A 92,698-nucleotide genomic window follows, 5' to 3' on the forward strand; every position below is an offset into this window, starting at 1 on the left:
TGACCATCGAACTGTTGCGCCGCCGCGCGGAGCGCATGCGAGGGATCGAGATACCAAACTAATTGAGCACGTCAGTGCCAGTAATAGTCCGATACATACCTGAGCACGACACAAGAGCGTCTAGTACGCCAATATTCCAGCGTCAGGCCTATTTCTCGCTGTCCTCATGAACCACACGGGCGATATGCTAGTTCATCAGACAAGCAGAGCCCGTACCATGATCACGCCCTCCCACGAAGGCATCAGCCACCTAGTGGCCGATGCGCTCGCTCCGCCCCTCCCCCGCCACAAACCGGCCGCTGCCCCATATATGGAGACGGATGCACACAGGTGCAGCTAAACCGCTGAGCTGCACCGACTGCCTCTGAACGGTACCGGCCTCTCGTCCAAGTGACTGGAAACAGGGGAACGCACATCTCAACTCACCCGCCTCCGGCGAGTGAAGCCCTTAGCTTCCGTTACTTCTTCTATCGATGTTGGGCGTCCCTCCTCACCTGCGACCCGTACGCCAGGCAAGAAGAACGTCCAACTCTGTGCCAGCCCAGCGGTGGATTGCCCGCCCCGCGCCAAGAAGAGATAGAGCTAAGGTGAACATAACAACGACGCTCTCGCGCTACGCCCTCCTTCCTCGCAAACAGCAAACACCAGATACCGAAGCCGTCTGTTCGAGCTGCCAGCCGCAACTGGCCAAGCTCTGCACTCTCGCCCGCACCCAGGAGCGCAAACGTATCGCGCGCGAGCTGCACGACGAGCTAGGGCAGCAACTCACTGCCTTGCAGCAAGGACTGGGCGTATTGCGCATCCATCTCGGCCAGGATCGCCCTGACTTGCTGGGCCACATCGAACGCCTGACTGCCATTTCCCTCGGGGCCATCGAAGTCATCCGTGAAATCAGCAATGGGGCACCCATCAAGAAACTGCAGCACAACCTGAGCAGCACCCTCGAAGGCTTGATCGATGAATTCCGCCAGCTCTCCGAGGTCGACTGTCGCTACAACTTGCCCAAGCAGAACCTAGACCTGGAACCGGGACGCGCCGCCCACCTCTATCGCATAGTCCAGGAGTCGCTGACCAACATCCTGCGCCACGCCAATGCCACCCGGGCTGAAGTGAGCCTGGAGCGGCGCGAGAATGACTACGTACTGGAGATATTCGATGACGGACAGGGCTTCATCCTCAGCGACATACTGCCTGACTCCACCGGGCTGTCCGGCATGCGCGAACGCGGCAAGCAACTGGGTGGCCCCGTGATCATTTTCAGCCACCCCGGCCAGGGCACCATCGTCCAGGCAATATTCCCCGTGAAAATCAATCGATGAAGGAAAGCCTATGATCAACCTCATGATCGTCGACGATCACACGATGATGCGAGAAGGCCTGAAACGGCTACTCGAACTGGACAAGGACATCTGCATAGCCGGCGAGGCGGCCAACGGTCTACAGGCATTGGAGCGCCTGAAAATGAAGGATATCGATCTTCTCCTGTTGGATATCAGCATGCCCGGCCTCAGTGGTGAGGCGCTAATCTCACGCCTCGTCCATCAGCATCCGCAGTTGCCGATTCTGGTGCTCAGCATGCACAACGACCCCCATGTCGCCATGCGCGTGCTGCGCTCGGGGGCCACCGGCTACATGACCAAGACCCAGTCGCCCGAGACGCTGATCGCGGCCGTGAAGAAAGTCAGCACTGGCGCCCGCTACATCGACCCCGAGCTGCTCGAACAGATCGCCCTCAACAGCCTCAAGCAGAACCCACCTTGCGGCCTGGACAGTTTGACCAATCGAGAGTTCCAGATCATGCGACTGCTGGCAGATGGCCTTAGCGTCAATCAGATCGCCGAACAACTGATGATCAGCAACAAGACCGTCAGCACCCATAAGATAAATCTGATGGAGAAGATGGGCTTTTCCAACAACGCCGACATGATCAAGTTCGCCAGCAGACTCAGCATTTCCGAGCCCGACTGAGGATTTCCCTAGCCCAAAGCGGGACAAATCTACGCGCAAATCCAGCGTATTCCGATGCCCCCACCCAAGTGCCTAATGCATCCTCCAGATGTCGACGGAACGATGACAGGCACCCTGCAGGAACCTCCCCCTTCTAGCCTGGCAACTGTTCCGCGATCACCTGACCCCAGCAGTCGCGGAGCCAAGACGTGCGCGAGCAGAACCTCCCCCTGGTTATCCCATCGCTAACGCTGCTGGCAGGCACCGTGGCTGTTGTTCTGGTTGGCCTTGGCTGGCTGAATACCCTTGTCGCGCTGGCTGGCCTGCTGGTGATTGGTGGTGCCCTACTGCTCCAGCAGAAACGGCTCAGGTCATCGCAGCAGCCCGTCGAAGTCCAGAGCAGTGACGAGCAACCTGTATCTCACGATATAGAAGAGCTTTGCGAACAGACGCTGCCACTCTGGTCGCAACAGATTCACTCCGCTCGCAACCATACCGAAGAAGCCATAAGTGCACTGAGCGAGCGCTTCGCCAACCTCGCTGTACGCATTCAGCAGAGCCTGGGCAACGGCCCCGAACGCGAGGCCGGCAATCGCCTGGTCGCACTGCTGTCCACCAGCCAGCACGAGCTGGACATGATCATCATGGCTCTGCGCGAAGCGCTGGCAAGCAAGGAGTCGCTGCTCAAGGAAGTCATGGAGCTGTCGAGCTTCACCGACCAACTGCAGGACATGGCGCAGGACGTCGCTGATATCGCCAAACAGACCAACCTGCTGGCACTAAACGCCGCTATCGAGGCCGCACGTGCGGGCGAGAGCGGTCGAGGCTTCGCCGTGGTCGCCGACGAAGTACGCAAGCTGTCCACCATGTCCGGCAGCACCGGCCAGCGCATCGGCGAGACCGTGACCATCGTCAACAGCGCGATTCACAAGACGCTGAACATCTCCCGCGAATACGCCAAGACCGACGCCGTCACCCTGAACAATGCCAGCGACGTCATCAAGGGCGTGATCACCCGCTTCCACCACAGCGCCAGCGGCATCGTCAGCCACAACGAAGCGATGCGCAGCCAGAGCGAAATCGTCGCCCAGGACATCGCAGAAGTACTGGTCTCGCTGCAATTCCAGGATCGCATCAGCCAGATGCTCGGGCATGTCAGCGGCGATATCGACAAGCTGCTCGAACAGATCCTCTCGCGCAACGAATACCGCAGCCTCGGCAATCAACCCGCGCCTCTGGACATCCCGCGTTGGCTGGAAGAGCTGTCCCAGACCTACACCATGCCCGAACAGCATGACATCCACCGAGGCGAAGCACCCGCCAAGCGTAATGATTCCGAAATCACTTTCTTCTGAGGTTCACCCAATGGGCAAGACCGTACTCATCGTCGACGACTCCGCCTCCATCCGACAGGTCGTCAGCATCACGCTCAAGGGCGCTGGCTACGACGTGATCGAAGGCTGCGACGGCAAGGATGCACTGGGTAAGCTGGACGGGCGCAAGGTGCACCTGATCATCAGCGACGTGAACATGCCGAACATGGACGGCATCACCTTCCTCAAGAACGTCAAGCAACTGCCTGCCTACAAGTTCACCCCGGTGATCATGCTCACCACCGAAGCCGGCGAAGCGAAGAAGGACGAAGGCCGCGCAGCCGGGGCCAAAGCCTGGGTGGTCAAGCCTTTCCAGCCGGCGCAGATGCTCAATGCCGTCTCCAAGCTGATCCTGCCTTGAGCACTTGGCCATGAGCAGTGACGGCCTGTACCGCATCCTGCCTCTCGAAGGCGGCCTGAACATCTACAGCGCCAGCGAGAATATGGGCTTGCTGCTGCACGCCCTGGCGCCCGAAACCGAGCTGGAGCTGGACTTGTCCGCCCTCGACGAAATCGATTGTGCGGGCTTGCAATTGCTGATCATGGCCAAACACGAAGCCCAGCGCATTGGCTGCGACCTGCGCCTTACCAACCATAGCCCGGCGGTGATCGAAGCCTTCGAGCTAAGCGGGCTGGCGTCGTTCTTCGGCGACCCCATCCTGATCAAGCCGACGAGCGAGTAGCCCGCATGGACATGGACGAGGTTCTGAAAGTCTTCATCGCCGAGAGCCAAGAGTTGCTGCAGCAGATGGAAGAAGCACTGCTGATGCTGGAGCATGCGCCGGGCGATAGCGACACCATCAATGCCATTTTCCGAGCGGCGCATACCATCAAGGGCTCAGCTGGACTGTTCGGCCTCGACGCGATCGTGGCGTTCACCCATATCGCCGAAAGCGTTCTCGACCGTGTCCGCAGCGGTGAACTACGCTTCGATGCTGAGTTGACGGCGTTGTTTCTGCAGGTACGCGACCATCTCGGTGAGCTGGTCAGGCTGGTCGATGAAGGCATAGATCTGAGCAGCCTGCCTGCCGAAGTTCAGCCGCTGCACACCCAGCTTGGCGATTGCCTGAGCCGCTACCTGCCATCGACTGATAGTCAGTCCCAACTGCGTGCCACCGAGCGGATCGAGCGAGGACACGAACACGGCCTCAGCGCCGACCACTGGCATATCTCGCTGCGCTTCGGTCCGGACACCCTGCGTAACGGCATGGACCCGCTGGGGCTGTTCCGTTACCTCAATACCTTCGGACGCATCGTCAGCCTGGTGCCGGTACTGGATCGCATGCCAGCCGCAGCTGAAATGGACCCGGAAACCTGTTACTTGGGTTTCGAGGTTGCCTTCTACAGCGACGCGGACAAAGCCACCATCGATGGTGCCTTCGAGTTCGTCCGTGAAGACAGCCTGATTCGCATCCTGCCTCCACACAGCAAGTCCGACCAGTATCTTGAGCTGATCCGCGCGCTCCCCGAAGAGGACATGCGCCTGGGGGAAATCCTCATGCGCTGCGGCACCCTCACGGCCACCGAGCTGCAGGAAGTGCTGCACACCCAGGTCCAGAGCCAGCAGCGTGCCGAAACCCGCCCCATCGGCCAGGTGCTGATGGAAGAAAGCCTGGTACAACCACCGGTGATCGCCGCTGCCCTGCAGAAGCAGCAGCAGATCAAGGACAACCGTAACAACGAGAACAACCTGATCCGCGTCGATGCCAGCAAACTGGATCGACTGATCGACCTGGTAGGCGAGCTGATCATCGCTGGCGCCGGTGCACAGATGACCGCACAGCGCTGTGGCCACAGCGAGATGCAGGAAGCCACCGAAGTGCTGTCGCGCCTGGTCGAAGAGGTGCGCGACTCCGCCCTGCCGCTGCGCATGGTGCAGATCGGCGCCACCTTCAACCGCTTCCAGCGGGTGGTGCGCGACGTTTCACGGGAGATCAGCAAAGACATCGCGCTGAGCATCAGCGGCGGCGAAACCGAGCTGGACAAGACGGTGGTCGAGCGCATCACCGATCCGCTCACGCACCTGGTACGCAACGCCATGGACCACGGCATCGAGCCCGCGGACAAACGCATGGCCAATGCCAAACCGGCACAGGGGCGCGTCTGGCTGAATGCCTTCCACGATGCTGGCAGCATCGTCATCGAGGTCGGTGACGACGGTGGTGGCCTCGATCCTCAGCGCATTCTGGCCAAGGCTCGCGAGCGCGGCATGCTCAACGAAGGCCAGCAACTGGCTGAGAAAGACGTTTTCAACCTGATCTTCGAGCCAGGTTTCTCTACTGCCGAACAGGTCAGCAACCTCTCCGGTCGCGGCGTCGGCATGGACGTGGTCAAACGCAATATCACCGCACTGCGCGGCACCATCGACCTCGACAGCAAACTTGGCCAGGGCACCACGGTACGAATCCGCCTACCGCTGACGCTGGCCATCATCGATGGCTTCTTGGTCAACGTCGGTCAGGCCAGCTACGTAATCCCTCTTGAACTGGTCGAGGAATGCATCGAACTGAACAGCGATGAACCGTTCGAGCGCGGCCACCTCGAGCTGCGTGGCCAGATGCTGCCGGTAGTTCGCCTGCGCGAACTGTTCGAGGACGACAGCCCACGACCGCGTCGCGAAAGCGTAGTCGTGGTGCATCAGGCCGGACTGCGAGCAGGCCTGGTGGTGGATCAGCTACTCGGGGAATTCCAGACCGTCATCAAGCCACTGAGCAAGGTCTTCTCGGCCTGTCCCGGGCTCGGCGGCTTCACCATTCTCGGCGATGGCACGGTGGCGCTGATCCTCGATATTCCGAGCCTGCTCGGCCAACTCACACGCGTATCGGAAGCCCCGCAGCGGGCGAGGATCGAAGCATGAACGAGGCCGCGCTCGAAACGGAAAAATCCACGCAGCAGTACCTGACCTTCGTTCTCAGCGGTGAGAACTATGCCGTCGACTCGCTGAGTGTGCGCGAGATTCTCGAGTACACGCGCTTCACCCCGGTACCGCGCATGCCCGCCACGGTGCGCGGTGCCATCAACCTGCGCGGCTCGGTGGTGCCGGTGATCGACCTGCAGGCTCGCTTCGGTGGCTCGCGCACCGAGCTGAACAAACGCACCTGCATCATCATCCTCGACGTCCCCGACGAGGACCGCCAGCAATCACTCGGCGTGCTGGTCGATGCAGTCAGCGCGGTGCGCGAAATCGACCCGGAAGAAATCCAGCCAGCCCCGGCATTTGGCAGCCACCTGCGCAGCGAATTCATCACCGGCGTCGTCCGCATGGGGGAACGCTTCATCACACTTCTAGCGCTGGATCAGGTTCTCGACCTGGAAGCGCTTGGCAAATCAGCTAACAGCGAAGGCAGCTAGCCACAAGGCTCCGGTCTCACCTGCGATCACTCCAGCAAAGGATTCTCACCATGCTCAGCAAATTCAAGATCGGTACCCGGCTCATCATCGCATTCATCCTGGTCGCCAGTATCAGCGCCGTAGTCGGCCTGGTCGGGCTCTCCAACAGCTCCACCATGAACGACCTGGCAGACGCGCTATATGACCGTGAACTGATGGGCCTCTCCTATATCAAGGAGGCCAACATCAACCTGATCTATATCGGTCGTGCACGTTCCAACTTCCTGCTTGCCACGAACCAGAGCGAGCGTGATGGAATCCGAGCCGATATTGATGCTTACAGCAAGAGCGCTCGTGAAAACATAGACGCAGCCCGTGAGTTGTTTGCCAGCGAGCGGTCGCTGGAGCTGTTCCGCGAAATAGACGCGACCTGGAATGATTACCAGAGCACCATGACGCAGGCTCTGCAAACTGCATCCCAGCAGGATTTCTACCTGGAGAACCCGGCCCTGCAGCGCCAGCTGGGTCAGGTTCGAGAGCGTGGAGACAAGCTCGATCAAATCATGACCGAGCTGTCACGCGGCAAGGAGAGCAACGCCAAAGAAGCCAACGAGCAGGCCAATGCCCTCTATGCCAGCAGCCGCAACATCATGATCGGTGTGATCTTCGGCGGCGTGCTGTTCGGTATCGCACTGGGCCTGCTGATTAGCCGCAGCATCACGCGCCCGCTCAACGATGCAGTCGATGCTGCCAACCGCCTGGCTGACGGCGATCTCAGTGTGCGTCTGGACAGTGATGCCCGTGACGAGACCGGCCAGCTACTGGCGGCAATGGGTAACATGAGCGAGAAACTCACCCAGATAATCTCTGAAGTACGCGGCTCTGCCGACTCGCTGTCCAGTGCTTCCGAGGAAATCTCCTCCACCGCGCAGAGCATGAGCCAGGCGGCCTCCGAGCAAGCGGCCTCGGTCGAGGAAACCAGCGCCTCGATGGAGCAGATGTCAGCCTCGATCTCACAGAACACTGAGAACGCCAGGGTCACCGATGGCATGGCCAGCAAGGCATCCAACGAGGCCGGCGAGGGTGGCCAGGCCGTCAAGGACACCGTCAGCGCGATGAAGACCATTGCCGACAAGATCGGCATCGTCGACGACATCGCCTACCAGACCAATCTGTTGGCGCTCAATGCCGCCATCGAAGCCGCGCGTGCCGGCGAGCATGGCAAGGGCTTCGCCGTGGTGGCTGCCGAAGTGCGCAAACTGGCCGAACGCAGCCAGGTGGCAGCGCAGGAAATTGGAGAAGTAGCGAAGAACAGCGTGGCCCTGGCCGAACGCGCCGGCACTCTGCTCGATGAGATCGTGCCGTCCATCGCCAAGACCTCCGACCTGGTCCAGGAAATCGCAGCTGCCTCGGAAGAGCAGAGCAGCGGCGTCAACCAGATCAGCACGGCGATGAACCAACTCAGCGAACTGACCCAACAGAACGCTTCGGCCTCCGAAGAGCTGGCAGCCACCGCCGAGGAAATGAGTGGGCAGGCCGAGCAACTGCAGCAGTTGATGGATTTCTTCCGCCTTGGCGGTGCCAGTGATCGCAGTGCTGCTTCGACGCGCAACAAACCGCAACAGCGCAGCGCCAGCAAAGCACGCCCATCGCGCGATGAAGACGACAGCGCCATGCCCAGCATGGCCGGTCTGCCAGCCGGATACGTACGTTTCCAGGAGTAGGCCGATGAATGCCAGTCCCCGCCTGTTAGCCGGTGCCAGCGCACCGGCTGGGCAGTACCTGACTTTCACCCTGGCCAGAGAAGTCTTCGCGGTGGAGATTCAGGTCGTGCGAGAGATCATCGAGTACGGCAAGCTGACCGGCGTACCGATGCTGCCGCCGAGTATCCTCGGTGTCATCAACCTGCGTGGTGCCGTGGTACCGGTGATCGACCTGGGCGTACGCTTCGGCGGGTCGGCAACGGTCATCGGGCCACGTACCTGCATCGTCATCCTGGAAATCGCGCAGGATGACGGCACCCAGGTGATCGGCATGGTCGTCGACGCGGTCAATGAGGTACGCGAGCTCGCCGCTGGTGAAATAGAACCGGCACCGAGCTTCGGCAGCCACATTCGCGCCGATTTCATACTCGGCATGGGCAAGCTGGACGAGCGCCTGGTGGTAATGCTCGACGTCAGCCGAGTTATCTCCGCTGAAGATCGTGAGCTGCTCGGCCAGGCCCAGCACCTAGCCCACGCATCGGGAACGAGCTGACATGCACACCAGCGCCCCCGCTGCCTTGACCGACCAGGAGTTCGGTCAATTCCGCCGCCTGCTCCACGATATCGCCGGCATCCACCTCTCGGATGCCAAGAAGCCTCTGGTGGCCGGCCGTCTCAACAAACGCCTGCGCGGCTTCGCGTTGTCCAGCTATGGCGAATATTTCAAGCGCGTGGGCAAGGACGCGCATGAGTTGCAGATCTGCATCGATCTGCTGACCACCAACGAGACGTATTTCTTCCGCGAACCGAAGCACTTCGACTTTCTCCGTGAGCACCTGAGGCTGCCTGGCGGCGTGCCATCGGGCCGCCCTTTGCGCATCTGGAGCGGCGCCTGCTCCAGCGGCGAAGAGCCTTACACCATTGCCCTGCTGTTGGCAGATATTCTCGGCGAGCGCCCATGGGAAATACTCGCCTCGGACATCAGCCATCGGGTGCTGGAGCGCGCCCGAACAGGTGTGTATGCGCTGGAGGACCGTGACGACATCCCCCGTCATCTGCTGGTGAAGCATTGCCTACGCGGTGTTGGCGAGAACGAGGGACGGATGATGATCACGCCGGCACTGCGCCAGCGGGTGCGCTTTAGTCAGATCAACCTGAACACGGCTCTGCCTGACGTTGGCCTGTTCGACACAATCTTCCTACGCAACGTAATGATCTATTTCGATGCAGAGACGAAACGCCGTGTGGTCGAGCGCCTGGTCAAGCATCTGCGCCCGGGCGGCCACTTCATCATCAGCCACTCGGAAAGCCTCAACGGCGTGAACGAAAAACTCAAGGTCATCAAGCCTTCCATCTACTGCAAGCCCGATGACTAGTACACCCAGCATCGCCGAAGTGTACCTGCAGCCTGGCGACTATCACTTCGGCGGTACCTACACGAGAATTCGCACACTGCTCGGTTCCTGTGTCTCGCTGGTGTTGTGGCACCCTCGCGCACGCGTGGGAGGCATGTGTCACTACATGCTGCCCAGCCGCAGGCGCACAACCCTGCAGCCAGATGGCCGCTACGGTGATGAGGCGATGCTGCTGCTGCGTGAAGCCATAGTCTCGAGCGGCACTCGAGTATCCGACTACCAGGTTCGCATCTTTGGCGGCGGGCACATGTTTCCGTCTATCGCCTCGAGCAGACAACAACACGTAGGTCTGCAAAATATCGAAATGGCAAGGCGGCTTGTCGCCGAGCTTGGGCTCACCTGCCATGGAGAGCACGTAGGCGGCGTCGGACATAGAAACCTGATCTTCGACATATGGAGTGGCCAGTTAGCCCTGAAACAGTCGGCACCGTTGCCGATCTATGGCCGTTCTGGAGTACAACCCGCATGAAACCCATCAAAGTCATGATCGTCGACGACTCTGCCGTCGTGCGCCAGGTCCTGGCATCTGTACTTGCCGCAGACCCAGCCATCGAAGTGCTGGGCACCGCGGCCGACCCGCTGTTTGCCCTGAGCAAGATGGAGCGCGAGTGGCCCGATGTGATCGTCCTCGACGTAGAAATGCCGCGCATGGACGGCATCACCTTCCTCAAGAAACTCATGGCCGAGCGCCCAACGCCGGTGGTGATCTGCTCGACCCTCACCGAGAAAGGCGCCAGCACCACCATGCAGGCCCTTGCCGCTGGCGCGGTGAGCATCGTCACCAAGCCACAGGTCAACCTTAGCAAATTTCTGGTCAATGCCAGCGATGATCTGCTCGTCGCGGTGAAAGCAGCCGCACGCGCCAACATGCGCCAACTGGCCAAGAGCAAAACACCGGTGCAGCCCAAGCTGGGCGCCGATGCCGTGATCCCGGCCGGGCAACCGGCCATGGCCCGCACCACCGAGCGCGTGGTGGCCATCGGCACCTCCACCGGCGGCACCCAGGCGCTGGAGTACATTCTCACCGCCCTGCCACGCGTGTGCCCTGGTATCGTCATCGTCCAGCACATGCCGGAGCGTTTTACCGCCGCCTTCGCCGAGCGCCTCAACGGCCTGTGCCAGATCGAGGTGCTGGAAGCGCGTCATGGTGACCGGGTCACCCCCGGCCGCGCCCTGATCGCCCCCGGTGGTCGCCATATGCTGCTCAAACGCAGCGGCGCGCAGTACTTGGTCGAAGTGGTCGACGGCCCGCCCGTGAGCCGCCACAAGCCCTCGGTGGACGTGCTGTTTCGCTCCACCGCCCGCGCTGCCGGGGCCAACGCCACCGGCATTATCATGACCGGCATGGGCGACGACGGTGCTCGTGGCCTGCGCGAGATGTTCGAGGCTGGTGCGCAGACCTTCGGCCAGGACGAAGCCAGCTGCGTGGTCTACGGCATGCCCAAGGAAGCCAAGAAACTTGGCGCGGTCGGGCGCGAGATTGCGCTGGAGCAAATTCCCGCGCAGATCCTGCGCGCCGAGCGTGCCTGACCGGCAGCCTTTCCCCGCCCGCCTCGGCGGGCGTAGAATCAGCGCATTCCTCGCCAGAAATCCTCCGGCGGGCCCGTGAGCCCCGGCCGTACGAACGGTGATCCCGTTTCGTCATGCAGCCCCCTGACACCGCGGCGATCTGCCGCTCGACGATGCTCACCGCACACACAACCGAATTAGTCGCAGGAATACCGTCATGCCCGATTACCGCTCGAAGACCTCCACCCACGGCCGCAACATGGCCGGCGCCCGCGCCCTGTGGCGCGCCACCGGGATGAAGGACGAAGACTTCAAGAAACCGATCATCGCCATCGCCAACTCCTTCACCCAGTTCGTGCCCGGCCACGTGCACCTGAAGGACCTGGGTCAACTGGTCGCCCGCGAGATCGAGAAAGCCGGCGGCGTGGCCAAGGAATTCAACACCATCGCCGTCGATGACGGCATCGCCATGGGCCATGACGGCATGCTCTATTCGCTGCCGAGCCGCGAGATCATCGCCGACTCCGTGGAGTACATGGTCAACGCCCACTGCGCCGACGCCATCGTCTGCATCAGCAACTGCGACAAGATCACCCCCGGCATGCTGATGGCTGCGCTGCGCCTGAACATCCCGGTGGTGTTCGTTTCCGGCGGCCCGATGGAAGCCGGCAAGACCAAACTGGCCAGTCACGGCCTGGACCTGGTCGACGCCATGGTGATCGCCGCCGACTCCAGCGCCTCCGACGAAAAGGTCGCCGAGTACGAGCGCAGCGCCTGCCCGACCTGCGGCAGCTGCTCCGGCATGTTCACCGCCAACTCGATGAACTGCCTGGTCGAAGCCCTGGGCCTGGCGCTGCCTGGCAACGGTTCGACCCTGGCCACCCACAGCGACCGTGAACAACTGTTCCTGCGTGCCGGTCGCCTGGCCGTCGAGCTGTGCCAACGCTACTACGGCGAAGGCGACGAGTCGGTGCTGCCGCGCAACGTTGCCAACTTCAAAGCGTTCGAAAACGCCATGACCCTGGACATCGCCATGGGCGGCTCGACCAACACCATCCTGCACTTACTGGCTGCAGCCCAGGAAGCCGAGATCGCCTTCGACCTGCGCGACATCGATCGCCTGTCGCGCAAGGTGCCGCAGCTGTGCAAGGTCGCGCCGAACATCCAGAAGTACCACATGGAAGACGTACACCGCGCTGGCGGTATCTTCTCCATCCTCGGCGAGCTGGCCCGTGGCGGCCTGCTGCACACCGACGCACACACCGTGCACACGCCGAACATGGCCGAAGCCATCGCCCAATGGGATATCACCCAGACCAACGACGAAGCGGTGCATCACTTCTTCAAGGCAGGCCCTGCCGGCATCCCGACCCAGACCGCGTTCAGCCAGAGCACCCGCTGGGACAGCCTGGATGATGACCGCGCGAATGGCTGCATCCGCAGCGTCGAGCACGCCTACTCCAAAGAAGGCGGCCTGGCCGTGCTCTACGGCAATATCGCCCTCGACGGCTGCGTGGTGAAGACCGCCGGTGTCGATGAGTCCATCCACGTCTTCGAAGGCAACGCCAAGGTCTTCGAGAGCCAGGACAGCGCGGTCAAAGGCATCCTTGCCGACGAAGTGAAGGAAGGTGACATCGTCATCATCCGCTACGAAGGCCCGAAAGGCGGCCCGGGCATGCAGGAAATGCTCTATCCGACCAGCTACCTGAAGTCCAAGGGCCTGGGCAAGGCCTGCGCCCTGCTCACCGACGGTCGTTTCTCCGGCGGCACCAGCGGCCTGTCCATCGGCCACGCCTCGCCGGAAGCTGCAGCAGGCGGCGCCATCGGCCTGGTCAAGGACGGTGACAAGGTACTGATCGACATCCCCAACCGCAGCATCAACCTGCTGGTCAGCGATGAAGAGCTGGCCGCCCGCCGCGCCGAGCAGGACAAGAAAGGCTGGAAGCCGGCCGCACCGCGCACCCGCAAGGTGACCACCGCGCTCAAAGCCTATGCCCTGCTCGCCACCAGCGCCGACAAGGGTGCGGTGCGCAACAAGGCGATGCTGGAAGACTAAGCCAGTTCGGTAGTTAAAAAGCGCCCCGCAATAGCGGGGCGCTTTGCTTTCTGCGCAGCTGATCAGCCCTGTATTCTGCTGGGCATGCAGGCTTTGAGGGATAAGGACGATGCTGGTAGCCAGGCGAGTGCTGAAAGTTGCCGAAACGCAGGACGAAGAACGCAGGCCAGAAGAGTTACCACTCGACAACTTTCGCCTGACGCCTGCATGGGTTCTGCTGGGCGAGCCCGGAGCAGGTAAGAGTGAAGCCCTGAAGCAGGCCGCGCGGGAGGTCGAGGGCGTATATGTCACGGTGAACGAGCTTATAAACACGACACCGCCGCTAGAGGAGTGGCGCGAGAAAACCCTGTTCATCGACGCACTGGATGAGGCCCGCTCCGCAGGTGCTGACAGCCTACCTCTACGCATTCGCCAACAACTACTGAGGCTTGGCAAACCTGCTTTCCGGCTCTCCTGCCGCGCTGCTGATTGGTATGGCTCCACCGACATCGCTGATCTGCAAAGCGCCAGCCCCGATGGCCTGCTGATGGTATTGCAACTGTGCCCGCTGAGCAGCGAGGACATACAGCAAATCCTGCACAGCAATTACAACGTCAACGACCCCAAAGCGTTTATGGAGCAAGCCCAGCGCCACGGTATTGCCGCGCTGCTGAGTAACCCACAGATGCTCGGCCTGATGGCCAGGGCCGTCAGCGGTGAGAAATGGCCGGAAAACCGCAGCGAGGTCTATCGACTCGCCTGCGAGAAACTGGCGCAAGAAAACAATGTTCGCCACAAGCAAACCAGTGAAGCCAAAGCGGTCGATAACGACACCTTGCTGAAAGCGGCAGGGCAGTTATTCGCTGTGCAACTTTTATCGAGCAAAGCTGGCATTTCCAACGACTCAGACTCCAGCGACAATAACTACCCAGAACTCAACCAGTTCAAACTAGAGATTCCTGCTGCAGCCAGAAGAGCACTGCAGTCAGCTTTATTCACCCCTGCCCCTGGCAACGCCGATCATCTAATCCCTCACCACCGCAGCATCGCCGAATATCTGGCAGCAAGATGGCTGGCGGATAAGCTGGATCAGAAGAGTCTTCCCCATGGCCGGCTACTTAACCTGTTACTCGGTTTCGACGGGGGAGTAGTCGCGGACTTGCGGGGGCTACTCGCATGGTTGGCACAACAAAGCACATCTATACGCAGGCGCCTGATAGAAGCAGATCCTCTTGGCATTGTGCTGTATGGCGATGTCGGCCCATTCAGCACCGCAGACAAGCGCTACCTGCTGCAGGCCCTGCGCCAGCAAGCGGAGAGATTCCCCGGATATCGCTGGCACCTTTGGCAAGACATGTCTGGGTTCAGAGCCTTGGCAGACGAGTCGTTGCTCGAGGACTTTCAACGCATTCTGCAGGCTTCCGAGCGCGATGAAGCGACTCAGTCACAGATGGACTGCGTGCTGGATATTCTTAAATACGGGCATGCCGATGCCACCTTGGCAGCACCGTTGCTCGCGATGATCAAAGACGCTTCGCTCTGGCCACGACTCCGTAATAGCGCACTCAGTATCTGGCTGAAAATGGTCTCTCCTGTTGAGACCAAGGATTTACTGTCGCAAATCTGCAGCAGTCAGGTTGACGACAACGATGACCAGCTACTGGGAAAACTGCTGGATTTTCTATACCCCGAACATCTGTCGCCCACTGAGTTACTTCTGTGTTTCCACTCTCCCAAAGACTCTCGGCTGATCGGCAGCTACCGAATGTTCTGGGAACGCTGGCTGCCGGAGCGAGCGCCACAGGTACATCTACCAGCTCTGCTGGATGGACTTTGCGGCAAACAGGAAGTTTTCAACAAGCACAGATCCGAATGGATGATTTCTCGATCTATTGGTCGTTTGCTTGCTCATACCCTCGATGAGTTAGGTGAATCGGCCACGAGCGAGCAACTGTTTAACTGGCTGGGCGTCGGAGCAGATCAGCATGGCTACTTCAACCGGGATCACGACTCACAGCTGAAAGTTCAGAATTGGCTTGAACGCCACCCACAGCAGTACAAATCCGTGCTTGAGCAATGCATCAAAGCTGAAGCCTTTCCTTATCAATCCCTTCGGCTACATGGCGCCAAGCCAGCAGAAGATATAGGCCTTTGGCATCTGCATTTGGCCGGAACCACAGATGAGGCGGAAGCAAGAGTTCATTTACAGCAAGCTGTTTACGCTCTTTTGCAGGATCGCGGAGCCAGGGGACTATCTCTGGAAGTGCTGGATGAATGGGGTCAGAAATTTCCAAGCAGGGCTGATTGGCTGAGTGAATGGCTCACTTGCGATTTGGAGCAAAGTTACTGGCGCGTAAAAGCTGCAGCACAAAGCCTTACTGACAAGAAGCAACAAGCCGAGGAAAGGTACCAACGAACCCAGAGCCTTCGCCCCGAACTTCACACTATTGCTACTGGTACAGCCACTGCCGGCCTTCTTGACGAACTGGCAACCGTTTGGCTGTTCGGCTTCTGGGATAACAATGGAGAAACCGCGAGCGAGCGCTTCGCCAACTATAGCGATCTAGGCAATGAGCTCATGCAGGCCGCCGAATCTGGGTTTCGTAAATGCCTACAGCGCTCTGACTTGCCTTCTGCTGCAGAGATCATCGCTGGAGAGCGTTATGACATTAGCCTGCCGTGCCTGCTTGGCCTGCAACTGAGCTGGATCGATACACCCGGACAGGTAGCTGAGCTACCAGATGACCAGATCGAAATACTGCTGGCTATGTATCTCTGCACACCACACCCTGGACTGGATGAACTGAACGCTTGGAGCGCACAAATCGCACAACAGCGCCCCGAACTATTTAGCCGTGTACTGTTGCCCCACGCTGCCAGCGTTTTTGCTACAGGCAACTCCTCGGCCGGCATGGGGTACGCGTTGAGTGGGGATAATTCCTATACAAAAGTTGCCCAGCTCGCCGGTTCAGAATTGCTGCGGCAATTTCCCGAAACAGCGGCGGCCCAACAGCTCCATGACCTGCGCCAGTTGCTGAAAGCAGCTCTAGCTTTTGCTCCGGAATGCCTCGCTGCGCTAACACTGCAGAAGCTGAAGTCGCCACAACTCCATGCTGAACAGCGCCTTCTGTGGCTGGCGCTACAGGTTCTGACTGGCAGCGCTGACGAATCAGAGGAGTTCTGGCAACGCCTCGGCGAAGCAGAGGAGGTCGATGTAGCCATGCAGCTAGCGGTGGAAGTCCTGATGCAAGGCATTCAGCTACAGGCCCTACGCCCCTCCCAACCCGAGCATATTCTGGGCCGTTTGATCGAGACACTTATCCGTCACGCTGATATGGAGCGGGGTCGAGGAGGCTTCGTCACAGCCGCGATGGATCTGGGTGAGGAACTGCGCGGGATGATCGACTGGTTGGGTACGCAAACTACTGCAGAAGCCCGCAATGAGCTTCAGCGCCTGCTTGATATCCCAGTTCTGGCGTCTCAGCACTACCGTATTCGGAGCACATTGGAGCAGCAGCAAGCACGCAAGAGGGAAGCTGAATTCCACTTCCTTGGTTTGGAAGCGGTCGCCGATGTATTAGCCAACCAGGCGCCAGCAAATGTCGCCGATCTAATGCACCTGACCTTGTGTCATCTAGACGACATCGCCCATGAACTACGCCACGCCAATGACGACGGCTATCGGATGTTCTGGAATATCCCCACTAGGCAGCCGCGCAGCCGCCGCGGGGAGAACCTATGCCGCGACGTCCTACTGGCCCGCTTGCGCTCACGCCTGGATGCGCACGGCATTGGCATTGCTCCGGAATATGACCATGCAGGCGACACGCGCGCAGATCTTCATCTCGACTACCACAACCTATTGACACTGCCAATTGAGATCAAGCGTGACGATCACGAAAAGCTATGGACAGCTTTGCGCGATCAACTCATTACCCAATATGCACATGCACCGAAATCTGCAGGCCACGGGATCTATTTGGTGCTTTGGTTTGGCGACAGCAAGAAACTGAAAAGTCCACCCCAAAGGAAGCCAAAACCCTCGACACCCAATGAGCTAAGGATTCAATTGGAAAGCCAACTATCGGAGGAGGAGCGGAAAAGGGTGTTCGTACGCGTGCTGGATGTCAGTTGGCCCTGACGCACATTAGCGCTGGATCTAAATGGCCCGGGTGAATACCTAAAGAGCCCTGCTCTACCGCCTTTATTTGCACGGAGCGGATGTAATGCGTGTCAATGATTATCAGCCTATGCACATCGGCCTGATCGCCGACACCCACAACCTGCTGCGCCCCGAAGCGCTGGCAGCGCTGCAAGGCATCAATCACCTGATCCATGCCGGCGATATCGGCGGGCCGCACATCCTGGCCGAACTGGAACGCATCGCGCCGCTGTCGGTGGTGCGCGGCAATAACGACCAGGAGGCTTGGGCCGATGCCATCCCCGAGCGGCTGACGCTGACGTTTGGCGGCGTCACGCTGCATGTGCTGCACGATCTCAAGCAGCTGGATATTGACCCGGCAGCTCAGGGCATAAACGTGGTGATCGCCGGCCATTCGCACAAGCCGCAGCATGAGCTGCGCGACGACGTGCTCTACCTCAACCCTGGCAGCGCCGGGCCGCGACGCTTCAAGCTGCCCATTGGCGTGGGCATCCTGCATATCGAGGATGGACGGGTACAGGCCGAGCTGATCACGCTGCAGGTCTGATGACCATCGTAGGGTGGACGACGCTTCACCCGTCCACCGCCCCGCCAACCTTCGCACTGACACGGGCCGGAGGAGCGCCTGGGCGGCATTCCGTTTCAGCCGCGATGTTTCGCGCCCTCCAGCCAATCGTGGCTGAAGCCGCTCCTTCAAACGCCCCGGCATCGCTGCTTGATCAAGGCCACGCCCTTGAAAAACGTAGCCACCGCGTCCATCTAGGTAGATACAGCCTTTTCCCGCCTGATGGAGAACCCCATGACCCTCGACGAGCTCAACGCCATTGCTGGCGTGACCGCCAAGCCTGACGTCGCCACCGCCGACTTCGTCTACAACCACACCATGATCCGCGTGAAGGATCTGCAAAAATCCCTGGATTTCTACACCCGCGTGCTGGGCTTCACCCTGCTGGAGAAGAAGGACTTCCCCGACGCCGAGTTCAGCCTGTACTTCCTCGCGCTGATCAATGACAAGTCGCAGATCCCAGCCGACCCGGCTGCCCGCCATCAGTGGCGCAAATCCATCCCCGGCGTGCTGGAGCTGACCTACAACTACGGCACCGAGAAGGATCCGGAATTTTCCTACCACAGCGGCAACAGCGACCCACGCGGCTTCGGTCACCTGTGCGTGTCGGTGCCGGACATCAAGGCGGCCTGCCAGCGCTTCGAAGACCTCGGTGTGGACTTCCAGAAACGCCTGACCGACGGCCGCATGCGCGATATCGCCTTCATCAAGGACCCGGACGGTTACTGGGTCGAGATCATCCAGTTCACCGAAGTGAGCTGATTTCGCCTCCGCGAAAACCGACGAAGGGCTGCCTCCAGCGACGCAGCCCCTCGTTCGTTGCCGGGTTCAACTGACGCCGACGTAGCGGTCCGCCCGGTGATTGATCGCCAGCACCAGATTGAGCACTACCGCCCCCAGCACCGAGAGCAGCACCTTGTCTGGCGACACCACAAAAATCGCCGCCAGGACGATGCTCGCGTCGATGGCCATTTGCACGGTGCCAGCGCGGAAACCGAAGCGCTCCTGCATATACAGCGCGAGAATGTTCACCCCGCCCAGGCTGGCGCGGTGGCGGAACAGCATGAGCAAGCCCAGCCCCATCGCAGCGCCACCGAACAGCGCGGCATACACGGCGCTTAGATGAGCGAAGGCGACCCAGTGCGGCGTCAGCTCGGCCAGTAGCGAAACCAGCATCACCGCGCAGCCCGTGCGCAAGGTGAAAGCCCAGCCCATACGCCAGATACCGAGCAGGTAGAACGGCAGATTGACCAGGCAGAACACCAGACCGAACGACCAGCCGGCCTGGTAATTGGCCAGAAAGGCGATGCCGACAGTGCCACCGGTGAGCAGGCCGGCATGCGTGTAAAAGGCGATACCCAGCGCCACCAGCGCGGTGCCGAACAGCAGGGCCAACGCATCTTCCCAGAGTGGATGGCGCACGAAGAGTGCAGCGACGGCGCTCGGGCGCTCGTCGACGGGCGATTGCTCAGTCATGACAGAACCTGCATCAGGATGCACGAAACACGTTACGGCAGCGGCAAGGCAATGGCCGTCGCGCCGCGCTGGGGAGTCTGGCGGCAGAGATGGCCGGAACGCCAGGCAGGATTATGCGCCGCGGCGCTCCCACACTTCGAAGGCGTAAGACGGTGTCTCGGCTGAAGCCGGGTGCTCGACGCTGGAGGTCATGCGCCATATGGCCTCGTCGACCTCGGGGAAGAAGGCATCACCTTCGGGATCGAGGCCAACACGCGTCAGGTAGAGGCGATCAGCCTGGGCCAGGCCCAGCTCATAGAGCTGCGCGCCGCCGATCAGCATCAGTTCCTCGGCATTCTCTTCACGCGCCCAGGCGTCGGCTCGTTCGATGGCCGCTTCCAGCGTCGCGAATACCTCGGCACCTTCCAGGGTCAGGCCGGCCTGGCGGCTGACCACGATATTGAGCCGGCCCGGCAACGGGCGCCCGAGCGAATCCCAGGTCTTGCGCCCCATGATGATCGGCTTGCCGAGCGTCATCGCCTTGAAGTGCTTGAGATCCGCCGGCAGGTGCCAGGGCAGTTGGTTGTCGCGGCCAATCACGCGGTTGTGCGCGAGCGCGGCGATCAGAGAAAGAGGTAGAGTCGTTTTCATGGCCGCGAGCATAACAGAGCCCTCAGCGGCCTCGCAGCCCATCAGTGGCTGCAGCAGCGCTGTCGTCGTATCGTCACATTCGCCGTAGCAGGCTAAGGGCTGATTCTACGAGCAAGGAGCCAGCATCATGTCGAAATTACTCTCCACCTGGGTATTGGGCGTCACTCTGCTGCCACTGGTGGTCTCCGCCAGCCCGGCTCCGGATAAAGTCCAGGCCGCCATCGATTGGGCCCAGCAGCAACCCAGCGCCAGGCAAAACCCGAACTGGGACACCAAGACTCCACTGGTGATCGCCCACCGGGGCGCCAGCGGCTACGCGCCCGAGCACACTCTGGCCGCCTATGCGCTGGCGGCGCTGCAGGGGGCCGACTACATCGAGCCCGACATGGTGATGACCCGCGATGGCCAGTTGGTCGCCCGTCACGACAACGAACTGGGGTTGACCACCGACGTGGCGCAGCGCCCCGAATTCGCCGACCGCAAACGCACCCAGAGCGTCGACGGGCGCAGCCTGGAAGGCTGGTTCAGTGAGGACTTCACCCTGGCCGAGCTGAAAACCCTGCGCGCCATCGAACGTATCCCGCAGCAGCGACCGGGCAATACCCGCTTCGATGGCCAGTTCGAGATTCCCACGCTGCAAGAGATCATCGATCTGGTGAAACGTCTGGAAGCCCTTCAGCAACGGACCCTGGGTTTGTATCCGGAAACCAAGCACCCCACCCACTTCCAGCGGCTCGACCTGGCCATGGAGAAACCGCTGCTGGCGGTGCTCGAACGCAACGGCTACGACAGCGCCGACGCACCCGTTTTCATCCAGTCCTTCGAAGTGGCAAACCTCAAGACGCTGAGCACGCTGACACCGATCCGCCTGGTGCAGCTGCTATGGGTAGAAGGCCAACCCTACGATCAGCAGGTGCTTGGCAGCGGCCTTGGCTACCAACAAATGATCACGCCAGAAGGCCTGCAAACCATTGCAAGCTACGCCGACGGCATCGGCCCAGAGAAAGGCATGGTCATCCCGCGCGATGGCGCTGGTAACCTGACCGCACCGACCAGCCTGGTAAGCGACGCCCATGCCGCCGGGCTCAAGGTGCACCCCTATACCTTCCGCGCCGAGAACGCCTTCCTGCCCAGCAACCTGCGCCGTGGCAGCGACCCGAGCGAACGCGGCGACATCGAGACCGAGCTGCGTGCCTTCCTCGCCACCGGTATCGACGGCCTGTTCATCGACCAGCCGGATATCGCCGTACGTTTGCGCGAGCAGCGCTGATTCGCACCGAAGCGGATCAGGGGTTATTCTCAACCCCTGATCCGAAAGACGAGACGCCGCGTGACAGACGCCTCCTCCCCTACCTCCTTTCAACGCCTCTGGCTCAGCGAAACCATTCGCCTGCGCGAGGAGCATGCCGGCCCGCTCGAAGACAGTGAGGCCAATCGCCTGGCTCGTGCTGAACAGGTTGAACTAGCCGAGCGCATCCAGCATCGCGCCCTGCACCTGGCCCGCCGTGATGGCCAGTGGCAGGCGTTGCTGCACTGGCTGCAAGGCGCACGCCTGGCCGGTGGGCTGCTAGCGCTGCTGGCCCTGCTCAGCGGCTTCGGCCTGGCCCTGGCCGCGTTGGGTGACGGGCGCCAACCCGTCAATGTGTTCTGGGCACTGGGCAGCCTGCTTGGGCTCAACCTGCTGATGCTGCTCGGCTGGCTGCTAGGCCTGCTGCTGACCCGCGACCACCCCGGCGCGCTCGGTCGCCTGTGGCTATGGCTCAGTGAAAACCTGGCACGCGACGCCAGCGCCGCGCAGTTGGCCCCGGCCCTGCTGCTGATGCTGCAACGCCAGCGCCTGACCCGCTGGGGCCTGGGCCTGATGATCAACGGCCTGTGGACGCTGGCCATGCTCGCGGCATTGGTCACCCTGCTGTTGCTGCTAGCCACGCGCCGCTACGGCTTCGTCTGGGAAACCACCATTCTGGGTGGCGACACCTTCATCGCCCTGACACAGGCCATCGGCACCCTGCCCGCCCTGCTCGGCTTCAGCCTGCCAGACATCGACGTCATTCGCGCCAGCGGCGATGCCGCCATCGCCAGCGAAGCAGCCCGGCAGAGCTGGGCCGGTTGGCTGGTCGGCGTGGTGCTGGTCTATGGCCTGCTGCCGCGCCTGCTGCTGACGCTGCTGTGCCTATGGCGCTGGCAGTCCGGCAAAGGCGCGCTGCGCCTGGATCTTGACCTGCCCGGCTATGGCCTGCTGCGCCAGCGCCTGCAACCGGACAGCGAACGCCTGGGCATCTGCGACCTGGCGCCCGCCGCCCTGCATCAACCGCAAGGCGGCGCCAGCGCGCAACCTGGCAGCGGCGCGCTGCTGCTCGGCATCGAACTGGACGAGCGCCGCCCCTGGCCGCCTGCGTCGCTGCCCAAGGGCGTGGCCGATGCCGGGGTGATCGACAGCCGCGAACAGCGCCGTCAGTTACTCGAACAGCTGACCCGCTTCCCGCCCGAACGCCTGGCCATCGCCTGCGACCCGCGCCGCTCACCGGATCGTGGCACCTTGGCGCTGATCGGCGAACTGGCGCGCTCGGCCTCGGCCACGCGCATCTGGCTGCTGCCGCCGACTCCCGGTGAGAGCCTGGACAGCGCCCGCCTGACGGACTGGCACCAGGCGATCGCCCGCCTGGGGCTGCAGCATGGCGATACGGCGCCCTTGAGCTGGCTGGAGACAGGTCATGACTGAGCCACTGAAACTGGCCCTGGTCGGCCACACCAACGTCGGCAAGACCTCGCTGTTGCGCACCCTGACCCGCGACATCGACTTCGGCGAAGTCTCACCCCGCGCCAGCACCACGCGCCATGTCGAAGGTGCGCGTCTGTCGGTGGAGGGCCAGGCGCTGCTGGAGCTGTACGACACCCCCGGCCTGGAAGATGCCATCGCCCTGCTCGACTACCTGGAGCGTCTCGACCGTCCCGGCGAGCGCTTGGACGGCCCGGCACGTCTGGCGCGTTTTCTCGAAGGTAGCGAAGCACGCCAGCGCTACGAACAGGAAGCCAAGGTACTGCGCCAGTTGCAGGCCTCCGATGCTGGCCTCTACGTCATCGACGTGCGCGAGCCAGTACTGGCCAAGTACCGCGACGAGCTGGCAGTACTCACCATGTGCGGCCGGCCGCTGCTGCCGGTGCTCAACTTCGTTGCCAGTGCCAGCCACCGCGAAGGCGAGTGGCGCGAGGCCCTGGCCCGCCTCGGCCTGCATGCCCTGGTGGCGTTCGACAGCGTGGCACCACCTGCAGACGGCGAACGACGTCTGTACGAAAGCCTGGCCCTGCTACTGGAGCGTTCACGCCCGCAACTGCAACGACTGATTGAGGATCACGAAGCCCAGCGCCAGGCCCGGCGCCAGGCCGGCAACCGTTTGATCGCCGAGCTGCTGATCGACTGCGCCGCGTGCCGCCGCAGCGTCGCCGCCCAACCCGTGCTGGAACAGGGCGCCATCAGCGAGCTGCGCACGGCCATTCGCCAGCGCGAGCAGCGTTGCGTCGAGGCCCTGCTACGCCTGTACGCTTTCCGCAGCAGTGACGCCAAAGCGGCTGACCTGCCGCTGCTCGACGGCCGCTGGGGCGACGATCTGTTCAATCCGGAAACGCTGAAGCAGCTCGGCATCAAGGTCGGCGGCGGCATGGCAGCCGGCGCCGCCACGGGCGTCGGCGTCGATCTGCTGGTCGGCGGCCTCACCATGGGCGCAGCTGCCGCATTGGGCGCAGTGATCGGCGGCAGCGCGCAGACCCTGCGTAACTACGGGGAGCGCTTGAAGGGAAAACTCAAGGGCCAGCGCGAACTGACCGTCGACGACGCCGTGCTGCGCCTGCTCGCCCTGCGTCAGCAGCAACTGCTGGCCGCACTGGACGTGCGCGGACACGCCGCGATGGACGCCATCAGCCTCAACGCCCCGCAGGAAACCCTGTGGCGTCAGGGCAAGCTACCCGCACCACTGCATGTGGCGCGCGCTCACCCGCAATGGTCGTCACTGAATCCAGGCGCACGCCTGGAAGAGGCCGAACGCGCCGAACAGGTAGAGCGCCTGCGCAGCGACCTTTCCATGCAACCGGTGGGCTGAAGCGGAAAACGCCCAGCCCCCGCTTGCCTACACCGCCACCGGCGCCTTGATATGCGGGTGCGCTTCGTAACCCACCAGTTCGAAGTCCTCGAATTTGAAGGCCAACAGGTCCTTCACCTCGGGATTGAGCTTCATGGTCGGTAGCGGCAGCGGCTGGCGGGTCAGCTGCAGGTCGGTCTGTTCGATGTGGTTGGCGTACAGATGGCAGTCGCCGCCGGTCCAGATGAACTCGCCCGGCTGCAGGCCGCAGACCTGCGCCACCATCAGCGTCAGCAGCGCATAGCTGGCGATGTTGAAGGGCACGCCTAGGAAGATGTCTGCCGAGCGCTGATAGAGCTGGCAACTGAGCTTGCCGTCGGCGACGTAGAACTGGAACAGCGCGTGGCACGGTGGCAGCGCCATCTGCTCGACCAGCGCGGGGTTCCAGGCCGAGACGATCAGGCGACGCGAGTCCGGGTTCTTCTTGATCATCTCGATCAGCTTAGCGATCTGATCGATGGACTCGCCGTTGGGCGCCGGCCAGCTGCGCCACTGGTATCCGTAGACGGGGCCCAGGTTGCCGTTCTCGTCGGCCCACTCGTCCCAGATGCTGACGCCGTTGTCCTTGAGGTACTTGATATTGGTGTCACCCTGCAGGAACCACAGCAGCTCGTGGATGATCGAGCGCAGGTGGCACTTCTTGGTGGTGACGATGGGGAAGCCATCTGCCAGGTCGAAGCGCATCTGGTAGCCGAACACGCTGTAGGTGCCGGTACCGGTACGGTCTTCCTTGAAGGTGCCGTGCTCACGCACGTGGCGCATCAGGTCGAGGTACTGTTTCATCAGACGGCTCCTTGTACGGGCTGGCGCTTGTAGGCGTAGGCAATCAGGCCGATACCGCCGAGGATCATTGGCAGGCAGAGAATCTGACCCATGGTCAGCCAGCCCCAGGCCAGGTAGCCGAGCTGAGCATCGGGCACGCGGACGAACTCGACGATGAAGCGGAACACCCCGTAGCAGGCGGCGAACATGCCGGAAACGGCCATGGTCGGGCGCGGTTTGCGCGAGTAGAACCAAAGGATGGTGAACAGCGCCACGCCTTCCAGGGCGAATTGATACAGCTGCGACGGATGACGCGCCAACTGCTGCGGGTCGGTAGGGAAGATCATCGCCCACGGCACGTCGCTGGCCTTGCCCCACAACTCGGCGTTGATGAAGTTACCGATGCGCCCAGCACCCAGACCGATCGGCACCAGCGGTGCGATGAAGTCCATCAGCTCGAAGAAGCTCTTGCCGTTGCGCTTGCCGAACCACCAGGTCGCCAGCATCACCCCGATCAGGCCGCCATGGAAGGACATACCGCCCTCCCAAACTCGCAGGATCTTCGCCGGTTCGGCGATATAGGCCGCAAAATCATAGAAAAATACGTAGCCCAGACGCCCACCGAGAATCACCCCCATGGCCACCCAGAACACCAGGTCGGACAGCTTGTCCTTGGTCCAGGTCGCATCGAAACGCTCCAGCCGGCGCGATGCCAGTAGCCAGGCACCACCGATGCCGACCAGGTACATCAGGCCGTACCAATGGATTTTCAGGGGGCCGAGGGCAATGGCCACCGGGTCGATCTGCGGATAAGGCAGCATCCAGGACTCCTTAGATGAAAAAACTCAGACCCACACTAAACAGCAGCAGGGCGAACAGACGCTTGAGCAACAGTGGCGACAGGCGATGGGCCAGGCGCGCACCAAAACGGGCAAAGAACATGCTGGTCACGGCAATACCCAGCAACGCCGGGAGGTAGACGAAACCGACGCTCCATGGCGGCAGATGCGCATTCCCCCAGCCAGTGAACATGAAACTCAGCGCACCGGCGATGGCGATCGGCAATCCACAAGCCGCCGAAGTGGCCACCGCCTGCTGGATCGGCACGCTGCGCCAGACCAGAAAGGGCACGGTCAACGAACCACCACCGATGCCGAAAATTGCCGAGGCCCAGCCAATCACTCCGCCGGCCAACGTCAGCGCCGGCTTGCCTGGGACATCGCGGCTGGCCTTGGGTTTCAGGTCCAGCGCCATCTGCGCCGCCACGACGATGGCGAACGTACCGATGATCTTCTGCAACAACGGCCCCTGTATCAACGCCGCCGTCATCGCCCCTAACGCTGCACCGAGCAGGATACCGACGGCCAGCCAACGAAACAGCGGCCAACGCACCGCGCCATTGCGATGATGCTCGAGCAACGAATTGATCGAGGTGAAGACGATGGTCGCCAGGGACGTGCCCACTGCCAGATGGGTGAGGATTTCCGTTGCCATTCCCTGGGAGGTGAAGCTCAACACCAGCACCGGCACGATGATCAGGCCGCCACCCACGCCGAACAGGCCAGCCAGCACACCGGCGGCCGAACCCAGCACCAGGTAGAGCAGCAGTTCCATCGACACCCCCAAAAAACAAAGCGGCATGGTAGCGGAAATGCCCACTCAACGGCATACGGGTCGACGGAACGGTTGCCGCCCCTGGCTGAGCTCGCTAGCCTGCCAGACTCCGCCACCGGAGGAATCCGCATGTGCCTGATCGTCTTTGCCTGGCAGCCCGAAAACCAGACGGTGCTGCGCCTTGCAGCCAATCGCGACGAATTCTACGAGCGCCCCAGCGCCGCACTGGGTGAGTGGCAGGACGCCCCTGGCGTATTCGCTGGCCGCGACCTGCAGGCCGGCGGCACCTGGCTCGGCGTTACCACGCAAGGTCGCTTCGCGGCGCTGACCAACATCCGCGACCCCAGGCAGAAAGCCGGGCCACGCTCACGCGGCGCGCTGACGGCTGACTACCTGCTGAGCCAGGAGTCGGCACCGGCCTATCTCGACAGAATCATGCGTGACTCGGCAGCCCATGCCGGGTTCAACCTGCTGGTTGGCGACCGCCACCAGCTCTGGCACTTCAACTCTGCGGAAGGCCGGCCCCGGCAACTGCAGAGCGGCATTTATGGCCTGTCCAATGCCAATCTCGATACGCCCTGGCCGAAGCTGCTGCGTGCCAAGAATGCCTTGAGCGATCAAGTCGAGAGCGGGGATGAAGCGTTATTGGGGCTGCTGAGCGACAGTAGCCAGCCGGACGATCAGCTGCTGCCGGATACGGGCGTGGGGTTGGCGACGGAGCGGCTGCTGTCGAGTGTGTTCATCGCGAGCGCCGCCTATGGCACTCGCGCCAGCACGGTGCTGAGCCTTGAGCACAATGGCGACTGGAGCATCATCGAACGCAGCTTCGGCCCGCATGGCGCCGTGCTAGGCGAGGTCGCCTTAAGCGGGTAAGCCGCGCGGTGGGAGCGAGCTCTGCTCGCGAATCCTGGTGCACAAAAGCTTCGCGAGCAGAGCTCGCTCGTACAAGCGATCAGGCCTGGATATTGGACGCTGGATTGATCACCCGACCCAGGCCCAGATTGCGCAACGCCAGATGCAGGGTGCTGTAGATCAGGTGCGGGTTGTCCATGGTCATCACCTGGCCGAGCAGCTCCTTGGCCTTGCTCTGGGTCACCTGGCGCAGCAGCCATTTCACCTTGGGCAGGTTGGTGGCGTTCATCGACAGCGAATCGAAGCCCATCGCCAGCAGCAACACGGCCGCCGCCGGATCACCCGCCATCTCGCCGCAGATGCTCACCGGCTTGCCTTCGATGTGCGCGTCGTTGACCACCTTCTGCAACGCCTGCAGCACCGCCGGATGGAGGAAGTCGTAGAGATCGGCTACACGCGGGTTGTTGCGGTCTACGGCCAGCAGATATTGGGTCAGGTCGTTGGAGCCGACCGAAAGGAAGTCCACCTGGCGTGCCAGTTCGCGGGTCTGGTAAACGGCTGCCGGGATCTCGATCATCACGCCGATAGGCGGCAACGGCACATCGGTGCCCTCGTCACGTACCTCGCCCCAGGCACGGTGAATCAGGTGCAGCGCCTCCTCCAGCTCCTGCGTGCCGGAAATCATCGGCAGCAGGATGCGCAGATTGTTCAGCCCCTCACTGGCCTTGAGCATGGCGCGGGTCTGTACCAGGAAGATTTCCGGGTGATCGAGGGTCACGCGGATGCCGCGCCAGCCAAGGAAGGGGTTCTCTTCCTTGATCGGGAAGTAGGACAGCGACTTGTCGCCACCGATATCCAGGGTGCGCATGGTCACCGGCAGCGGATGGAAGGCCTGCAACTGCTCACGATAGGTGGCGAGTTGTTCCTTCTCGCTGGGGAAGCGCTCATTGATCATGAATGGCACTTCGGTACGGTACAGGCCGACGCCCTCGGCGCCGCGTTGCTGGGCGCGCGCCACATCGGCGAGCAGACCGGTGTTGACCCACAGCGGCATGCGATGGCCGTCGAGCGTCTCACACGGCAACGCACGCAGGGCATCGAGCCCTTCGGTGAGCTGGCGTTCCTCCTCGACAACCTCAGCGTACTGCTTGCTCAGCAGCTCGCTGGGGTTGGTGAAGACCTCGCCATGGTAGCCATCGACGATCAGCTTGATCCCGTCGATCTTCGAGTACGGCAGATCGACCACGCCCATCACCGTGGGAATACCCATGGCGCGGGCGAAAATCGCCACGTGGGAGTTGCCCGAACCGGTCACCGAGATCAGACCGACCAGTTTGCCTTCCGGCACTTCGCCGAGCATCGCCGGCGACAGCTCCTCGCTGACCAGGATGGTGTTATCCGGGTAGACCAGCGTGGTTTTGCGTTCTTCCTGCAGATAAGCAAGCAGGCGCCGACCGAGGTCACGCACATCGCTCGCGCGCTCACGCAGGTAAGCATCGTCCATCAGTTCGAAGCGATTGACGTGGTCGAGCACCACCTGGCGCAAGGCGCCCTGCGCCCACTGCCCGGTACGGATGACCTTGCGCACCTCGTTACCCAGCGCAGCATCCTCGAGCATCATCAGGTAGACGTCGAACAGCGCGCGCTCTTCCTTGCGCAGCTGAGTGGCGAGTTTCTCGGACAGCTCCTGCATGTCCTCGCGTACCCAGCCGAGCGCCTTGTCGAACAGCTCCAGCTCCGCCGTGATGTCATCGACGCTGCGGTCTGGAACTACATTGAGATCGGCCGGGGGCAGCACCACGACAGCGGTACCGACCGCTGCCCCCGGTGCGCCCGGCACGCCGACGAACTTGGCCTCCTGCACGCCTTTGCCCTGGCGACCCAAGCCGCGGATCGAGCCAGTCGCCTCGGCATGGGCGATAACGCCAGCGAGCTGCGCGCTCATGGTGACCAGGAAAGCTTCCTCGCCCTCGTCGAACTGGCGGCGCTCCTTCTGCTGCACAACCAGAACGCCCATCACCCGGCGATGGTGGATGATCGGCGCGCCGAGGAAGGAGGCGTAGCGCTCCTCGCCAGTCTCGGCAAAATAACGGTAACGGGGATGGCTGGCGGCGTCTTCGAGGTTCAGCGGCTCTTCGCGGCTACCGACCAGGCCGACCAGGCCCTCGCTGGGGGCCATGCTGACCTTGCCGATGGAGCGCTTGTTGAGGCCGTTGGTGGCCATCAATACGAAACGGTTGGTTTCCGCATCGAGCAGGTAGACCGAGCAGACCTGGCTGCCCATCGCTTCCTTGACCCGCTGCACAATGATCGATAGCGCCGCCTTGAGATCCTTGGCGGCGTTTACTTCCTGGACGATCTTGCGCAGCGTATTGAGCATGCTCGGTTGGGGTCCGTATCAGTCGCGCACTATCAGGCGCGGGGCGAGTTCCTTGAGCGCGCGGCGGTAGACCTCGCGTTTGAATGTGACCACCTGACCCAACGGGTACCAGTAACTGACCCAGCGCCACCCATCGAATTCGGGCTTGCCGGTCAGGTCCATGCGTACGCGGTCTTCAGCTCCGGTCAGACGCAGCAGAAACCACTTCTGCTTCTGTCCGATGCACAGCGGCTGGCTGTGCGTGCGCACCAGACGCTGCGGCAAACGATAACGCAACCAGCCTCGGGTGCAGGCGAGGATATTCACATCCTGCTCTTCGAGCCCGACCTCTTCATTCAGTTCACGGTAAAGCGCCTCTTCCGGCGATTCACGATCATTAATGCCGCCCTGGGGAAACTGCCACGCATCCTGGTTGATACGCCTGGCCCAGAGCACCTGGCCGAAATCATTGGTCAGGATGATGCCGACATTCGGGCGGAAACCATCAGAATCGATCACGGCAAGCAACCTCGTACACGCAAGTTCCGGCATTGTTCCACAAAGCCGGCGACAGCAGCAACGCGGGTTTAGGTGCAGTTTGAAAGCCCCGGCAAAGCGGCTATTCTGGCGCGCCTCCCCTTTCCACAGAACAGGTAACGAACCGTGCGCTTGGCCCTTTTCGATCTCGACAACACCCTGCTGGCTGGCGACAGCGACCACAGCTGGGGCGAATTCGTCTGCCAGCGCGGCCTGGTCGACGCAGCCGAGTACCTCGCGCGCAACGATGCCTTCTATGCCGATTACTGTGCCGGCAAACTGGACGTGGTGGCCTATCAGAATTTCAGCCAGGCCATTCTCGGACGCCACGACATGGCGCAACTGGCGCAGTGGCACCGCGAGTTCATGTCCGAGGTGATCGAGCCGATCATTCTGGCCAAGGGCGAGGCACTGCTGGCCGAGCACCGCGCCGCAGGTGACAAGCTGGTGATCATCACTGCCACCAACCGTTTCGTCACCGCGCCCATCGCCGAACGCTTGGGCGTGGAGACGCTGATCGCCACCGAATGCGGCATGCAGGACGGCCGCTATACCGGGCAGATCACCGGCACGCCGTGCTATCAGGGTGGCAAGGTGACGCGACTGAACGAGTGGCTGACAGAGACGGGGTACAACCTCGACGGGGCCTACTTCTATAGCGACTCACGCAATGACCTGCCGCTGCTCGAAGCGGTGGCCAACCCCGTGGCAGTCGACCCGGATGACGTGCTGCGCGCCACCGCCACCGAGCGCGGCTGGCCGGTGATCTCGCTGCGCTGAGCGTCACAGCCAAACGTAGGGCGCCGTGCGCACCGCAAGTTCCAGCGTCAGCCGCCGGTGCGCACAGCCTGGGCGGCCCCGCGACACCCTACCGGGCTGAACACGCAGTTGTAGGAGCGGCTTCAGCCGCGAAATCTTTGATAGCGGCAATCGCGGCTGAAGCGCAATGCCGCCCAGCCGCCCCTACAGGCGCAAAGCAAGCGCAGCCGGTAAAACGTAGGGCGGTCTCGCGAGCGAAGCGAGTAGCCCGCAGACCCGCTCAAGCCGGCTTGGCGCCCATCAACGCCATGATGGCGATCAGCAATACCAGAATCAGCCCGGCATAGATCAGGCACAGGCGCTTCAACGCTGTTGGCGCTGGCGCATCACCCAGCGCACGCCAGACGGCCAGGCGACCGGCCAGCAGCAAACCGAGCAGCATCATCAGCGCATAGAGAATGCTGCCCAGCAGCAGCCAGGTCTGCCCCAGCGGCCAGCCGGCGGTGTCCACCAGCCAGTAGCCAGTGACCGGCAGGCTCAGCGCCAGCACGGCGAACGCCGGAAAGCTGAACAGCAGAGTCACCCGCAGCTTGCGCGCCAGCACGGCGGAATCGCCACCGCGCTGCGCCTTGAACAGCATGATGCCATGGGCGATCAGGCCGAGCAGCAGCAACACGCCCGGGGCGCTGTGGAGGATGCGAACCAGCAGGTAGTGTTCCATCGTGGTTTCCTTTTATTCGGCGATTAAGTAGGGCGGGGGCAACTCGCGAGAACGCGGCGGCGGGTTACACCCGCCCTACCCGTGCTCAGCCGAGAAACAGCTTGTAGGCCGGATTCTCGCTTTCATCCCAGTAGGGATACCCGATGGCGTCCAGCGCCGCTGGCACCAGATGGCGTTCGTCCGCTGGCACCTGCAGCGCGGCCAGCACGCGGCCATCGGCAGCGCCGTGGTTGCGGTAGTGGAACATCGAGATGTTCCAGCGCCCGCCCAGCTTCTGCAGGAAGTTGAACAGTGCACCCGGCCGCTCGGGGAATTCGAAGCGCAGCACCATCTCGTCACCGACGCCAGCAGCATGACCACCGACCATGTGGCGGATATGCAGCTTGGCCAGTTCGTTATCGGTCAGGTCCAGCACCGGGAAGCCCTGCGCACGCAGGCCTTCGACCAGCGCCTGGCGTGGGTCATTCTCCGGATGGGTCTGCACACCGACGAAGATGTGCGCTTCGCGATCAGTGTGATAGCGATAGTTGAACTCGGTGATCTGGCGCTTGCCAACCGCCTCGCAGAAGGCCTTGAAACTGCCCGGCTGCTCGGGGATGGTCACGGCGATGATCGCCTCGCGCTTCTCGCCAAGCTCGGCGCGCTCGGCCACATGACGCAGGCGGTCGAAGTTGACATTGGCGCCGGAATCGATGCCCACCAGCACTTCGCCGTTGGCACCCTGGCGCTCGACGTACTTCTTGATTCCGGCCACGGCCAGCGCACCGGCCGGCTCGGTGATCGAGCGAGTATCGTCGTAGATGTCCTTGATCGCCGCACAGATCTCGTCGGTGCTGACGGTGATCACCTCATCGACGTGATGTTTGCAGATATCGAAGGTGTGCTGGCCGATCTGCGCCACTGCCACGCCATCGGCGAACAACCCGACCGTCGGCAGCACCACGCGCTCGCCAGCCGCCATCGCCTGCTGCAGGCAGTTGGAGTCATCCGGCTCGACGCCGATCACCTTGATCTCTGGACGCAGATACTTCACGTAAGCCGCGATACCGGCGATCAAGCCGCCGCCGCCGACCGGGACGAAGATGGCGTCGATATGGCCCTGATGCTGGCGCAGCACTTCCATGGCCACGGTGCCCTGCCCGGCGATCACCAGCGGATCGTCGTACGGGTGGATATAGGTGTAGCCCTTCTCTTCTACCAGCTTCAGTGAATGCGCCAGCGCCTCGGGGAAGGCATCGCCGTGCAGCACCACCTTGCCGCCGCGCGAGCGCACGCCCTGCACCTTCAGCTCCGGCGTGGTGCGCGGCATGACGATGGTCGCTTTCACGCCCAGGTGCTTGGCCGCCAGGGCCAGGCCCTGCGCATGATTGCCGGCCGAGGCGGTGACAACGCCACGCGCCAGCTCTTCCGGGGACAGTTGCGCCAGCTTGTTGTAGGCGCCGCGAATCTTGAACGAGTACACCGGCTGCAGATCTTCGCGCTTGAGCCAAATCTGGCTACCCAGCCGCTCACTGAGCTGACGGGCGGGTTGCAGCGGGGTTTCCACCGCGACGTCATAAACGCGCGAGGTGAGGATCTTCTTCACGTACTGTTCGAGCATGGCGATTTCGCAGGCGTTCGGGCTTTGAGAGGACTGCCGAGTCTACCCCAGCGCCGCGCCGGACGACCATACGAAAGGCGCGGGTTCTGCCCCGTTAGCACAATACTTGCGGCTATAATTCGCGGCTTAACTCTCTACCTTCCCAGGCATTCCCCCGCGATGAACCAGGATCAGTTGAAACAGGCCGTGGCCCAGGCCGCCGTCGACCACATTCTCCCGCGCCTCGACAGCAAGAGCATCGTCGGCGTAGGCACCGGCTCCACCGCCAACTTCTTCATCGACGCGCTGGCCAAGCACAAGATGGACTTCGACGGCGCCGTCGCCAGCTCCGAAGCCACCGCCGCACGCCTGAAAGGCCATGGCATCCCGGTCTACGACCTCAACAGCACCGCCGAACTGGAGTTCTACGTCGACGGCGCCGACGAGAGCGACGAGCGTCTGCACCTGATCAAGGGCGGCGGCGCAGCGCTGACCCGCGAAAAGATCGTCGCCGCCGTGGCCAAGACCTTCATCTGCATCGCCGACGCCAGCAAACTGGTGCCGGTGCTGGGCAACTTCCCGCTGCCGGTCGAAGTGATCCCCATGGCGCGCAGCCATGTGGCGCGCGAGCTGGTGAAGCTGGGCGGCGACCCGGTATACCGCGAGGGCGTGCTGACCGACAACGGCAACGTCATCCTTGATGTGCACAACCTGTCGATCACCGATCCGGTAAAACTGGAGGCGGACATCAACGCCATCGTCGGCGTGGTCACCAATGGCCTGTTCGCCGCCCGCCCGGCCGATCTGCTGCTGCTCGGCACCGCCGAAGGCGTGAAGACGCTCAAGCGCTGAGACGCCAGCAGTCGCGTCAATCGTAGCCCGGATCGCATCCGGGCTACGGAGCCTGCCAATGCGCCGCCTACTCCAACAGGCGACGCAGCTCCTCACTCATCGGCATGGGTTGAAAAGCACTGACCCGCGCCCGCCCAGTGTTGCCGATGGGCACCCAGATGCGCGAGAACAACAGCGCTGCCAGGATGCGCGGCATTTGCCCCAGCACCTCACGCATATCCCCTTGTTGCCAGCCTGCCTGCAGCATCAGCCAGTGCGAACGCGCATGCAGCCACGGGCGCCGCTGAGTGAGGATGTGTGCACGTTCCAGCCAGACCAGCGCTGCGGCGCTGCGATGAGCGCGAAGTTCGCGTTGCGCCTGAGTGAAAGCTTCGTCGATGGCGGCTTGCAGTTCCATGTTCATATCGCCTTCCTTCATTTGCGCAACAAGCGCAGGCCGTTGAACACCACCATCAGGCTCACGCCCATGTCGGCGAACACGGCCATCCACATGGTCGCCTCCCCCGTTAGCGTCATGGCTAGGAAAACAGCCTTTATCCCCAGCGCCAGGACGATGTTCTGCACCAGGATGGCGTGGGTCTGCCGCGACAGGCGCACGAAGGCCGGAATCTTGCGCAGGTCGTCATCCATCAGCGCGACATCTGCGGTTTCGATGGCCGTGTCGGTGCCGGCGGCGCCCATGGCGAAGCCGATCTCGGCCTTGGCCAGCGCCGGCGCATCGTTGATGCCATCGCCAACCATGCCCACCACCTTGTCCTGCGCCTGGCGCGCCTCGACCCAGGCCAGCTTGTCCGCAGGTAGCAGGTCGCCACGCGCCTCGTCGACGCCGACCTGCTCGGCGATGACTGCCGCGGTGTGGGCGTTGTCACCAGTGAGCATGCAGGTGCGTACGCCCAGTTCGTGCAGTTCGGCGACCGCCTCGCGGCTGGTCTGACGCACCGTGTCTGCGACGGCGAAAAGCATCAGCGCGCGCTGTTCGTCGCACAACACCACCACGCTCTTGCCCTGACGCTCCAGCGCCTCCAGACGCTCTTCCAGCTGCATAGAGCAGAGCCCGAGGTCTTCGACCAGGCGATGGTTGCCTATATAAAGCAGCGTGCCATCGACCATGCCCTTGGTGCCGCGCCCTGGCAGCGCCTCGAAGCCCTCGACCTCATGCAGCGCCTGCCCTTGCTCTGCGGCGTGCTGAGCCAATGCCCGGGAAACCGGATGGTCGGAGCGCGCGGCCAGGCTCGCTGCCCAGGCGGCGTGCAGCGGCTCATCCACTTCCAGCAGGTGGAGAATGTCGGTTTGCACCGGTTTGCCGTGAGTCAGGGTGCCGGTCTTGTCCAAGGCCAGCAGCGCCAGATGCCGGCCGTTCTCCAGATACACGCCGCCCTTGATCAGGATGCCCTTGCGCGCAGCGGCTGCCAGGCCGCTGACGATGGTCACCGGCGTGGAGATCACCAGTGCGCAGGGGCACGCCACCACCAGCAGCACCAGGGCACGATAGACCCAGTCGAGCCAGGCACCGCCCATCAGCAACGGCGGCAGCACGGCAACCACCAGGGCGAAAGCGAACACTGCCGGGGTATAGATGCGCGAGAACTGATCGACGAAACGCTGGGTAGGCGCGCGCGAACCCTGCGCCTCTTCGACCGCATGGATGATGCGCGCCAGGGTGGTGTCGCGTGCCGCCGCCGTTACGCGGAACTCCAGCGAACCGGCCTCGTTGATGGTGCCCGCGAACACCGGATCGCCCACACCCTTCTCTACCGGCAGGCTTTCTCCGGTGATCGGCGCCTGATTGACCGTTGACGAGCCGCCGACCACCTCACCATCGAGGCTGATGCGTTCACCGGGTCGCACACGCACCACGGCGCCCAGTCCGATGGACTGCACGTCCACTTCCTGCCAAGCACAATCGGCCTGTTTCACCGTCGCGCGAGGTGGCGCCAGATCCATCAGCACGCGAATCGCATTGCGCGCCCGGTCCAGCGAGCGCGCCTCGATCAGTTCGGCCAGGGTGAACAGCACCATCACCATCGCCGCTTCTGGCCACTGGCCGATCAGCACGGCGCCGGTCACGGCGATGCTCATCAGCGCATTGATGTTGAGGTTGCGATTCTTCAGGGCGATCCAGCCCTTCTTGTAGGTGTTCAGCCCGCACACCAGGATGGCGGCCACCGCCAGCAGTGCCACCAGCCAGTCCGGACCGAGCTCGGCAAAATGCACGACCTCGGAAGCGGTCGCCACCACCCCGGCCAACGCCAGCGGCCACCAGGGCTTTTGCACGGGAGCGGCGACCGGCTGCTGAGCGGTGTTCTCATCCTGCAACTGCGGCGTGAAGCCCAGAGCCTCGATGGCAGGCAGAACCTGGGCCAGCGCCCCCTCGTCGTGACTGACGGTAAGCACGCGCTGCAGCAGGTTGAATTGCAGGCCCGCCACGCCCGGTAGCCGACCCAGTGCATCACGGATCAGGCGTTCTTCCGTGGGACAGTCCATCTGCTCGATACGAATGCGGGTGTTCAGCGGGCCACTCAGCGGCTCGTCAACGGACTGCTGATGAGCATCGTGATCATGCCCGGCGTGGCCGTGGGCATGTTCGTGGTGGGCAGGCGGCTGTTCGTGCGAGTGGTCGCAGCAACGGCTCATGGCAAGTCTCCGTCAGGTATCTGTTGCCGAGTACACACCCTGTAGTCACTATAGGGTCAAGCACTCGCGGAGGCGAACCCATGAAAATCGGAGAATTGGCGAAAAAGGCCGGCTGCCAGGTGGAAACCGTGCGCTATTACGAGCGTGAAGGGTTACTCCCGGCGCCCGCACGCAGCGAAGGCAACTACCGCCTGTATGGCGCTCCGCACCTGGAGCGCCTGGTATTCATCCGCAACTGCCGGACGCTGGACATGACCCTAGAAGAAATCCAGCGGCTGCTGGCTCTGCGTGACCTGCCGCATGAGAGCTGCGCCGGCATCAACAGCCTGGTGGACGAACATATCGAGCACGTCGAGGCACGCATAAACAGCCTGCAGGCGCTACGCGGCCAACTCACCGAGTTGCGCGACCGCTGCAACGGCCCCAAGGAGGCGGAAGACTGCGGTATCCTGCGCCAGCTCAACGTCAGCGGTGGCGTGCAACCGCTGCCGGACGACGGCCATACCCATGTTGGCAAGAGCCACTCGCATTGATGAACTAAGCTTGCTGGGCACCGCTCCGGTATCTCACCGGACACTCAGGGAGAAACGAAAATGGCTGGAAAATTCGAACTGAAGAAGGCCAAAGACGGCCAGTTCCACTTCAACCTGCTGGCGAGCAATGGCCAGGTCATCCTCAGCAGTGAGATGTACAAGGCCAAGGATTCAGCGCTCAACGGCATCGAGTCGGTGAAGAAGAACTCACAACGCGACGGCGCCTTCGAGAGCAAAACCTCGAGCAACGACAAACACTACTTCCTGCTCATGGCCACCAACGGCCAAGTGGTCGGGCAAAGTCAGATGTATGCCAGTGCCGCCAGTTGCAAGAATGGCATCGAGTCGGTGCAAAACAATGCACCGGGCGCGCCGACCGACGACCAGACGAATTAGTCGCTCTGCTTCCTGAACACGTAGAACAGATTCGGCTCGCTGATCAGATACAGGTTGCCATCGTCGTCCGTTGCCACGCCCTCGGCCTGCGGCACACCGCGCTGCAGGCCATGTTGCCCACGCAGCAGCGACAGGGTGCTGACCGGCTTGCCGTCGGCGTTCAGCTCGATCACTAGGCGAGATTCATCCGACAGCGCCAGCATGTGGCCCGTCGCCGCATCGAAATCAAGGCTGGAAAGATCGCGCACGAACAAGCGGGCATCACGCTTCGGGTCGGTATTGACCTGCAGCGCCAGCGGCTTGCTCTCGTCGACATGGGGGAAACCCAACACTTCGAAAATGCGCACCGGGTCGCGCTCCTTGGCTACCAGCAGACGCTGGTTCTTTGCATCGTAAGCCAGGCCCTCGAAACCCTTGTTGCCGTTGCGGCCGATCCCCAGGGAAAGCTGCTGGAAGTCGGCGGCATCGATCACTCGCGTGGCGTCGTCTATGCGTACCTTGACCAGACGCTGCTCGCGCTCGTCGGCGATCACGTAGACACCGGGCGCCACATACTCGATAGCCTCAGGATCACCAAAACCCTCGAGGTCGATAGTGCGCTTGAGCTCACCGTCCAGGCTCATCTCGATCACCTTGGCCGGCTTATTGGTGACACTGAACAGGCTGCGCCGATCCGGATCGTAGGTCAGCGCCGAAACATCACTGATATCGGCAATAGGCTTGGCCTCGATCACCACGCGGTAGTCGCCTAGCCACAGTGACTGCTCGCGCCACTGCGCACCGTGCTGCCACTCTTGCACGGAGAACCAGGCTCGCTCGAACAATCGATACTGCTGGCCCAGCACGGCTCCAATCAACAGCACGAACAACAGCAGATAAAGCCAGGGGTTGATGGAGAGCAGACGACGCATGATGAGTTTCTCTGACTACCACGGAAAAGCCCGCCACGGGCTTAACGTGGCGGGCGGGCGGGATATCGCGATCAGTTGATCAGCTCAACGCGATCGACATCGATCTCGCGGCTGTTGAAGTCCTTGTCGACTTCACCGGTCAGGCGCACCTTGGCGGTTTCCGAGACTTTCTGGCCCGGCCAGTCTTCGTCGTCGATTTCAACCTGGATGGTGCCGGTGGCGTCCTTGAACTCGTAGAGTTCATCTTGCAGACGCTTGACGATCTGACCTTCAAGAACAACATGGGTGTCGTCAGCAGCTTCCAGCGCAGCAGCCACGGTGGTGACCTGCGGGGTGGCGCCAGGGCCGGTGTAACCGGTGGCGAAAGCAGCGGTGCTGAGCAGCGGCAGAACCATCAGAGCGAGAGCGGTACGTTTCATGGTGTGAACCTCGTTGTTCGTAAGTGACGGGGTCAGATTAGTGTCGCTAGCTGAAGCCAGACTGAATCGACGCTTAAGCGAAACTGAATCCGTCACGGGCGCTCATCCGGCATCCGGCGCCGGTTTACTGAAGACATAGAACAGGTTGGGCTCGGCGACGATATAGATGTTGCCCTCTTCATCCATAGCCACCCCCTCGGCCTGCTTGATGCCTTGCTCCAGACCATTGAAGCCCGCATTGAGGCTGAGGAAGCTGACCGGCTGACCAGCGCGATCGATCTCCAGCAACATGCGCGACTCATCGGAGAGCACCAGTACGTGGCCCGTGCGCTCATCGACGCTCAACGAGGAAATGTCGCGTAGGCCGAGGTTAGCGGATGCCAACGGGTGCAAGACCCCAACGTCATCGTCAGCTCCAGGGAACGGCATGCTGAACAACCCCAGTGGACTGCGCTCCTTGCCAAGCAGCAGGCTATGGCTACGTGAGTCCCAACCCAGCCCTTCGAAACCCTTGTTGCCTGACTCGGCGAACCCCAGGTCGAAGCCGGGGAAATCGGCCGCATTCAATTCGAGATCATCGTCGCCCAGGGTGAACGTGGTGAGCTGGCGACGCCGCTCATCGACGATGGCCATCAGACCGTTGTCCATCATCTCCACGCCCTCAGGGTCAGCGAAACCCTTGAGCTCGATGCGCCGTAGGACTTCACCCTCACGCGACAGCTCCACTAGCAGAGGATTCTTGCCGGTGACGGTGAACAAGGTGCCGGTCTGCGGGTTATAGGTCAGCCCCGAGGTCTCGTCCTTTTCCAGGCCGGCCAGCGCCTTGGCCTGGATCACCGCGCGGTAACCCGGCAACCAGACACTGGCCAGGCGATCAACCAATGGCGTCGAGCGTTCCTGCAGCCATAACTGGGCGCGGTCATCCCAGTGCTGGGTCTGCGCCAGTGCACCCAAGGCGACGACTGCCAGGCCTGAAAGCCAGTAGCGGGGGCGGCGAATCTTACGAAGGAGAGCGGACATCGGCTACGGCTCGGCTGCATGATGGCAATCCGACATCCGCTGTCGAGAGGAGTTCCGCCGTCCAGAGAGGAGGACGGCGACCGACTTCAGCGCTCAGGCGCTGAGCGCGTCTTATAGCACGCGGCTGGTGAAGCGACTGTGACCGACCAGCTCCAAAACCAGCTCGTCGCCCTTGTTCAGCGCACCCACGCCGACCGGCGTACCGGTGAGGATGACGTCGCCAGGCTGCAGGGCAAAGTGCACGGCCATGTGCTGGATCATCGACACGATGGGGTTGAGCATGTCGCGGCTATTGCCGTCCTGGCGGGTTTCACCATTGATCACAAGGCGAATGCCGATATCGGCCAGATCCTCGATGGCATCGCCCGGCACGAAGGGCGCCAGCACGCAGGCACCGTCGAAGCTCTTGGCGATTTCCCAGGGATAGCCCTTCTCCTTGAGCTTGGCCTGCACATCGCGCAGGGTCAGATCCAGCGCGGGGGCGAAGCCGCTGATGGCGTCTCGCACCTCCTCGGCATCCGGCTTCTTCGACAGCGGCTTGCCGATCAGTACGGCGATCTCCGCCTCGTAATGCACCGAACCGCGATCATCGGGAATGGCGAAACCGCCATCGAGCGGCACCACACAGGAGCCCGGTTTGATGAACAGCAAGGGTTCGCTGGGCACCGGGTTGTTCAGTTCCTTGGCGTGCTCGGCGTAGTTACGGCCGATGCACACGACCTTGCCAAGGGGAAAGTGGACGGTGGTTCCGTCGACGTACTGGTGCTGATAGCTCATCACCGACTCCTGTGTTGTTTATATTGTGGGCATGGCGGCTTGTGGCCGGTGCCGTACCTTAACCGACGCGGGGCCGGATACGAAAACGCCCGCTGTCAGGCGGGCGTCTGCGATCAGGCGAAGATCTTGCCGGGGTTCATGATCCCGTTGGGATCGAACACCGCCTTGATCGCCTTCATATACGCAATCTCGGCCGCCGAGCGGCTGTATTGCAGATAATCGCGCTTGGTCATGCCAACACCGTGTTCGGCACTGATCGAGCCGTTGTACTTCTCGACGATCTCGAACACCCACTTGTTGACCACCGCGCACTTGGCGAAGAAGTCTTCCTTGGCCAGCGCTTCGGGCTTGAGGATGTTCAGGTGCAGGTTGCCGTCACCGATATGGCCGTACCAGAGCACGTCGAAATCCGGGTAGTTGGCCGAAACGATATCGTCGATGTCCTTGAGGAAGGCCGGTACCTGGCCGACGGTGACGGAGATGTCGTTCTTGTAGGGAACCCAGTGGCTGATGGTCTCGGAGATGTACTCGCGCAGCTTCCACAGGTTCTGCAGTTGCTGCTCACTCTGGCTCATCACGCCGTCGAGCACCCAGCCCTGCTCGACGCAGTGCTCGAAGGTCGCCAACGCTTCGTTGGCCACATCCTCGTTCAGCGCCTCGAACTCCAGCAGGGCATAGAACGGCGTGCGGCTCTCGAACGGCGCCGGCACGTCACCACGGCCGAGGATTTTCTCCAGGCAGCGGTCGGAGAAGAACTCGAAGGCGGTCAGGTCGAGCTTGCCCTGGAAGGCGTGCAGCACCGGCATGATCGAATCGAAATCCGGCGTGCCGAGCACCATCGCGGTGAGGTTCTTCGGCGCACGCTCCAGGCGCATGGTGGCCTCGACGACGAAGCCCAGCGTGCCTTCGGCGCCGATGAACAGCTGGCGCAGGTCGTAGCCGGTGGCGTTCTTGATCAGGTCGCGGTTCAGCTCAAGCAGTTCGCCGGTGCCGGTGACCACTTTCAGGCCGGCGACCCAGTTACGGGTCATGCCGTAGCGAATCACCTTGATTCCACCGGCATTGGTGCCGATGTTGCCACCAATCTGGCTGGAACCGCTTGAGGCGAAATCCACCGGGTAATAAAGGCCCTTCTCTTCAGCGAACAGTTGCAGCTGCTTGGTTACCACGCCCGGCTGGCAGACGACGGTGCGGTCGTACTCGTTGAACTCGACGATGCGGTTCATGTAGTCGAACGACACCACCACCTCGCCATTGGCGGCCACAGCAGCGGCGGACAGACCCGTGCGGCCGCCCGACGGCACCAGGGCGATCTTGTGCTGATTGGCCCAGCGCACGATGGCCTGCACCTGCTCGGTGGTCTTGGGGAAGACGATGGCCGAAGGTGCCGGAGCGAACTGCTTGGTCCAATCCTTGCCGTAGGTTTCCAGGGAATCGGCGTCGGTCGATACCTTGCCTGGTTCAACCAGGGTCTTCAGCTCTTCGATCTGGGCAGGGGTGGTCATCTACTGAACTCTCAAAGGATTCATGGTCGCCCTGAGAACCATTCAGGTCGCAACCGAGCATTGAAAAAGGCGAACATGCTAGCATACGCACCCCGTGAATCGAGCTATGCGGTGATCTACGGGCGCTGGCTGAGCTTCTCAGCCCTTCCCTGAAAACATCCCTGGGACAACAGGTACTCCGATGAGCAAGACCTCTCTCGACAAGAGCAAGATCAAGTTCCTTCTTCTCGAAGGCGTCCACCAGAATGCCGTAGACACGCTGAAGGCAGCCGGCTACAGCAACATCGAGTACCTCAAGGGCGCGCTGTCAGGCGAAGAGCTGAAAGAAAAGATCGCCGATGCCCACTTCATCGGTATTCGCTCGCGCACCCAGCTGACCGCCGAGGTCTTCGACTGTGCGAAGAAGCTGGTCGCCGTCGGTTGCTTCTGCATCGGTACCAACCAGGTCGACCTTGACGCCGCCCGCGAGCGCGGTATCGCCGTATTCAACGCGCCTTACTCCAACACCCGCTCGGTGGCCGAGCTGGTACTGGCCCAGGCCATCCTGCTGCTGCGCGGCATTCCCGAGAAGAACGCCTCCTGCCACCGTGGTGGCTGGATCAAGTCGGCGGCCAACTCCTTCGAGATCCGCGGCAAGAAGCTGGGCATCGTCGGCTATGGTTCCATCGGCACCCAGCTCTCGGTACTGGCCGAGGCCCTCGGCATGCAGGTGTTCTTCTACGACACCGTGACCAAGCTGCCGCTGGGTAACGCCACGCAGATCGGCGACCTGTACGATTTGCTGGGTCTATGCGACATCGTCTCGCTGCACGTGCCTGAGCTGCCATCCACCCAGTGGATGATCGGCGAGAAGGAAATCCGTGCAATGAAGAAGGGCGGCATCCTGATCAACGCCGCACGCGGCACCGTGGTCGAGTTGGATCACCTGGCCAATGCGATCAAGGACGAGCATCTGATCGGTGCGGCCATCGACGTGTTCCCGGTCGAGCCCAAGTCCAACGACGAAGAGTTCGAAAGCCCGCTGCGTGGCCTGGATCGCGTGATCCTGACCCCGCACATCGGTGGTTCCACCGCCGAAGCGCAGGCCAACATCGGCCTGGAAGTAGCCGAGAAGCTGGTCAAGTACAGCGACAACGGCACCTCGGTGTCCTCGGTCAACTTCCCTGAAGTGGCCCTGCCGGCGCACCCGGGCAAGCACCGCCTGCTGCATATCCACGAGAACGTTCCGGGTGTGATGAGCGAGATCAACAAGGTGTTCGCCGACAACGGCATCAACATCTCCGGCCAGTTCCTGCAGACCAACGACAAGGTCGGCTACGTGGTGATCGACGTCGACGCCGAGTACTCCGACCTGGCGCTGGAGAAACTGCAGCACGTCAACGGCACGATCCGCAGCCGCGTTCTGTTCTAAACCGGAGCTGCTGCGCGTCGGCGGTATGCAGAAATGAACAAAGGGAGGCTTCGGCCTCCCTTTCTCATTCCGTAGGGTGCGCCGCGCGCACCACCGTGCCCCGGATTGCATCCGGGCTACCTCAATCCCGCTCCAACCGCGCCAACTCGGCGGCCGCTTCGTCCAACTGCATTTCGTTGTACACCTTCACCCCTGCTCGCTTCAGCAGGGCTGCTGTCACACCCTCGCCCGGCACCCGCACACCACTGAAGCTGCCGTCGTAGTTTTCAAGATTGCCGCACGAAGGGCTGCGCGCCTTGAGCAGGGCGATCTGGATGCCGTGCTCACGTACCAGCGCCAGTGCCTGCTCGGCGCCATCGACGAACGCGGCGGTCACGTCTTCGCCTTCGATCGTCAGCACAGGCAGACGGCCATCCAACACCGCACCACCCTGGCCACCGCGAATTTCCGCAGGTGGGCGCGGCGTCGGCAAACCGCCCGCCACTTCCGGGCACAGCGCCACCACCCGCCCCTCGTCCAGCCACTGCTGAAGCTGATCGAAGGGACCGTGAGCACCGCCGTCATAACGCACCCGATGCCCGAGCAGGCAGCGACTGACCAATATCTTGTGCATCAGCTCTCTCCATGACCGCGCACAGGACTCATAGTAGCGCGTCACCTCGACGCCGGAACCAGCCGGTCAACGACAGCCGTTCGCGGGTGGCCGGCAGCACTTCGTGAGGCATGTCCCCGGACAGAAACAGTGCCAGGGTGCCCGCCAGGGGCAACACGTCATGCTCGCGTCCGTCATTGAGATACAGGCGCAATGCACCACCCTGCTCGGCCTGCCAGCTGTCGTTCAGATAGAGCACCGCCGACACCGCGCGGCGATCGTCATCGCGAAAGCGGTCGAGATGGCGTCGGTAGAACGCCCCTGGCTCGTAGCAAGCGAAATGGCACTCGTAGTCCTCCAGTCCCAGAAACAGCTCCTGGTTCAGGGCCTGCCGCAGGTCATCCATCAGTTGCAGGTACTGGTCACAGGCCTGGTTCTGACCAGGCTCCAGCCATTGAATGCGATCACCACGAATCCCTTCCTGTATCTGCTGCGCGCCCCCACGACCAACGCTGGCGGCATTGAGTTCGCCATTGCGCGCACGTGTGCGGCACTCGGCGGCCAGTTCGCGGGTCAGAACTTCTGGGGCGAACAGCGCCCGTTGCGACCAACCCTGGCTGGCAAGGTCGTCGATAAGGCCGGAGAAGAGGTCTTGCGGGCGGGGTTCGGTCATGGCGGCGATTGTACAGCGCCGGCTAGCCGCTAGACATAGCTCGACAAGCCCCTTTCAGCCACCGAAAATAGCGGGCCGCAGCACCCTGCGGCCGGCCAGGAAAGTTTGCCAAGGAGTTCTCGATGCGCGTTCTGTTTGCCCTGTTGCTGATTGGCCTGACCTTGCCGGCCCTGGCAGACGACCACCTGCGCCTGTATCAGGCTGCCGGTTGGCCGCAACAGCGCGAACATTTCAACCAGGCACTCGATGCCGCTCAGCAGCGCTACCGCAGCACCCTGCCACCGGCGGTATTCCAGGCCCTGGTAGATAACAGCAATCGCCGCTTCGCCGCTGCCGCCATCGACCAACGCGCGCAGCACAGCCTGGGCATGGAACTGGCCGACCCGCAGCCGGCGCTGGCCTTCTTCGAATCCGAACTGGGGCGCAAGATCGTCGCCGCCGAAACGCTGGCCACGCGTCGCGACCAGTTGGCCAAGTACGAGAATGGCCTGCCGCGCACCGACGCGGATGCCACCCGACGCCTGCTGATTCGCCATCTGGCGCAGGCACTGCCAGCCAAGGAAGCCGGCGCCGAAGTCAGCCTGGCGCTGGCCGGCGTGGCGGCCGACAGCCTCAGCCAGATGCTTCCCGGCCTGCTCGGTGGCGGCCAGGCCCAGGGGTTGCTCAATGGCCAGCGCGAACGCCTGATGACGCAGATCGAACAAGACCTCGACAACACCCTGCTGCATGTCTACCGCGAATTGAGCGACCCCGAGCTGGAGCAGTTCGTCGAATTCGCCCAGTCGGATGCGGGCAAAGCCTATTACCAGGCCGCGCTGCAGGCGCTGCGTGCCGGCCTCGCCGTGGGCATGAGTACCAATGAGCTTGCGCCAGCGCCGCAGGGCATCTAAGCCAGGCGCTCGCGCAGAAAATCGAAGTACCGCTGGCGCAACCCCTCGTTCTCATTGGCCAAATGGTGACGTGCCTCTGTCAGGCGCAGGATCTGCGGCTGATTGAACTTGCTCTGCAGCACCTCGAGGTTGTAGCGCCAGTCCACCGTCATGTCCGCCTCACCCTGAATGATCAACGGGCTGTGCGTGCTGCGCCCGGCCGCCTCGATATGCGGCACCCACTTGGCCAACGCCCCCACCCAGGCCGTGGGCAAACTGCGTGGCTGCAGGGGGTCGAGGTTGTGTACGAAGTCAATGAAGGTGGCGTCGCTGGAGTTATCGCTGAAGCGCCGAGGAATTTCCCGCACGAACCGGCTGAGCACCCGATAGCTGAGTTTCGACCAGCCCCAGGCACGCGGTCGCACCAGCGGCGCCAGGAGAATGCTCTGCCCCAGCTCCGGACGCTTGCCGTCCGCGAGCAGATAGTCCAACAGGATCGCCCCGCCGGTGCTCTGCCCGCACAGGTGCCAGGGCTGCGGCAGCCCCAGCTCGCTGGCCTGCTCGAACAAGCCGCCCAGCACCTGCTGATATTCGGCAAAGTCACCGATGCTGGCGCGCGCGCCGCTGGACAGTCCGTGCCCCGGCAGGTCGCAGGCGAGCACGGCGAAGTTCATGCTCAGCGCCCAGTCGACCACATGCCGGTACAAGCCCATATGGTCGTAATAGCCGTGCAACAGCAGCAGCGTACCGCGCGGCTCGGCTGGCGCCCACAGCTGAACGGCGATCTGGTAGCCGGCGGCATTGAAGCTGCCGAGGCGGTTGTCCAACCCGGCAAAACGTGCAGCCAGGTCAAAACCGTAGAAGCTGCGGTACGCCTGCAGCGCCGGCAAGTCCAGACGCGCTGCGGCCAAGGGTCGCAGCAGGGGGCGCAATTGATCGGGCTGAAACGGCTCTGACATAGGGCTTTCCATAAGTTGCGCGAGGCGCGCGGTCGATACCGGCGCCATCGTCTCGAATGCTGCGATATTCAGCTGCCCGACGCATCGTGGCAAGCTACACGCCCTTTTTACCCCCGGCCCGCGCCATGCCCCGCCTGTCACGCAAGAACCTGCTCATCATCCTGCTCGCCCTGGCCTGGCTGGCCGGCATGGTGCTGGCCTACCGCTGGTTCGAAACGCGTTACCTGCGCACCTTCGACGAACGCGCGGCGGTGTTCTCCGGCGCCGAACTGCAATTGCCCGACGAGCTGAGCGGCCCCGGTGCGATCCGCCTGGTGCATTTCTGGGACCCGGCCTGCCCATGCAATGTCGGCAACCAGCAGCACCTGGCCGAGCTGATCGAACACTACACGCCACAAGGCGTGCAATTTCACGTCGTCCAGAAGCCCGGCAGCCAGGGCCGCCTGCCCGCCGAACTGGTCGCGCTACAGGCCATCGATGAGCTGCCCGGCAGCGCCAACCTGCCAGCCAGCCCCGCCGTGGCGATCTGGGACAAACAGGGCCAGCTGGCCTACTTCGGCCCCTATAGCGAAGGCCTGGTCTGCAACTCGAGCAACAGCTTCATCGAACCCATACTCGAAGCGCTCTCGGCTGGGCGCAAGGTGAATGCCAGCAATACCCTGGCAGTGGGCTGCTTCTGCGAATGGGCCGCGCCGACCAGCAACTGACGAGGCCCGAGCAACGTAGGTTGGGTTAACCGCCTGCCGCGTTTACCGGCCGATCAGCTCTGTGTGATGCGGCATAACCCACCCTACGAACGCTCTTCACTCGCCAGTCGATCCGTGGCGCGATACCAGACCGCGCGGCGTGCCGCCCTGCCAGCGGCGAAACGCCCGGTAAAACGGCGACAACTCTGCAAAACCGCAGGCCCGCGCCACCTCGCGTACGCCCAGGCCCTGGTCCAGCAGGCGCAACGCGCGCAAACGCCGCACTTCGTCGTGCAATGCACGGAAGCTGCTGCCCTGCTCGCTCAATGAGCGCTGCAATGCACTGCGATTGCTACCCAGAGCAAGCGCACAGGCCTCGAGGCTACAAGTAGCAGTACCCAGATTGACCTCCAGCCAGTAGCGCACCCGCACCAGCAACTGATTCTCCACCAAACCAGCCAACTGCCTCTCGGCTTCCTCACTGAGCACCTCGAACAGTCGCGGGCTGGCACTGCGCGAGGGCCGCGAGAGCAGCGCCCGCGGCAGGATCAGCACGTCGTGAGGCCGCGAGAAACACGGCTCGACACCGAGCAGGCGACGATGCTCGGCAAGTTTGCGCGGCGCGCGATGGCGAAACTCCACTCCCTGCAGCGGCAGCTCGCCGCCCGCGGACGCCAGCATCTTGCTCAGCAGCACGGCCAGACATTCCATCTGCTGACGCAACGAGCCAACCTCGCGGTAGTTGAGGTCGATCACCAGCCGCGCTTCATCGCCCTGCTCCTCCAGCCGTGCGGCAAAACCGCCTGAGAGGATGTGCTGGAAGCGCACGAAAGCCTGCAAGCCCTGGCGCAGATCACGCGCCGCCAACAGCAGGTAGCTGACCACATCCATCGGCCGTGGCTGCATCACCTCACCCAGGTGCAGGCCGATGTCGGCATCCCCGCTGATGCCCTCCAGCGCCTGCCAGAAGCGCGGCGCGTTGTCGTGCTCCTCTCGCGCCTCCAGCAGCGGTGCCGCCAGCGCCACGCCGGCGTAGGCGCGGCGGTAGGTGTCGGTCGGGTCGAACCCCAACGCGGCCAACGCCTCGTAGAGCAGGCGGCGCAAGGTCGAAGAATGCGTGAGGGCGACGAAGGCGTTATCGGGCATAAGGATTCCAGCAGGCTTTGACCATAGACTTTCAGCATCGAGGCATATGGTCAATGCCGACGCCAGGACGCCCGCGCAAAATGCTCGCACGCTTGCCCCACAACAATAAGGATCGCTGGATGAAACGCTCCCTGACCGCCCTTGCCCTGCTGGTTGCCGCCGCGGCAGGCGGCCTGACCTGGTACCTGCACGACAAGCAACCGCAGCGCGATGGCGAGTTGGTGCTCGCCGCCCTGCAGGCGCCGGTCACGGTCGACTACGACGAACGCGGCGTGCCGCACATCCGCGCCGAGAGCGAGGCGGACATGTACCGCGCTCTGGGTTTCGTGCACGCCCAGGATCGTCTGTTCCAGATGGAGCTGCTGCGGCGTCTGGCGCGCGGTGAGTTGGCCGAAGTGCTCGGCGAAAAGCTGGTGCCCACTGACCGTCTGTTCCGTACCCTGGAAATCGGCCGCCATGCCGATGCCTATGCCGCTCGGCTGGATCCCAACAGCCCGTCCACCCAGGCGCTGAATCACTATCTGGAAGGGGTCAACCAGTACCAGGCCAGCCGCCCACGGCCACTGGAGTTCGACCTGCTAGGCATCGAGCCACGTCCGTTCACCGCAGCCGATACGCTCAGCGTCGCCGGTTACATGGCCTACAGCTTCGCCGCAGCCCTGCGCACCGAACCGCTGATGACCCATATTCGTGACGAGCTGGGCGCGGACTATCTCAAGCTGTTCGACCTCGACTGGCATCCGCAGGGCGTGCTTGGCACCTCCCTGGCTGCCGGCGACTGGCAGGATCTTTCCGCCATCGCCCAACTCAGCAGCAGCGCTCTGGAGGGCACCGGTCTGCCGCAGTTCGAAGGCAGTAACGCCTGGGTGATATCCGGCAGCCGCACCGCCAGCGGCAAACCGCTGCTTGCAGGCGACCCGCACATTCGCTTCTCGCTGCCGGCCGTCTGGTACGAAGCGCACCTGCAGGCGCCCAGTTACGAGCTGTATGGCTACCACCACGCACTGATTCCCAGCGCCATGCTTGGCCACAATCGTGACTTTGCCTGGAGCCTGACCATGTTCCAGAACGACGACCTCGACCTGATCGCCGAGCGCACCAATCCAGACAACCCCAACCAGGTCTGGTACCAGGGCAACTGGGTCGACCTCGAACAACGTATGGAGAGCATCAAGGTCAAGGGCGCCGAGCCGGTGAAAATCACTCTGCGCCGCTCGCCGCACGGGCCGATCATCAACGATGCTCTGGGCCAGACCAGCGGCAGCACGCCGATCGCCATGTGGTGGGCCTTCCTCGAAACCGACAACCCGATGCTCGACGCTTTCTACCAGTTGGGCCGCGCCGACAGCCTGGACAAGGCCCGCACCGCCGTCGAGAAGATCGAGGCCCCCGGCCTCAACGTGCTCTGGGCCGGCGCCAGGGGTGACATCGCCTGGTGGGCCGCGGCCAAGCTGCCGCTGCGCCCGGATGGCGTCAACCCGACCTTCATCCTCGATGGCGCCAGCGCTGAAGCGGACAAACTCGGCTATCACCCCTTCAGCACCAACCCGCAGGAAGAGAACCCCGAGCGCGGCTATATCCTCTCGGCCAACTACCAGCCCGTGCCGGCCAGCGGCATCGAGATTCCCGGTTACTACAACCTGCCTGATCGCGGTCAGCGCCTCAACCAGCGCCTGAGCGATGCCTCGGTGAAATGGGACACGCAAAACAGCCAGGCGCTGCAGCTCGATCCTGGTACCGGCTATGGTCCGCGTCTGCTGGCGCCGATCCTCGACGAGCTGCGCGCAGCAGCGGCGAACGATGAGGAGCGCGCACTGGTGGAGCAACTGGCCAAGTGGAATGGCGACCACGAGCTCGACTCCGTGGCCGCCACCCTGTTCAACCAGCTGACCTATCAGCTTGCCCACGAAGCCATGGCCGACGAGCTGGGCGAGGTGTTCTTCGACAGCCTGCTGCAGACCCGCGTGCTCGACACTGCCTTGCCGCGCCTGACCGCCAATGCCAACTCGCCCTGGTGGAATCGCCAGGGCAGCGAGCAACGCGAGAGCCGCGCTCAGATCGTCGCCGACGCCTGGCGCGCCAGCCTGGACCATCTGCGCAGCGTTCTCGGCGATGATCCCGCAGCCTGGACCTGGGGCCGTGGTCATACCCTTACTCATAGCCACCCGCTCGGCCAACAGCAGCCACTGGCCTGGCTGCTGAACGTTGGCCCGATGGCGGCTCCGGGCGGCCATGAGACGCCGAACAACCTGTCGCACAAGGTAGGGCCGGCGCCCTGGCCGGTGGTTTACGGACCCTCGACCCGGCGTCTGGTCGACCTGGGTGATGCCGGCAAGGCCCTGGGTGGCATCCCTGTGGGCCAGAGCGGCGTACCGTTCGATGCCCACTATGGCGATCAGGCGACCGCCCACGTAACTGGCGAGTATCAGCCACAGCACCTGAGCGACGCCGACGTCAAAGCCAACAGTCAGGCCACCCTGCAGCTCCTGCCGCGCTAACAGCGGGAACACAGCGTGGTGCGCCAACGGTGCATCACGCTGCACGCTGGTGCACAGCGGCGCTGAAAATAGCGCCGCAGGCCCTCGCCCGAGGGCCTCAACCCCGAAAAACCGCGACTTGCGGCGCTGGTAATAAAACTGGCACACGCCCTGCATAGGCTAAGGCAATCCCAGTTTCGGGGACCTTGGTACAGGCAGGCCGGGGAATCCCCTTCTTTATTCGACGCCACCGCGCGTCATGTGTAACGCGCCATTGCTCGGCCAACGAGCGCGGCGCCACCCGTTTCGGGGACCTTGGTACAGGCAGGCCGGGGAATCCCCTTCTTTATTTGGGACGCAGTGCCAGTCGTGCACGCCAACGTCCATCCTCTTGCGCACCGCGCCACTCCCCGTCCAGCGGACGGGGCGATACCAGCACCAGCAGCAGATCCCGCCCGTCGCGCTCCACCCGCCAGTTCACCAGGCCCAGCGGCAGTTTCAGCTGCCCCTCGCGCACCCGCCCGTAGGCATCTTCGTAGCGATACACCAGAGCGCCGTCGACATGCTCGGCCTGGGCTTGCGGCTCACGGTTGAACCAGAGCTGCAACCCCTGCTCCCAGGCCCCGACATCCTCGATACGCAGACGCGGAGGATCGAACACCCGGCCAATCATCATGCCGACGAGAAAGGCGATCAGCATCACCGATGCCATGAAACGCCAGCGCAAACGCGGCCGTGGATCTTCAGGCGGCGTAGAATGGCGCTCGTCCCAGCGCTCGGAGTGTTGCATGTTCCAAGTCATCCTCTTTCAACCGGAAATTCCACCCAATACCGGCAACATTATCAGGCTGTGCGCCAACAGCGGCTGCCAGCTGCATTTGATCGAGCCACTGGGCTTCGAGCTGGACGACAAGCGCCTGCGCCGCGCCGGCCTGGATTATCACGAATACGCCACGCTCAAGCGCCACCCGGACCTGCAGAGTTGCCTCGAGAGCCTCGGCCAGCCGCGCGTTTTCGCCTTCACCACCAAGGGTTCGCAACCGTTCCACGAGATCGCCTACCAGCCCGGCGACGCCTTCCTGTTCGGCCCGGAAAGCTGCGGCCTGCCAGAAGAGGTGCGCAACGCCCTGCCACCCGAGCAGCGCGTACGCCTACCCATGCGCGCCGGTTGCCGCAGTCTGAATCTATCCAATACCGTGGCCGTCACCGTTTACGAAGCCTGGCGGCAGAACGGCTTCGGTGGCGCCGACTAAGGCCGCGAGCGGACACAAAAAAGCGCCCCGAGGGGCGCTTTTTCATGCAACCGAGCCGCGCTTAGTGCGCAGTGCTCTCGCCGGCTTGCTGCATGCGCTGCAGCTCCTGGGCGTACAGTGCGTCGAAGTTCACCGGCGACAGCATCAGCGCCGGGAACGAGCCACGGGTCACCAGGCTGTCCAGCGCTTCGCGAGCGTAAGGGAACAGGATGTTCGGGCAGAACGCGCCGAGGGTGTGGCTCATCGATGCAGCGTCAAGGCCCTTGATCAGGAAGATGCCAGCCTGCTGCACTTCAGCGATGAAAGCGACTTCTTCGCCATTTTTCACGGTCACCGACAGGGTCAGCACCACTTCGTGGAAGTCGCCTTCCAGCGCTTTCTGGCGGGTGTTCAGGTCCAGGCCAACGCTCGGCGTCCACTCCTGGCGGAAGATTTCCGGGCTCTTCGGCGCTTCGAAGGACAGGTCCTTGACGTAGATGCGCTGCAGGGAGAATTGCGGATTCTGCGATTCGTCAGCGGCTGCGCCGCTGTTGGCTTGCTCGGTCATGGCGTTTGCCTTCCTTAACGTTGAGGTTTCAAGCGGGGCTCTGCAGCAGCGCATCGAGCTTGCCGGCGCGCTCCAGGGCATAGAGGTCGTCACAGCCACCCACGTGGGTGCTGCCGATCCAGATTTGCGGCACCGAGGTGCGCCCGGCCTTGCGGGTCATCTCCGCGCGGATGGCCGGCTGGCCGTCGACGCGGATTTCCTCGAAGTCCACCCCTTTGCTGGCCAGCAGTTGCTTGGCACGCATGCAGTAGGGGCACCAATCGCTGGAGTAGACGACCACGCTGGCCATATCACTTCACCAGCGGCAGGTTGTCGCCACGCCAGGTGGCAATACCACCGGACAGCTTGGCAGCGGTGAAACCGGCCTTTTTCAGTTCGCGGGCGATGCTGCCGGCGTGCTGCCCCATGGCGTCGACCACGACAATGGTCTTGGTCTTGTGCTTCTCCAGCTCGGCGATGCGTGCGACCACCTTGTCGTAGGGGATGTGCAGGGAATCGACGATATGGCCGGCGGAGAAATCCTTCTGCGCACGCACGTCGAGCACCACGCCCTTGTCGCTGTTGACCAGCGCAGTGAGCTCGCGGCTCGACAGGCTCTGCCCGCCCTTGCGCATTTCGGTGACGATCAGCAACACCAGCAGAACGGCGAACATTCCACTCAGTACGTAGTGGTTGATGATGAATTCAATCAGGTTGGCGAACATCTATATGGCCCAGGACGGTAAAATGCCGGCCAGTATACACAGGCCCACAGGTCGGCCAAACCCCGTCTGGCAGTGACGCGCCAGGCGCTTGGCCCTAAAATGCCGGGCTGTTCCATTGCCCCCTCAGACGCAGAGCGAGCCAGTTTAATGAGTGCCACGCCAAAACCCTTGGTTCTGATCATCCTCGACGGCTTCGGTCACAGCGACAAACCCGAGTACAACGCCATCTACGCTGCCAACACGCCGGTGTACGACCGCCTGCGCGCCAACTACCCGCACGGCCTGATCTCCGGCAGCGGCATGGACGTCGGCCTGCCGGACGGGCAGATGGGCAACTCCGAAGTCGGCCACATGAACCTCGGCGCTGGCCGCGTGGTGTACCAGGACTTCACTCGCGTGACCAAGGCGATTCGTGACGGCGAGTTCTTCGACAACGCCACGATCAACCAGGCCGTGGACAAGGCCGTGACCGCCGGCAAGGCCGTGCACATCCTCGGCCTGCTCTCCGATGGTGGCGTGCACAGCCACCAGGATCATATCGTCGCCATGGCCGAACTGGCCGCCAAGCGCGGCGCCGAGAAGATCTACCTGCACGCCTTCCTGGATGGCCGCGACACCCCACCGAAAAGCGCGCAGCCATCCATCGAACTGCTCGACGCAGCCTTCGCCCGCCTCGGCAAGGGCCGTATCGCCAGCCTCACCGGCCGCTACTTCGCCATGGATCGCGACAACCGCTGGGATCGCGTACAGCAAGCCTACGAGCTGATCGTCGACGGCAATGGCCAGTTCAACACCGCCACTGCCGTTGAAGGCCTGCAGGCCGCCTATGAGCGCGGCGAGAGCGACGAGTTCGTTAAGGCCACCACCGTCGGCACGCCGGTACAGGTCGAGGACGGCGACGCCGTGGTGTTCATGAACTTCCGCGCCGACCGTGCCCGCGAGCTGACTCGCGCCTTCGTCGAGCCCGGCTTCAAGGAGTTCGAGCGCAAGCGCGCACCGCAGGTCGGTTTCGTCATGCTCACCCAGTACGCGGCGAGCATCAAAGCGCCCAGCGCCTTCGCCCCGGAAGCGCTGACCAACGTGCTCGGCGAATACCTGGCGAAGAACGGCAAGACCCAACTGCGCATCGCCGAGACCGAGAAATACGCCCACGTCACCTTCTTCTTCTCCGGCGGCCGCGAAGAGCCGTTCGAGGGTGAAGAACGCATCCTGATTCCGTCGCCGAACGTCGCCACCTACGACCTGCAGCCAGAAATGAGCGCACCGGCAGTCACCGACAAGATCGTCGATGCCATCGAAAATCAGCGCTATGACGTGATCATCGTCAACTACGCCAACGGCGATATGGTTGGCCACACCGGCGTATTCGAGGCAGCAGTCAAGGCTGTGGAAACCCTCGACAGTTGCGTCGGCCGCATCACCGAGGCGCTGGCGAAGGTCGGCGGCGAAGCGCTGATCACCGCCGATCACGGCAACGTCGAGCAGATGGAAGACGAGTGCACCGGCCAGGCGCACACTGCGCATACCTGCGAGCCGGTGCCATTCATCTACGTCGGCGAACGTCCGGCACGCATCCGCGAAGGCGGTGTACTGGCCGACGTGGCGCCAACCCTGCTCAAGCTGATGGGCATGGAAAAACCGGCCGAAATGACCGGCAAGACTATCGTCGAGCTGCAGTAATCGACAGAAAACAAGAAACGCCCCGCGCCATCAGGCCTGGGGCGTTTTTTTTGCCCGGCAGCGCGGGCATACTAGGCCTCAATTCGCCCTCCGGTGTCGCCTCGCCCATGCTTCGCATCCTTGTCCTGATTCTGCTCAGCAGCCTGATCGCTCCGGCCATCGCCGACGAGCGTGCCGATACCCAGCGCCAGCTGGAAGCAGCACGCCAGGACGTGGCCGAGTTGCAGAAACTGCTGAAAAAACTGCAGCAGGAAAAATCCGGTGTGCAGCAGCAGTTGAAGAAGACCGAGACCGAGATGGGCGACCTGGAAGGTCAGGTCAAGGAACTGCAGCGCGAGCTCAAGGGCAGCGAGCAAGAAATCCAGCGCCTGGATCAGGAGAAAAAAAAACTCCAGGGCGCGCGCACTGAACAGCAGCGGCTGATCGCCATCCAGGCCCGCGCCGCCTATCAGAGCGGCCGCCAGGAGTACGTCAAGCTGCTGCTCAACCAGCAGAACCCGGAAAAATTCTCGCGCACCCTCACCTATTACGACTACCTCAGTCAGGCTCGCCTCGAGCAGCTCGCAGCATTCAACGAGACTCTGCGCCAGCTGGCCAACGTCGAGCAGGAAATCACTAGCCATCAGGCCCAGTTGCAGGCGCAGAAGGCCGGCCTGGACGAACGTCACGCCAAGCTTGCCGAGGCGCGCAAGGAGCGCCAGCAGGCCCTGGCCAAGCTAAACAGCGACTTCGCCACCCGCGACCAGCGACTCAAGGCGCGCCAGCAGGAGCAGGCCGAACTGGGCCGTGTACTGAAGACCATCGAGGAAACCCTGGCCCGCCAGGCGCGTGAAGCCGAGGAAGCGCGCAAGCGCGCCCTGGCAGCGCAGCAGGCAGAGCAGGCGCGGCCTGGCAGACAGCAGAGCAGCCAACCAAGCGGTCCGTTGGTGACGTCCGGCGCTATCTACGGCGGACCTTTCGCCAGTGCACGCGGCAAGCTGCCGTGGCCCGTCGATGGCCGATTGGTAGCACGCTACGGAACCCCACGTGGCGGCGACGCTCGTACTAAATGGGACGGCGTGCTGATCGGCGCACCCGCCGGCAGCCAGGTACGCGCCGTGCATGGTGGTCGAGTGGTATTCGCCGACTGGTTGCGTGGCGCCGGTCTGTTGGTCATTCTCGACCATGGCAATGGTTATCTGAGCCTATATGGCCACAACCAGAACCTGCTCAAGAGTGCCGGAGATGTGGTCAAAGCCGGCGAGCCCATCGCCACCGTTGGTAGCAGCGGTGGTCAGGAAACATCGGCACTGTACTTCGCCATTCGCCAGAACGGTCGTCCGAGTGATCCGGCACAGTGGTGCCGCGCGCAGGGATAATCAGGCCGAGAGCCTGATAGCGCCTCATCCATTTAGGAGTTTTTTCATGTCTCATCGCTTCCGCCCCACCTGCCTGGCCCTGGCCCTCGGGCTGCTGCTCGGCGCTCCAGCCCTGCACGCCGCCGAGCCTGCCCCCGCGCCAGCACAGGCGGCGAGCGGCAAGGCCCCTCTGCCGCTGGATGATCTGCGTACCTTCGCCGAGGTTATGGACCGCATCAAGGCCGCTTACGTCGAGCCAGTCAGCGACAAGACCCTGCTGGAAAATGCCATCAAGGGCATGCTCAGCAACCTCGACCCGCATTCGGCCTACCTCGAGCCGGAAGCCTTCGCCGAGCTGCAGGAAAGCACCAGCGGTGAATTCGGCGGCCTGGGCATCGAGGTCGGCATGGAGGACGGCTTCGTCAAGGTGGTTTCGCCCATCGACGACACGCCCGCCTCGAAAGCCGGCATCCAGCCTGGCGACCTGATCGTCAAGATCGACGGCCAGCCGACCAAGGGCCTGTCGATGATGGAAGCCGTGGACAAGATGCGCGGCAAGGCCGGCAGCAAGATCGAGCTGACCCTGGTGCGTGACGGCGGTCGCCCGTTCGACCTGACCCTGACCCGTGCGGTGATCAAGGTGCGCAGCGTGAAGAGCCAGATACTCGAAGACGGCTACGGCTATCTGCGCATCTCGCAATTCCAGGTCAACACCGGCGAGGAAGTGGGCAAGGCACTGACCAAACTGCGCCAGGAAAACGGCAACAAGAAGCTGCGCGGCCTGGTCATGGACCTGCGCAACAACCCGGGCGGTGTGCTGCAGGCAGCCGTGGAAGTGACCGACCACTTCCTCAAGAGCGGCCTGATCGTCTACACCGAAGGCCGCCTGGCCAACTCCGAACTGCGCTTCAACGCCGACCCGGCCGATGCCAGCGAAGGCGTACCGCTGGTGGTGCTGATCAACGGCGGCAGCGCCTCGGCGTCGGAGATCGTCGCTGGTGCACTGCAGGATCACAAGCGCGCGGTACTGATGGGCACCGACAGCTTCGGCAAGGGTTCGGTACAGACCGTGCTGCCGCTGAACAACGATCGCGCCCTGAAGCTCACCACGGCGCTGTACTTCACCCCTAACGGCCGCTCGATCCAGGCTCAGGGCATCATCCCTGACATCGAAGTAGCGCGCGCCAAGCTCACCCGCGAGCAGGACAGCGAGGGCATCAAGGAAGCGGATCTGCAGGGCCACCTGGGCAATGGCAACGGCGGCGCGGATCGCCCGAGCAAGGCCGCCCAGGCCGCACGCGCCGAGCGCCCGCAGGACGACGACTACCAACTGAGCCAGGCACTGAACCTGCTCAAGGGGCTGAGCGTCACACGCGGTAACTGAGGCGATACGGCAATATGAAAAAGCCCGGACAACTGTCCGGGCTTTTTCATGTCAACGCGCTTTGCGGCGACTTACACACCTCGTAGGGTGCGCCATGCGCACCGAGCCCGACGCCAGGGTCGGAGCTCTAGAGCCACAGAGGTTACAGATAGTTCTCGGTAATATCGTCGATGAAGCCTTCGCTGCGCAGCTCGTCCAACGCCTTCTGCAGGCGCTCGACCACCTCGTCCGGAGTGTCCTTGTTCAGGGCCAGGTACAGCTCGGCCTCCCTGAAGCGCAGCACGGTATTGAGACCGGTGACGTCTTCCTGCTTGGCCAGATAACGGCCAACCGGGTCGGTAGTGGCCCACAGGTCGATTTGCCCACGCACCAGCTTCTTCACGTTCTCCTGATCACGCAGGGCGTTGATCGGCGCCAGGCCCTGGCTCTCCAGGTTCTGGCTGACGGCATCGTTCTTGTAGGCACCGATACGGTACTTGGCCGCGTCCTGCAGGCTCGACACCTTGATGTCGTTACCCGGCGCGGCAAGCAGCACCCAGCCGGTCTTGGCGATCGGACCGACCCATTTGAACAGCGGCTTGCGCTCCTCGGTGTAAGTGGTGGAGAACAGACCGTAGTTGGGTTTGTCCAGCGTCAGGCGATACAGGCGGTCCCAGGGGAAACGCAGGGTCAGGGTGTAGTCGATACCGGCACGCTTGAACATCTCGCGCACGATGTCGGCGCTGATGCCGTCGATGCCGTCGTCACGGGCGAAGTTCTTGTCGTCCACCGCCATGTTGAAGGGCGGGAAATTCTCGGTCAGCAGCACCACCTTGTAATCCTGCGGCAACTCCGCATGCGCGGAACCGCAGAGCATGAACAAGGCGACAAACAGGCTTTTCTTCAGAGTATTCAGCATAAGACGTACCGCTCGCATGATTTTGGTTATGGCTAGCGACATCCTTGCATGGGCCCGAGCCCGATCATTGGCACTCAGTGGCTCTGCCATCCATGGCAAGCGACCGGCTCGTGGCCGGTCGCGTGTTCGGTGCTTACAGGTAGTTGTTCAGCGTCGCGTCGACGAAGCCTTCGCTGCGCATCTGATCCAGCGCCGCCTGCAGCTTGGCGACGATCTCGTCAGGCATTTCCTTGTTCAGCGCCAGGTACAGCTCGGCGCTGTCGAAGCGCAACACCGTGCGCAGACCGGAGACACCTTCTTGCTTGGCCAGGTAGCGGCCAGCAGGGTCGCCCGTGGCCCAGAGGTCGATTTGCCCGGCCACCAGCTTGCGTGCATTTTCCTGGTCACGCAACGAGGTGCTGTGCTCCACGCCCTTGTCGGTCAGGTATTCGGAGATGGCATCGCCTTTATAGGCACCGATGCGATACTGCTTGGCCTCATCCAGACTGGTCAGATTGATCGAGCTGTCAGCCTTGGCCAGCAGTACCCAGTCGTCAGGACCGATAGGGCCAACCCATTTGAACAGTTGCTCACGCTCCGGCAGGCGCGCGGTAACGAACACGCCATAACCCGGTTTTTCCAGCGCCAGCTTGTAGATGCGATCCCAGGGGAAACGCAGGGTCAGGTTGTACTTGATCCCGGCACGCTTGAACATCTCTCTGACCACATCCGCGGCAATGCCGTCGATATTGTCTTCCTGAGCGAAGTTCTTACCGTTGATCGCCATGTTGTAGGGCGGGAAGTTCTCGGTCAGCAGGACCACGGTGTAGTTCGGGTCCACTTCGGCGCGCACCGCACCAGCGAGCACCATAAGGGTGCCAGCGAACGCGGTCAGCAGACGTTTGAACATGACATTTCTCTTTCTGTGAAAAGGCAGACCGCATCAGGATAACCGCCGTGCCCTCCCCGGCCCAGCGATTACTGGCAGTTTGCCTCAGTAGCGCGCCTCGATATTCTTCAGCGCACCCTCGGCTCGCAGCGAATCCAGTGCACTTTGCAACTTCTGCACCAGCTCGTCAGAGGTCTGCAGGTTGAGCGCCAGGTAGAGATCGGCAGTGTGAAGCTTCTGCACCATCTTGAGGTTCTCCACGCCTTCTTGGCGCGCGACGAAACGCCCCGCCTGATCAGAAGTGACCCACAGATCGATCTGCCCGCGCTCCAGTTTGCGCACGTTCTCGGTATCACGCAGCGCTGTTTGCACCTCTATGCCCTTGTCGAGCAAAAAACGAGTCTTGGCATCGCCCTTGTAGCCACCAATGCGGTAACGCCGGGCATCCTCCAGCGAGCCCAACTGGATGGTGCTGTCACCCTTGGCGAACAGCACCCAATCGTTGCTCGCGATCGGCCCGACCCACTTGAATAGCTTTTCACGCTCGGCCGTGCGCGCCGTCGAGAACAGACCATAACCGGCATCATCCAGGGTCTGCTGGTAAACGCGCTGCCAGGGGAAACGCAGGATCAGTTTGCAATCGACTTCGGCTCGCTCGCAGACGGCGCGCAGGATATCGGCACTGATACCGGTAACGTTGTCGTCACGGGCGAAGTTGTTGCCAGCGACCGACATGTTGAACGGCGGCAGGTTCTCTGTAAGCAGTACCAGCGACTCTGCGCGCGCAAGGCTGAGGCCGCAGGTGAGGGCCAGGATGGTCACGAATCGAAGAAGGAACATGCAGACTCCGTGTCGAAAATGCTCAGCAAAAGATGACCCTCCGCAATCGCGGGAGCCAAGGATTCAGGGATGTGAAGTCAATGGTAGCCAGATCGCTGGCACTTTGCCGTCGACTCGCCCGCAGCTTTGCCCGAAAGCAGCGTCATTCGGGCGATACGGGGCGCTCAGAGCCGCTTGCAGCCCGAGCGCCTACCGATCAGCGCACCACGATGCCGCGACTGGCCAGGTAGGCCTTGGCTTCCGGCACGGAGTACTCGCCGAAATGGAAGATGCTTGCGGCCAGCACAGCATCGGCCTTGCCTTCGAGGATGCCATCGGCCAGGTGCTGCAGGTTGCCGACGCCACCGGAGGCGATCACCGGTACGCGCACGGCCTCGCTGATGGCGCGGGTCACGCCCAGGTCGTAGCCGCTCTTGACGCCGTCCTGATCCATGCTGGTGAGCAGAATCTCACCGGCGCCCAGCTCTTCCATCTTGCGCGCCCACATCACAGCATCCAGGCCGGTCGGCTTGCGCCCGCCATGGGTGAAGATTTCCCAGCGGCCCAGCTCGCCCGGCGCAGACACGCGCTTGGCATCGATGGCGACGACGATGCACTGCGAGCCGAAGCGTGCAGCGGCTTCACCGACGAACTCAGGGTTGAATACGGCGGCAGTGTTGATCGAGACCTTGTCGGCACCAGCATTGAGCAGGTTGCGAATGTCCTGCACGGTGCGCACGCCGCCACCGACGGTCAGCGGGATGAACACCTGGCTGGCCATGCGCTCGACGGTGTGCAGGGTGGTGTCGCGGCCATCGACGCTGGCGGTGATGTCGAGGAAGGTGATCTCGTCGGCGCCCTGCTCATCGTAGCGACGAGCGATTTCCACCGGGTCACCGGCATCGCGGATGTTCTCGAACTTGACGCCCTTGACCACGCGGCCGTTGTCCACGTCCAGGCAAGGAATGATGCGTTTGGCCAATGCCATGCTGAAACCCTCTCTAACCGGCTGCGCCGCACATCCGCGGCGTTGCGTGGCGCTCGCTCCTCGCCGTACTACAGTACTGTCTCGTCGCTGCGCGCCACGCGCCTTGCGTCTGAAGCGGCTCGCTCGCTTAGCGAGGGCTTCAGAGCGTGCTTAACCCTTGAAGTTGTCGCAGAAGGCCTGCGCCTCGGCCACATCCAGGGTGCCTTCGTAGATGGCACGGCCGGTGATGGCGCCGATGATGCCGGGCGAACGCGCCAGCAGCAGCTTCTCGATATCACCGAGGTTATGGATACCACCGGAAGCGATCACAGGGATGCGGCTGGCGGCAGCCAGTGCAGCAGTGGCTTCGACGTTGCAGCCCTGCATCATGCCGTCTTTGGCGATGTCGGTATAAACGATGGCGGATACACCGTCAGCCTCGAAGCGCTTGGCCAGGTCGGTCGCCTGCACGCTGGACACTTCCGCCCAACCGTCGGTGGCGACGAAACCGTCCTTGGCATCCAGGCCGACGATCACCTTGCCAGGGAAGGCCTTGCACGCTTCGGCGACGAACTCGGGCTCTTTGACCGCCTTGGTGCCGATGATCACGTAGCTGACGCCCGCGCGCACGTAGTGCTCGATGGTCTCCAGGGTACGGATGCCGCCGCCGATCTGGATCGGCAGGGTCGGATAGCGCTTGGCGATGGCGGTGACCACTTCACCATTGACCGGCTGGCCTTCGAAGGCGCCGTTGAGGTCGACCAAGTGCAGACGGCGGCAACCGCCCTCGACCCACTTGGCGGCCATGCTCACCGGATCATCGGAGAACACCGTGGAGTCTTCCATACGGCCCTGACGCAGACGCACGCAAGCGCCGTCCTTCAGATCGATAGCGGGGATAATCAGCATCGGTTGAACCTGCTCAAGTTTGAATTCGGTAAGGCGCTCAGCTCTTCTCGAGCGCCCAGAGGTCGCTCTCGATGCTCTCGAACCTGTCTTTCAGGTGCGCCTGCACATCAAGAATCGCCTTGTTGTAATAGTGCGGCGCCAGCTCGCGAGTGATCTGGTCGAGGACTTCCTGCACTTCGAAGGTGCCCAGCTGCAACTCGAAACGCTCATCGAGAAAGCGCTGCAGCATCAGCAACGCGGCCTGCTCCTGGGCGGGCTCGAGCGCGAGACTGGGGACCTTGGCACGAGCCATTACCAGCGACCATCCCAGGCGGCGAAGTTCTGCAGCAACTGCAGGCCGTGGGTATGGCTCTTCTCCGGGTGGAACTGCACGGCGAAGCGCGAGCCTTCGGCCAGCGCCGCAGCGAAGTCCTTGCCATAGTGACCGCGACCGACCACCTGCTGCGGCTTGCCGGCTTCGATGTAATAGCTGTGCACGAAGTAGAAGCGCGCGTGGTCGGGAATGTCGTGCCACAGCGGATGCTTGACCGCCTGCGCCACTTCGTTCCAGCCCATGTGCGGCACCTTCAGGCGTTCGCCTTCCTCGGCCAGGTCCTTGCCGAAGAAGCGTACCTGGCCGGGAAACAGGCCGATGCAATCGACGCCGTCGTTCTCCTCGCTGCGCTCGAGCAGCGCCTGCATGCCGACGCAAATACCGAGGAATGGGCGGTCGGCACTGACTTCACGCACCAGCTCATCGAAGCCCAGGCGCTTGATCTCGGCCATGCAATCGCGGATCGCGCCGACACCGGGGAATACCACGCGGTCCGCTTCGCGGATCACTTTGGCATCGGAGGTCACCAGCACGCGACCAGCGCCGACGTGCTCCAGCGCCTTGGCCACCGAGTGCAGGTTGCCCATGCCATAGTCGATTACGGCTACCGTCTGCATTTACAGGCAGCCCTTGGTCGACGGCATCTGCCCGGCCATGCGCGGGTCCAGCTCGACAGCCATGCGCAGCGCGCGGCCGAAGGCCTTGAACACGGTCTCGATCTGGTGGTGGGTGTTGTGCCCACGCAGGTTGTCGATATGCAGGCTGACCAGGGCGTGGTTGACGAAGCCCTGGAAGAATTCCTGGAACAGGTCGACATCGAAGTTACCGACCACCGCACGGGTGAATGGTACGTGCATCTGCAGGCCGGGGCGACCGGAGAAGTCGATCACCACGCGCGACAGCGCTTCGTCCAGCGGCACGTAGGAATGGCCGTAACGGGTCATGCCCTTCTTGTCGCCAATGGCCTTGGTAAAGGCCTGGCCGAGGGTAATACCGACGTCCTCGACGGTGTGGTGGTCGTCGATATGCAGATCGCCCTTGCACTCGATATCGAGGTCAATCAGACCATGACGGGCGATCTGATCGAGCATGTGCTCGAGAAAAGGCACACCAATGTCAAACTTGGCCTTGCCGGTGCCATCCAGGTTGATCGAGACCTTGACCTGGGTTTCCAGGGTGTTGCGCTCGACGAATGCCGTACGTTCGGCCATCACCAGCTCCACGAATTACTAACGGAAAAAGGCCAGCATTATAGGCGTGCCGGGGCGGCAACGGCTACCGGCGATGGTCGGACGGGCAGAAACGAAAAAGCCCGCGCAGGCACCAGGCCTGCGCGGGCTTTTCACAAGCACGACGTTACTGGAACAGCACGACGGTCTTCTGCAGGGTGATCCACACACCCCAGGCCAGCGGAATGCCCACCACCAGCCAGGCAGCGACTGCCACCGGCTTGCTCGACGGGTCAGCCGACCACTCCAGCTCGCTCGCTGCCGGTGCCGATTTCTCGCCATGGGCGCGTTCTGCGGCCAGCTCGGCCTCGGTCATGAAGTACTTCGGCGCCACCGGACGTACCAGGGCGTTGCAGATGAAGCCCAGCACCAGCAAGCCGGCGAGGATGTACAGGGTGATGTCGTAGGCCGCGGCCTTCTCCACACCGATGCTCAGCTGGTACTCGCGCAGGTAGTTGACCAGCACCGGACCGAGCACACCTGCAACGGCCCAGGCAGTCAGCAGGCGACCGTGGATCGCGCCGACCATCTGCGTGCCGAACAGGTCAGCCAGGTAAGCCGGCACGGTGGCAAAACCACCGCCGTACATCGACAGGATGATGCAGAACGCCAGCACGAACAGCGCCAGGCTGCCCAGGTGACCCAGCATCGGTACCGCGGCGTAGAGCGCGAAGCCCAGGCCGAAGAACACGAAGTAGGTGCCCTTGCGGCCGATGAAGTCCGAGCAGGAGGCCCAGAAGAAGCGGCCGCCGATGTTGAACAGGCTGAGCAGACCAGTGAAGCCAGCGGCAATCGCGGCGATCTCGGCCAGTTGCGCGGCGTTCAATTCGTTGAATGCCAGGTCGATACCGATCAGCTTGCCGGCGAAGACTTCCTGCAGCAGCGGCGAGGCCATGCCGATGATGCCGATACCCGCCGACACGTTCAGGCACAGCACAGCCCAGACCAGCCAGAACTGCGGAGTCTTCCACGCGGTATTAACGTGCACGTGACCCTTGGTGATCATCGCGTTGTTGGCTTTGGCTGCCGGCGCGGTCCAGCCTGCCGGCTTCCAGCCGGTTGGCGGTACGCGGTAGGACAGCGCGCCACCCATCATGAAGATGAAGTAGATCACCGCCATGACCACGAAGCTCTGCCACACGCCAACACCTTCAGCCGAGGCGAAGTGATTCATCAGGATTGCCGCCAGCGGCGCACCGACCATCGCACCACCGCCGAAGCCCATGATCGCCATGCCGGTGGCCATGCCACGCTTGTCCGGGAACCACTTGATCAGGGTCGATACTGGCGAGATGTAGCCCAGGCCCAAGCCGATACCGCCGATTACCCCCGAGCCCAGCCATAGCAGCCAGATCTGATGGGTATAGATACCCAGCGCGGAAATCAGCAGACCGCCGCACCAGCACAGCGCGGAAACCACACCCGCCTTGCGCGGGCCAGCGTGCTCCAGCCAGCCACCCCAGATGGCAGCCGAGCAGCCGAGGAAAACGAAGAACAGGGTGTAGATCCAGCCGAGCATGGAGATCTGCCAGTCGCAGTTGCTGGCGAAGATCTGCTCGAAGAAGCCCATTTCCGGGGCACAAGCCGTGGCAGCGGTGATACCGACCGCCTTGGAGAGCGGCAGCCAGAATACCGAGAAGCCGTAGGCCATGCCGATACACAGGTGAATGGCGAGAGCGGCTGGCGGAACCAGCCAACGGTTGAAACCGGGGCGCGCGATGATGCGTTCCTTGGACAGGAATGCCGGCTTCGCAGCAGCACCATCCAATGCAAAGGCGTCAGTCATAGGTAGGTCTCTTCTTATGGTTACGAGCAAGCAAGGGCAATAGCGTCAGCTCGACGAGGCAAAAGCTTGCGGAGAGTAGCACCAGGGCGCGACAAATCGCCGCGCAAGAAGTCAATTTTTATCAAAACATGCAGATTTATTGTTTTTTTCGCAAAAACCCAAAAGGCCTCATCTATTGCATGATAGATGGCGTCGATACACACACTGGTCCGTTGCAGGCCGCAGCTTCGGGGAACCGCTCGAACCTATTCCGATCCAAGCTCGAGCCGATCCCCATTCAACGCCTCAAGCAGGCGCCTGGGCATAGCAGCATGACGCTATAATCGGCAGTCGTCTGCACACCGCCATTCCAGCTCTCAAAACCAAGGACCCGTCCATGAAAGCGCTAGGCAAGATCCTGGGCCTTTTCTTTCTCGGCTTGCTGCTGATCGTAGTGGCGCTGCTATTCGCCCTGACCCATCTGTTCGACCCTAACGACTACAAGGACGAAATCCGCCAGATCGCCCACGACAAGGCCAATCTCGACCTGCAGCTCAGGGGCGACATCGGCTGGAGCCTGTTCCCCTGGCTGGGCCTGGAACTGACCGACGCCACTCTGGCCAGCGCCGACACCCCGGACAAGCCCTTCGCTGACCTGCGCATGATCGGCCTGTCAGTGCGCGTGATGCCACTGCTGCGCAAGGAAGTGCAGATGAGCGACATCCGCGTCGATGGCCTCAACCTCAATCTGCAGCGTGACGACAAAGGCCATGGCAACTGGGAAGGTGTCGGCCGCCCCGCTCAGGCCAGTGCGCCACAGCAAACGCCCAGCGAGCCGGCGCCGAGCGAAACTACGCCGCCTACCCAGCCGAGCGACAAACCGGCCGGCCAACCGCTCAAGCTGGACATCGACAGCCTGACCCTGAGCAACTCGCGCGTCGACTACAGCGATGCTCAAAAGGGCCAGCAATTCACCGTCGAGAATATCGAGCTGAAAACCGGCGCCATCCGCGAAGGCGCCAGCATCCCGGTCAAGCTCAGCGCCTTCTTCGGCACCAACCAGCCAGTACTGCGCGCACGCAGCGAGGTTGAAGGCCAACTGCGCTTTGATCGCGCACTCAAGCGCTATCAATTCGAGGACCTCAAGCTGGCCGGCGAAGCCTCGGGGGAACCGCTCAAAGGCAAGACCCTCAACTTCTCCGCCCAGGGCCAGTTGCTGCTCGACCAGGCAGCCAATATCGCCGAATGGAACGGCCTGAAGCTATCGGCCAACCAATTGCGCGCCCTCGGCGAAATCAAAGCACGCGAGCTGGACAAGGACGCCAAGATCTCCGGCGGGCTATCCATTGCCTCGCTCAACCTGCGCGAGTTCCTCGAAGGTGTCGGCGTTGAACTGCCCGCCATGCAGGCCAGCGATAGCCTCAGCCAGTTCGAACTGGTCAGCCGCCTGAACGGCTCGAGCCAGGGCATGATGTTCGAAGAGCTCAACCTCAAGCTCGACGGCAGCACCTTCACTGGCCAGCTCGGCGTGGCCGATGTCAGCAAACAGGCGCTGCGCGTCGACCTCAAGGGCGACAAGCTCGACCTGAACCGCTACCTGCCACCCAAAACCCTGGACAGCGCCGCTGCTGCACGCAAGGCCGAAGTCAAGGACAGCATCGCCGACGCCGGCAAGGATGGCTCTACCCCACTACCCAAAAAACCCACCCAGCAGGCCTGGAGCGACGAGAAAGTGCTGCCGGTGGATCAGCTGCGCAAGCTCGACATGCAACTGGCGCTCAGCCTCGCCCAGCTCACCTACGACAAGCATCAGCTCAGCGACGTCAATCTCAAGGCAAACGGTCGTGGCGGCCTGATCACGGTGGAAGAGGCGCGTGGCAAACTGCAGGGTGGCAGCTTCGTCGGCAACGGCCGTATCGACGTGCGCCAGGCCGAGCCTATGCTCAGCCTGGAACAACGCCTCAGTCGCATGCCGCTGGAGCCATTACTGAAGAAGGATGATCAACCCTCGCCGATCAAGGGTCTGCTCGACCTCGACGCCAAGTTCAACACGCGCGGCAACAGCCAGAAGGCCTGGATCGAAGCGCTCAATGGCAACGCCAGCTTCGTCCTCAACGACGGCGTGCTGGTCGACGCCAACCTCGAACAGCAGCTATGCCGTGGCATCGCCATCCTCAACCGCAAGACACTGAGCAACCCGCCGACCGGCAAGGACACCCCCTTCCGCGAACTCAAGGGCAGCCTCAGCGTGCGCGATGGCGTCGCCCATAACCCGGACCTCAAGGCCCAGGTGCCGGGCCTGGCAGTCAGCGGCAACGGTGATCTCGACCTGCGCGTGCTCGGCCTCGACTACAAGGTTGGCATCACCCTGGAAGGCGACCAGCGCGAAATGCCGGACCCGGCCTGCCAGGTCAACGAGCGCTACGTCGGCATCGAATGGCCGCTGCGCTGCCGTGGCCCGCTGGAGCTCGGCGCCAAGGCCTGCCGCCTGGATCAGGACGGCCTCGGCAAGATCGCCGCACGCCTGGCCGGCAACAAGCTGACCGAGAAGCTGGAAGAGAAGCTCGGCGACAAGGTCAGCCCGGAACTGAAAGACGCACTCAAGGGCCTGTTCAACCGATGAGCCCCGAGCAATTCAACGGCGCCGTACTGGCCTGGTACGACCAGCACGGGCGCAAGGATCTGCCCTGGCAGCAGAACATCACGCCCTACCGCGTATGGGTCTCGGAGATCATGCTGCAACAGACCCAGGTCAGCACCGTGCTCGGCTACTTCGACCGCTTCATGGCCGCCTTGCCGACCGTGAAAGACCTGGCCGAAGCGCCGGAAGACGAAGTGCTGCACCTGTGGACCGGCCTGGGTTACTACACCCGCGCGCGCAACCTGCAGAAGACCGCGCAGATAGTCATGCGTGAGCACGGTGGCGAGTTCCCGCGCAGCGTCGAGGCGCTCAGCGAACTGCCCGGCATCGGCCGCTCCACCGCCGGCGCCATCGCCAGCCTGAGCATGGGCGTACGCGCGCCCATCCTCGACGGCAACGTCAAACGCGTGCTGGCGCGCTACGTGGCACAAGAAGGCTACCCAGACGAGCCCAAAGTAGCCAAACAACTGTGGGACGTAGCCGAGCGCTTTACCCCGCACGAACGGGTCAACCACTACACCCAGGCGATGATGGACCTCGGCGCCACCCTCTGCACCCGCAGCAAACCCACCTGCCTGCTGTGCCCGGTGCGCAGCGGCTGTCAGGCCCATCTGCTCGGCCTGGAAATCCGCTACCCGGTGTCCAAGCCGCGCAAGACACTGCCACAGAAACGCACCCTGATGCCGCTGCTGGTCAACGCTGCTGGTGACATCCTGCTCTATCGCCGCCCATCGACAGGCCTGTGGGGCGGACTCTGGAGCCTACCGGAGCTGGATGACCTGTCTCAGCTCGACGAGCTCGGCCAGCAGCAACAGCTCACACTCGGCGAACGCCGCGAACTGGAAGGCCTGACCCACACTTTCAGCCACTTCCAACTGGCCATCGAACCCTGGCTGGTCGAGGCAACCGAACAGCCGGGCCGCGTGGCCGAGGCCGACTGGCTCTGGTATAACCTCGCCACCCCGCCGCGCCTGGGCCTCGCCGCCCCGGTGAAGAAGCTGCTGAAACGCGCGGCGCAAGCCATTACCGCTGGAGAACCGACATGACCCGCACCGTACAGTGCCGCAAATACAAACAGGAACTGCCCGGCCTGGATCGCGCGCCCTACCCTGGCCCCAAAGGCGAAGACATCTTCACCAACGTTTCCAAGCAAGCTTGGGACGAGTGGCAGAAGCACCAGACCATGCTGATCAACGAGCGTCGCCTGAACATGATGAACGCCGAGGACCGCAAGTTCCTGCAGACCGAGATGGACAAGTTCCTCTCAGGCGAGGAATACGCCCAGGCCGAAGGCTATGTACCGCCGAGCGAGTGACGACACCTGCGGGAGGGGCTTTAGCCGCGACAAGGACTGGTAACTCTGCACACCGGCCGCCGGGCTCTCGATAGCGGTGCGCACGGCGCACCCTACCCCTCACGAACCTAAGCGCCCGAAATAATTAAATATTTTTCAAACCTGCGCTTGACACTGATCCTTCAAATCCGTCTAATAGCGCCCCGTTGGCCCAGGTAGCTCAGTTGGTAGAGCAGGGGATTGAAAATCCCCGTGTCGGCGGTTCGATTCCGTCCCTGGGCACCACTGATTTAACAAGCGATGCAAATCGCTTGAAAAGAACCGGCCTCTGAGCCGGTTTTTTATTGCCTGCATTTCCTCCCTTCCACACCGTCAGCCTCCACTCCGCTGTCGCCAGCACCTCTTCCCCTCGGCATAATCCCGTAGATTCGTCCCCAGCAACACGTTCTCGTTTTGCCAGGAAGCTGTACACAAGGATCAAGCCCCATGAACCAACAAGCCCTGCCCGCCTTTATCTGGTCGGTTGCCGACCTGCTGCGCGGTGATTACCGCCAGTCCGAATACGGCAAGGTAATCCTGCCCTTCACCGTGCTGCGCCGCCTGGACTGCGTGCTGGAGAAGACCAAGGCAGCGGTGCTGGCCGAACAGACCGAGAAGATGAAGTTGGTGGCCAACCCAGAGCCCTTCCTGCTGCGCAAGGCTGGGCAGAGCTTCTACAACATCTCGCCGCTGGACATGGCCACGCTGATGGGCGACCCCGACCATATCCGCGAGAACCTCTATAGCTATATCCAGGGCTTCTCCCTGCCGGTGCGCGATATCTTCGAGCGCTTCGACTTCCTGACGCAGATCGACCGCCTGCACAAATGCGGGCTGCTCTACCAGGTGGCCGAACGCTTCGCCCAGATCGACCTGCACCCAGAAGCCGTGGACAACATGCAGATGGGCCTGGTGTTCGAGGAGCTGATTCGCAAGTTCGCGGAAATCTCCAACGAAACCGCCGGGGAGCACTTCACCCCGCGTGAAGTGATCCGCCTGATGGTCAACCTGATCTTCATCGAAGACGACGAGGTGCTGACCAACCCTGGCGTGGTGCGCAACCTGTATGACCCAACAGCGGGTACCGGCGGCATGCTGTCGATCGCCGAAGAGTACCTGGTCGAGCACAATCCCCAAGCGCGCCTCAATCTGCATGGCCAGGAGCTCAACGACGAGTCCTACGCCATCTGCAAGGCGGACATGCTGATCAAGGGCCAGGAAGTGGCCAATATCAAAGCCGGCAACACCCTTAGCGACGATGGCCATGCCGGCAAGCGCTTCGATTACATGCTGTCCAACCCGCCGTTTGGCGTGGAGTGGAAGAAGGTCGAGAAGGTCATCCGCCAGGAGCACGAGCAGCAAGGCTTCAACGGCCGTTTCGGCCCCGGCCTGCCGCGCGTTTCCGACGGCTCACTGCTGTTTCTGATGCACCTGATCGCCAAGATGCGCCCCGCCAACGAGGGCGGCAGCCGCTTTGCCATCGTGCTCAACGGCTCGCCGCTGTTTACCGGCGGTGCCGGCTCCGGCGAAAGCGAGATCCGCCGCTATGTGCTGGAGAACGATCTGGTCGAGGCGATCATCGGCCTGCCCACCGATATGTTCTACAACACCGGCATCAGCACCTATATATGGGTGCTGACCAACCGCAAGCCGGCCCAGCGCAAGGGCCTGGTGCAGTTGATCGATGCATCGAGCTTCTGGCAGAAGATGCGCAAGAGCCTCGGTTCCAAGCGCAAGGAAATGCCCGACAGCGCCATCGAAGAAATCACCCAGCTGTTCGGCCAGTGCGTCGAGGCGCGCCTCGCCACCGTGCTGGATGCCGACGGCAAGGAAGTCGCCCGGCAGATTCTGCGTGACGGCGAGGCCGAGCCCAGCATACCGGCTGGCGGCAAGGTCAAACTCGCCCCACTGTCACGCCTGCTGCCCAACCAGGCCTTCGGCTACCAGACCATCACCGTCGAACGCCCGCTACGCGATGAGCACGGCGCCATCGTTATCGGCCAGAAGGGCAAACAGAAGGGCAAACCACAGCCTGACAGCAGCCTGCGCGACACGGAAAACGTGCCGCTCGGCGAAGACGTGCAGGCCTACTTCAAACGCGAAGTGCTGCCCCACGCCCCGGACGCCTGGATCGACCACGACAAAACCAAGGTCGGCTACGAGATTCCGTTTAACCGGCATTTCTATGTATTCGAACCACCACGGCCGCTGGCCGAGATCGATGCCGAACTGAAAGGCGTGACCGACCGCATTCTGGCGATGATCGGGAGGCTGTCGGCATGAGTTTTCCGCGTTATCCCGAGTACAAAGACTCTGGAGTGGAGTGGTTGGAGAAGGTGCCGGGGCATTGGGATATTTCCGCTTTAAAACGGGTGGCATATCTACATAGTGGCGAGTCAATAACTGCTGAAAGCATTGATACCGAAGGTCAATATCCTGTTTTTGGTGGCAATGGCTTGAGGGGGTATACCGACTCCTTTACCCATGAAGGGCACTACGCATTAATTGGCCGACAAGGCGCGCTCTGCGGAAATATCAATTACGCCAAGGGACAGTTTTGGGCATCTGAACATGCAGTAGTTGCAACACCGGTTCGATCTATAAGTACGGTGTGGCTCGGAGAGCTGATGCGGGCGATGGACCTTAACCAATACTCTGTGTCTGCGGCCCAACCTGGACTCTCGGTTGAAATCGTCTCCAATCTCCGCATACCAGTTCCTCCGCTAAGCGAGCAGAACGCAATCGCTGCGTTCCTGAGTCACGAAACTGCCAAGATCGAAGGCCTGATGGCCGAGAAGGAAAAGCTGATCGCACTGCTGAAGGAAAAGCGTCAGGCGGTGATTTCCCATGCAGTGACCAAGGGGCTCGATCCGACGGCGCCGATGAAGGACTCCGGAGTTGAATGGCTGGGCGAGGTGCCGGCGCACTGGGAAGTTTCGCAACTAAAGTACGTAGCCCGAGACGGCACGAGCATCACCTATGGCATTGTCCAAGCGGGACCTCATGTTGAAGGTGGCATTCCCTACATCAAAACGAGCGATATGTCTGGTGAATCATTACCCCTGGAGGGCTATTCAAGGACATCAAGAGAAATAGACCAGTCGTACTCACGCTCAAAGGTTTTCTTTGGTGATCTGGTAATTGCGATTCGCGCAAGTGTAGGTAAGTGCCTCCCCCTGCCAGAAGAACTGGATGGGGCAAATTTGACTCAAGGTACGGCCAAGATTTCACCGGGAGAATGTGTCGAGCGGGACTACTTGCTTAACCTAATTAACTCCACGGGCCTGCAGGTCTACTTTGACTCAATGGCCAAGGGAGCGACATTCAAGGAAATAACCTTGGATATGCTGCGACGCACGCCAGTGCTCATCCCTCCACTTGCCGAGCAACGGGACATTGCTCGATATCTCGCAACAGAGCTGAAGTCCTTCCAAAATTTGCTTCAGGAAACAGAAAAAGCTATTTCCCTACTCAAAGAACGCCGCACCGCCCTAATCTCCGCCGCCGTTACCGGCCAGATCGATGTACGCGGGCCAGTCAAGGATGAACAGGAGCAAGCCGCATGAGCGATATCCAGCTATTTCGCCTAGGCGCTAATGGCTCCGCCTGCGAACTACCCGGCCGCGCCGTGGCGGTGGAAAAGCAGCTGCAAAGCCTGATCGAGGCGCAGATGGAGTGTTTTCTCGGCGTGCGCTTTCTCGCCAGTGAATACGCCACCGGCAAGACCCATAAGGGCCGTATAGACTCCCTGGGCCTGGACGAGAACGGCTGCCCGGTCATCATCGAGTACAAGCGCCATAGCAACGAGAACGTGATCAACCAGGGCCTGTTCTACCTAGATTGGTTGCTCGACCATCAGGCCGAGTTCCGCTGGCTGGTGATGGAAAAGCTCGGCAAGCAGGCCGCCGAGCAGATCGAATGGGCCGGCACCCGACTGCTGTGCATCGCCGCCGACTTCACTCGCTACGACCAGCACGCCGTGCAGCTGATCCAGCGCAATATCGAGCTGATCCGCTACAAGCTGTTTGGCGATGACTTGTTGCTGCTGGAGCTGGTCAACTCGGTCAGCGCGGCCAGCACCCTGATCACCGCCCCAACGGCCGAGGCCGAAGTGGGCAAGCCGGCAGCAGCGAGCAAAGACAAGACCTGGCAGGAACAACTGGCGCTGGCTCCGGCGGAGATCGCCGCGCTGTTCGAGCAGACCAGCAGCTACCTGCATTCGCTCGGCGACGATGTGCAGGAAAAGCCTCTCAAGCTCTATTTGGCCTTCCGGCGGTTAAAGAACTTCGCCAGCATCGTGGTGCAATCCAAACGCCTGCAGCTGTACCTCAAGCTCAATCCGGACTCGGTCGAGCTGGTCGAGGACTTCAGCCGCGACGTACGTACCATCGGCCACTGGGGCACGGGCGACCTGGAGTTGAGCCTGCGCACACCGGCCGACCTGGAGCGCGCCAAGCACCTGATCGAGCGTAGCTATCAGGAAAACTAGGATAGGCTGCACTGTGCGCACCGGCACATGGGTAATGGATAGCGTCGATGAACACCAACAACCGCCTGGAGGCTGAATGACCCTGGATCGCGATGAAAGCTATCTGGTCGGCCTGGTGCGCGAGCTGTGCAAGCTCCCGGCGGAAACGACCTGGGTGGAGTTCAAGGAGAACAATAGCGATCCCGCCGAAATTGGCGAGTATCTGTCGGCCCTGTCCAACGCCGCCGCCCTGGACGGCAAGAGCAACGCCTACCTGCTCTGGGGCATCAGCAATAACGGCCATGAGGTGGTCGGCACCCAGTTCAACCCGCACGCCGCCCGCAAGGGCAACGAAGAGCTGGAAAGCTGGTTGCTGCGCTCACTGAGCCCACGCCTGCACTTTCGCTTCCATCGCCTGATGGTCGATGACAAGCCCGTAGTCATTCTTGAAATTCCCCGCGCCTCGGGTCGGCCGACCCAGTTCGAGGGTCGCGAATTCATTCGCATCGGCTCCTACAAGAAGCCACTCAAGGATTTCCCGGATCAGGAGCGCTCGCTGTGGCGCATCTTCGACCTGACGCCCTTCGAGGCCCAGTTGGCGGCAACCCAGCTGAGCGCCAATGAAGTACTGGCGCTGCTCGACTACCCGGCGTATTTCGATCTGCGCAATTTACCGCTGCCCACCGATCAAGTCGGCATCCTGGCGCGCCTGAGCGATGAGGCCATGCTGGTGCGTAACCAGGCAGGCAGTTGGGACATTACCAACCTGGGCGCCATCCTGTTCGCCAAGGACCTTCATCGCTTCAAAAGCCTCTCGCGCAAGGCTGTGCGGGTGATCGTTTATGAGGGCAAAGGCCGTCTGAAAACCCTGCGCGAGCAGGAGGGCCACAAGGGCTATGCCTCGGGGTTTCTGGGCCTGATCGACTACATCAGCGCCCTGCTGCCGCGCAACGAGGTAGTCGGCAAAGCCATCCGCAAGGACGTGCCCATGTACCCCGACCTGGCGGTACGCGAGCTGGTGGCCAACGCGCTGATCCATCAGGACTTCTCGATCACCGGGATGGGGCCAACCGTGGAGGTGTTCGCTGACCGCATGGAAATCACCAACCCAGGTGTGCCATTGGTCAGCACGGCGCGCTTTCTCGACAGTCCTCCCCGCTCGCGCAACGAATCACTGGCATCGTTCATGCGCTTGGTGGGCATCTGTGAAGAGCGTGGCAGCGGCGTGGACAAGGTGGTCTTCGAGACGGAGCTCTACCAATTGCCGGCTCCGCGTTTTGAAACCGAGGATCATGCGACCCGCGTGATGCTGTTCGCGCACCGCGCGCTCAAGGATATGGATCGCAACGACCGCGTACACGCCTGCTACATGCACGCTTGCCTGCGCTGCGTTGAACAAGACCCCATGACCAACGCCAGCCTGCGCGAGCGCTTCGGCATTGAGGCCCATAACAGCGCCATTGCCTCACGAATCATCAGGGATGCGCTGGAGGCTCAACAGATCAAGCCTTACGACCCCGATCAAGGTAATCGCAACGCTCGCTACCTACCCTGGTGGGCATGAGGGTTTATTTGATCGTTAATTGACGAATTAACGCTTTCTCGCCCCGGCGGGTAGCAGAGCCCAGCAAATACGGGCGCTACAGGCCGGTGATTTATTTGATGGTTATTTGATGGATGGGCTCAATCGGAGCCCACCGGCCCCCGACTGAAGTCAGGAAGGCAAGCATCCTCCCTTCAGCCTCGCGGCCAATCAGACCTAGGCAAAGGATAAGTACAGCATGAGCCTGCATAAGGAAGTGTCCTTCGAGAACGAGATCTGCGAACAGCTGGCCGCTAGTGGCTGGCTACATTCCGCAGGCGACGCGCAGGCCTATGACCGTGCGCGGGCGCTATTCCCTGCCGACCTGCTGGACTGGGTCAAGCACACCCAGCCCAAGGCCTGGGAGGCGCTGAGCAAGAACCATGGCGCGGCAGCCGAGGCGGTGCTGCTCGATCGCTTGCGTAAATCCCTCGACGAGCGCGGCACTCTCGACGTGTTGCGCCAGGGCATCGAGTTGCTGGGGCTGCGTCAGCCGCTGCAACTGGCGCAGTTCAAGCCGGCACTGAACATGAACCCGGAGTTGACCGCCAGGTACGCGGCCAATCGCCTGCGCGCGGTGCGCCAGGTGCGCTACTCGCTGGCCTGCGAGAACTCCATCGATCTGGTGCTGTTCCTTAACGGCATCCCGGTCGCGACCTGCGAGCTGAAAACCGATTTCACTCAGTCGGTGCAGGATGCAGTGGATCAATATCGCTTCGACCGCGAGCCAAAGCCCAAGGGCCGAGCAGAGCCGTTGCTGAGCTTCCCAGCAGGTGCGCTGGTGCACTTCGCCGTGAGCAACCGCGAAGTGCAGATGACCACTCGCCTGGACGGCGCGGCAACGCGCTTCTTGCCGTTCAACCTGGGTAACGACGGCGGTGCAGGTAACCCGCTCAACCCAGATGGCCATGCCACGGCCTACCTCTGGCAACAGGTGTGGCAACGCGACAGCTGGCTGGAGATCATCGCCCGCTACCTGGTGGCGCAGAAGGACAAAAAGAAGCAGCTCAAGTCGATCATCTTCCCGCGCTATCACCAGCTCGATGCCACCCGCAAACTGGTGGCCAAAGTGCTGGAGGAAGGGCCGGGCGGCAAGTTCCTGATTCAGCACTCGGCCGGCTCCGGCAAGACCAACTCGATTGCCTGGGCAGCGCACTTTCTCGCAGACCTGCATGACGCCGAGCAGCACAAGCTGTTCCAGTCGGTGCTGGTGGTGTCTGATCGCACCGTTCTGGACGCACAACTGCAGGAGGCGATTTTCAGCTTCGAGCGCACCACTGGGGTGGTGGCGACCATCACTGGTGAGTCGGCGAGCAAGAGCGGTGAGCTGGCCAAGGCGCTGGCCGGCGGCAAGAAGATCGTGGTGTGCACCATCCAGACCTTCCCCTTTGCCCTGAAGGCAGTGCAAGAGTTAGCTGCCACCGAAGGCAAGCGCTTCGCGGTAATCGCCGATGAGGCGCACTCGTCGCAGACCGGCGAAGCCGCATCCAAGCTCAAGCAGGTGCTGTCCATCGAGGAGCTGCAAGAGCTGGCCGATGGCGGCGAAGCGAGTACCGAGGACATCCTGGCGGCGCAGATGAGCGCACGTTCTACCGAGAGCGGCATCACCTACGTAGCCTTTACCGCCACACCCAAGGCCAAAACCCTTGAGCTGTTCGGCCGGCGGCCGAACCCTGAGCTGGCGGCATCGAGCAGCAACCTGCCGGCGCCGTTTCATGTGTACTCCATGCGCCAGGCTATCGAGGAAGGCTTTATCCTCGACGTGCTGCAGAACTACACGGCGTACAAGACCGCCTTCAAGCTGGCGCACAACGGTGAAGAGCTGAGCGACGCCGAGGTGGAGCGCAGCCAGGCACTGAAAGGCATCATGCGCTGGGTGAAGCTGCACCCCTACAACATCGCGCAGAAAGTGCAGGTGGTCATCGAGCACTTCCGCGAAAACGTGCAGCCGCTGCTGGAAGGCAAGGCCAAAGCCATGGTGGTGGTTTCCAGCCGTCAGGAGGCGGTGCGCTGGCAACTGGCAATCGACCAGTATGTAAAGCACCAGGGCTACCCGATCGGCACCCTGGTGGCGTTCTCCGGCGAAGTGAATGATCCCGAGTCCGGCCCCGATCCTTTCACTGAAACCAACCAGGCGCTGAACCCGCACCTGCGTGGCCGCGATATCCGCGAAGCGTTCAGCGGCGATGAGTACCAAATCCTGCTGGTCGCCAATAAATTCCAGACCGGCTTCGACCAGCCACTGCTCTGCGGCATGTATGTGGACAAAAAGCTGGGCGGTATCCAGGCGGTGCAAACGCTATCGCGGCTAAACCGTGCCCATCCGAAGAAAGACACCACCTACGTGCTGGACTTCGTCAACGAGCCGGACGAGATTCTCACGGCCTTCAAGGCTTACTACAGCACCGCAGAGCTGGAGAACGTGACTGACCCAAATCTGGTCTTCGACCTGCGCACCAAGCTGGACAGCGCCGGGCACTACGACCAGTTCGAGGTCGAGCGGGTGGTAGCGGTATTGCTCAATCCGGCAGCCCGCCAGAGCGAGCTGAGCGCAGCATTGGAGCCAGTAGCAAACCGTCTGCTGGTGCGCTATCGCATCGCTCAGGAAGAGTTGCGCGCTGCCGAAGCGAACGGCGATGGCCAGACAATCAAAGAGGCCAAGGATGAAATGGATGCACTGGTGCTGTTCAAGCGCGACATGGGCAGCTTCCAGCGCCTTTATGCCTTCCTCTCGCAGATTTTCGACTACGGCAATACCGATATCGAGAAGCGCCAGCTGTTCTTCAAACATCTGCTGCCACTGATCGAGTTCGGCCGCGAGCGCGAAGGCGTGGATCTGTCGCGCCTGGAACTGGTGCGCTACAAGCTCAAGGATAAAGGCACACGTGACCTGCCGCTGGTAAACGGCAAATACCCGAAACTGCAACCGATGAGCGCCACCGGCAGCGGCCAGGTGCAGGAGAAGGAAAAGCTCTATCTCAGCCAGATCGTCGAGAAGGTCAACGAGCTGTTCGGCGCAGACACCACCGACGGCGACAAGCTGTCCTGGCTCAACAGCCAACGCGAGAAGTTGCTGGAATCCGAAGTACTGGCGCAGCAGGCGGCGAACAACACCAAGGAACAGTTCGCCAGCTCGCCCGACCTGACGCGGGTGTTTATCGATGCTCTGATCGACAGCCATTCGGCGCAGAGCAATTTGAGTTTGCAGGCACTGAATTCAGAGCAGATCCAGCGCGAGGTGATCAATCTCTTGCTGGGGCCGGCGCGGCTGTATGAAGCGTTGCGCGGGCAATCTAGCCAGCAAAGCTAATGTGCACAGCAACTAACGATTGCCTCAGCCATTCGCGGGGCCTTTCGCTTTCTACCCCCGGCAATTTTCTCGTGCCATTATTTCGCCTGCGCGACAAGCAACTGTAACCAGGCGACACCTGCGACCCAGCGACCCTCTATCGCCCAGCAAACGGCTTGGCGGTCACGGAAACGCTATGCTAGCTTGGCCGCCAGCCAGGACGGCCCGCCGTACGCCGGAGCGCATTCGAAGAAGAAGAGGACCCCACCCCATGGCCGAGGCGACGCCCGCGCTGGAAATCCGCAACCTGCACAAACGCTACGGCGATCTCGAAGTGCTCAAGGGTATTTCCCTGACGGCCAAAGACGGCGACGTCATCTCGATTCTCGGCTCCTCCGGTTCCGGCAAATCCACCTTCCTGCGCTGCATCAATCTGCTGGAAAACCCGCATCAGGGTCAGATTTTCGTCGCCGGCGAGGAGCTCAAGCTCAAGGCCGCGAAGAATGGCGATCTGGTTGCTGCCGACAACAAGCAGATCAACCGCCTGCGCAGCGAGATCGGCTTCGTCTTCCAGAACTTCAATCTGTGGCCGCACATGAGCGTGCTCGACAACATCATCGAGGCGCCGCGCCGCGTGCTCGGCCAGAGCAAGGCCGAGGCCATCGAGATCGCTGAGGCGCTGCTGGCCAAGGTCGGCATCGCCGACAAACGCCATGTTTATCCCAACCAGCTTTCCGGCGGCCAGCAGCAGCGCGCGGCCATCGCTCGCACCCTGGCCATGCAGCCGAAGGTAATCCTGTTCGATGAGCCAACTTCTGCCCTCGACCCGGAGATGGTACAAGAAGTGCTTAATGTGATTCGCGCGCTTGCCGATGAGGGCCGCACCATGCTGCTGGTGACCCATGAGATGAGTTTCGCTCGCCAGGTTTCCAGTGAGGTGGTGTTCCTCCACCAGGGCCTGGTCGAGGAACAGGGGCCACCCGCCCAGGTGTTCGACAACCCGAACTCGGCACGCTGTAAACAATTCATGTCCAGCAATCGCTAACACGGAGCAACATGCATGCAGAACTATAAGAAGATCCTGCTGGCCGCAGCCGCTACTCTGGCTTTCGGCACCAGCGCTGTCGCAGCTGACAAACTGAAACTCGGCACCGAAGGCGCCTACCCGCCCTTCAACCTGATCGACGCTAGCGGTAAGGTCACTGGTTTCGATATCGAAATCGGCCAGGCACTGTGCGCCAAGATGCAGGCAGAGTGCGAAGTGGTCACCTCCGACTGGGATGGCATCATCCCGGCTCTGAACGCCAAGAAGTTCGATTTCCTGATCGCCTCGATGTCGATCACCGAAGAGCGTCAGGCCGCGGTCGACTTCACCGAGCCCTACTACACCAACAAACTGCAGTTCATCGCACCGAAGTCGGCTGACTTCAAGACCGATGCCGCCAGCCTCAAAGGCAAGGTAATCGGCGCCCAGCGCGCCACCATCGCCGGCACCTGGCTGGAAGACAACATGGGCAAGGTGGTCGACATCAAGCTGTATGACACTCAGGAAAACGCCTACCTCGACCTGGCCTCCGGTCGCCTCGACGGCGTTCTGGCCGACACCTTCGTCAACTGGGAATGGCTCAAGAGCGACGCCGGCAAAGAGTTCGAATTCAAGGGCGACCCTGTATTCGACAACGACAAGATCGGTATCGCCGTACGCAAGGGCGACCCGCTGCGCGAGAAGCTGAACGCCGCTCTGCAAGCCATCGTCGAAGACGGCACCTACAAGCAGATCAACGACAAGTACTTCCCGTTCAGCATCTACTGATGACCTGAAGGCACCGCGCCGCCCATTGGGCGGCGCAGTTGCCCGAGCCCTCCGATGATTTTTGACCTCCACGGATTCGGCCCCGCCCTGGCCGCCGGCACCCTGATGACCATCAAACTGGCGCTGTCCGCGCTGGCTGTGGGTCTTGTGCTTGGCCTGCTCGGCGCGCTGGCCAAGACTTCGCCGTACAAGCCGCTGCAGTGGCTCGGCGGCAGCTATTCCACCCTGGTGCGGGGTATCCCCGAACTGCTCTGGGTACTGCTGATCTATTTCGGCACGGTCGGTCTGATGCGCAGCCTGGCCGATCTGCTTGGTGTCGAGAGCCTGGAGCTCTCCGCCTTCGCTGCGGGCACCATCGCCCTCGGCCTGTGCTTCGGTGCCTATGCCACCGAAGTGTTCCGCGGCGCCATCCTTGCCATCCCCAAGGGCCACCGCGAAGCCGGCCAGGCGCTCGGTATGTCCAAGGGTCGCATTCTCTGGAAGCTGATCCTGCCGCAGATGTGGCGCATCGCCCTGCCCGGCCTGGGTAACCTGTTCATGATTCTGATGAAGGACACCGCACTGGTGTCGGTAATTGGCCTGGAAGAGATCATGCGCCGGTCGCAGATCGCCGTGACCGCCAGCAAAGAGCCTTTCACCTTCTACATGGTCGCCGCCTTCATCTATCTGGGCCTGACCGTTCTCGCCATGATCGGCATGCACTTCCTTGAAAAGCGCGCCAGCCGCGGCTTCGTCCGGAGCGCCTCATGAATTGGGAAGTTATTATCAAATGGCTGCCACGCCTGTCCGAAGGCGCGATGCTGACCCTCGAACTGGTGGCCATCGCTGTCGTCGCCGGACTCATCCTCGCACTGCCGATGGGCATCGCCCGCGCATCCAAGCACTGGTATGTGCGCGCCCTGCCCTATGGCTACATTTTCTTCTTCCGCGGCACACCGCTGCTGGTGCAGCTGTTCCTGATCTATTACGGCCTGGCCCAGTTCGATGCCGTCCGCCAGGGCCCACTGTGGCCCTACCTGCGCGACCCGTACTGGTGCGCCGTATTGACCATGACGCTGCACACCGCCGCCTATATTGCCGAGATCCTGCGCGGCGCCATTCAGGCCGTGCCACCCGGCGAGATCGAAGCGGCACGGGCGCTGGGCATGTCACGACCGCAGGCGATGCTTTACATCATCCTGCCACGCGCGGCTCGCATCGGCTTGCCGGCGTACAGCAACGAAGTGATCCTGATGCTCAAGGCCAGCGCCCTGGCCAGCACGGTGACACTGCTGGAACTGACCGGTATGGCCCGGACCATCATCGCTCGCACCTATTTGCCAGTGGAGATCTTCTTCGCCGCTGCGATGTTCTACCTGGCGATAACCTTCGTGCTGGTACAGGCCTTCCGCCTGCTCGAACGCTGGCTACGCGTCGACGCCTGCCAGGGTCGCTAAGCTACCGGGCAGCCCCCTTGATGCGGGCCGCCCGGCTCAACCAGACGCATACGCACCATGTCCGAGCCCATTCTTACCTCAGGCGATCTGCTCGCTCGCTTCCAGGCCCTGGACAGTTTTCTTCTGCAGCATCAGGCGCTCTGGCGCCCTCGGCCGTTTCATTACCTGCAACTGCCATGGGAAAGCGAGCTGCCAGAGCTCGCCGCCTGGCTACGCAGCCGCTCCCTGGAACAGGCCGAGGCCAGGGACAACAGCCCCTTCGCCCTCTCTGCACCAGCGCCCTTTCCTGAGCTGGCCCACCGAGCGCAAGCGCTTAGCCAGCTGGGCGAGATCCCAAGCCAGGACAGTCCCCCGCGTGCGCATACCTTCAGCGTCGATGTACCCGGCAGAAAGCTGGCGCAGATCCAGGCCTTCGCCAGTCACCTGCAGTTTCGCCAGCGCCCCGCGCACTGGCTCGACTGGTGTTCCGGCAAAGGCCACCTCGGTCGCTGGCTGACTCAGGGTGACCAGCACCTGACCTGCCTGGAGTACGATCCGGCACTGATTGACTCCGGTAGCGCACTGAGCAAGCGCCTGGGATTGGCTGCCGCCCATCTACAGCAGGATGTGCTGGCCGATGATTGCAGCGAGCACCTGCGCAAAGAGCACACGCCAGTGGCGCTGCACGCCTGCGGCGACCTGCACGTACGCCTGCTGCAACTGGCTAGTCGCAACGGCTGCACCCAATTGGCGGTCGCGCCCTGCTGCTACAACCGTATCGCCGGCCAGCAGTACCAACCGCTGTCAGCAGCGGCGCAGGGCTCAAGCCTGCAGCTATCACGTGACGACCTCGGCCTGCCACTGAGCGAAACCGTCACCGCCGGTGCTCGCGTGCGCAGACAACGCAATCAGTCGATGGCCTGGCGCCTGGCTTTCGACCTGCTGCAACGCCAGCTACGTGGCATCGATGAATATCTGCCAACACCATCGCTGTCTAGCGACTGGTTCAGCAAACCTTTCGCCAACTTCTGTCATGACCTCGCCAAGCTGCGCGACGTGCCGTTGCCCGGTGAGCAGGACTGGCCGGCATTGGAAGCTCGCGGCTGGCAACGCCTGGCCGAAGTGCGCAACCTGGAGTTGCTGCGCAATCTGTTCCGCCGACCACTTGAACTCTGGCTACTGCTCGACCGCGCACTGTATCTGCAGGAACAGGGCTACCACGTGAAGCTAGGCACCTTCTGCGATTACCAACTTAGCCCGCGCAATCTGCTGCTACTGGCCGAGCGCGCCTGACTTGCACACAGAAGCTGTGGATAACTCTGTTGATCCTTTCTGGGCAAATGCTGCAAAGCCACTTGGTAATTGCCTCGCAGACATCTGATCATTTTTCGAACAGTCTTCGAAGCCCTAACAAAAACAATAACTTGCGAAAAATAGTGATCGAACGCACAGAGCCGGTGCGCGACCGTCGCGCGCGCCTTCTCTTTGTGCATAAGCCAAAAGCTGCTGATAGCCGAGCCCGGAAAAACCTGGCTCGAAGGTGGCTTTACTCAGGCCGATGAATGGATATAATGGCGGCCCTTCAGTGCCGGTATAGCTCAGCTGGTAGAGCAACTGACTTGTAATCAGTAGGTCCCGGGTTCGACTCCTGGTGCCGGCACCATCTAATATCAAGGCCTGCTTTCATGCAGGCCTTTTTTGTTTTTGCTCCTGCCCACATCCGTCGCTTGTTCATTGCACTTACCGCACTCGGCTCGTGGGTATGGCGAAAGGTTACATAGCGAGGTTATGAGCAGATGCGCATTCTTGTTACCGGCGGCGCCGGCTTCATCGGTTCAGCTCTGATTCGTCATCTGATTCAGAACACCGAACACGAGGTACTTAACCTCGACAAACTGACCTACGCCGGCAACCTGGAGTCGCTCACCCCCGTTGATGACAACCCGCGCTACCGCTTCGTCCAAGGCGACATTGGCGACAGCGAATGCGTTGCGGCGATACTGGCCGAGTTCCAGCCGGACGCCATCATGCACCTGGCCGCCGAGTCCCACGTCGACCGTTCCATCGATGGCCCGGCCGCGTTCATCCAGACCAATATCGTCGGTACCTATAGCCTGCTGGAAAGCACCCGCGCCTACTGGCTTGGCCTGAGCGCTGAGCGCAAGGCGGCCTTTCGTTTCCATCACATATCCACCGACGAGGTGTACGGCGACCTACACGGTGTCGACGATCTCTTCACCGAAACCACCCCTTACGCACCCAGCTCGCCTTATTCGGCGAGCAAGGCGGCGTCCGACCATCTGGTGCGCGCCTGGCAACGCACCTATGGTCTGCCGGTGCTGCTCACCAACTGCTCGAACAACTACGGCCCCTATCATTTCCCTGAAAAGCTGATCCCGCTGATGATCCTCAACGCCTTGGCGGGCAAACCGCTGCCGGTGTATGGCAACGGCCAGCAGGTCCGCGACTGGCTGTACGTGGAAGATCACGCGCGAGCGCTGCTCAAGGTGGTCAGCGAGGGCAAGGTCGGAGAGACCTACAACATCGGCGGCCACAATGAGCAGAAGAACCTCGATGTGGTGCGCGCCATCTGCGCTTTGCTGGAAGAGTTGGCGCCACAGAAGCCGGCTGGTATCACGCACTATGAAGACCTGATCACCTACGTGCAGGATCGCCCGGGCCATGACCAGCGCTACGCCATCGACGCGGGCAAGATCGAGCGCGAACTGGGCTGGATACCGCAGGAAACCTTCGAAACCGGTCTACGCAAGACGGTGCAGTGGTACCTGGACAACCTCGACTGGTGCCGCCGCGTGCAGGATGGTAGCTATCAAGGTCAGCGACTCGGCGCACTCTAAGGAGCCTATTGATGATCTGCTGCGCGTCGGCCCTGCTGCGTTAAAAACAGCCTCAGAATGCTCATTTACAACTCGTAAACTCCGCTTCCTCGCATGTTTTTGCCTTGCATGGCTCTAGCTCGCGAGATCCTAAACAGGCTCCAAGGAGCAGGAATAATGAAAGGCATCATTCTCGCCGGCGGTTCCGGCACTCGCTTGCACCCCATCACCCTCGGCGTCTCCAAGCAACTGATGCCGATCTATGACAAGCCGATGATCTATTACCCGTTGTCGGTGCTGATGCTGGCCGGCATTCGCGAGATTCTGATCATCTCCACCCCAGAAGACTTGCCCAACTTCCGCAAGATGCTCGGCGACGGCAGCCAGTTCGGCATCGAACTGCAGTATGCCGAGCAACCCTCGCCTGATGGCCTGGCGCAGGCCTTCCTGATCGGCGAGTCGTTCATTGGTAACGACTCGGTGTGCCTGATCCTCGGCGACAACATCTTCCATGGTCAGCACTTCACCGAGAAGCTGCTGCGCGCAGCCAGCCACGACAGCGGCGCCACGGTATTCGGCTACTGGGTCAGCGATCCCGAACGTTTCGGCGTGGTCGAATTCGATGCGGCTGGCAATGCGCTGTCGATCGAGGAAAAGCCGGCGCAACCCAAGTCCAGCTTTGCCGTGACCGGCCTGTATTTCTACGACAACGATGTGGTGCAGATCGCCAAGGCGGTCAAGCCCTCGCCACGCGGCGAGCTGGAAATCACCGACGTGAACAATGCCTACCTGGCCCGCGGCGACCTGCGCGTGGAGCGCTTCGGCCGCGGCTTCGCCTGGCTCGATACCGGCACCCACGACAGCCTGCTCGATGCCTCGCACTACGTACAAACAGTGGAAAAACGCCAAGGCCTGAAGGTCGCCTGCCTCGAGGAGATCGCCTATCAGCAGGGCTGGATCGACCGCGACAAACTGCTCGTGTGCGCCAAGGCGCTGGGCAAGACCGGCTACGGCCAGTACCTCTACAAACTGGCGGAGGAGTCGCTGTGAAAGTGATCGCAACTGCACTGCCGGAAGTGCTGATTCTCGAACCCCAGGTATTCGGTGACGAGCGCGGCTTCTTCTACGAGAGCTTCAACACACGGCGCTTTGCCGAAGCCACTGGCGTAACCCGTGAATTCGTCCAGGACAACCATTCGCGTTCCGCGCGCGGGGTGCTGCGCGGCCTGCACTATCAACTGCAGCAGGCCCAGGGCAAGCTGGTGCGCGTCAGTGCCGGCGAGGTCTATGACGTCGCGGTCGACGTACGCCGCAATTCGGCGAATTTCGGCAAGTGGGTCGGCGTGCATTTGTCCGCCGAGAACAAACGCCAGCTGTGGGTGCCGGAGGGCTTCGCCCACGGTTTCCTGGTACTCAGCGAATACGCCGAATTCCTCTACAAGACCACCGACTACTACGCGCCCACTCACGAGCGCTGCATTCGCTGGGACGACCCACAACTGGCCATCGACTGGCCGCTCGACGGACTGACGCCGCAACTCTCGGCCAAAGACCAGCAGGGCCTGAGCCTTACCGATGCCGAGACCTTCGCATGAAGATTCTGATCAGCGGCCACACCGGCCAGGTCGCCCGTGAACTGCAATTGGCCCTGCGCCAGCATGAACTGATCAGTCTCGGCCGGCAGGCATTCGACCTGTCGCGTCCGGAAACCCTGGGCGACATCATCCTGCGCGAGCGACCGGCGCTGGTGATCAATGCCGCCGCGCACACCGCCGTCGACCAGGCCGAGCAGGAGCGCGAGCTGGCTTTCGCCATCAATGCCGATGCGCCGCGTGCCATCGCCGATGCCTGCTTCGAACTGGACATTCCGCTGATTCACTACTCCACCGACTACGTCTTCGATGGCAGCAAGACCACGCCTTACCGTGAAGCCGATACGCCACATCCGTTGGGCGTCTATGGCGCCAGCAAGGCGGCCGGTGAACAGGCGCTGCGCATCAGCGGCTGCGATCACCTGATCCTGCGCACCAGCTGGGTCTACTCGCAGCACGGGCGCAACTTCTTGCTGACCATGCAGCGCCTGCTGCAGGAGCGCGACGAGCTCAGCGTGGTCGACGACCAGATCGGCGCACCGACCTGGGCTGGCAGTATCGCCAGCGCTACCGCAGAGCTGATCGACAAGTGGCAGCAGGGGCGTCATCACTGGGGCACCTACCACCTGACCTGCCAAGGCGAGACCAGCTGGTTCGGCTTCGCCAGTGCCATCGCCGAACGCCTGCGTGCAGCCGGCAAGCCCTGCGCCAGGCTGCGCCCCATCCCCAGCAGCGAGTACCCAACGCCGGCGCAGCGCCCACTCAACTCACGCCTGGATGGCAACCGCCTGGAGCAGGATTGGCAGGTTCGCCTACCGGACTGGCAGACCGCCCTGGACGCCTGCCTGCAACGCATGAACTGAGTCCCTGCGTTTCATCCGCGCGGCCAGTGCCCATCACCGGCCGCGCGCTTAACGTGCATAATGCGCCGATCATTTCTGCACGGTTTGCCATGAGCACGAACACTGCCACTCCCCGTCGCCTGCGCTGGCGCAGCCTCGTGCTGTTGGCGCTGCTGCTTGCGCCACTGCTGTGGCCGGTCCACTTCCTGGCCGAGCGCTACTACCGCGAAGTGCTGATCGAACAAAATCGGCAAACCCTCGATCTGTATGTGGCCAACCTGCTCGGCACGCTGCGCCGCTACGAAGTGCTGCCGCAGATTCTTGGCGATCTGCCAGGCCTGCGCGCCGCCCTGCATGCCCCTGAAGACCCCGGCGCGCTGGACAACGCCAACCGCCTGCTGGCCCGCGTGAAGAGCCAGACCGGCGCCGACGTGATCTACCTGATGAACCCGCGCGGCGTCACCCTGGCCGCCTCCAACTGGGACAAACCTGACAGCTTCGTCGCCGGCAACTTCGCCTTCCGTCCGTATTTCCGCGAAGCATTGGCCGGGCGCCTGGGGCGCTTCTTCGGCCTGGGTACAACGTCTGGCAAGCGCGGCTACTACTTCGCCTACCCGGTGCGCGAGAACGAGCACAACATCGGCGCGCTGGTGGTCAAGGTCGACCTCGACCACACCGAGACCCTGTGGGGCAACACGCCGGAACAGTTGCTGGTGACCGACACCAACGGCGTGGTCATTCTTACCTCGCGCCCGGACTGGCGCTTCCACTCCAGCCGTCCGCTGGACCGTGTCGAGCAGTCGGCCATCGCCGCCAACCAACCCTACCCGACTCAGGCACCGCCCCTGCTCGATATCGACCCCAACGCCTGGTTGACGCAAAGCCGTGCCCTGGAGGAAACCGGCTGGACGGTGAGCATTCTCGCCCCACGCATCCTGCTCGATCGCCCCGTGCGTAGTGCCGTGGCAGTGGGTGCGGCAGCACTTCTGGCGCTGCTGTTGCTGCTTGGCCTGCTGATCCTGCGGCGCCGTCACTACCTGGAGCGCATTGCCCTCGACGCCCGCGCCAAGGCCGAACTGGAGCAGCGCGTCGCAGAACGAACGCATGACCTGGAACTGCTCAATAGCCGCCTCAAGCAGGAAGTGCTCGAGCGTGAACAGGCTCAGCAGGAGCTGGTGCGCGCTCAGGACGAACTAGTCCAGGCCGGTAAGCTGTCGGCGCTCGGTACCATGAGTGCCAGCATCAGCCACGAACTCAACCAGCCGCTCGGGGCGATCCGCAGCTACGCGGAGAACGCCAGCACCCTGCTTGATCATCAGCGCAGCGACGATGCTCGCGCCAACCTCAAGCTGATCAGCGAGCTGACCGAGCGCATGGCCTCGATCATCACCCATTTGCGCTCCTTTGCCCGCCGCGACCGCCACGCGCCGGAGCGGGTTGCCCTGCAACCAGCGCTGGACGATGCCCTGGCGCTATTGGCCAAACGCCGCCGGGCGATGGATGTAGAGCTGATCCGCGACCTGCCGGACGCCACGCTATGGGTCCAGGCCGGCGAGACGCGCCTGCGCCAGGTGCTCGGTAATCTGATCGGCAATGCGCTCGATGCGCTGATCGATAAAGCCCCTCCTAGACGCATCTGGATCAGCATCGAACTTCAAGCCGAGCACCTCCACCTGCTGCTGCGTGACAATGGCCCAGGCTTCTCGCCCGAATCGCTGGCGCGCGCGCGCGAGCCCTTCTTCACCACCAAGACCAGCGCCCAGGGCCTGGGGCTCGGATTGGCCATCTGCGATAGTCTGGTGCGTGCGCTGGACGGCGAACTGCTGCTGGCCAATCATCCGGCCGGCGGTGCACTGATCACCCTGCGTCTGCGCCTGGCCAGCCCCGGCGTCAACCTGCAACCTTCCGAGGACCCTTCGCCATGACCAGCGACAGCGCCATCGACAGCCGCATTCAGGTACTGCTGATCGACGACGACGCCCATCTGCGCCAGGCACTCAGCCAGACGCTCGACCTGGCCGGGCTCAAGGTCATCAGCCTGGGCGATGCGCAGGGCCTGGCCGCGCGCATTCCCGCAGGCTGGCCAGGCGTGGTGGTCAGCGATATTCGCATGCCCGGCATAGATGGCCTGCAACTGCTGCAGCAATTGCGCGAGCGTGATACCGAGCTGCCCGTGCTGCTGATCACCGGCCACGGTGACGTGCCGCTGGCCGTGCAAGCGATGCGCGCCGGCGCCTACGACTTCCTGGAAAAACCTTTCGCCAACGATGACCTGCTCGACAGCGTACGCCGTGCGCTGGAGCTGCGCCGCCTGGTGCTGGACAACCGCAGCCTGCGTATGGCGCTCAATGACCGCCAGCAACTGTCCAGCCGCCTGGTTGGCCAATCGCCGGCCATGCAGCGTCTGCGCGAACAGATCGGTGCGCTGGCCAGCATCGCCACCGACGTACTGATTCTCGGCGAGACCGGAGCCGGCAAAGAGGTAGTCGCACGCGCTCTGCACGACCTGTCCAACCGCCGCGAAGGCCCCTTCGTCGCCATCAACGCCGGTGCACTGGCCGAGTCGGTGGTGGAAAGCGAGCTGTTCGGCCATGAAGCTGGCGCCTTCACCGGCGCGCAAAAACGGCGCATCGGCAAGTTCGAGTTCGCCAACGGCGGCACCCTGTTCCTCGACGAGATCGAGAGCATGAGCATGGATGTGCAGGTCAAGCTGCTGCGCCTGCTGCAGGAGCGCGTGGTCGAGCGCCTCGGTGGTAATCAACTGATCCCGCTGGATATCCGCGTGATCGCCGCGACCAAGGAAGATCTGCGCCAGGCCGCCGATGCCGGGCGGTTCCGCGCCGACCTCTACTACCGCCTCAACGTCGCACCGCTGTCCATCCCACCGCTGCGCGAGCGCGGCGAGGACGCCCTGCTGCTGTTCCAGCACTTCGCCGATGGGGCGGCCGCCCGCCACGCCTTGGCGCCGCGAGAGCTACAGCCAGGACAGCGCGCCTTGCTGCTGCGTCATCCGTGGCCAGGCAACGTGCGTGAGTTGCAGAACGCCGCCGAGCGCTTCGCCCTGGGCCTGGAGCTGGCGCTCGACAGCAACGCGCCAAACCTGCCACCGGTCAACGGTGGGCTCAGCGAACAAGTCGAAGCCTTCGAACGCGCCCTGATCGCTGCCGAGCTGAGCCGCCCGCACGGCTCGCTGCGCAGCCTGGCCGAAGCGCTGGGCGTGCCACGCAAGACCCTGCACGACAAACTGCGCAAACATGGGCTGAATTTCTCCGGAGCTGGCGGAAGCTCGCCAGAGGACTTCGACTGACTGGCGGCAAACCGCCATTTTCAGCCATCCATACCTGATGCTGGCGGGCCCATACGCCGATCAGAGGGTCGGTAAAGAAGCATAGAAGCCCGCAGCCATGGGCCTCTGCACGGCACGCAAGGTCGGCATATCGCAGACTGGCACAAGGGTTGCTCTAGGCTAACGTCAAGCGAACCCACAAGTACAAGTCCAGGCCTCGCTAATGCCACCGGCGTTTTTCTCCAAGCCGCCTAGACTTGCTCTTGTCCGTTCGTCAGCTGCGCCCCGGCGCAAATGCGATAAACACAACAAGAGGAAGCATCCGCATGTTCAAACTGACTGCCAAGGCGCTGGCTTGCGCCCTGTCCCTGTCCATCGCTGGCGTAGTTCACGCTGCCGACCCGATCGTCATCAAGTTCTCCCACGTGGTTGCCGAGCACACCCCGAAAGGTCAGGGTGCAGTGCTGTTCAAGCAACTGGCTGAAGAGCGTCTGGCTGGCAAGGTCAAGGTCGAGGTCTACCCGAACTCCTCGCTGTTCGGCGACGGCAAGGAAATGGAAGCGCTGCTGCTCGGCGACGTCCAGCTCATCGCCCCGTCCCTGGCCAAGTTCGAGCATTACACCAAGCAGCTGCAGGTATTCGACCTGCCGTTCCTGTTCGACGACATGGCAGCTGTTGATCGCTTCCAGAAAGGTCCGGAAGGCCAGAAACTGCTGACCTCGATGACCGACAAGGGCATCACCGGCCTGGCTTACTGGCACAACGGCCTGAAGCAGCTGTCGGCCAACAAGGCGCTGCTGGAGCCGAAAGACGCCCGTGGTCTGAAGTTCCGCGTACAGGCTTCCGCCGTACTGGAAGAGCAGTTCAAGGCCGTGCGCGCCAACCCGCGCAAGATGAGCTTCGCCGAGGTATACCAAGGCCTGCAGACTGGCGTGGTCAACGGTGCCGAGAACCCGTACTCGAACATCTACAGCCAGAAGATGCACGAAGTACAGAAGTACATCACCGAGTCCAACCATGGCCTGCTGGACTACATGCTGATCACCAACACCAAGTTCTGGGACGGTCTGCCGGCTGACGTACGCGACGAGCTGGACAAGATCATCGCCGAGGTCACCGTCGAGGTGAACAAGCAGGCTGACGCCCTCAACGAAGGCGACAAGCAGCGCATCGCCGAAGCAGGCACCACCGAGATCCTGACCCTGACGCCTGAGCAGCGTGGCCAATGGCGCGATGCCATGCAGCCGGTATGGAAGAAGTTCGAAGGTGAGATCGGCGCTGACCTGATCAAGGCCGCGCAAGCTGCCAACCAGTAATAAGGCCGGAGAGCCGTAGGGTGGGCAGAGCGTCGATGCTCTGACCCACCACGACGCCCGCGACGGGCGTCGATCAACGCTGTAACCGGTGGGCCGGCTACCGTCCCACCCTACGCCCTTTCCATTCGGGAGAACCGACCATGAACGCCTTGCGGCGCGGCTGGGAGCACTTCGAGGAAGGCTTTATCGCTTTCCTCCTGGCGACCATGACGCTGATCACTTTCGTCTACGTGATCCTCAACAACTTCTACACCCTGTTCTATTGGCTGGGTGACACCTTCGGCGGT

Annotated in this window: 85 protein-coding genes, 2 tRNA genes and 2 pseudogenes (1 of these 89 cut by a window edge); 56 read left to right on the forward strand and 33 right to left on the reverse strand. The window is 62.3% G+C overall.

All coding sequences use genetic code 11. The annotated features are described in order from the left end of the window. The 17 genes and pseudogenes from CDO35_RS17625 to gloA all read left to right on the forward strand — a co-directional run. Positions 1-62 carry the final stretch of an ABC transporter permease gene (locus tag CDO35_RS17625; protein WP_099525970.1) on the forward strand. The gene continues 793 nt to the left of window position 1, outside the view, so 62 of the gene's 855 nt are visible here — the last part of the coding sequence; its start codon lies beyond the left edge, outside the window; its stop codon occupies positions 60-62. Between the two features lie 525 nt (positions 63-587). Then, positions 588-1,319, forward strand: coding sequence for a sensor histidine kinase (locus CDO35_RS17630; RefSeq protein ID WP_099525971.1), 732 nt, complete (start codon positions 588-590; stop codon positions 1,317-1,319). Positions 1,320-1,329: 10 nt separating this feature from the next. After that, a complete protein-coding gene (locus CDO35_RS17635) occupies positions 1,330-1,968 on the forward strand; it encodes a response regulator (RefSeq protein ID WP_099525972.1) in 639 nt (212 codons plus the stop codon). A gap of 716 nt (positions 1,969-2,684) precedes the next feature. After that, a pseudogene (locus CDO35_RS23315) lies at positions 2,685-3,302 on the forward strand (methyl-accepting chemotaxis protein); the annotation flags it as partial. 10 nt (positions 3,303-3,312) lie between these two features. Continuing rightward, positions 3,313-3,681: a response regulator gene (locus tag CDO35_RS17645; RefSeq protein ID WP_099525974.1), complete on the forward strand. Its 369-nt coding sequence runs from the start codon at positions 3,313-3,315 to the stop codon at positions 3,679-3,681. Positions 3,682-3,691: 10 nt separating this feature from the next. After that, positions 3,692-4,003 (forward strand): STAS domain-containing protein, encoded by a 312-nt coding sequence (locus tag CDO35_RS17650; protein ID WP_099525975.1) that lies wholly within the window; start codon positions 3,692-3,694, stop codon positions 4,001-4,003. Positions 4,004-4,008: 5 nt separating this feature from the next. After that, positions 4,009-6,177: a chemotaxis protein CheA gene (locus tag CDO35_RS17655; RefSeq protein WP_099525976.1), complete on the forward strand. Its 2,169-nt coding sequence runs from the start codon at positions 4,009-4,011 to the stop codon at positions 6,175-6,177. Then, positions 6,174-6,671, forward strand: coding sequence for a chemotaxis protein CheW (locus CDO35_RS17660; RefSeq protein WP_099525977.1), 498 nt, complete (start codon positions 6,174-6,176; stop codon positions 6,669-6,671). Before CDO35_RS17655 ends, CDO35_RS17660 begins: the two co-directional genes overlap by 4 nt. Positions 6,672-6,721: 50 nt before the next feature. Then, a complete protein-coding gene (locus CDO35_RS17665) occupies positions 6,722-8,374 on the forward strand; it encodes a methyl-accepting chemotaxis protein (protein WP_099525978.1) in 1,653 nt (550 codons plus the stop codon). Positions 8,375-8,378: 4 nt separating this feature from the next. After that, the gene (locus CDO35_RS17670) at positions 8,379-8,906 is read left to right on the forward strand and encodes a chemotaxis protein CheW (RefSeq protein WP_099525979.1); all 528 of its coding nucleotides are present in this window, start codon (positions 8,379-8,381) and stop codon (positions 8,904-8,906) included. 1 nt (position 8,907) lies between these two features. Continuing rightward, positions 8,908-9,729 (forward strand): CheR family methyltransferase, encoded by an 822-nt coding sequence (locus CDO35_RS17675; protein ID WP_099525980.1) that lies wholly within the window; start codon positions 8,908-8,910, stop codon positions 9,727-9,729. Then, positions 9,722-10,237 (forward strand): chemotaxis protein CheD, encoded by a 516-nt coding sequence (locus tag CDO35_RS17680; protein WP_099525981.1) that lies wholly within the window; start codon positions 9,722-9,724, stop codon positions 10,235-10,237. The genes CDO35_RS17675 and CDO35_RS17680 overlap by 8 nt, the downstream gene beginning before the upstream one ends. Further along, positions 10,234-11,298 (forward strand): protein-glutamate methylesterase/protein-glutamine glutaminase, encoded by a 1,065-nt coding sequence (locus tag CDO35_RS17685; RefSeq protein ID WP_099525982.1) that lies wholly within the window; start codon positions 10,234-10,236, stop codon positions 11,296-11,298. The genes CDO35_RS17680 and CDO35_RS17685 overlap by 4 nt, the downstream gene beginning before the upstream one ends. Before the next feature lie 196 nt (positions 11,299-11,494). Beyond that, complete coding sequence (gene ilvD / locus CDO35_RS17690) at positions 11,495-13,333, forward strand: dihydroxy-acid dehydratase (protein ID WP_099525983.1); 1,839 nt, start codon at positions 11,495-11,497, stop codon at positions 13,331-13,333. Between the two features lie 109 nt (positions 13,334-13,442). Continuing rightward, entirely contained in the window at positions 13,443-17,453 is a 4,011-nt protein-coding gene (locus CDO35_RS17695; protein ID WP_099525984.1) for an NACHT domain-containing protein, read from the forward strand. A 109-nt stretch (positions 17,454-17,562) separates the two neighbouring features. Further along, positions 17,563-18,021: a metallophosphoesterase family protein gene (locus tag CDO35_RS17700; protein ID WP_099526058.1), complete on the forward strand. Its 459-nt coding sequence runs from the start codon at positions 17,563-17,565 to the stop codon at positions 18,019-18,021. A gap of 252 nt (positions 18,022-18,273) precedes the next feature. Then, positions 18,274-18,801: a lactoylglutathione lyase gene (gloA, locus tag CDO35_RS17705; protein WP_099525985.1), complete on the forward strand. Its 528-nt coding sequence runs from the start codon at positions 18,274-18,276 to the stop codon at positions 18,799-18,801. A 66-nt stretch (positions 18,802-18,867) separates the two neighbouring features. Here gloA and CDO35_RS17710 read toward each other — a convergent pair whose 3' ends face one another. Together CDO35_RS17710 and CDO35_RS17715 are read right to left on the reverse strand one after the other, a co-directional pair. Beyond that, positions 18,868-19,515: a YitT family protein gene (locus CDO35_RS17710; protein WP_099525986.1), complete on the reverse strand. Its 648-nt coding sequence runs from the start codon at positions 19,513-19,515 to the stop codon at positions 18,868-18,870. A 111-nt stretch (positions 19,516-19,626) separates the two neighbouring features. Continuing rightward, a complete protein-coding gene (locus tag CDO35_RS17715; RefSeq protein WP_099526059.1) occupies positions 19,627-20,157 on the reverse strand; it encodes a dihydrofolate reductase in 531 nt (176 codons plus the stop codon). 115 nt (positions 20,158-20,272) lie between these two features. Between CDO35_RS17715 and CDO35_RS17720 the strand changes: the two genes are divergently transcribed. From CDO35_RS17720 to CDO35_RS17730, 3 genes are read left to right on the forward strand one after another with little or no spacing between them, the layout of a single operon-like run. After that, positions 20,273-21,415, forward strand: coding sequence for a glycerophosphodiester phosphodiesterase (locus CDO35_RS17720; RefSeq protein ID WP_425048545.1), 1,143 nt, complete (start codon positions 20,273-20,275; stop codon positions 21,413-21,415). A gap of 60 nt (positions 21,416-21,475) precedes the next feature. Continuing rightward, positions 21,476-22,867 carry a DUF2868 domain-containing protein gene (locus CDO35_RS17725; protein WP_099525988.1) on the forward strand — a complete coding sequence of 464 codons (1,392 nt, stop codon included), beginning with the start codon at positions 21,476-21,478 and terminating at the stop codon, positions 22,865-22,867. Continuing rightward, entirely contained in the window at positions 22,860-24,242 is a 1,383-nt protein-coding gene (locus CDO35_RS17730) for a GTPase/DUF3482 domain-containing protein (RefSeq protein WP_099525989.1), read from the forward strand. Before CDO35_RS17725 ends, CDO35_RS17730 begins: the two co-directional genes overlap by 8 nt. A gap of 27 nt (positions 24,243-24,269) precedes the next feature. Here CDO35_RS17730 and CDO35_RS17735 read toward each other — a convergent pair whose 3' ends face one another. Genes CDO35_RS17735 through CDO35_RS17745 form a run of 3 tightly spaced genes read right to left on the reverse strand, consistent with a single transcriptional unit; the run spans position 24,270 to position 26,657 of the window. Continuing rightward, on the reverse strand, positions 24,270-25,064 hold the full coding sequence (locus CDO35_RS17735; RefSeq protein WP_037001239.1) for a thymidylate synthase: 795 nt from the start codon (positions 25,062-25,064) through the stop codon (positions 24,270-24,272). Next, a complete protein-coding gene (gene lgt / locus CDO35_RS17740) occupies positions 25,064-25,864 on the reverse strand; it encodes a prolipoprotein diacylglyceryl transferase (protein WP_099525990.1) in 801 nt (266 codons plus the stop codon). The genes CDO35_RS17735 and lgt overlap by 1 nt, the downstream gene beginning before the upstream one ends. 10 nt (positions 25,865-25,874) lie before the next feature. Further along, positions 25,875-26,657 (reverse strand): sulfite exporter TauE/SafE family protein, encoded by a 783-nt coding sequence (locus tag CDO35_RS17745; RefSeq protein ID WP_099525991.1) that lies wholly within the window; start codon positions 26,655-26,657, stop codon positions 25,875-25,877. A gap of 129 nt (positions 26,658-26,786) precedes the next feature. Between CDO35_RS17745 and CDO35_RS17750 the strand changes: the two genes are divergently transcribed. Next, positions 26,787-27,530, forward strand: coding sequence for an NRDE family protein (locus CDO35_RS17750; RefSeq protein WP_099525992.1), 744 nt, complete (start codon positions 26,787-26,789; stop codon positions 27,528-27,530). Positions 27,531-27,609: 79 nt separating this feature from the next. Here CDO35_RS17750 and ptsP read toward each other — a convergent pair whose 3' ends face one another. Together ptsP and CDO35_RS17760 are read right to left on the reverse strand one after the other, a co-directional pair. Further along, complete coding sequence (gene ptsP, locus CDO35_RS17755) at positions 27,610-29,889, reverse strand: phosphoenolpyruvate--protein phosphotransferase (protein ID WP_099525993.1); 2,280 nt, start codon at positions 29,887-29,889, stop codon at positions 27,610-27,612. Between the two features lie 18 nt (positions 29,890-29,907). Continuing rightward, positions 29,908-30,387, reverse strand: coding sequence for an RNA pyrophosphohydrolase (locus CDO35_RS17760; RefSeq protein WP_099525994.1), 480 nt, complete (start codon positions 30,385-30,387; stop codon positions 29,908-29,910). Between the two features lie 144 nt (positions 30,388-30,531). Between CDO35_RS17760 and CDO35_RS17765 the strand changes: the two genes are divergently transcribed. Beyond that, entirely contained in the window at positions 30,532-31,185 is a 654-nt protein-coding gene (locus CDO35_RS17765; protein WP_099525995.1) for a histidinol-phosphatase, read from the forward strand. 259 nt (positions 31,186-31,444) lie between these two features. Here the strand turns inward: CDO35_RS17765 and CDO35_RS17770 are convergent, their stop codons facing one another. Together CDO35_RS17770 and ilvA are read right to left on the reverse strand one after the other, a co-directional pair. Continuing rightward, positions 31,445-31,885, reverse strand: coding sequence for a DUF2269 family protein (locus CDO35_RS17770; RefSeq protein ID WP_099525996.1), 441 nt, complete (start codon positions 31,883-31,885; stop codon positions 31,445-31,447). A gap of 85 nt (positions 31,886-31,970) precedes the next feature. Then, positions 31,971-33,485 carry a threonine ammonia-lyase, biosynthetic gene (gene ilvA / locus CDO35_RS17775; RefSeq protein ID WP_099525997.1) on the reverse strand — a complete coding sequence of 505 codons (1,515 nt, stop codon included), beginning with the start codon at positions 33,483-33,485 and terminating at the stop codon, positions 31,971-31,973. 159 nt (positions 33,486-33,644) lie between these two features. Here ilvA and rpiA point away from each other — a divergent pair, with 159 nt between their 5' ends. After that, positions 33,645-34,316: a ribose-5-phosphate isomerase RpiA gene (gene rpiA, locus CDO35_RS17780; RefSeq protein WP_059392378.1), complete on the forward strand. Its 672-nt coding sequence runs from the start codon at positions 33,645-33,647 to the stop codon at positions 34,314-34,316. A gap of 67 nt (positions 34,317-34,383) precedes the next feature. On the opposite strand, the gene CDO35_RS17785 is transcribed toward rpiA, so the two are convergent. Together CDO35_RS17785 and CDO35_RS17790 are read right to left on the reverse strand one after the other, a co-directional pair. After that, on the reverse strand, positions 34,384-34,719 hold the full coding sequence (locus tag CDO35_RS17785) for a DUF3703 domain-containing protein (protein ID WP_099525998.1): 336 nt from the start codon (positions 34,717-34,719) through the stop codon (positions 34,384-34,386). 11 nt (positions 34,720-34,730) lie between these two features. Then, positions 34,731-36,950 (reverse strand): heavy metal translocating P-type ATPase, encoded by a 2,220-nt coding sequence (locus CDO35_RS17790; RefSeq protein ID WP_099525999.1) that lies wholly within the window; start codon positions 36,948-36,950, stop codon positions 34,731-34,733. Between the two features lie 80 nt (positions 36,951-37,030). Between CDO35_RS17790 and cadR the strand changes: the two genes are divergently transcribed. After that, a complete protein-coding gene (gene cadR, locus CDO35_RS17795) occupies positions 37,031-37,483 on the forward strand; it encodes a Cd(II)/Pb(II)-responsive transcriptional regulator (RefSeq protein WP_099526000.1) in 453 nt (150 codons plus the stop codon). Between the two features lie 60 nt (positions 37,484-37,543). Then, on the forward strand, positions 37,544-37,879 hold the full coding sequence (locus CDO35_RS17800) for a YegP family protein (RefSeq protein ID WP_099526001.1): 336 nt from the start codon (positions 37,544-37,546) through the stop codon (positions 37,877-37,879). On the opposite strand, the gene CDO35_RS17805 is transcribed toward CDO35_RS17800, so the two are convergent. From CDO35_RS17805 to CDO35_RS17825, 5 genes are all read right to left on the reverse strand, one after another. Next, positions 37,876-38,790, reverse strand: coding sequence for an SdiA-regulated domain-containing protein (locus tag CDO35_RS17805; RefSeq protein ID WP_099526002.1), 915 nt, complete (start codon positions 38,788-38,790; stop codon positions 37,876-37,878). The two genes, CDO35_RS17800 and CDO35_RS17805, sit on opposite strands and share 4 nt — an antisense overlap. A gap of 71 nt (positions 38,791-38,861) precedes the next feature. Next, the gene (locus CDO35_RS17810; RefSeq protein ID WP_021490467.1) at positions 38,862-39,209 is read right to left on the reverse strand and encodes a NirD/YgiW/YdeI family stress tolerance protein; all 348 of its coding nucleotides are present in this window, start codon (positions 39,207-39,209) and stop codon (positions 38,862-38,864) included. Between the two features lie 102 nt (positions 39,210-39,311). Continuing rightward, positions 39,312-40,229, reverse strand: coding sequence for an SdiA-regulated domain-containing protein (locus tag CDO35_RS17815; protein WP_099526003.1), 918 nt, complete (start codon positions 40,227-40,229; stop codon positions 39,312-39,314). A 111-nt stretch (positions 40,230-40,340) separates the two neighbouring features. Next, on the reverse strand, positions 40,341-41,006 hold the full coding sequence (locus CDO35_RS17820; protein ID WP_099526004.1) for a fumarylacetoacetate hydrolase family protein: 666 nt from the start codon (positions 41,004-41,006) through the stop codon (positions 40,341-40,343). Positions 41,007-41,119: 113 nt separating this feature from the next. Beyond that, positions 41,120-42,511 carry an FAD-binding oxidoreductase gene (locus CDO35_RS17825; protein ID WP_099526005.1) on the reverse strand — a complete coding sequence of 464 codons (1,392 nt, stop codon included), beginning with the start codon at positions 42,509-42,511 and terminating at the stop codon, positions 41,120-41,122. A 181-nt stretch (positions 42,512-42,692) separates the two neighbouring features. Here CDO35_RS17825 and serA point away from each other — a divergent pair, with 181 nt between their 5' ends. Next, positions 42,693-43,922 (forward strand): phosphoglycerate dehydrogenase, encoded by a 1,230-nt coding sequence (serA, locus tag CDO35_RS17830; protein WP_099526006.1) that lies wholly within the window; start codon positions 42,693-42,695, stop codon positions 43,920-43,922. Positions 43,923-44,043: 121 nt separating this feature from the next. Here the strand turns inward: serA and CDO35_RS17835 are convergent, their stop codons facing one another. Further along, a complete protein-coding gene (locus tag CDO35_RS17835) occupies positions 44,044-44,535 on the reverse strand; it encodes a 2-thiouracil desulfurase family protein (protein WP_099526007.1) in 492 nt (163 codons plus the stop codon). A gap of 28 nt (positions 44,536-44,563) precedes the next feature. After that, positions 44,564-45,187, reverse strand: coding sequence for a 2OG-Fe(II) oxygenase (locus CDO35_RS17840; protein WP_099526008.1), 624 nt, complete (start codon positions 45,185-45,187; stop codon positions 44,564-44,566). Positions 45,188-45,309: 122 nt separating this feature from the next. Here CDO35_RS17840 and CDO35_RS17845 point away from each other — a divergent pair, with 122 nt between their 5' ends. Beyond that, complete coding sequence (locus CDO35_RS17845) at positions 45,310-46,077, forward strand: hypothetical protein (protein WP_099526009.1); 768 nt, start codon at positions 45,310-45,312, stop codon at positions 46,075-46,077. Here the strand turns inward: CDO35_RS17845 and bipL are convergent. Further along, the gene (gene bipL / locus CDO35_RS17850; RefSeq protein ID WP_099526010.1) at positions 46,074-47,015 is read right to left on the reverse strand and encodes a phospholipase BipL; all 942 of its coding nucleotides are present in this window, start codon (positions 47,013-47,015) and stop codon (positions 46,074-46,076) included. The two genes, CDO35_RS17845 and bipL, sit on opposite strands and share 4 nt — an antisense overlap. Before the next feature lie 125 nt (positions 47,016-47,140). Here bipL and CDO35_RS17855 point away from each other — a divergent pair, with 125 nt between their 5' ends. Then, a complete protein-coding gene (locus CDO35_RS17855; RefSeq protein ID WP_099526011.1) occupies positions 47,141-47,722 on the forward strand; it encodes a DUF6436 domain-containing protein in 582 nt (193 codons plus the stop codon). Between the two features lie 96 nt (positions 47,723-47,818). Here the strand turns inward: CDO35_RS17855 and CDO35_RS17860 are convergent, their stop codons facing one another. After that, positions 47,819-48,847, reverse strand: a complete 1,029-nt coding sequence (locus CDO35_RS17860) for an AraC family transcriptional regulator (RefSeq protein ID WP_099526012.1) — start codon at positions 48,845-48,847, stop codon at positions 47,819-47,821. 119 nt (positions 48,848-48,966) lie between these two features. On the opposite strand from CDO35_RS17860, the gene CDO35_RS17865 reads away from it, so the two are divergent. Next, positions 48,967-51,345 carry a penicillin acylase family protein gene (locus CDO35_RS17865; protein WP_166432423.1) on the forward strand — a complete coding sequence of 793 codons (2,379 nt, stop codon included), beginning with the start codon at positions 48,967-48,969 and terminating at the stop codon, positions 51,343-51,345. Between the two features lie 325 nt (positions 51,346-51,670). On the opposite strand, the gene CDO35_RS17870 is transcribed toward CDO35_RS17865, so the two are convergent. Beyond that, complete coding sequence (locus CDO35_RS17870; protein ID WP_099526014.1) at positions 51,671-52,114, reverse strand: hypothetical protein; 444 nt, start codon at positions 52,112-52,114, stop codon at positions 51,671-51,673. Between CDO35_RS17870 and trmL the strand changes: the two genes are divergently transcribed. Further along, positions 52,113-52,577 (forward strand): tRNA (uridine(34)/cytosine(34)/5-carboxymethylaminomethyluridine(34)-2'-O)-methyltransferase TrmL, encoded by a 465-nt coding sequence (gene trmL / locus CDO35_RS17875; RefSeq protein ID WP_099526015.1) that lies wholly within the window; start codon positions 52,113-52,115, stop codon positions 52,575-52,577. The genes CDO35_RS17870 and trmL overlap by 2 nt on opposite strands. 61 nt (positions 52,578-52,638) lie before the next feature. On the opposite strand, the gene secB is transcribed toward trmL, so the two are convergent. The 3 genes from secB to CDO35_RS17890 are packed head-to-tail and all read right to left on the reverse strand — an operon-like array spanning position 52,639 to position 53,828. Further along, on the reverse strand, positions 52,639-53,124 hold the full coding sequence (secB, locus tag CDO35_RS17880) for a protein-export chaperone SecB (RefSeq protein ID WP_099526016.1): 486 nt from the start codon (positions 53,122-53,124) through the stop codon (positions 52,639-52,641). A gap of 28 nt (positions 53,125-53,152) precedes the next feature. Then, a complete protein-coding gene (grxC, locus tag CDO35_RS17885) occupies positions 53,153-53,413 on the reverse strand; it encodes a glutaredoxin 3 (protein ID WP_037002286.1) in 261 nt (86 codons plus the stop codon). Position 53,414: 1 nt separating this feature from the next. Further along, entirely contained in the window at positions 53,415-53,828 is a 414-nt protein-coding gene (locus CDO35_RS17890) for a rhodanese-like domain-containing protein (protein ID WP_099526017.1), read from the reverse strand. A gap of 147 nt (positions 53,829-53,975) precedes the next feature. Between CDO35_RS17890 and gpmI the strand changes: the two genes are divergently transcribed. The 3 genes from gpmI to CDO35_RS17905 all read left to right on the forward strand — a co-directional run bounded on the left by gpmI (position 53,976) and on the right by CDO35_RS17905 (position 58,229). After that, positions 53,976-55,508 (forward strand): 2,3-bisphosphoglycerate-independent phosphoglycerate mutase, encoded by a 1,533-nt coding sequence (gpmI, locus tag CDO35_RS17895; RefSeq protein WP_099526018.1) that lies wholly within the window; start codon positions 53,976-53,978, stop codon positions 55,506-55,508. Positions 55,509-55,615: 107 nt separating this feature from the next. Continuing rightward, the gene (locus CDO35_RS17900) at positions 55,616-56,866 is read left to right on the forward strand and encodes a murein hydrolase activator EnvC family protein (protein ID WP_099526019.1); all 1,251 of its coding nucleotides are present in this window, start codon (positions 55,616-55,618) and stop codon (positions 56,864-56,866) included. Between the two features lie 46 nt (positions 56,867-56,912). Continuing rightward, positions 56,913-58,229 carry a S41 family peptidase gene (locus tag CDO35_RS17905; protein ID WP_099526020.1) on the forward strand — a complete coding sequence of 439 codons (1,317 nt, stop codon included), beginning with the start codon at positions 56,913-56,915 and terminating at the stop codon, positions 58,227-58,229. 142 nt (positions 58,230-58,371) lie between these two features. Here CDO35_RS17905 and CDO35_RS17910 read toward each other — a convergent pair whose 3' ends face one another. The 9 genes from CDO35_RS17910 to CDO35_RS17950 all read right to left on the reverse strand — a co-directional run bounded on the left by CDO35_RS17910 (position 58,372) and on the right by CDO35_RS17950 (position 66,018). Then, entirely contained in the window at positions 58,372-59,127 is a 756-nt protein-coding gene (locus tag CDO35_RS17910) for a substrate-binding periplasmic protein (protein WP_099526021.1), read from the reverse strand. Between the two features lie 133 nt (positions 59,128-59,260). Then, positions 59,261-60,016: a substrate-binding periplasmic protein gene (locus CDO35_RS17915; RefSeq protein ID WP_099526022.1), complete on the reverse strand. Its 756-nt coding sequence runs from the start codon at positions 60,014-60,016 to the stop codon at positions 59,261-59,263. A gap of 84 nt (positions 60,017-60,100) precedes the next feature. Next, positions 60,101-60,835 (reverse strand): substrate-binding periplasmic protein, encoded by a 735-nt coding sequence (locus CDO35_RS17920; protein ID WP_099526023.1) that lies wholly within the window; start codon positions 60,833-60,835, stop codon positions 60,101-60,103. Positions 60,836-61,031: 196 nt separating this feature from the next. Further along, a complete protein-coding gene (hisF, locus tag CDO35_RS17925) occupies positions 61,032-61,802 on the reverse strand; it encodes an imidazole glycerol phosphate synthase subunit HisF (RefSeq protein WP_099526024.1) in 771 nt (256 codons plus the stop codon). Between the two features lie 150 nt (positions 61,803-61,952). Further along, positions 61,953-62,690, reverse strand: coding sequence for a 1-(5-phosphoribosyl)-5-[(5-phosphoribosylamino)methylideneamino]imidazole-4-carboxamide isomerase (hisA, locus tag CDO35_RS17930; RefSeq protein WP_099526025.1), 738 nt, complete (start codon positions 62,688-62,690; stop codon positions 61,953-61,955). A 37-nt stretch (positions 62,691-62,727) separates the two neighbouring features. Further along, on the reverse strand, positions 62,728-62,982 hold the full coding sequence (locus CDO35_RS17935; protein ID WP_099526026.1) for a DUF2164 domain-containing protein: 255 nt from the start codon (positions 62,980-62,982) through the stop codon (positions 62,728-62,730). Continuing rightward, positions 62,982-63,620, reverse strand: a complete 639-nt coding sequence (gene hisH, locus CDO35_RS17940) for an imidazole glycerol phosphate synthase subunit HisH (protein WP_099526027.1) — start codon at positions 63,618-63,620, stop codon at positions 62,982-62,984. Before hisH ends, CDO35_RS17935 begins: the two co-directional genes overlap by 1 nt. Next, on the reverse strand, positions 63,621-64,214 hold the full coding sequence (gene hisB / locus CDO35_RS17945) for an imidazoleglycerol-phosphate dehydratase HisB (protein WP_099526028.1): 594 nt from the start codon (positions 64,212-64,214) through the stop codon (positions 63,621-63,623). 145 nt (positions 64,215-64,359) lie between these two features. Continuing rightward, a complete protein-coding gene (locus tag CDO35_RS17950; protein WP_099526029.1) occupies positions 64,360-66,018 on the reverse strand; it encodes an OFA family MFS transporter in 1,659 nt (552 codons plus the stop codon). Positions 66,019-66,394: 376 nt separating this feature from the next. Between CDO35_RS17950 and CDO35_RS17955 the strand changes: the two genes are divergently transcribed. From CDO35_RS17955 to CDO35_RS18065, 23 genes and pseudogenes are all read left to right on the forward strand, one after another. Next, a complete protein-coding gene (locus CDO35_RS17955) occupies positions 66,395-68,620 on the forward strand; it encodes an AsmA family protein (RefSeq protein WP_099526030.1) in 2,226 nt (741 codons plus the stop codon). Continuing rightward, positions 68,617-69,684: an A/G-specific adenine glycosylase gene (gene mutY / locus CDO35_RS17960; RefSeq protein ID WP_099526031.1), complete on the forward strand. Its 1,068-nt coding sequence runs from the start codon at positions 68,617-68,619 to the stop codon at positions 69,682-69,684. Before CDO35_RS17955 ends, mutY begins: the two co-directional genes overlap by 4 nt. Further along, positions 69,681-69,953 carry an oxidative damage protection protein gene (locus CDO35_RS17965; RefSeq protein ID WP_099526032.1) on the forward strand — a complete coding sequence of 91 codons (273 nt, stop codon included), beginning with the start codon at positions 69,681-69,683 and terminating at the stop codon, positions 69,951-69,953. The genes mutY and CDO35_RS17965 overlap by 4 nt, the downstream gene beginning before the upstream one ends. Positions 69,954-70,141: 188 nt before the next feature. After that, positions 70,142-70,217 (forward strand) — tRNA-Phe (locus CDO35_RS17970). A gap of 201 nt (positions 70,218-70,418) precedes the next feature. Continuing rightward, complete coding sequence (locus CDO35_RS17975) at positions 70,419-72,254, forward strand: type I restriction-modification system subunit M (RefSeq protein ID WP_099526033.1); 1,836 nt, start codon at positions 70,419-70,421, stop codon at positions 72,252-72,254. Further along, the gene (locus tag CDO35_RS17980) at positions 72,251-73,537 is read left to right on the forward strand and encodes a restriction endonuclease subunit S (RefSeq protein ID WP_099526034.1); all 1,287 of its coding nucleotides are present in this window, start codon (positions 72,251-72,253) and stop codon (positions 73,535-73,537) included. Before CDO35_RS17975 ends, CDO35_RS17980 begins: the two co-directional genes overlap by 4 nt. Then, positions 73,534-74,460: a DUF5655 domain-containing protein gene (locus CDO35_RS17985; RefSeq protein ID WP_099526035.1), complete on the forward strand. Its 927-nt coding sequence runs from the start codon at positions 73,534-73,536 to the stop codon at positions 74,458-74,460. The genes CDO35_RS17980 and CDO35_RS17985 overlap by 4 nt, the downstream gene beginning before the upstream one ends. Positions 74,461-74,536: 76 nt before the next feature. Then, positions 74,537-76,003 carry an ATP-binding protein gene (locus CDO35_RS17990; RefSeq protein ID WP_099526036.1) on the forward strand — a complete coding sequence of 489 codons (1,467 nt, stop codon included), beginning with the start codon at positions 74,537-74,539 and terminating at the stop codon, positions 76,001-76,003. A 217-nt stretch (positions 76,004-76,220) separates the two neighbouring features. Beyond that, a complete protein-coding gene (locus CDO35_RS17995; RefSeq protein ID WP_099526037.1) occupies positions 76,221-79,331 on the forward strand; it encodes a type I restriction endonuclease subunit R in 3,111 nt (1,036 codons plus the stop codon). Between the two features lie 250 nt (positions 79,332-79,581). Then, the gene (locus tag CDO35_RS18000) at positions 79,582-80,355 is read left to right on the forward strand and encodes an ABC transporter ATP-binding protein (protein WP_099526038.1); all 774 of its coding nucleotides are present in this window, start codon (positions 79,582-79,584) and stop codon (positions 80,353-80,355) included. A 15-nt stretch (positions 80,356-80,370) separates the two neighbouring features. Then, entirely contained in the window at positions 80,371-81,123 is a 753-nt protein-coding gene (locus CDO35_RS18005; protein WP_099526039.1) for an ABC transporter substrate-binding protein, read from the forward strand. A 54-nt stretch (positions 81,124-81,177) separates the two neighbouring features. Then, positions 81,178-81,873 (forward strand): ABC transporter permease, encoded by a 696-nt coding sequence (locus tag CDO35_RS18010; protein WP_099526040.1) that lies wholly within the window; start codon positions 81,178-81,180, stop codon positions 81,871-81,873. After that, a complete protein-coding gene (locus CDO35_RS18015) occupies positions 81,870-82,559 on the forward strand; it encodes an ABC transporter permease (RefSeq protein ID WP_099526041.1) in 690 nt (229 codons plus the stop codon). The genes CDO35_RS18010 and CDO35_RS18015 overlap by 4 nt, the downstream gene beginning before the upstream one ends. 57 nt (positions 82,560-82,616) lie before the next feature. Next, the gene (locus CDO35_RS18020) at positions 82,617-83,831 is read left to right on the forward strand and encodes a methyltransferase (RefSeq protein WP_099526042.1); all 1,215 of its coding nucleotides are present in this window, start codon (positions 82,617-82,619) and stop codon (positions 83,829-83,831) included. A 294-nt stretch (positions 83,832-84,125) separates the two neighbouring features. Next, positions 84,126-84,201: transfer RNA gene (locus tag CDO35_RS18025), tRNA-Thr, on the forward strand. Between the two features lie 133 nt (positions 84,202-84,334). After that, positions 84,335-85,396: a dTDP-glucose 4,6-dehydratase gene (gene rfbB / locus CDO35_RS18030; RefSeq protein ID WP_099526043.1), complete on the forward strand. Its 1,062-nt coding sequence runs from the start codon at positions 84,335-84,337 to the stop codon at positions 85,394-85,396. Positions 85,397-85,552: 156 nt separating this feature from the next. Then, positions 85,553-86,425 carry a glucose-1-phosphate thymidylyltransferase RfbA gene (gene rfbA / locus CDO35_RS18035; RefSeq protein WP_099526044.1) on the forward strand — a complete coding sequence of 291 codons (873 nt, stop codon included), beginning with the start codon at positions 85,553-85,555 and terminating at the stop codon, positions 86,423-86,425. Then, positions 86,422-86,970, forward strand: a complete 549-nt coding sequence (rfbC, locus tag CDO35_RS18040) for a dTDP-4-dehydrorhamnose 3,5-epimerase (protein ID WP_099526045.1) — start codon at positions 86,422-86,424, stop codon at positions 86,968-86,970. The genes rfbA and rfbC overlap by 4 nt, the downstream gene beginning before the upstream one ends. Then, complete coding sequence (gene rfbD / locus CDO35_RS18045; RefSeq protein WP_099526046.1) at positions 86,967-87,830, forward strand: dTDP-4-dehydrorhamnose reductase; 864 nt, start codon at positions 86,967-86,969, stop codon at positions 87,828-87,830. The genes rfbC and rfbD overlap by 4 nt, the downstream gene beginning before the upstream one ends. Before the next feature lie 89 nt (positions 87,831-87,919). Then, positions 87,920-89,734 (forward strand): sensor histidine kinase, encoded by a 1,815-nt coding sequence (locus CDO35_RS18050; protein WP_099526047.1) that lies wholly within the window; start codon positions 87,920-87,922, stop codon positions 89,732-89,734. Further along, positions 89,731-91,116, forward strand: coding sequence for a sigma-54-dependent transcriptional regulator (locus CDO35_RS18055; RefSeq protein ID WP_099526048.1), 1,386 nt, complete (start codon positions 89,731-89,733; stop codon positions 91,114-91,116). Before CDO35_RS18050 ends, CDO35_RS18055 begins: the two co-directional genes overlap by 4 nt. 305 nt (positions 91,117-91,421) lie before the next feature. Beyond that, the gene (gene dctP, locus CDO35_RS18060) at positions 91,422-92,411 is read left to right on the forward strand and encodes a C4-dicarboxylate TRAP substrate-binding protein DctP (protein WP_064495042.1); all 990 of its coding nucleotides are present in this window, start codon (positions 91,422-91,424) and stop codon (positions 92,409-92,411) included. Between the two features lie 140 nt (positions 92,412-92,551). Next, a pseudogene (locus tag CDO35_RS18065) lies at positions 92,552-92,698 on the forward strand (C4-dicarboxylate ABC transporter); the annotation flags it as partial.

This window comes from Pseudomonas sediminis (genome assembly GCF_002741105.1).
In the GTDB taxonomy this organism is placed as follows: domain Bacteria; phylum Pseudomonadota; class Gammaproteobacteria; order Pseudomonadales; family Pseudomonadaceae; genus Aquipseudomonas; species Aquipseudomonas sediminis.

What these genes read in the sequence shown, in the direction of transcription:
- CDO35_RS17720 (WP_425048545.1), top strand. Translation starts at nt 20,273, where the DNA reads ATGTCGAAATTACTCTCCACCTGGGTATTGGGCGTCACTCTGCTGCCA.
- CDO35_RS17750 (WP_099525992.1), top strand. Translation starts at nt 26,787, where the DNA reads ATGTGCCTGATCGTCTTTGCCTGGCAGCCCGAAAACCAGACGGTGCTG.
- CDO35_RS17835 (WP_099526007.1), bottom strand. Translation starts at nt 44,535, where the DNA reads ATGCACAAGATATTGGTCAGTCGCTGCCTGCTCGGGCATCGGGTGCGT.
- CDO35_RS17745 (WP_099525991.1), bottom strand. Translation starts at nt 26,657, where the DNA reads ATGGAACTGCTGCTCTACCTGGTGCTGGGTTCGGCCGCCGGTGTGCTG.
- gpmI (WP_099526018.1), top strand. Translation starts at nt 53,976, where the DNA reads ATGAGTGCCACGCCAAAACCCTTGGTTCTGATCATCCTCGACGGCTTC.
- CDO35_RS17995 (WP_099526037.1), top strand. Translation starts at nt 76,221, where the DNA reads ATGAGCCTGCATAAGGAAGTGTCCTTCGAGAACGAGATCTGCGAACAG.
- CDO35_RS17825 (WP_099526005.1), bottom strand. Translation starts at nt 42,511, where the DNA reads ATGACCACCCCTGCCCAGATCGAAGAGCTGAAGACCCTGGTTGAACCA.
- CDO35_RS17710 (WP_099525986.1), bottom strand. Translation starts at nt 19,515, where the DNA reads ATGACTGAGCAATCGCCCGTCGACGAGCGCCCGAGCGCCGTCGCTGCA.
- CDO35_RS17635 (WP_099525972.1), top strand. Translation starts at nt 1,330, where the DNA reads ATGATCAACCTCATGATCGTCGACGATCACACGATGATGCGAGAAGGC.
- CDO35_RS17890 (WP_099526017.1), bottom strand. Translation starts at nt 53,828, where the DNA reads ATGTTCGCCAACCTGATTGAATTCATCATCAACCACTACGTACTGAGT.
- CDO35_RS17770 (WP_099525996.1), bottom strand. Translation starts at nt 31,885, where the DNA reads ATGGAACACTACCTGCTGGTTCGCATCCTCCACAGCGCCCCGGGCGTG.
- CDO35_RS17785 (WP_099525998.1), bottom strand. Translation starts at nt 34,719, where the DNA reads ATGAACATGGAACTGCAAGCCGCCATCGACGAAGCTTTCACTCAGGCG.
- rpiA (WP_059392378.1), top strand. Translation starts at nt 33,645, where the DNA reads ATGAACCAGGATCAGTTGAAACAGGCCGTGGCCCAGGCCGCCGTCGAC.
- CDO35_RS17975 (WP_099526033.1), top strand. Translation starts at nt 70,419, where the DNA reads ATGAACCAACAAGCCCTGCCCGCCTTTATCTGGTCGGTTGCCGACCTG.
- CDO35_RS17805 (WP_099526002.1), bottom strand. Translation starts at nt 38,790, where the DNA reads ATGCGTCGTCTGCTCTCCATCAACCCCTGGCTTTATCTGCTGTTGTTC.
- CDO35_RS17870 (WP_099526014.1), bottom strand. Translation starts at nt 52,114, where the DNA reads ATGCAACACTCCGAGCGCTGGGACGAGCGCCATTCTACGCCGCCTGAA.
- CDO35_RS18005 (WP_099526039.1), top strand. Translation starts at nt 80,371, where the DNA reads ATGCAGAACTATAAGAAGATCCTGCTGGCCGCAGCCGCTACTCTGGCT.
- ilvD (WP_099525983.1), top strand. Translation starts at nt 11,495, where the DNA reads ATGCCCGATTACCGCTCGAAGACCTCCACCCACGGCCGCAACATGGCC.
- CDO35_RS17660 (WP_099525977.1), top strand. Translation starts at nt 6,174, where the DNA reads ATGAACGAGGCCGCGCTCGAAACGGAAAAATCCACGCAGCAGTACCTG.
- hisF (WP_099526024.1), bottom strand. Translation starts at nt 61,802, where the DNA reads ATGGCATTGGCCAAACGCATCATTCCTTGCCTGGACGTGGACAACGGC.
- ptsP (WP_099525993.1), bottom strand. Translation starts at nt 29,889, where the DNA reads ATGCTCAATACGCTGCGCAAGATCGTCCAGGAAGTAAACGCCGCCAAG.
- CDO35_RS17840 (WP_099526008.1), bottom strand. Translation starts at nt 45,187, where the DNA reads ATGACCGAACCCCGCCCGCAAGACCTCTTCTCCGGCCTTATCGACGAC.
- CDO35_RS17735 (WP_037001239.1), bottom strand. Translation starts at nt 25,064, where the DNA reads ATGAAACAGTACCTCGACCTGATGCGCCACGTGCGTGAGCACGGCACC.
- lgt (WP_099525990.1), bottom strand. Translation starts at nt 25,864, where the DNA reads ATGCTGCCTTATCCGCAGATCGACCCGGTGGCCATTGCCCTCGGCCCC.
- CDO35_RS17990 (WP_099526036.1), top strand. Translation starts at nt 74,537, where the DNA reads ATGACCCTGGATCGCGATGAAAGCTATCTGGTCGGCCTGGTGCGCGAG.
- CDO35_RS17980 (WP_099526034.1), top strand. Translation starts at nt 72,251, where the DNA reads ATGAGTTTTCCGCGTTATCCCGAGTACAAAGACTCTGGAGTGGAGTGG.
- CDO35_RS17965 (WP_099526032.1), top strand. Translation starts at nt 69,681, where the DNA reads ATGACCCGCACCGTACAGTGCCGCAAATACAAACAGGAACTGCCCGGC.
- CDO35_RS17955 (WP_099526030.1), top strand. Translation starts at nt 66,395, where the DNA reads ATGAAAGCGCTAGGCAAGATCCTGGGCCTTTTCTTTCTCGGCTTGCTG.
- CDO35_RS17665 (WP_099525978.1), top strand. Translation starts at nt 6,722, where the DNA reads ATGCTCAGCAAATTCAAGATCGGTACCCGGCTCATCATCGCATTCATC.
- CDO35_RS17695 (WP_099525984.1), top strand. Translation starts at nt 13,443, where the DNA reads ATGCTGGTAGCCAGGCGAGTGCTGAAAGTTGCCGAAACGCAGGACGAA.
- CDO35_RS17700 (WP_099526058.1), top strand. Translation starts at nt 17,563, where the DNA reads ATGCACATCGGCCTGATCGCCGACACCCACAACCTGCTGCGCCCCGAA.
- CDO35_RS17730 (WP_099525989.1), top strand. Translation starts at nt 22,860, where the DNA reads ATGACTGAGCCACTGAAACTGGCCCTGGTCGGCCACACCAACGTCGGC.
- CDO35_RS17920 (WP_099526023.1), bottom strand. Translation starts at nt 60,835, where the DNA reads ATGTTCCTTCTTCGATTCGTGACCATCCTGGCCCTCACCTGCGGCCTC.
- hisA (WP_099526025.1), bottom strand. Translation starts at nt 62,690, where the DNA reads ATGCTGATTATCCCCGCTATCGATCTGAAGGACGGCGCTTGCGTGCGT.
- bipL (WP_099526010.1), bottom strand. Translation starts at nt 47,015, where the DNA reads ATGTCAGAGCCGTTTCAGCCCGATCAATTGCGCCCCCTGCTGCGACCC.
- CDO35_RS17950 (WP_099526029.1), bottom strand. Translation starts at nt 66,018, where the DNA reads ATGACTGACGCCTTTGCATTGGATGGTGCTGCTGCGAAGCCGGCATTC.
- CDO35_RS17715 (WP_099526059.1), bottom strand. Translation starts at nt 20,157, where the DNA reads ATGCTCGCGGCCATGAAAACGACTCTACCTCTTTCTCTGATCGCCGCG.
- rfbA (WP_099526044.1), top strand. Translation starts at nt 85,553, where the DNA reads ATGAAAGGCATCATTCTCGCCGGCGGTTCCGGCACTCGCTTGCACCCC.
- CDO35_RS17800 (WP_099526001.1), top strand. Translation starts at nt 37,544, where the DNA reads ATGGCTGGAAAATTCGAACTGAAGAAGGCCAAAGACGGCCAGTTCCAC.
- CDO35_RS18010 (WP_099526040.1), top strand. Translation starts at nt 81,178, where the DNA reads ATGATTTTTGACCTCCACGGATTCGGCCCCGCCCTGGCCGCCGGCACC.
- secB (WP_099526016.1), bottom strand. Translation starts at nt 53,124, where the DNA reads ATGACCGAGCAAGCCAACAGCGGCGCAGCCGCTGACGAATCGCAGAAT.
- rfbD (WP_099526046.1), top strand. Translation starts at nt 86,967, where the DNA reads ATGAAGATTCTGATCAGCGGCCACACCGGCCAGGTCGCCCGTGAACTG.
- CDO35_RS17680 (WP_099525981.1), top strand. Translation starts at nt 9,722, where the DNA reads ATGACTAGTACACCCAGCATCGCCGAAGTGTACCTGCAGCCTGGCGAC.
- CDO35_RS18000 (WP_099526038.1), top strand. Translation starts at nt 79,582, where the DNA reads ATGGCCGAGGCGACGCCCGCGCTGGAAATCCGCAACCTGCACAAACGC.
- CDO35_RS18015 (WP_099526041.1), top strand. Translation starts at nt 81,870, where the DNA reads ATGAATTGGGAAGTTATTATCAAATGGCTGCCACGCCTGTCCGAAGGC.
- CDO35_RS17685 (WP_099525982.1), top strand. Translation starts at nt 10,234, where the DNA reads ATGAAACCCATCAAAGTCATGATCGTCGACGACTCTGCCGTCGTGCGC.
- mutY (WP_099526031.1), top strand. Translation starts at nt 68,617, where the DNA reads ATGAGCCCCGAGCAATTCAACGGCGCCGTACTGGCCTGGTACGACCAG.
- grxC (WP_037002286.1), bottom strand. Translation starts at nt 53,413, where the DNA reads ATGGCCAGCGTGGTCGTCTACTCCAGCGATTGGTGCCCCTACTGCATG.
- rfbB (WP_099526043.1), top strand. Translation starts at nt 84,335, where the DNA reads ATGCGCATTCTTGTTACCGGCGGCGCCGGCTTCATCGGTTCAGCTCTG.
- CDO35_RS17815 (WP_099526003.1), bottom strand. Translation starts at nt 40,229, where the DNA reads ATGTCCGCTCTCCTTCGTAAGATTCGCCGCCCCCGCTACTGGCTTTCA.
- CDO35_RS17865 (WP_166432423.1), top strand. Translation starts at nt 48,967, where the DNA reads ATGAAACGCTCCCTGACCGCCCTTGCCCTGCTGGTTGCCGCCGCGGCA.
- trmL (WP_099526015.1), top strand. Translation starts at nt 52,113, where the DNA reads ATGTTCCAAGTCATCCTCTTTCAACCGGAAATTCCACCCAATACCGGC.
- CDO35_RS17820 (WP_099526004.1), bottom strand. Translation starts at nt 41,006, where the DNA reads ATGAGCTATCAGCACCAGTACGTCGACGGAACCACCGTCCACTTTCCC.
- CDO35_RS17845 (WP_099526009.1), top strand. Translation starts at nt 45,310, where the DNA reads ATGCGCGTTCTGTTTGCCCTGTTGCTGATTGGCCTGACCTTGCCGGCC.
- CDO35_RS17985 (WP_099526035.1), top strand. Translation starts at nt 73,534, where the DNA reads ATGAGCGATATCCAGCTATTTCGCCTAGGCGCTAATGGCTCCGCCTGC.
- dctP (WP_064495042.1), top strand. Translation starts at nt 91,422, where the DNA reads ATGTTCAAACTGACTGCCAAGGCGCTGGCTTGCGCCCTGTCCCTGTCC.
- CDO35_RS17655 (WP_099525976.1), top strand. Translation starts at nt 4,009, where the DNA reads ATGGACATGGACGAGGTTCTGAAAGTCTTCATCGCCGAGAGCCAAGAG.
- cadR (WP_099526000.1), top strand. Translation starts at nt 37,031, where the DNA reads ATGAAAATCGGAGAATTGGCGAAAAAGGCCGGCTGCCAGGTGGAAACC.
- CDO35_RS17645 (WP_099525974.1), top strand. Translation starts at nt 3,313, where the DNA reads ATGGGCAAGACCGTACTCATCGTCGACGACTCCGCCTCCATCCGACAG.
- CDO35_RS17790 (WP_099525999.1), bottom strand. Translation starts at nt 36,950, where the DNA reads ATGAGCCGTTGCTGCGACCACTCGCACGAACAGCCGCCTGCCCACCAC.
- CDO35_RS17910 (WP_099526021.1), bottom strand. Translation starts at nt 59,127, where the DNA reads ATGCTGAATACTCTGAAGAAAAGCCTGTTTGTCGCCTTGTTCATGCTC.
- gloA (WP_099525985.1), top strand. Translation starts at nt 18,274, where the DNA reads ATGACCCTCGACGAGCTCAACGCCATTGCTGGCGTGACCGCCAAGCCT.
- CDO35_RS17810 (WP_021490467.1), bottom strand. Translation starts at nt 39,209, where the DNA reads ATGAAACGTACCGCTCTCGCTCTGATGGTTCTGCCGCTGCTCAGCACC.
- serA (WP_099526006.1), top strand. Translation starts at nt 42,693, where the DNA reads ATGAGCAAGACCTCTCTCGACAAGAGCAAGATCAAGTTCCTTCTTCTC.
- CDO35_RS17675 (WP_099525980.1), top strand. Translation starts at nt 8,908, where the DNA reads ATGCACACCAGCGCCCCCGCTGCCTTGACCGACCAGGAGTTCGGTCAA.
- ilvA (WP_099525997.1), bottom strand. Translation starts at nt 33,485, where the DNA reads ATGCTCGAACAGTACGTGAAGAAGATCCTCACCTCGCGCGTTTATGAC.
- CDO35_RS17915 (WP_099526022.1), bottom strand. Translation starts at nt 60,016, where the DNA reads ATGTTCAAACGTCTGCTGACCGCGTTCGCTGGCACCCTTATGGTGCTC.
- CDO35_RS17905 (WP_099526020.1), top strand. Translation starts at nt 56,913, where the DNA reads ATGTCTCATCGCTTCCGCCCCACCTGCCTGGCCCTGGCCCTCGGGCTG.
- CDO35_RS18020 (WP_099526042.1), top strand. Translation starts at nt 82,617, where the DNA reads ATGTCCGAGCCCATTCTTACCTCAGGCGATCTGCTCGCTCGCTTCCAG.
- CDO35_RS17860 (WP_099526012.1), bottom strand. Translation starts at nt 48,847, where the DNA reads ATGCCCGATAACGCCTTCGTCGCCCTCACGCATTCTTCGACCTTGCGC.
- CDO35_RS18055 (WP_099526048.1), top strand. Translation starts at nt 89,731, where the DNA reads ATGACCAGCGACAGCGCCATCGACAGCCGCATTCAGGTACTGCTGATC.
- CDO35_RS17670 (WP_099525979.1), top strand. Translation starts at nt 8,379, where the DNA reads ATGAATGCCAGTCCCCGCCTGTTAGCCGGTGCCAGCGCACCGGCTGGG.
- CDO35_RS18050 (WP_099526047.1), top strand. Translation starts at nt 87,920, where the DNA reads ATGAGCACGAACACTGCCACTCCCCGTCGCCTGCGCTGGCGCAGCCTC.
- hisH (WP_099526027.1), bottom strand. Translation starts at nt 63,620, where the DNA reads ATGCAGACGGTAGCCGTAATCGACTATGGCATGGGCAACCTGCACTCG.
- CDO35_RS17650 (WP_099525975.1), top strand. Translation starts at nt 3,692, where the DNA reads ATGAGCAGTGACGGCCTGTACCGCATCCTGCCTCTCGAAGGCGGCCTG.
- hisB (WP_099526028.1), bottom strand. Translation starts at nt 64,214, where the DNA reads ATGGCCGAACGTACGGCATTCGTCGAGCGCAACACCCTGGAAACCCAG.
- CDO35_RS17900 (WP_099526019.1), top strand. Translation starts at nt 55,616, where the DNA reads ATGCTTCGCATCCTTGTCCTGATTCTGCTCAGCAGCCTGATCGCTCCG.
- CDO35_RS17855 (WP_099526011.1), top strand. Translation starts at nt 47,141, where the DNA reads ATGCCCCGCCTGTCACGCAAGAACCTGCTCATCATCCTGCTCGCCCTG.
- CDO35_RS17935 (WP_099526026.1), bottom strand. Translation starts at nt 62,982, where the DNA reads ATGGCTCGTGCCAAGGTCCCCAGTCTCGCGCTCGAGCCCGCCCAGGAG.